Here is a 115,343-nt window from a genome sequence, read left to right as displayed (position 1 = left end):
GAGACAAGCTTCTTCCAATACCCATATACCGATCGGAACAATTAAACCGGTTTCTTCTGCCGTCGGAATAAAATCCAGGGGAGGGATAATCCCCTTGTTGGGATGCTGCCAGCGAATCAGGGCTTCTACCCCGATTACACCGCCTTTAATTAAATCCACTTTCGGTTGATAATATAGAACAAACTCCTTATTTAAAATCGCTTTTCTTAAGGTTTTTTCTATATCCAAGGTATTTGAGTTATCCTGCTCCAAAATTCTATTATAGAATTGGTAGTTTTTCCCTCCACTCTTTTTAACATTATACATTGCAATATCCGCAACCCTAACCAAATCCTCAGAACCGGTTCCATCTAGTGGGTACATGCTGATTCCAATACTCGGTGAAGTGTAATATTCACTATCTTTCAATGTGAACGGAGCAGAAAATTCATCCAATATCATTTGTGCGATATCTCCAGCGCCTTCCTGATTAGTTGTATTAATTATTAGACAAAATTCATCACCGCCAAGTCGGTATAGCTTACCTTTTAATTCCTGTATTCCGTTCACTCTTTCTGCAACCATAGTCAGAAATAAATCTCCAACACTGTGTCCCATGGAATCATTAATCAGTTTGAATCTATCCAGATCCATGTACATAACTGCCAACAGATGTTGATGGATTTTTGCGTTTTCAATTTCTATATTTAATTGCTCATAGAACCTCGCCCGATTGGGTAACCCGGTTAAACTGTCATAATAAGCCATGGTTTTGATATTATTCTCATTTTGCTTACGTTTTGTAATGTCTTGTGCAACGATTAGAAATCCACTGCTGCAATTATACTTGATTTGGGTTAGTGTAGATTCCACATCGATCATTTTCCCATCTAGTCTCCGAACGGCAAATTCGAACGGCTTAACCACAATGTTCCCTGCACTCGCTTCTCGATGTCTTTGCTTAATAATGTCGGTATACTCTTCGTGAACCAGACTTGCTGCACTTCGGCCCAATATTTCCTCGGGCGATGACGCTCCTAACATTTCCATGCCTGCCTTATTGACGAGAACAAGCTTACCCTCCACCTCAATAGTGATCCCAACTGGTAAAATCTCAACGAGTTGTCGATATCTTGTCTCGCTTGTCTCAAGTTCTTCATTTTTGAGATGGAGGGCCAATAACAAATTACGGTTAGACATGATAATCAATATTTGACTGATGGCGATGAGCAGCATAACCACTAGTAGCCCGATCAGTAACCATTCTTCGTTGTGTTGTGTATTCACCAGTATAACGACCATCAGCACGATTACACTTGCATAGGGGAGCAGGTCATTGGCCTTTTCCTTAAACACATTTGGTTTGATTTCAGTCCAGAAATCACGTACATGTTGCCGGACATAGAGGCCGGCGGCTCCATTAAGCAATATCGGAACCATCCATAACGGATCAATGAAACTGTTCGGCTGATAAGTATTATTGGATTGATAATAGTAATGAAGCACATCCGCAATTACTTGTATGAAAATCCCTAAACTTATTATCAGGATCATCTTTCGGTGGACACTACGCTGGGAATGAAAGTATAAACTGACTGCTGCAAATAAAAAACCTAAATCAAAAATAGGATAGGACAAAGTAATAATAAGTGCCGGAATAGCTTCGTTTTTTTGCAGCATAGGCTCAATAAGGAAGTGGAAACTTAGAATGCCAAACGTAACCATAAAAATAATAATATTAAAGAGAGAGCGAACACCCATAATTCCCCTCAACATGGTTAACTGATAAATTAATGCAGTCAAATATAGCGCATATTGCATCAACCAAAACAGGTCTGATTCGGCAGGATACGAAGCGGAGCCATGCCAGTTCCATTGATCATAAAGCCAGATACATTGCGCGATAATAAAACATAATGTACCGCAGCAATACAGCAGCCAGAAAACTCTCTGCTTTCCCTGGAAAAGGATAGTATTCCTCAGAAAGATTAGAAGACAGAACGTAGCCGCGATAATAGGGAACAGGTTCAACCCCCGGCGATTGAGCAACTGATTTTCCTGGAAAAGATACATCCATCCATAGAATAAAATCATATAAAGTATCGGCGTTACGAGCATCAATTTACGCATGACTACACCTCCTCACCATCTTTCGTATTTAAAAACTCCATCAGTAAAGAAGTTCCCATCGTGTTCGTATGAAGCGCTACATGATCGGAAGAAGCATGAATCAAGGCAAACCCCTTACCCATGGAGCGTTTGCTGCTATATCCGGATATGAGAATAGTTTTGGGTAGTTCGTGCAGAGGAATACCTGATCCGTTGTCGGTAATGAGTACTTGTAGAATATCATTCCGACGATATAATGAAATCTTCCCTCGCTCAGCATGTTTGATCAGATTGGTCACCCCTTCCGAAACAGCCAGCTTGATGTGCATCAATCTTTTCGCATCCGAATGATCAGCGTAGTGCTCCGCAACAAAAGTCCTGCTTAAAGCAACATCTGCTTTTGAATTCACTTCTAAAGTAGCAATAAATGTCCCCAGTTGCTCTTTGATCTCTTCTTGAATCAGACAAAGGTCAACCTTACGATTGGAAAGCGTCTCTATAACATCTTTATATGAACTCATTATATTACGATGCATTTCCTCGCGGTAAATGATGGCAGGTGTAATATCTGTCATAACAATTGTGACTTGCTCATTTTCAGGATAGAAGTGTGCTTCGTAGGATTTTCCGCCGCTTCTAAGAGTCTCAAAGAAGGCATCTCCCTTCTGAAGAGAACGGATGGCTAGATCACTTATGCTATCAAGCATGTCCGTTGGAGGTATATCACCGAGAAAACCCTCATTGAAACTATATTTAAGGAGGCTTGTCCCACCAATGAATGCTCCGTTGTCACAGGTACTCGCTTCGGGCTCAGACGCATACTTCTCAGGCTCTCTCTGATACACCAACATACTACGGATGGATTCGATATCTGATACATCCAGATAACTAACTAGAAGCGGATCAAGCACTTTTCCTGATAACAGTTGAAGACTTTGGATAACGTATTCGTCATTACTATATTCAAGCATTAGATGATCCAACTGATTACATAAGCTTATGATTCTAGATTCAAGAGGGATCTTTTTACCTTTTAAACCGTATGGAAACCCTTTTCCGTCATACCTTTCGTGATGGTATCTAATCCAATCCGCGATTTGTTTATTGCCCATAATATTAAAAATAATTTCGGCACCTTCGTCAGTATGAGATTGGTATTCTTTCTCCTCTGTCAGAGACAAAGCTCCGCGTTTCGTAAGAATATGGGAGGAGATCTTGGTCTTACCGATATCATGAAGAATGGCCGTCATAATTAACTCATTTCTTTTCCTCCCGGAATAGGCGACCCGATCCAAGACATGTTCCATAATCTCACCTGTTCTTGAACCATGGCCGTGAAAGGGGCGCGACTGCCTGAACTCACAAAGACGAATGAACTCTTCAGAAGCCCGTTTACGAAGCTGGAATTGTTGAAGAAAACTCCTTGAAAAAAAGATGATAAAAAATAGGAATATAGCCGTGTGGAATGTCTCAAAAACCAAATGATCTGCGAGTTCCTCCATAAAATGCGGAACGACGGCCGTACACAGTAAGACAGGAATAATTACTTCTTTAATCTTAAACTGAATTTGTTCAAAAAACTTTGCCCCTGTCACAGTAGCATAGATTCCGGAGATCAAGAGGATATTGACTGTTTCAAAAACCATCGCCCCGAAAGCCGAAATAATATATATCGATATATCTCCCAGTACTACAATAAGTAGATGGGTTATGAAAATACAAATGGTATACATCCCTATCGTTGAGAACAGACGATAGAAAGCCAGCTTGTGTATTTTCCAATGTGAGGATTTGAGGAAATACATTATCGTACTAAGATACATACCGAATATGGCGGTCTCCGGACCATAGGCTATAAGCAGAATTAGAAAGCCCATAATTCCACCGCTATATTCATCCCCGCTTAACAATTTGACAGGAAATAAATCTAATAATATGATTAATATCAATATGGAGATGGAACCAGTAAACTGAATGTCGTTGCTGTTAAAAATTAAGTAAATTAGGGCCGATACTCCTGTTATAAAAAGCGCCACTGTGTATAGGTTAATGGTTTTCATAAGCAGCAATTCTCCGTTTGGATATACCGAGGATAAACAAAATCAAACCAAATCCAACCAGGACATCTCCGGGACTCAGTACATAATTAGTGCCTACAGGGGTGATAAAGGGAATCCAGTCCCCAAGCCAGTACAGATGACTGTCTTCCATACCTTGATGACGGGATGAATGACTGTAGTCATTCAAATGTTCTAGACGCGCTGCCTTCAAAGCGATTAAAGATACTGGCATCTTTCCCCCGTTAACAGTCAATACGATGAAATTCAGCAAACACCCGCTCAGGATCAACTTGATGCCCGGCTTCGCCCTGTTAAGCCAGAGACATACCAGCATCATGAAAAAAGTTACCTCTAGTAAGTACGGGATCTTATTCCCTGTATATTTAGTATAGTAAGCAAGAAGAATCTGGAGACCCAGACTGCTGAACATGAGCACTGAAGCTTTGAAATGGAGATGAAGCAGGGAATAAACCAAATCCCTTTTTAAGAAGAATGCTATGATGATACCTGCTAATACAAAATAAATCATTCTTCTCACACCCTGATTTTTTTTGGATAGAGAGACCGGAGTGATTCCGGTCCCTGCATTATTTATTCATTAGTTCCAAGGTCTTTGAACCACTGTTGCCAGTGCAAGTGCAGCAAGTACAGCACTACTGTACACGATGCGAAGGATACGATTCTTCATAACAAGTCCCTCCCCCCCAAGCCGTTTTGCACTAAATTTAGCGCATATATGTTATTTTCCAGCGTAAACCGGAAAATCAGCTTTACCACTAATTACGCAAACGTTTCTTTACCAAGAATTTCATCAATCTGCAAAAGTTCGAATACTTCTACAACTTCCGGTCTGATCTTTTCAATCCGTACGGTTACCCCGGACTCTTGCAGGTCATTGACTAACTTGATAATCAACCCTATTCCTGAAGAATCTACAAAATAGACCTCTGTAAAGTCGAAACAGATAACTGTACATCCTCTTAATGCGGGCTGAATATCATCCTCAAACAGGTCGCTGGCATCAATATCGATATCACCCTTGCAGATAACGATGGCATTAGTATTTTGAATCGCTAATTCATATGTGAACATAGAAACCACTCCTAACTAAGTATTAGCTCCCCATCCTCATTAAGACGGGCGTGGATTTGTTGAGTATCTTTGGTAAAAGTGTGAACTTGTTTGCCAATCTGTACAGTAGTTCCGGTGTAAGCCTTTCGGATCTGAATATCAGAGCCTTCAGGTGTATGCAATTTGGTAGTTACATTCCCCTCTGTGCCCACTTCATTAATACTTAAGCCCTTATTGGCGAAGTATACTCCTCCTCTGAGGAACCCGTAGACCTCCATATGACCCTGACAATACACCATACTGTTATAACAACCTTTGCTTATGCTAATATCGCCTCCAGAGTAGATATTGCTATTATGTGCGTAATTGAACTTTGCGAATATACTATTTTCTACTGGAGGCTCAACCATGGAATGAAGGTATTCAGTCACTTGTTGGAAGTCTTCCAGATCTCCAATTCCCCGGAAATGACTGTTCAGCGTATTTAAAAATCCGCTATGGATTTGTTTCGCATAGAGATGCCAGTCCTCATCCAGGTAGGATTTATTCATGTTGATTTTTTCATCGATTTGATGGAGTATTTCATTAAAACTTTTGAACTTCCCTCGTAATAACACATTTAGTAAGGGACGCAAGCCGGAAGCATTAAAGTCATTCATTTTGAAGGCAGCTGCTTGACTGATTTGTTCAATAGCTGATTTCAATGAGCGCATCTTTACCGATATTTCCTTTAGCATAGGCTCCATTTCTGCATGGAGCATGCTTCCTTTTCCGACCGTAATTTTGCTCGATATAATATTGGCATGTACTATTAAAGATTGGGAAGCATTTAAATTTGCCATATTTGCATTGCCGTGTACAAGAATGCTGCCGCTTGCTTCGATTTTCATGTTGTCTTGCACAGACCCCGTAATCTCTACATCGCCTTGAAAATGTATATTACCCGTCTCCATGTTTACGTCCCCACCATGTAACAGTTTGGGGATAATCGCTACCCGAACACGAAGTCCGTATTGATGAATCTGCGGCATCCCCGCCTTAATGGCTACTGCTTGTGTGCCATTTTCCGTCCAGAGCGTCCCTTTTCCTTCCAATGGAACAATTGCAGAAACGGGTAGAGGCGGAACATCTTCCCCTTTCACATTTACGCCAGGTGTTCCCGATATGGGAGGTTTGATTTGTCCGAGGATCTGCCCCTCATTTACAGTTGGAAACTCTTTGATCTCCCGGTAATCGACTGTACCGTCTTTTCGTGTTTTTGGTTGTACATTTCTGGCTAACGTATCAAATGCCATTTCAAAGCTGCCGTTAATACCCTGTGTCGGGAGGAGCCCTGAGGCAATTTGAAAAGACCCTGGCTCTGTTGTGTTGCAAGCCTTCAAGATATTATCGTATATAATCCCATAAGTGATCATTTGCTCTCTCAAGAAAGAGGTTATCACTTCTGGCACAATGGAACTGGGCTGTCTGATCTCTTCGAACTCGATTAACAAATGGGTACTGGGGGCTGAATCAAGCAAACGGCGATATAGTCGATATCCAGGAGTCACGCTAACTGTTACCTTCATCAGGTCTTCATCCACTGTAATCTTCCAGACGGGTTCAATTCTATCCTCATCCAACGTAATACTGATTTCATCAAGCTCGGTCACCGTTACGGTTTGATCAATCAAAGTTCCATTTTTCCTGATTAGGGCACCAGTTACCGGACTGATAAGAGGATAGTTATCAGGCGAGGCCTGAGCCATAATTCGCCCTTCTTCTACCCATACCTTACCTTCTACAGACCGCGGAGAGGCATTTAAATTTACATAATTCTCCGCCTCCATCTTCGTTTCATTCCAATCCGTATTAATATCCGAAATGAGCTCTCCTGGTATTTGTTTTAAGGGTTGAATAACTGAAACTTTAACGGATGCCGGTTTAGATCTAATTCCAAATAGCCCTTTAGACCCATTTTCGATGATTTCAATATTCGCGTTTTCCTTTGTGACACCGAGCAGTTCCAATCCGAGATTGACAGCTTCGGTTACCGTCTTCCCTCTGGATATCACAGTCCTTTTCATTATATACCCCTCACTCATCTATCGGCTTAATCCGCATTGCCCCGTGAGAAAAAAAGGACTAATCCCAAAAAGAAAAGTCGCTATACCCCCTTTTGGCAACCCGGCCGCCTTATATGATTACACTTAGGCCCGTGGCTTTGCGTCCCCACCTTTCAGTGAGTTTGCCTTTATTACCCAATTTAATTAGTACTTTATCCCTATTATTTTCTCCTAGATTATATCCATTCAATCGACAAAATACAACATTTTTCTACCAAATTATTTTAGATTTATAGAGATAATACAAACATCATCCGTTTTGTGCTGAACCCATTCTTCAATTCGGTCCACAAAAGAATCATTATCGAGGTGAATCAAACTCTTGGCATAACGTTCTAGTTGGGAAATCCCATCTTTGATTGAGTGACCGGGAACTTCAACCAAGCCATCGGTATATAGTAATATTCTAGTTTCCCCTTGTATTTTCCATGTCTGTATACGACTATCAATCTCTGTTTTGATTCCAATAGGTATAGTCGTTCCTTTGAGTTGAATCGTCTCCCTGTTTTCAAGCAAGACTAAACCTGGAGGGTGCCCTGCATTGAAGTAATATATTTCCCCTACATTGAGATCAATAAGTATATATATTGCTGTAAAATAAACAGTGAGTTTACTGTTGGTAAATAAACGTATCATTTGCCGATTTAGCTCATCACAGACTAAAGCAGGGTCCACTCGTCTGTTTACCATCTCATCCATCATGGATCTAACGGACATACTGATCAATGCAGATGATAAGCCGTGGCCTGAAACATCAATTAAAAGAACTCCGTATCGATGCTCATCGATACGAGTCCAATAGAACATATCTCCAGATACTTCTTCCGATTGAATGTACTTCCCATGAATTTGAATGTTATGTTCCATAATAGAGGGGCTTAGCACGCTATTTTGCAAATGTTTGGCCAACTGTAGTTCTTTTTGCATCCGATTGTCCCTTGTTTTACGGATATCCATCTCTTTTTTTAATCGGAGTGCTGACTTAACCCTGGCCAATAGTTCATATTCCGGTCCCCCTTTCTCTATGAAATCCATGCCTCCTGCATTAAAAGCCTCTTTAAAGTGTTTTCTGTCTCCTGTTAAGAAAATAATTGGTAAATCAGAATAAACAGCATGCTCCTTTATCTTTTTACAAGCCGTAATCCCATCCATTATTGGCATGACTATATCCAGCAAAATTAAATCTACCGCTGCCGGCTTACGGGGGGAATTCCCGTCAGCTATGCCTAATAAATCAAATACTTGATCTGCAGAACTGGCAGTTTGTATATTGCAATATCCCGCCTTAGTTAACACGTCCCTTATAAAGGATAAATTTAGATTGGAGTCGTCCACAATTATTATGCTCATCATACGTCTCCTTCAAGTAAGTTAAGAATATCTTCGACAAATTTCGTCATATTTTGTATAGCAAATAAAATATTTCAATGATTTTCCTACAAACTTTGCATAAGCTTACACGCTTTAGTGCAATGTAATGATGCAAAGAATATAAAAATCGATCACAACATGGAGGAATCGTTTTGGCTAAGAGTAGGCAGCAACAAGAAGCACATGGAATCGGAAGATTGAACAGCAGCTGAATAATCAGATGGAGGCTGCCGCAGAAATTCAAGGACAATCGTCACAACTCGACCAAAAAATAACAATATCTACTCACCGTCCTATTGATCAAACAAATGAAACTCGGAATAAGGAGAACTCCTATGAACAAACAAAGAGCGATCGAAATATCTGAATCGACCATTATGAAAAAGGTAACTTATCAGGATACCCCTATCTTTATCCAGCATGTCAATGAGGATGAAACGGCCCGAATTTATCCTGTCGGAGACTCGGAGCAGGAAATGACAGTTCCTTTATCCAGTATAACTGAGCACCCTTAGGTTGAAGATGGCTTTCATTAGGTGTCCTGTTTTGAAGTTTGAAATACAAACAAATAAAACGCCGTATCTCATTTCGAGATACGGCGCTTCATTTTTAGTGAGGAAGGTTACCAGGAATTTGCGGTTGAAGCATTGCAGGAGCGTAACTATTTTGCATTTGCTGCATGTCTTGCTGAGCAAGCTGCGGTACTTGGTAGAAACCATTTTTATTTTGATAAATCGAGATCTCATAAGCCATCTCAATACAGTTTGGCAAGGAATCCGCAAGTACGCGGCGTACAACTGGATTCGTTGATTCTAATGCAGCTGTTGTTTTCATTAACGCCCCCGACTTTACTGCATTTAACATATTAAGGGAGATGGTTTGGTCAGAAATCTCACCTGCAGTTTGCATTGGCTTTTTGGGTTGACTTGGTTTCATGCCAAAAGTAAAATCATTACCCTGATTCATTTTATAACTCTGGGTCGGCATGGCAGGATCTTGTCCGGTCTTAAAACATTCCAATGTTATGTTGTATTCATTAGCCATAAATTGTTTCTGACGTTGTAAGATGTCTCGAAGCTCGGGATCCTTTACGTGTTCACTCAGCATAGTATACGAATTCATTGTATTGATGGATCCTGCGAGTACTTCATGGACATCAAACATTTCATGCCCGCCATGGTTCAGTTGAGGTGGAACAGTACCTGTTTCAATGTTTTGATGGTTTTGCAGTTGCATTTTGTATTTCCTCCTATTCGTTGTTTCCTGCAAATGGTGGCTATCTCTATCCGCAGTCTGTGGTTATTATGAATTTCATGGACCCAATATATTCAGAATAATTTTAATTTTTTTTTGAATACGTCTCTTTTACAGTACCTTTTATAGGCGCCATGCATAGGCTAACACATAACTTTAGGAGGGATTCAAATGTATACTTATGAACCAAATCGGCAAAACCAGCATCTCGCTTGGCATGAAACGATGGAGCTTCACGAATTGACAGCCTTTCAGAGCAATCAGTTAACACATTTTAAAATGGTAGTGAACGATGTAAAGAACCAAGATCTTCATGCACTTTATATGGAAGCCATTAAAAGCATTGAACAAAATTTAAAGGAGATCCTCCAATATTATCCATTAGCGCCAGAAGGAACCAGAAATAGTGGTAATGAAATGGATATGACTGCTTTTTACGCTGGACAGTTGCTGAGTTTTGCCAAAACATCGGTTCGCAACTATGCCATTGCGATTACCGAAACTGCAACTCCACAACTACGTGAAACATTACAGAAACAACTGAATGCTGCTATCCAACTACATGGTAAAGTATTTTACTTTATGCTAGAGCGGGGGCTTTACCCCTCTTATGATCTTCCTAAACTCCTCGCCAACGACGTTGCTATGGCGAATAAAGCGATATCTCTGTAATTCAAAAACAACAGGTCTTCGAGTCATCGAAGGCCTGTTGTTTTTCTCTGACAAGAAGCTTGTATGACATCCTATTCTAAAAGTTAGGATCAGTCTGGGCATGCGTTGGTTGATGTAAGGTTTTTTTAACAAGAAGAAAATAAGTAACAATTGCAATGATACTGGTCATTAATAAAGTGAGTCCTAATGGGACGGCAGTATCCTCACCTGCGATACCAACTAGAGGAGCAACCAGTGCACCCAGAAGAAATGGAACGACTCCAAGGAGTGCCGCTGCACTTCCGGCCATCTTAGCTTGACTCTCCATGGCAAGCGGGAATGCCGCTGTTGACGTAATACCGATCGAGCAAACAAAGAAGAACAATGGAATGACCAAAGCAAAAAGTGGACCATGAGCCAGAGTTACGACCAATGCAGCAACACTTGCTATTAAAGCAAGCCATAGTCCAGATAATAGAAGGGTCTGCTCAGGTATGCGTTTGGCCAAACGACCTACGATTTGAGAACCAATGATCAAACTAATTCCGTTTGAAGCAAATAATATGGCAAATACAGTTGGTGTGACTCCATATATATTTTGATAAATAAAAGGTGTTCCTGCTACATAAGCAAAGACCCCTGCCGTCATAATTCCCTGTGCCAGCATGTAGCCAACAAACTTGCGGTCACGCAGAAGCATTCTGTAATTACCTAACTGCTGTTTGAAGTCAGGAACCATGCGTCTTTCAATTGGATGAGTTTCTTTTAATCCCCATCTTGTCATGATTAATAAGAAAATCCCCAGAAATGAAAGGGAGACAAACACGCCAATCCATGTCGTGAATGAAAGAATTCCACTTCCCGCGATAGGTGCTGCCAAAGGTCCCAAATTCCCCACGAGCAAGAGCAGCGAGAAGAATTTAGTAAGTTCATGTCCACTGTATAGATCTCTAGCTATCGCACGAGAAATGACAATCCCAGCTGATGCTGCAAATCCTTGAGTGAACCGAAACAAAATCAATAGTCCGATATTCGGAGCAAAGGCACATGCCAAGGAACAAATAATATAGGCTGCCATGCAGATCAACAAGGGTTTACGTCTACCATAAGCATCACTCAAAGGACCCATAACGAGTTGACCTACACCGAGTCCTAACAAACAAGCAGTAAGACTAAATTGTACAAGTGATGCAGTTGTATTCAGATTTTTTGCAATCTCAGGAAAAGCCGGTAAATACATATCAATCGTAAATGGACCTAATGTCGAAAATAAACCCAGCAGTATGGCCAATCCAAAGACATTCCAATTCGTGCTCTTCGTCATGTTAAATAAATCTCCAATTCCTTTTATATAATGTCATACCGTAAAATCTTGCTGTATGGAATCAGCACATTCCTTCTCCCTTCTCACCTGTTATGAACATTTACGTAATGGTTCTCATTCTACCTCTATTCTAAGTATAAGAGGTAGAGTTAACTGTAAGTCAAGTCAAAATAAATAACCCCCGTTCCAGATACCGGCTAGCGTATCTGGAACGGGGGTTTGGTTATATGGCTTTATTTAGTAGAACAGTGTGCTTATTGTGCTGCAGTAACTGTAATGTTATCTACATTTGGTCCTTCTGTGCCGGTTGTGACCACTTTAACCGTATTGGTTCCTGTGTTCATGGGAACCTGAATGGTCTTTTCACTCCATGTTGACCAGCTTCCTGTTGCCGGGAAGGGCTCGTTACTGATCACTTTGGTTCCGTTGACAAATATATCGAGGTTACGTGTTCCGCTTTCCAGGGCGTAACGAAACTTTACGTTTTTGGTACCTGTTGTAGCGTTGTTGATGGCATTCCATTGAATGGCCGAACCGGTCATAGCGTTAAAGTTCACGTATCCGGAGCCTGTGTATCCTGGATAGATTGTTTCAATGCCAGCATCGGTAAATGTGGTACCATTCTCTGCCTCATATGTGGTTGCACTTCCTGGATTTCCACCACTGCTACCGGTTACATTGGCTACAAACGTGGTTACGCTTTGAGCCGGGAGCTGTGGCGTAAATGCTCCACCTGACACGTTAATCGGTGTTCCACTTGCCAGGTTTCGACTACTATCCGTGACCCAGGAAGATACGGTAGAAGCGTTGCCGTTCTGCAGAACGAATCTTTGGCTTGTAGCCGATGTGCCGCGATTAATCGCCACAATGACCACTTTGTTATCCCCTTTGTAGGCCGAAACAAACGTGTTGGTATCGGGATTTTTGGTTGCATCCACTCTGAGATAGCCTGGACGTACAAATTTGGAGAAATGAGCCATGTTATATCCACGTTTACTAATGGTACCATCTTCTCTCATTGGACCGTACTGTCTGCGAATGTACCACCATACATATGCCTGGAAATCACCTTCAACCATAGCGTTGTGCATGTGATAGGACACATCCAGCGCCTCTGGCCAGCGATCCGCTGAGTTGTTATCACTGTTCGGGTAATACACTTCGGTCATCCACAGTTCTTTGCCGGCCCCTTTTTGCTTAAAGAGCGGGTATGCAAAATCTTTGAACTGGGTTCCATACGTATGTGCTCCCAGAATGTCCATGTTGGCGAGTGCCTGAGGATCATTCAGGATCGGGTCAGATATGTTTTTTAAATATTGGAACGATTCAGGTGCCATAACCTTTGTATTCTGAATGGAGCCAGCATTCTCTTTCATGAAGCGAAGGATCTCCTGTGGTGTCCACCAGGTCCAGTCATGGGCATAATCGGGTTCATTTTGTACAGAGATGGCATACAGGTCTACACCATTGTTCTTCATGTAAGTGACAAAATCGTTCAGATGCTGCGCGTACGCGGCATACTTATCGTGTTTCAGGCGTTTGGCATTCGTCTGTCCGTTATGATTAAACGTTTCGACCATGTCGCTGGGAGGATTCCAGGGTGAAGCGAATACAAGTGCACCTTGCTCAATCGCTCTTTTCGCGGTAGCGACCTCTCTGTACCAGTTGTTTCTATTCTCATCGACATAGATTCTCAGAATGGAAAAGCCCAGCTGATTCTGTCCGTTACCAAAGGCAGTTTCACGCTGAGCTGCCGTCAAGTCACCGATCCAGGCTGGGTGGTTAATGCCCCCAAAACCCTTGATGAGCTGTTTTTCGGAGGATAAATTAATGTTCGCGTCACTAGCAGCCGACACATGTGTCGGGGTTAACATCAGAGGTAGAGCCGTTAAACATGCCAGTAAAACATGGACTGATTTTTTTAGTGTCATTTTGAATTTCAATATCTTCATCCTCCTCAAATGGATCTCACAAATGAAAGCGTATTCAACATTCTCAACTACTTCAAAAGTGGATAGAAATTAACATATCACGTCCTCTCAAAGTGCATCAGATGATAAATAAAGTATTTATTTGTAAATGTTACTATATTATGTTGTGGAATAAAACCTGATATATTATAGGTTATTGTTGATATTTATCTTTTTTTAAGAGATAGGGTTAGACAAAAAAGACATGATCAAAAGAGCAACCTCATTGGAGATTGCTCTTCTCTCCTTACTTATGCTTGGGTACTAATGTTCAATCTATACCATGTCATGCTTACATTAGAATTTTGGACAGATGCACAAGTCTCGTGGACTGTATTCGTTCTTCCTCAGTGATATTCTCATAGAGAAGATCGCCTTTTCCTGCATCCATCATGAATTTACGCATGGCAGCAATACGACCTTTGCTGTGATCGATAAAACGGAAATCCAGTTGACGCAAATTTTGCATTTCGAGCAAACCCTCAAAAGCTTCCGCCTTGATCCCCTTTTGTATCTCTTTCAAGACCAGTACCTCTAATTGATTCGCAGTCCACAGATTGTTAATCTCCTGTAATGATTTCATGAAATCCAATTCTAGTTGACGGAGATTGTTCATACCTGAAAAGTCGCACAATCGCTCAATCTTAGGTAATGATAGATGTAGATAGACTAGGTTATGTAGCGCCCCTACTGCATCAATATCGGTCAGATTACGGATAGAGGATAATCTCAGCATGCTTATATTCGATTCAGCCAGGACCTCAAGCGAACCGCTCAATGTACACTGATCGATAGCCAAATATTCGATTAACGGCAGGTCCACAACAAAATCAAGTCGATCAATGGTGCAGTTTAAAACCAGGGTACGCAGTCGGATACAGTCCTCAATTGGTGAGAGATCAGAGAATTTCCCGCTAAGTGCGAGATAATCTAAATATTTAAAGTTACGTATGAAATCCAAATTTTGAATTTTGGGTGAGCGAATGTTGAGAAACTTCATCCTTTGCATCGCACCCAGTCTATTCAGATCTTGTGGTTGCTTGAGATCCAACTGCACAGCGGTGACATGCTTTAGTGCAGCGAGAATCTCCAAAAAATCTTCGGTATAACGCCCTTTTACATCAGTGTTTGAGATGGATAGAATCAGATCCGGGCGTTTGGCAAACACATGTTCATCCAGTTGACGTAGATCATGCGCCTCGTCCAGCCCAACTACAAAACTTATCGTAGCGCGGTTTCGCAATTGAGTGACGGCGTTACTCATTTTGTCATCATTCCAGGGTGCACCACTCATTGAAGCAGTCCAAGGTTCGCTCATTAACCATCACCTTCTTTTCAAATTATCCCTAACTTGGGTAAGTGAAGTAAGTATTATGGTTATTATATAGAGAACACTCTGAGGGTTCAAACCCTGGTAGAAGTAGAGTATAGTTAACGTAGTTGAAAGTATATATTAGGAGGCTGCAGCCATGTCACAAAAAATCTGGATGAACCTGCGTGTGAAAGATGTTATGAAATCCACCACCTTTTTCAATGAGATCGGATTCCATGGGGAGAATGTTGGTAACGAGAGAGCCCAGCTTGTCATAGGCTCAACGACGATTCTACTGTTTCCGGATGCAGCGTTTGAGAAATTTACAGGTGCAAAAACTGCGGATACTTCTCATAGTGCAGAAGTGATATTTTCCATTGGTGCTGATAGCAGAGAAGAAGTTGATGCTTTTATTCAAAAAGTAGAGATTGCCGGAGGAAGCATCTTTGGCAAGCCGAGTGAAATAGATGGCTGGATGTATGGTGCAGGATTTGCTGACCTGGACGGTCACCGCTGGAACCTGCTCTATATGGATGAGAGCAAAATGCCGAAACGGTAATGTAAAGCCTATCACCATGTCCGCCTCTTATCCTTCAAGATTGGAACCCTTCAATCGGCCAGTCATGGAGATTCTGAAGTAGTTCGTTGCAATACTTAATATTAGAAATACGATTCCTCCAACTACGATATATTGTGTACTTATTCCAGTTACGATTAGTCCACATGCACTAGCACCAAGTGTTGTTCCCAGATTGGAAGAGGTTAGAAAGATCCCATTCGACAATTCGGGTGCCTCTGGTGCTGCAGATACCACCCAATATTGAGTGATGTTGCCCCCTATGCCTCCCAAGATCCCCCAAATGAAAATAAGGAAGGCTGTTGGCACACTGAATTGTCCGAAGGTGAACAACAAGATGTAAACAGTTATTAATGCAATGGGATACATCTTGACCGTTCTTAACGGGAAATTAGCGAGCAGTTTTCCTGCTATCATGTTCCCAACCATATTAGCCAAGCCATATAGAAATAACATCACACTGACGGTGTTCCAGCCATATCTTGTCACGGTTTTCAGGAACTCGGCAAGATAACTATAGACCCCAAATACAGCTCCGTTCATGAAGATCACACCAGCAATGGATAGCCACATCACGGATCTTCTCAATACATACAGATGAGTACCCATAGAGAGTTTTTTCGTAACTGGCATGGAGGGCACGAACAGAAGCGTTGCTACGAATGCGACGATCGTTACGGCGGCAAAGAACAACATCGCATAGAACAACGATGTGCTGGTAGCAATCAAGCTCGAAAGGGGTACTCCGAGTACCATGCCTGCCGACACGCCTACAAATACTTTAGCCACTGCCTTCGGAGCCTCTTCCTTGGGGACTGACGCTGCTGCAACCGTAAATGCCAATGAGCAATAGACAGGATGGAAAAAAGCCGGAACGACACGTGCAATGACCAATACCGTAAAGTTTGATGTGATGGCGGAGACCAGGCTGCCCACAATAAAAATGCCAAGCACGAACAACATGACATACTTGCGGTTCATGCCTGAAAATAATAAGGGCAAAATGGGACCAGATACAGCAACCGCAAGCGCAAAAAGACTCACAATCAAACCAGCGGTTGAAATACTGACCTGGTAATGGTCTGCAATCAAAGGCAAGATTCCGATTACACCCATCTCCGTATTTAATATACCGAATACACCAAAGGTCAGTATGAAGACAAGCAGGTGATTTCGTTTAGTTGTCATATGCCATGGATTTAGAGAGATCCCGGTAAGCATTGATCTCTGTCTGAAGTTTGGCAATTTTCTGCTCTGCACCAGCAGTTAAAGCCGCCTTCGCAATAGTAGTGCCCATACCTCGACCAGCGCCAGTGATAAACCATACCTTTGTCTTATTCATATCATTCATTCCCTTCAGTTTCTTCTCCAGTTGCCTCGCTCTTTAGTTTAGCGTTTATACACCATATAGCAAATACTCATATCTTATATCAAGTTATGCTTGAAAGGCATTTCTGAAGGATTTATTGTAGAATATGAAGGATAAAGGAGGAGTTAAGATGGAGATTAGAGTATTGCGTTATTTTCTTACGGTCGCCAGAGAAGGAAGCATTACACGTGCTGCTGATTTCTTGCATGTTACGCAGCCAACCTTGTCCAGACAATTGAAAGACCTTGAACAAGAGTTGGGAAAGAAATTATTTATCCGCAGTAGTTACCGAATTATTCTCACAGATGAAGGTATGCTTTTAAGAAATAGAGCTGAAGAAATTGTGGGTATGGTCGATAAATTAGAGGCAGAATTTCAATCCATGGAAGAAACCATAAGTGGTGATATTTATATTGGCGGTGGAGAAACAGAAGCCATGAAACAGATTGCAAGAGTGGCAAAAGACGTGCAGAACAAATATCCCAATATACGATATCACCTATACAGCGGTAACGAAGATGATGTTACTGAGCGGCTCGACAAGGGACTCCTTGACTTCGGTGTTCTAATCCAGCCAGCGGATGTTTCAAAATATAACTATATTAATTTCTCCGACAAGGATGTTTGGGGAGTGGTTATGAGAAAAGAAAGTCCACTCGCCTCCAAAGAAACGATTCGATCCACAGACTTATTACATGTTCCACTGATCTGTTCACGACAGTCAATGAAGCAGACATTTTCGAAAAATGAGTTTGCGGATTGGTTTGGTGAAGATTTTGACAAATTAAACGTCGTTACTACATACAATCTTGCATATAATGCTGCCATTATGGTTGAAGAAGGCATTGGTTATGCATTAACACTTGATAAAATAGTGAATACGTCCAGTGAAAGCGATCTTTGTTTCAGACCCCTGGAGCCAAGACTCGAATCTGGTTTAAATATCGTTTGGAAAAAACATCAGGTCTTTTCGACTGCTGCGGATTTGTTTTTAAAAGAAATTCAGGCTAAATTTTAGACTGATAAAGGGATTAACGTGAGTATAAGAAGAAACCCACCGGAGTTTATTCCTCGGTGGGTTTCTTTATCACTTGTTCGATCCCGAGCAAAATCAGCTTTAATCCGAACTCGAAAGCTCCGTCGGTTCCCATCACCTCAAACATACCGTTCTTATACATCCTGCTGAACAGACCAGCTTCCTTCTCACTCATAGAATCCAGAAGGCTAACCATCTCTTCACCCTGAAGTGCTTCCTGGTCCTTAATAACAGCAGATATATTGCGCTGATGCTGATAATCGTCCAGTACGAAATAGAATACATAATTGACAAGTGTAAGAACGGCCTGTAATTTCTGCTCTTGCTCTAGTGGCGTTGATTCCATGCAGAGCAACATGCGGTTGGTGAAGCGGATCATGTCCGGCTCGTGGGGCAGCGTCATCATCATGAGCTGTGTGGAGCACGGGTATCTGCTGAGCACACTCCGCACCGTCACCGCAAGCCCCTCCATCTGCTCTTTCCAGTCCCCTTCAGTGTGAAACTCGTCCAGAATAATTTTCGATATCTGATTGGCCAGACGCTGGTAGAGCGTCTGCTTGCTCTTAAAGTACCAGTATAGAGATGGAGCCTGAATCCCCAGCTTGTCTGCCAAACGTCTCATGCTGAATTTCTCGATGCCCTCTTCTCCGAGAAGCTCCCACGAAATTTCCAAAATCTTATCTTCCGAAATCTGAGGCTGTTGTTTTTTCATCGGTATCCGCCCTTTTATCTAACAGTGTAAGTTTATGCTTTACAGGTTCATACGTTCATGATAACATCTAACACTGTAAGGTTCAATCTAACAGTGTTAGATTGAATCAATATTAACGAAGAAAGTAGTGACCCACATGGATGCAGAAAACCTCCATTACTTTGAAAAAGCACCAATCGCCAAAGCCGTAGCTCACTTTGCTGTCCCAATGATGCTAGGCACGTCAATGAGTGTTATTTATTCCATCTTGAATGCCTATTTTCTTGGCACACTGGGTAATACAGCAATGTTAACCGCACTCGCATTAACTTTACCTTTATTCGCGGTCATCATGGCCCTTGGTAATTTAATTGGTATAGGCAGTGGTACATTCATCTCCCGTTTGCTGGGAGAGAAAAAAGTCGATGATCTGAAGCATGTATCTTCATTCGCCTTTTACAGTAGTTTAGTTCTCGGAATTATTGTGATGGCCGTTGGCCTCCCGCTGATCGAACCAATCGTTCATGGGCTGGGGGCAACGCCAGAGTCCTTCGGATTTACGAAAGAGTATGTCACGATTATGCTTATTGGTTCACCCTTCGTCATCTTATTCTTCACGCTGGAGAATATCGTGCGCTCGGAGGGTTCAGCAATCACGTCGATGACCGGTATGATTCTCAGTGTTGTTATAAATATTATCCTCGATGCGCTATTCATTTTTGTCTTCCATTGGGGCGTGATTGGCGTTGCATCTGCTACCGTCATCTCCAACTTGGTTGCGAGTGCATTTTACGCTTACCATATGAGTTATAAGAGTCAGTTCTTAACCGTCTCCCTGAAATGGTTCAAGGTGACCAAGGAAATTCTGAGCAATGTATTAAAAATTGGAATTCCCGTCTTTGTTATGAGTGTCTTCCTGGGGGCAATGTCACTTATTCTTAACCTTTTTCTTGTTGAATATGGGGATCAGGCCATTGCAGGTTATGGAATTTCATCACGTTTATTGCAATTTCCTGAGTTTATTCTGATGGGCTTGTGCGAGGGAATCGTGCCATTGATTGCCTTCTCATTCACAGCGAATAAATTACGCATGAAACAAACCATTGGATTCACGATCAAAGCTATTTTGGGCTTAGCCGTCCTGTTCGGTCTTATTGTCTATCTGATCTCTGACCACTTGGTTAGTTTATTTACGACTGATCCGCAATTAATTGAAATGGGTAGCTACATTCTCCATGTGACATTCTTATCCTTGTTTATTACAGGAATGACTTCTTTGTTTATGGGGATCTTCCAAGCAACAGCCCAAGGAACCGCCGCGTTTGTTATGTCCATAATTCAAGGAATTACGCTAATTCCGGTATTGTATATCGCTAATCAAATGAACGGCTTTCATGGAGTGATCTGGTCGCTCGTTATTGCGGATGCCGTGGCGTTCCTTGTTGGGGCCGTATTGCTATATGTTTTGCGGACCAAATTGCAACCGGATTTGGAACAATTGGTACAGTAGATAGCACATTACTTGCAAGAAGGCAGGATAAGGGAACTCCCTGAGATCCTGCTCTTTCATTCCCAAATGACAATTATTTTCTAGCGTACGAGGAGACCGTAACTGTAACTGTTATCAGGGAATCGTTATCAACATATGCTCTATTTCATCCATATACCGATCCACTGTAACGCTTCTCGGAGCAAACAAGAATCGTAGTGATAGCTTCCATTGTGAGCCTGCAATAGAGGTTGGTAGCATCGAATGTTCTGTGTCAGAGAAGATTCTCACATGAAGCAAGGAAGATGGCTTAATTCCTTTACGATATGCTTGCTCTGTATCAACAATATCCACATTCACATCATCTTCTCCAAGCAAAAGTAATACAGGTGTTTTGAAATAATGCAAATCTCCAGTAGCATCAGAAACAAAATTTTTGCTTATAAAGTTCCCGCGTTCTTTGGAGATCAGATCATCCTCTCGAGCGATCTTGGTGTACTCCTCATATGTGCCATGTTCTTTTAAAATCTCTTTAATCTGGTTTTCATAATCGACCCGATTTTGAATCTCCTCAGGGGAATGACCATCCTTCGCCATCTGGCTGCGTGTGTTGTATTCCCCCTGTTTCAACCAGTTTATCGCTGGAGATACCAAGATACTGAAGGCGAGATGCTCTTTGCCAGCAAGCTTAGGAATCACCCAGCCTGCTTGGCTGGCGCCCCATACTCCTATTTTGGAATCATCAATTATGGATTGTTTTTTCGCCCATGCGATGGCTTGCTGTGCCTCCACAACACGATCATCCATGCTTTGCTCCAGCCAATTTCCCTCTGAACCCCCGATTCCTCGTTTATCCAGCGACAAGGACGCATACCCGATCGATGCCAGTCGCTCCCACAACGGCTTGTATCCCTCACCGTGAGTAGAGTCTATAGGACCATCACCGTGAATAAACAGTACTAGCCCTAGCTTGCCGGAAGGGTCCCTAGGTAAAGTCAACGTACCTGTTAACTTGCCCTGCGGTGTTTGAATTTCAATGGATTGTTCCACCATGTCAAAATCACTTTGATCGACTATGTACAGTCCTGCACCAACCATCAATAAGATTGCCACAATTCCTAAGATGTATATTCTTTTCCGTTTAAACATAAGTATCTCCTTTATAAATCATGTAATGCCATTGGTTTTCGCCTAAGAGAAAGCCGGTCAGAAAGCTGTTCGCGCTATACTGCTTTTGGAATTGATAGCGTTCATATAGTTGGATTGCCGGATGGTTCTGACTTGCTACATGCAAGCTAAGAAATGACAGTGGTTTGGATTGCAACATGTATTTTTGTGCCCATTGGAGCAACTGTGTACCAATTCCCTTGCCTTGATGCTGTGGATGTACAACGATATCTTCCACATAACATTCGTCTAATTTAGGATTGTGCTTCAGCAGATGTAGAGCAATTATTAATTGAAACAGTTTCCACTTACCAACCCTATTACATTGGCCCCACCAATGGAAGTTAGCAGGAACGGTTTGTATTGCTGTCCTGTTATTTGCTTCCTTCCATTTCAAACACATGGTGCCAACAATCTCATCATTTTGGCAGGCAATAACTCGAAGAATACTTTGTTCCATAGGGGGAAGATTGAGCAACTGTTCAAATACGTAAGCCAAATCATAAGTAGACAATGAAGTGATCTTTTGAAATTTGTGTCCGAAACCATAAGCCATGAGTTCGGCAACAGCTTGATGAAACGGGGGACGAACAGGTTCTATCTGAATGGAAGTCGTCACTGTGTGCCTCCTTAATCAATTATTTGTAACAAGAGCTCATAATGGAGCTTTTCTGGGGTGAATAAAGATAAATAAGATTTCTCTACCATAATAAGTGGACCGCGATACGGATAGCCCTGATGTTCGGCGTAAGCATAAAATTCGTTGATATGTTCTTTGAGTTCAGTTTCAATGTGTACAAATACATGACGAGAAAGGTAGTTTCCTCTGGGCAAAACCAAATCGGTCGCTCCCTCCTTTTGCATATACATTCCTACGGTATCCGTATCATCGTATGCATAATGGATGTCGGCTTCAAATAAATCTGAAATATTTCCGTTGTGTTGGATCAGTCTCCTTGCGTGTAAATATCCTTGCGCTTCCATATGGAACCACAGTGATAAGTGAACCTCCTCACGAGCAACAATAGAATAAGTTACTTGTTCTTCATCACGTGGAATATGAACTTTCTCCTGCAGCAACTTGCTGATAAGGTGCTTTGTTTGCTGAAGCTGATTGATAGCTGTTTGCGTGTCCGCCAAAGCCTGCTGAAATAATGAGGTGATTTGATGAGATGTCATATTACTCAAACATTCCTTTATCATTTGAACAGACAGTCCCATTTTTCGAAGCAACAAAATATGAGATAGACGGTAGATTTCATCAACCCCATACATCCTGTATTGGTTTTCTGCTATATAAGCAGGGTTTAATACCCCTTTTTCTTCAAAATAACGAATTTGATGTACAGAGACATTCATGAGCTTTGCCAGCTCACTGATCGTAATTTCATCACTCAACTTTTTCACCGCCTTTGCTGTTTTTCACAATACAAGCATAAACCTTAGGTCTGACCTAAGGTCAAGTCATTATTTTAAAGTCCACTGCGTTTCGCGACTTCTTGATCAACTAGCAAGGTCATGGAGGGAACAAACAATGAATGAAATATGCAGAAATGTTAAATCGACAGACGACACCCCAAATAATTCCGGTTCCTATAGAGACGTTATGGAATGGATCGCTTCCGTTTCGCCGGGCGGCGAAGAAAGGATTTCCCCTGTGGACTTTGGCAGAGCCGCTGAATTCAAGCTCCCCAAAACCCTTGAAACGAAGATTCACCGTTATCTGATGCCTTATACCCTTCATCCTGAGGGCGGATATGTTGCATACATATCAAACGGTCGTGTATGGGGAACATCTGGTGCGATCCTGACATCCGACGAAAAACTGATATTCGACCTTTCCCCGGAATACGATCGACGACAAAACAGAATGATGACATTGGAAGAACACCCCGCTTTGTATCGGAGGAAGGCTCAAGAACAGCAGCACCTCCATGGAACTGCTGCCGTTTTAACTTTTTGCGGGAGTCATAATTATTTTCATTGGTTATATGATGTTCTGCCGCGATTGGGTATGCTTCGGATGTTAAATGTTGCTTTTGAATCCCTCGTCATGAATCCGAATCCTCATGGAGCTTTTGTAAAAGAAACGTTATCTATGTTTGGCGTCTCGGATTCGGCCGTGATTCGTACTAGAGATGATCTGGAAATTCAGGCCGATCAATTGATCGTGCCCTCCCTAATGATGAATTCTCATTATCCACCTTGGGCCACAGCTATCCTTCGGACATTTATGTTACCCGGACGCGACACAACATTCCGTTCCCCCGTTCGCATTTTCATATCTCGGAGCAAAGCTTCTGCCCGACGAATAGCTAATGAAGATGAAGTCATCCGCCGTTTGGAGGTGTACGGATTTATCCCTGTTTGCCTGGAGGATTGGACCATAGCCCAACAAGTCCAGCTCTTTGCTTCCGCAAAAGCAATCGTTTCACCGCATGGAGCCGGACTGGCCAATCTTGCTTTTTGCAGTAAAGGAACCCGTGTTGTCGAAATCTTTCATATCCGGCATGTTGTACCTACTTACTGGATGATCAGTAACCATAACGAACTTGATTATTATATGATGTATGGGCAAGAAGACGGGACAACACAGGAGCATTTTCCGGGATTGGAGGACTTCTCCGTGGATCTGGATCGGCTGGAACAGACTCTTCGTTTAGCTGGCCTAACTGAACATAGCTAAGTTTCTAAACCAAAGATAAAGGATGTTCATATTTGTTTTAACTTGTTGACCATATTGATAACAAAAAAACACGGCACCAAATTCGGCACCGCAGTTTAATAATCAATCATCCTATTGGATTTGTTTCATGTAAGAGTTGAATCCCTCGGCTATTTCTTTGTATTTCGTATGATGCAGATAATGTGAACCTTCCATTGGGATCATTTTGCCCTGCGCGGATTGTTTGGCTTGTTCTTCATGTAGCGGAATCCACTGCGGGTTTTTCTCGTTATTGGAAAGAACAAAGAGAAGCACTGGCAGATCACGAGGATACGTGAGTTTTTCTCCATTTTTGAAATTGGAACCCAGGTGTTTAAGCTCATCTACTAATGTCGGATTCGTCGAGACTTGATTCGAAATCAATTTCATCTGTTCTTTGGTATGTTCATCGTATGCAAGTGATGCATATGAATCACCGCTCACTGCTTGAAGGACTCTCATTAGGCCCGATTTTTGAAGGAATTTCATTAGGTTCAAAGGTAATTTAACATCCATGCCAGGTTGATTCGGAACACTGCTGTCAATACCGACAAAAGCAGAAACTTCATCCGGATACGTGTTCACATAAGTCGCTGCGTACAGTCCCGTGATGGAATGCCCCATCAGAATATAACGATCTATACCGAGCTGCTCTACAGCTTCATGAATTTCACTAACGATATTCTCGGTGGTTCTCTCCGTTTCGGTCTGGTCGCTTAATCCATAACCGAAAGGCTCAATCGCCACCACTTTGTAATCAGGGGTTAATTCATCAATTAACAATTGGAAATCAAGTACTGGCGACGGAGTTCCTTGTCCAGGAAGAAGCACAATGGTCTGTTCGCCGCTGCCTTGAATGGACACATTCATATTTTTCCCGTCGACATTGACATATTGGCCGTACGATTCGATTTTCTTTTTCTCGACCCCATTACTTATCGTATGAACGACAAACGTGATGCCCATGAACAGCACCAGCGCGCCGACAATACCACCTATTATTTTTAACCATAAGTTCCGTTTTTTACGGCCCTTAGTCCCCGTTGTTGTTACTTCCACTGTTTCTGCCATATCCATCTTCTCCTGTCCTTTATATCTGTAGAGCCGCTCTTGCGACATAGGTATAGTGTAACCATGGAAGATGTACCCTTCATGACGGGAATATGAACGGAGTATGAACTGCACAAAAAAAGAGAGCTGCTTGTTAGAGCAGTTCTCTTTTTTTGTGCAGTTTAGTGGTCTAGGAACACAAGCTGGATAAAGAACAATACCGCAAAAATATAGAATATCGGATGAACATCCTTGCCTTTTCCGCGAAGCAGCTTGAGTACCGGATAGAAGATGAAGCCTACGCCGATACCTGTCGCAATACTATGCGTCAATGGAGTAAGGATGATAATCAGGAAGGCAGGAAATGCTTCTTCGAGATCATCCCATTTGATTTTGCTGATGACGTTAATCATAAAGTACCCAACAATAATTAGTGCCGGGGAAGTGATCGCCGGAATACCAGATATCACGCTTACGATCGGTGTGAAGAACAACGTCAGCCCAAGCAGCACACTTACCGTTACCGCTGTTAGTCCCGTTCTTCCTCCTGCAGCCACCCCTGTGCTGGACTCGATATAAGCCGATGTTGGGCTTGTTCCGAGTAAAGCGCCTGAGGTTGTTCCTACGGCATCTGCCAATAGTGCACCGCGCGAACGCGGGAATTTCCCATCTTTCAGTAGTCCTGCTTGTTCAGCAACGCCGAGCATCGTGCCCGTCGTATCAAACAATGTGATCAACAAGAAGGTAAATATGATCGTATACAAGCCATTCGAGAATACGCCTGCCAGATCCAGTTGCAGAGCCGTTGACGAGAGGCCTTGAGGCATGGATACAATCGATTCCGGCATTTGGAATAATCCCATGATCCAGGCAAGTATCGCTGTAACCACCATTCCGATGAACAGATAACCTTTCACATTATAAGCCATCAGCACAACGGTAATAATCAATCCGATAATGGTCAGATAAGTCATTGGCTCAGCCAAGTTCCCGATCGTAATCAAATTCGATTCTGAATCGGCAATAATTCCGGCGTTTTGCAAACCTACCGTTGTAATAAACAATCCGATCCCAGCGGTTATGGCATGTTTTAAGCTTGCAGGAATTGCATCTAGCAACATGTAACGGAATGAAGTAAGAGATAAAATAATAAACAAAATTCCTGCTATAAATACGGCTCCCAGTGCAACCTGCCAAGACACGCCATACCCAGCAACTACGCTATAGGCAAAGAATGCATTCAGGCCCATACCCGGTGCGATGACGATCGGATAATTGGACCATATTCCCATAATCAGAGTTCCCACAATACTTGCCAGTACCGTTGCTATGAATACTCCGTTAAAGTCCATCCCCGTGCTGCTGAGTATTCCTGGGTTTACGATAACTATGTATACCATTGTGAAGAATGTTGTAACCCCTGCGATAATTTCTGTGGGGATGCTCGTGCCTCGTTCTTTAAGTTTGAACCATTTGTCCATGGTAAAGCCAGCCTCCAACTTTCAAATTATACTCCAAAGCTAAAAACAAAAAATCCTAATCTTCATATAGGATTGTAATATTGTCGCTCCTATATTCGTTGTTAGGATTTAAAGATTCAACAGCTAAGCTCTAAACTAAACATAAAGATACTCATATCTGTTTTAACCTGAAGTCCATTTCGTATTCTAATTAAAATGACATGCAATGTCAATGAATTAACGATTTGTTCACAGTTATTTACGAACTATACGGACATTATTGCTTGTATTCATTCGTTTTTAGAATAGAGTATGTACTTATTACTCAATGTCTGCAACATATGAAGAAAGACTGCCAGCAATGTTCACTGACAGTCTCTTGCTTAATTCGTAGTAGGTTTCTCTTCATATTCGCTGGATAATTCTTTAAGCGATTTGATTTTGCCATGGGGATGCTGTTCTTGCTTTCGTGACTTCCAGGCAGCTTCTTTTCTTTTCTTCTGGTCAGCCATAAAAGATATCCTCCTCTGGAAACTGAGATGTATACTACTTCTTTATGATGTCATTCTTGGACAACTTTATTCTGGATGCATAGGTGAGAAGAGAATTAGGCAAACATATAAGACAAATTGGATATCGGTTATTAGAGCAGGAATGTTATAGACATGCCACAACTGGAGGTGATTATATGCAAAAAGAAAAACGATCCTGAAATGGTGAAATGGATCAGTACTCGCAAACTAGATATTTAATCAGGATCTATCCCTCTAATGGGATAAAATACAAGCTCTTATCCTGCTCTTGCTCGTGATGAAAGCTTGGTTCCCCTATACCATAAAAAACCGCTATAATAGCGGCTTTTATATGTGGTACTTTGTTCGGGTCCGGCACCATTTTCTACCGAATCCTTACATTCTATCTTGTATCTCTTTTACCCTGAATCATTTCTATTCCGCTCCAGCCCGTACCAACATTTCTTCAATTTCCTTAAAGCCTTTATTCTTCGCATGACTGAGCGGTGACACTCCATCACGATCCGATATGTTTACGTCGGCTCCGTGGTCAATGAGTAATTGTATCGTCTCCTGCTGCCGAGCATTGCCATCGTTAAGAATGATCGCTTCGAGCAGTGCTGTCCATCCCAATTGATTCACATGGTCCACATTCACCGAAGTTTGAGTCAGAAGTTCTCGTACTACATCCACATATCCATGCTCCGAAGCCGGAATAAGTGCTGTCCCTCCATATCGATTCGTTATCGCCGGGTCCGCTCCCGCCTCAATCGTTAACTTCAAGATATCCAAGAATCCTTCAGCGCCAGCATACAGAAACGGGTTATTCTTCATATCGTCCTGTATGTTCACATCTGCACCCGTTTCAATTAACACTTTAGCCGATGTTAGATCATTATTGTAGGTTGCAATCATTGTAGCCGTTCGTCCACTCTGATCTTGAGCATTGATATTGGCGCCTGCTTGAATCCATTGTTCGATGCGTTCAGTATCGCTGTCCTCTACTGCCTTGAACAGCTGTTCATCTGCTGAAGTCATGGCCTTTTCCTCCACATTGAAGTCGTTTCTCACTTCAGGCACGCAGCCTTGGACGATCAACATACTGCTTATCAGGATAACGATGATCAGCGATTTACTCATACTGCCTCCTTTACTCCAGTGTCAAGGTAACCGAAGAAGCGACACTCCAATCCCCAACTGGGTTTATTGTATACGTAGTACCTGAAGTCAACTTTCCATCATTCGTTATGTCGAATACACCCGTGGCACCTTTTCGGCTTGAATATTTATAAGTGGCCGTCACAACATCCCCGCTAGGTGAAGTTAACGTTACACTTCGACCAGAGAACAGTTCATCCTCAGGATCTTGGACAAGCCTAACTTCAATGGCGGTTTCGCTCAGTGCTTGAGCACTTGCAAGCTCCAACGCATCATACGATTTCGCTGTAAATGAAGCATTTTCGAGGTTCGCCCAATCCGAATTAACCGTATATGTTACACCTGATTTCAGCGTTTGTCCTTCAGGCAAACGGAACTTCGGTTCTTGTTTGCCATCTGTAGATTGCGTGAACGGAACATAACTGGCAACGATTGGCTCGCCACCTTCTGGCGTAATTACAACTTGTCTTGCCTGCATGGAAGAGATAATTTGATACGTTTTGCCTCCTGCTTGCTCTTGATCATTCAGCACGAATGCATTAGCTCCTCGACCTCCGCTGTAAGCCGAAATGATGTAACCGTAATCCACTACACCGTTCACTTGCAGTGCTTCAATCTCGAATGTATCATTCGTTACTTGACTAACCGTTGTCATGTTTATTTTCGTGCCACTGCCTTCAAAGGAACCAGCGTCTTGGCCTTTGTAAGTCAGGTTGTACACTTCACCAGCATCTTGTACGGACGTTGGAACGATGTAAGTCGCAATTGACCCTGTTTTCAAACGGGGCATATTGGTTAACGTCAGCCCACCACTAAACGCAAAGTCCGTTTGTGCCTTGGCAAAAACCTCATCAGCTGCTGTCAACGGCTTGTCGAATGTGACGATTAATGTAATGCCATTCAGTGATCTAACGCTCTTGATTTGAGCTTGCTCCGAAGGAATAGCTTGGTGTGCGGTTTGCAACAACACTGCTGTTTCGCCGCGGGTTGCCGAACCATTCTCGGAGTAGAACTCGCTCATCCAATGGTGAACGGACTTTACATCACGTTGCATCGCTTTGGATACGACCTGTTCAAGTTCAGCATCCGACACTTGAGTCTGCGGATTGAATTGTCCATCGTTAGCCTGCATGATGCCAAGTTCAACGAGCTTTGATGCATACGGTGCATACCACGCGTTCGGATTCACGTTCGTTAATTCTACGATTTCTCCTGTCTTGCTCTCCAAATTAAACGTTTTGAAAATCAATGAAGCTAGTTCAGCACGGGTAATCGCTCTATGTTCACCCATGGATTGATCTGCATATCCGTTCATGATCCCCAAGCTATTCAGATCCTTGATAGCAGCTTCAATCTGTTGTTGGGTAAGCTGTGCGGTTGTTTCCGCAATGTTAGCAACGTATGTAGCTGCATGTACTTGATTCGCAGTTAGCGGGAACACTGCTGTACCTAATGCAGTTATGGTTAGAAATGTAGCGATTTTGCGGGTTGTAGAATTCATGGTTGAATTCCTCCTCTATAGGTTGTAGTTGCCTGTATCTATAGAATAGAGGACAAAAAGAAACTCCCAAGGACAAAGTTATTAACAAAATATAAACTGGCTCTAAATTTTCACGAAACTTATGCAGTAAACCGGTAACCCGCGCCCCAGACGGTTTCGATATACTCCGGATTTTTGGGGTCTGTCTCCAGCTTCCCACGCAGTTTGCGAATATGGACGGTTACCGTTGCAATGTCTCCGGTGGAATCCATGCCCCAGATGCGCTCGAACAGATCGGATTTGCTGAATACACGATTGGGATGACTCGCAAGAAATACAAGTAACTCGAATTCCTTGGTTGTAATCGCCACCTCTTCTCCATTAACGAAAACGCGGCGTGATCCTTTGTCAATGTGAAGCCCACGAATGTGGATTTCATCCTGCTGGGCCGGTTTGTTTTTGCCAAGTAGTCTCTCGTATCGGGTCAAATGAGCCTTTGCTCGCGCAACCAATTCACTTGGGCTGAACGGTTTTGTAATAAAGTCATCGACTCCCAGATTGAATGTCCTGATCTTATCGATTTCTTCCTTTTTCGCTGAAACGACAAGGATGGGCACTTCCTTCACCTCGCGAATGCGCCTGCAACATTCGAAACCATCGAGTCCCGGAAGCATCAGATCAACAATGATCAGATGATAGTCCCCCTCCAGTGCCTGCTTCAGACCTTCATCTCCAGTATGGCAGAGATCCACGGAAAATCCGTTGAGCTCAAAATAATCACGTTCCAGTTCCGCAATCGTTGTTTCATCTTCAATGATCAAAATGTTTGCCATTACTCCTTAGTCCCTCTCTTCACTCAGCCGTTTCAGCTTGATATATATGCTCGTGCCATCATTGGGCTGGCTTTCAGCCCAGATGAAGCCCCCATGTTCATCAATGATTTGGCGGGCAATTGCCAGCCCAAGTCCACTTCCGCCCGTTGAGGAATTGCGGGATTGTTCTGCACGATAGAAGCGTTCAAATATATAAGGCAGTGCCTCTTCAGGTATTCCCCTGCCATTATCTTTAAACGCCATCGTAATCCATGTCTCATCAGCTTGAAGTGTAATCTCAAATCGTTTGTGTTCATTCTCCATGTATTTGAGTGCATTATCCACCACATTGACAACGGAACGTTTCAGCTTCTCCGGATCCACAGCAGCCATGGCGGGACCATCCACCTGGTTATTCCAATCCAGGGCAACACCTTTATCCTCCAGATCGTATCTCAGCTCTTCAATGCTATCTTCAAGGAAATCAGCGAGATCAACTGTCTTGAACAGGAAAGGCTCTTGGTTCAAGTCGAGCTTCGAATACAAAAATAGTTCATCCACCAGCTTATCCATGCTAACTGCTTTGGAGTGAATGATATTAACGTAACTCTCCATTTTCTCGGGAGTATTAGCCACTCCGTCACGAATACCCTCAATATAACCTTTGATATTGGTAATCGGCGTACGGAGATCATGCGAAATGTTGGAGATGAGCTCTTTGCGGTTCGCTTCGTCTTGCTGACGTAACGCATAAGAGCGCTGTAATTGATTCCGCATGCTCTCAAACGCTTCGCTGAGTTGACCAACCTCGTCATTGGAGTTTAGCTGAAGCTTAAAGGATAGATTGCCATCCTTAATGTGCTCGGCTGAACTTCGTAGTTGATTCAAGGGTTTAATGAAGCTACGCGTGATCCAGCGGAACAAGAGCAGATTCGCAATGATAAGGACGCCGATAAGCAGGATTGACATCACAGGCAGGAGCTTGCGAGTAAGCTCCGCAAAGGGGCTTCTCTCACGAATGACGAAGATACTCCCCCGTTCCCCGTCTGAATATTGAAAATCAAATTTTGCATATGCGTAAAATCGCTCACCAATATTGAAGGTGCTCCGAATCTGATAATTGTTGAGATCATAGGCAGGCAGTGCTTGCTTCAGTTCTGGCTGGTTGAAAGTCAGCGATTCGAAGATCTGGCTATTCTCCCGTCTGACGTAGAGCCCTGACTTCTCAGCCCGAAGCTTCATGTCATATTCACGCAGCAAAACCTTGTTCTGCAGGTCGTCCGGGTCATTTTTGGCCAGAAACTTCATCTCTTGAAAGATCGATTCTCCCTGTTCAGTCAGGGGGTTGATCTGATAATGCACTTTGTAGATATCACGGAAACTCTGTAGATCCCCTGTGGCCGCAATCGTATACAGACTTGCCGTAAGCAGGATGAACAGCAGACTTATGACGAGCATGCCCGTGAAGGACAGCAGCATTTTTATTCGAATTGACATGGGTTCCCCTTCTCAAGCAAGCAATTGGATTAGTTAGTGCACATGTTAACACAAGATGGATTCTATTGCCCATATGTAAAAAAGAGGTTTCTTTTTCATTATATATGTTGACAGTGATAATCGTTATCAATAATGTTGGAATAAGGTGCACAACGATTGATCTTAGAATGACCGGCAAACACTTTTGAAATGAGGTACGAAATGTGAAAGTAGACGTTAATCAGTTAGCAGCGCATTTTGCACACATTCCTTTTCAAGTCGAAGGAATATATCGATATGCTAGAAATCCCGGGGTCCCCCATGCTGACTATACCGATTCTTTTCCTGGATTTGTGTTCCCACTTACAGGAAAAATACAATTTCAATTTGATGGTACGCCCTATATCTTTTCACCAGGAAAAGTTGTACATGGGGGCGCGAAAATGAAACTGGACCAAACTGTGTCTAATAGATCGGAATGGGAATACATCCTCGTTTTATACCGAATATGTAGTTCGGACCTCGAAGAGACAAGCTTTTCCCATCAGCATTTTGAATTATCAACGGGTCAATCCCCACGTCTGATCGAATTAATCACGCGTCTTTGGCATGTGTATAATCAGCGCGGAGGTATTTCAAGGTTTCAGACCGAGATGCTGTTTCGCGATGTACTGAATGAGACTTTAATATGTGTTGATCATAGGCAAAATAGCTGTGATTCAGATGCTTTATTTGAACGAGTCTCTGCCTATATCCAAGAATACTATGATCAAAGTCTGACTGTCGCATCGCTTGCAGAACAAAATAATGTTAATCGAAATCGACTTTCCTATGTGTTTAGAAGACATGCAGGTATGGGTCCAGCAGAATATGTATTGAAATATCGTATAAACATGGCACAGCAAATGTTATTGGCAAGTGATGCGTCTGTACAACAGATAGCTGAGACCGTTGGCATTGCTGACCCCTTTTATTTTAGTAGAGTGTTTAAGAAACAATGTGGTATTTCTCCTACGGAGTATCGTCTGAAGTTCATCAATAATCCATCCTGATTTCAATAGGCATCCATGTTATACAAAAGCTTAGATCAGTATACTGAACATAAAGGATTAATACACAGGAGGAATGACGATGCACTATCAAGCTATTAAATTGAATGAGGAATTTTCGAAATTAAACGATCTTTGGTCGCCCAAACTCATTGGTGAAATGAATGACTATCAATTTAAGATCGTTAAGATTAATGGAGATTTCGAGTGGCATGTTCATGAGGAGACCGATAAGTTATTTTTTGTGCTCGAAGGGGAAATGATTATTGATTTTCGTGATGGGCAAGTGAAGATTTCTAAGGGCGAGATGTATATTGTCCCCAAGGGAGTCGAGATCAAGCCTTCCGCCGAAAATGAATGTCATATCATGTTGATGGAGCCTGCAAGCGAAGTAAACATTGGCGGGACTAAGGCCGAATAAGCATCAGTTATTGGAACCAGGATGTCAATTTGCAATATCAGAGAGCCGATAACCGCGTAATAGGGTTATCGGCTCTGCGTCTGTACGGCCAGCTCTTGGACATGCATTAATCAGCAATCTCTCGGTTATGTCACTTGTTGCTGGTCTTCTTGATCAAGTCCACACCATCGTGTGCCAGACTTTCCACACTTGCTGCCTTCTGCAGTATGTAATGATCAAAAAAGTTCTTCGCATAGTCTGTAACAAGATTTCTCATCTCCGTAGCATCCCGTTCGCCTCTGAGTTCCTCATTAACACTGGTAAACACGATGTCACAGTAATCTAAATGTGCAACACGATCAACTGAGAAATAATAGGTTTCCATGCTATTGTTAGCGCCAATAATCGCATTCATATTATAGTTAGGTTCACAAAACAGTAGCAAGAAGGGTTTCTTAAGATCGCTGTCAAGAAGGCCGAACGCACCGCTATCCAAGCCAATCCCGCAGGCGAACCGATCGTCATCCCGGCAAACTATCGCCGTCGTAGGCCCTCCATAAGAATGTCCGACTATGCCCATGCCGATGTCAAGCAACAATCTGCCCTTAAAGATGGAATTCAGCTCTCCAGAGTCCAGTTTGTAAAGATAATCGGCTACATACCTTACATCTTCTGCCTGTAATTCACTATACTCTGTTAACTTGGCAAGTATCGGTAGTGTAAGCACGTTACGGCACATCTCTATGGCAGTTTCATCGTCAGGCCGCATCTCCATCTTACCAGCCAACGCCAGCATCTCCGGATCTTCACCAAACGCTGTAATGACATCCGAAAAATCCTTGGATACATTAAACAGTCGCCCATCTTTACGCTTATACATCGTGCTATTCTGATGGCCGATGCTTACCACAATATATCCCATGCTTGCCAAGTCTGTACAGATCACTGTACCCCATTCTGGAGAACCGCCCCCGCCGCAAACATAGAATAACACCGGATAGCGCTTTTCCTTCCCGGAGAGAGCAAGGTCGTCGTAGCACTGGGTCTTGATATCTATAGAGAAAACATCCTTCAACGCAGTGACAAGTGGCTGCTCATTAAACATCTCGTAGACTTCAGGAAACATGTACGTTGAATTAATCTTACCTTCGCTAGTGTCGGACGGATAGTACACAAACGCGGTCAGTTCTCTTTTTGAGTCATCTGATGCCGTGTACTCAAAATCCATCTGGGTTCGACCGACAGTATAGCCGCCAATTGGTTCTGGAAATGCGTCATAAGTTTTCATTTTCTTTCCCCCTTGAGATCGCTAACAATTTCAGAATATTTATGATCTTCAACCAGCCCATGACCCATAAAGTCAGTAAAATACTTGCTAATCTTATGTTGCAGCGTAGAGTCCTTAATATCGAATTCCCTAAAAAACATGATTAAATTAAACTGCATTGACTCAAACATAAAAGAAATCAGGTCATCGTCAATATCAGGTCGGAGATATCCATCAACCCTCATTCGGCGTAAAATGTCCTTGATTAAGGGGGATGACTCTCCCTTTAGCACATTCAGATATACTTTAAGCAAAATGTTCTCAGGAATGTATAAAAGTGTTTCAGTGAGTTTGATTTCCAACTCATTCAGTGGCTCGGTCACCATGCCATTAACGTTACCAAATAAGCCAGTAAGGAAAAACTGGAAAAGGGAATCTTCATTACTGTTATTAAAATACGCAGCTCTTTTCTGGGTCACATTACGTATTAAGAGACAATAAAGGTCATCTTTGTCTTCGAAATACCGATAAAATGTTCCGGGGTGCATGGACAAACTATCCAAAACCATCTTCATTGTTATATCCTCGTAAAGATTATCAACAAAAAGATGCATAGCGCTATTAGATATTTCCTCGCGCCTTGTTTCATCTAAACGAAAGAAAGTGTTTTTTGGCATAAATACTCCTTAATGCGAAGTGTGAATTGATTCACACTATATCGATAATCAATTCACATGTCAAGTAGTCTTGAAATAGAGTGTTCAGAATCTCATAAAATGATTTATGTTCAATACCCGCCGTTATATTAAGTGTTGAATGTATTCTTGGACTCCATTTTCTCTATCATTCAGCGGCTTGACCGGGAACAGCTTGAGACAGGAACTTGGTTCATGATAACAAAAAAAGCCGCTAAAATAGCGACTTTCAGGGGTCAACCACACTGCCATTACAACCCGAGATCATCAGCGAGTCCTTCAACACCTGTGAAGATGGAATCCCCGTAGCCCCAGAAGTTGTTGAAATCAATAATGTAGATTTTCTTGTTTTTAACTGCGTTAATGTTTTGCACCTGCTTGTTGGCAAGCAGCTTTTCAATCGTCTGTTCAGGATCAATACCACCTGCATACCTCGAAATAATCATCGCATCCGGATTAATCTCGATTAGCTTCTCCAGACTGAGTGTGCCGGTTTCATTAATCAGCATATTATGCATATTGATTAATGACATTGCACTTTCAATAAACGTATCACCATTTCCGTTGTAAATGCCAATGGTTCCATCACCATTATCCGAAAAAGATGCATAGTTGATTGTTTCAGCGCTAGCTCGAGCCGACAAGGCATTCTCGCGTGCTTTAAGCGTCTCAATATAGGCCGCTGCATTAGCTTGCACGTTGAATATTTCACCTAATTCAGTAATATCCTGATACAGACTATCTAACGATGCATCAGGAACACTGGTGCTTTGTACGTACGTTTTAATCCCCATATCATTCAAGCTGCTTACTGTACCAACACCCCAATCCGCATCCTCAAACAATCCACCACGCCCCACAACCAGGTCAGGCGAAGCGCCTATTGTCACTTCCTTACCTACATAGCCTTCAGCCAGCACAGGAATTTGTTTAAACTCATCAGCAATATCGTCAGGTACATTGCCGAACAGCGCTGCCACTCCAACAATCTTGTCAGTCAAACCAAGACGGATCAATAATTCAGCCGCTCCTTGTGTATTCGCAACAACCCGTTCAGGTACCTTATCGAAGGTTTGTTCTTTAGCCACCCAAGTCCCATTTTCAGTCGTATAGTTTGAAACGGTTAATGGATACGTTGTTTGAGCAGCACCTGAAACATCTGCATCCGATTTCTCCTCATCTGTTGCAACATTTTTCGTTGTTTGCTGTAAGCTATTGTTTGTATCATCGCTTCGACCATTACTATTGGAGCATGCTGCAAGTACAAAAACAAGTGCAGCAATAAAACAAAATAACATTCCTTTTTTAAACAGTGTAGACATTCAATCCTCTCCCTTTTGGATTCTTCATTTTCTATTTATGCATTATGTAAAATAGTTATTGTCAGTATACAGCAAATGCTGAATCTCGTAAATGAGAATTATAATCATTCTCAATCGTTAAAAAAGCTGGGCATTCTCCTCTCCATCTTTGCTACTTTCGTCAAGAATAACTAAAAAAGCCGATCAATTTGCATCCATTGATCGGCTTTGCTTGACACTATTCATACTCCAGTTGTTCTATCTACTCTTACCAACCGCGGTTGGACATGCGCTCTTCTGGAGCTAATTTAGAAATTTCGATCCCTTTCATCGGGGCGCCCAAGTTTTTAGATACTTCGGCAATCAGTTTGTAATCCGTGTAATGTGTTGTAGCTTCAACGATTGCACGAGCGAATTTCTCAGGGCTATCGGATTTGAAAATACCTGATCCTACAAACACACCGTCTGCTCCCAGGTGCATCATTAATGCTGCGTCCGCCGGAGTAGCTACACCGCCTGCTGCAAAGTTAACGACAGGAAGTTTTCCATTTTCATGAACTTCGCGCAGCAGCTCATAAGCTACACCCAGATTTTTTGCTTCAGCGTACAGCTCGTCTTTGGACATGTTTTGCACTTTGCGGAGTTGGCTGTTAATTAGACGCATATGACGAACTGCCTCAACAATGTTACCCGTTCCAGGCTCACCTTTTGTACGAATCATCGATGCACCCTCACCAATACGGCGAAGAGCTTCTCCCAAATCTTTGGCTCCACATACAAATGGTACAGTAAACTCATGTTTATCGATATGGAACACTTCGTCTGCAGGAGTAAGAACTTCACTTTCATCGAGATAGTCCACACCTAGGGATTCAAGCACTTTGGCTTCTATGTAATGACCGATACGTGCTTTGGCCATAACTGGGATAGATACAACCTTCATAACCTCTTCAACGATGGTTGGATCTGCCATGCGAGCTACACCGCCAGCTGCACGAATATCGGAAGGTACCCGCTCAAGAGCCATAACAGCTGTTGCCCCTGCCGCCTCAGCGATTTTAGCTTGCTCTGCATTCATAACGTCCATGATGACGCCACCTTTTTGCATCTCAGCCATTCCTCTTTTTACACGATCTGTACCTGTTTGCATGATTGTATTCCTCCTATTAACTTTTGGGTGGTTTTCAATAAAGGCATCGCTCTAATCTATGATTTAGTATAGAATGAGAATGGTCATATAAAAAGATCCAATATTTTTGGTTTTTATTGTACCACTTCAATTATAACTCTGGAGGGCATATGCAATTTCATGTAGCTTACAGTTCATATTTGAACCGAAAATATACCAAGATGAAAGCTCTCTATAATGCCATTCGTGATGCAATTCATGAAGGTAATCTTATGCATGGCGAGAAGTTACCCTCGACTAGAGAGTTAGCTGCGACGTATCACATTTCCAGAGGAACCGTGAATCAGGTCTATGATACGTTGACTGCTCAAGGTTACATTCATTCAGAGCATGGAAGAGGAACCTTTGTTGCTTATCAATTGGATTTGAACAATAATGCGTCCAACGTAAAAGCTTGTACGCATCACTTATCAGCCTGGGGAAATCGTATTCAGCAGTTTGAACAGCAGACGATTCAAAGAAATGCACAAACCAACGCTCCAATAGATGATTCCAGAATGGATAGCGACCAAGTGATCGACTTTAGCAAATACCAACCTGATTTCTCCAAGTTTCCTTACGATGAATGGAATAATCGATTGTATGCAGAGATAAGGAATCGTGAGCATCACTTGGAAACAACCTCTGCTATGGTTAGTTCAACCGGGGAGCCGAAATTGAGAGAAGCCATTGCTGCCTATCTTCGGAGGATGCGGGGCATTCAAGTCGATCCGGATCATATTGCAGTGACTGCAGGCTCCATGCAAGCTATAGCTCTACTCACTCAATTACTTGCAGATCCTGGGGATCATGTCGTGACGGAAAGTCCTTGTTATGTCGGGATTTCTCAAGCCATTTTGGCTGCGGGGGCAAGGTTGATTGAAGCCAATCTCGATGGTCAGGGAGTTGTGCCCCAAGACTGGGAAGCACGAATGATGTTTGTCACGCCGTCACGACAATTTCCTACTGGCGAAATGCTCAGCCTTGAACGCAGACAAACCTTGCTGGACTGGGCACAACGGCATGATGCCATGATTGTCGAAGATGATTATGATAGTGAATTCCGATATCGCGGAATGCATGTTGAACCTCTGAAAACACTTGATAAAGCAGGACGTGTAATCTATCTGGGCAGCTTCACAAAAACCTTGCCTTTAGAAGTACGACTTGGTTATGTGGTTCTTCCCCCTACCTTGGCAGACACCTTTAGAAAGGCACAGGCATTATACGAGCCAAGACCCGTCAACCTGATCGAACAACGGGCATTAGCGGCATTTATGACAAGCGGTCAATATGAGCGTCATCTGCGCAGGATGAATCGTCTATACAGTCGTAAATTTCATCTGTTACTCAAACTTTTGAACAAGCAACTCTCTTCATGGTTTGATTGGGTGGAGAATGAAGCGGGTCTTCACGTGTTTGGCTGGTGGCGAGGTAATGCGTCCACTTATGAGGTCTTTCGAGCATCGGCTAGGTCAGAAGGTGTGGTATACTCAGAAGTCAGCAGTTCAACATCTGACGGTACGAAGTATGGTATATATTTATCCTTTGCACATTTGTCAGATATTCAATTACAAGAAGGCGTATCCAGATTAAAAAATGCCGTCACAGCTTCATTGTGAGGTAACGCGTCTCCAAAATTTAGGGCGTGTCTGAAAACTCCGAAGGAAGCAGATTTTGCCGAATTTTCGTTCCAAGCCAGGAAGTTTTCCGCAGGCGTGCCGGGGCACGTCAAGGGAAAGTGACGCAGCAGGGGGCGAAAAGACGGTGAAAGATGCACTTCAGCGAGTTTTGAGACACGACCTAGTACAAGAAGGTCATCATTCGGAAGAGGGGCGATCGTTATGAATTGGTTAACTGAACTCTATAAAATTAATAAACGGGAACCGAAAAAGGAAATCGAACGTTCTTTGGTTAACGCCATCTTCCGAATCTACGACCGGTTCCCCCGAATCGGCCTTAGAGAGCGGATCGGACAGCAAGAAATGTCTCTCGATATAGCGGATGCTTATATCCATGGACATAACGCCATAATTGAAGCTGGTGTCGGAATCGGCAAGTCTTTTGGGTACCTGATTCCGAGCCTGCTCACAAATCAAATGTCTCAAAAACCAGTCATTATAGCGACATCCTCCATTCAGCTTTCGGAACAGATACATAAAGATTTGAGGATCATTGGTAGCCGGTTGGGGTTTTCAACGGTTCGCTCCGTTGTTGGGAAAGGCATGGGTCAGTATGCCTGCCGAAGCAGGGCAGCGGAACTCATCAGACCGGATGATGCGAGCTCCTTCGTATCTACCCTTGCCCAGCGCATTTTAGATTATGAAATTGATGAAAGAGCCGATATTAAAGCTGGAATTAGTGATGCCGAATGGTCCAACGTTTCCGTAAATGATTGCAAATTTGAACGTTGTCATCATAAAAATTCATGTTTGTTTTACGATATGAGAGCGAAATTGAATGCAAAAGCTCACGAGATTGATTTTATTATCGTGAACCAGGACCTGCTCATACGGGATTTGATGAAGAAAAAAGAAGGAACCAAGAGCATCATCTCGGAACAACCTGCTCTGATCGTCATTGATGAAGCACATAATCTGGAAACAAAAGTTCGAGATGCCAGAACGCTTGAGTTCACTTATCGGGGAATCTGCCGCATCCTGGATACCACGGTGCAGCTTCTCACGAAGCAGTCCGGGGATAAGGGTCTTTTTTCACAATCCAATTTCGTAAAAAAATGTGCCCAGCGTATATTCCAACAGGTAAATGCGGATCTGCTCCACCATGCCAAGCAGGATAACGACCGAATCAAAGTGTCGGAAATCCAAGGAATACCGTTAAACCAAGTCTTAAACGATTTAAAAGATCTCAGTCTGCGCCTTTCCATTTTGACCTCCCGCCACGAACGGGAAATAGATGACGCTTTTGAAGCCATAAATGGGCTTATTACCCTCAGCAATGTCTTGGCTAAAATAAAGGATAACTACCTCCTATGGGCGAGCAATCCCCAAGGAGTAGCCACGGTCAGCATCTGTCCCAAAGATATAAGCCAATTCCTGAAATACACTTTGTTTAATGGCAAGGTACCTGTAATCCTAACATCAGCAACGTTGTGCCAAGGCGGGGATACGCTGGAGGAACAATATTCTTATATGACGCACTCCCTCGGTTATAAGGGAAATTTCCTGGAGCGCCAACCCTCCCCTTTTGACTACACCAACCATGCCATGATGTACATTTCGAACAAAGTTCCCTATTACGACCATGACCAGCGCGAAAACTATCTTGAAGCAGCTTATAACGAAGTAGTTCAACTCTGTAATCTAACTCAGGGAAGAACAATCGTCCTTTTTTCAGCAAAGGAGGATATGAAGTACATTCATAAGAAGTTGAGTTCAAGGGCTAATGAATATACATGGGCACTCCATGTTCAAAAAGAAGGATCTTCCCAGGACAGTGTTATCGCCGAATTCAGGAAAAGCAAAGGTGTACTCCTGGGTACCGGTGTATTCTGGGAAGGCGTGAATATCGAGGGTTCTGACCTGTCACAAGTTATTATTTTCCGTCTACCCTTCCCTGTTCCTTCGGATCCTGTTTATGAATATAAGGCATCTGTAACGGAGAATTCGTTTATGGAAGTGTTTGTACCGGATATGCTTCTGCGGTTACGCCAAGGAACTGGACGCTTGATCCGCAGTGAAACGGACCTTGGCATACTCAGCATACTTGACTCCCGTCTTAGCGCTGCTGCAAAGAAGAGTTACCGGGAACAGGTGCTGGAAACGTTGCCGTTCAAAAAAGTAACGGAGGATTTTTCGGTTGTGGAGAAATTTGTGCAAAATAAGGGGATACGACGTACGGATTAGAAATGGTACAAACCAAATCATGTAACTGTTCAAATCAAATCACATGAAAAAGCCCTTCCGCCCATCAAGCGGAAGGACCCATTTCAATGCTGGAAGTAAGATATATGCTACAATATATTCCAGTGCTACGAATCCCAAAGGAGGCATTTACATGGTTGAAAGACCAACTACAGAGGAATATGCAGTCTATTATGAAAGATACATCCAGCTTGTTCCTGAAGGGAACATCATCGAACGCTTAGAGCTGCAAGCCAACATCGTACAAACTTTGCTCTCTTCATTGACAGAGGAGCAAGCAAATTACCGTTACGCCGAAGGCAAATGGAGCGTGAAAGAGGTCATCGGCCACCTTTTGGATAACGAACGCATCATGAGCAGCCGATTGCTTCGCATCGCCCGAGGTGACAAAGCGAATCATCCCGGCTACGATCAGGACGTGCTTATGCAGACCCACCCTTTTAATACATATACCCTCGCCGATTTGAGCGAAGAATATGCCGTCACACGCCGCTCAACCATTCTTATGCTCCGTCGCCTCACGCCGGAAGCTTGGCTCTGTAGAGGGATCGTCAGTGAGAATCCTGCTTCAGCTCGATCGATCGCATTTGTTATGGCTGGACATGAGCTCCACCATTTATCAGTACTTCGCAATCACTATTCGCTGGATGTGCAATTATAAAATTCATTCAAAAAGACTTTGAACCTTCATTTTCTGTAGGATCAAAGTCTTTTCTCATCAGCCCATTTATCGATCAAAATGAATTAGAAGTGCATCCTCTCTCAAAGACAACGTGGAATAATGATTCAGAATCGGAATGTCCCCATTGAACTCTATGGGCAGTACCACATAGCTGGATTGAAAGTAATCCGATCCGTTCCAGCGATCTGAAAAGTATAGGTACTCCTCTTCTGATCGCTTCAGCACAAATGCTGGTTGCGTTCGGTACGTCGTTTCATCGCCAAAATCGCTGAGCATCCCCCATGGACCATCCATCGTATCAGCCATCGCGTACTTTCCTTGATTGGGTTCCCAACCTGTGCAAAAGGAGCTTATCATATAGTACTTCCCGTTCCGCTTGAAGACGGCTGGCGCCTCTCGATATTCCCCCTGCCACAACTTCCCAACAAGACTTTCGACATTAAGATAATCTTCTTGAAGGCGATAGATGTGAAGATCCGCATTGTCTCGGGCAGCTGAAATAAAATATGCCGTACCGTCATCATCCTGAAAGAGTGTGCAGTCACGTGACATATAACCATACGGATTAAAGCTGCCATGATAAACGAAATGGCTATCTGGAAAATCAGAAGTGGCTATGGCGCACGCGGCATCATTGTAATTGTCACCATTCTCATAGTGGACCCAGAGGACGAACTTTTTTGTCACTGCGTTGAAAAGTACTTTAGGTCGTTCGAGATTTACCTTTCCGCCTTTGTCATTCATTAATCTCAGATTCGTCCGAACTCGAATGGGTGCAGCTGGCGTAGAGGTCATCAGGATATGGTTCCGAAACTCCCAGTTGAATAGATCCCTGGAACGGTAACAACTAACATAAATATCGTCTCTCCGATCTTCACCATACCAGTAATAATAATCGTCATGGAATAACATATGTCCACCATGGGCATGAATCGGTTGACCACTGAGATCCTTCCAGATGGTACCATTGATAAATTGATTATTCTGCACTTGTTCCAAATATCTTCACCTCCCATAGTCTTGGCGTGTACCAATTGTTGGGGTTGTTATGAAGTGCCGCATTTTGCATATTAATTCGTACGTATCTGGCAGCAGTGCTCGATAGAGTATCTGATGTGAAACCGTAAGATGTATTATTGGTTCGATCCAATGCCACGGTCCAGTTCACATTATCCGTACTGGTCTCGATTTTGTATTTATAAAAACCTTCGGAGCCTTTTTGCATCCACCAGGAGATTTGCACATTATTCAATTGTTGAACGGAGCCGAGGTCTACCTTCCACCAATGTGGCCAGGAACTGCCTGTGCCGATCCATTCGGTTTGATAGTTACCATCATTAGCATAACTTGCCGGGTTCGTTCCGGTAGCCGTTTGCGCTGTTGCAGGTTTACCTTGCGACAGCAGTTTTCCATTCTGAACGGGAACGACAACATCATCACTTGTGTTGTACAGGACTTGATCAAAATAATCATAAAATGCGTAACCATCGGAGAACCAAACGGGAAGCAGTCGTTCCTCCGTTGTTCCATTTTGCGTACCTGCCCAGCCGAACATCCAGCGATATGCAACCATAACCACGTTGTTGCCCGTGTTTGGCTTCACACGCATGACGGAACCCGACTGCGCCGAGAAGGTTGACGTGTTGCCAATCGTTCGTAATTCAGACCAATCGCCGTCTATGCTTGTTGCTGAAGAATACAAGGGTATGCTCGGATACCAACCTGCCGCTTGGGAAGAGAACAAGTAATAAATGCCATCTTTTTTGATCATTTTGGGCAGTTCCCTGTGTTGATTTTGGTAAATAACTGAAACTTGATGATCCACATCCAGCCAATCGGAGGTCAATTTATACAAAATCGTGTCCGAATTATTATTGGCCGTAGAGATCAGATACGCCGAATCATCGTCATCTTTGAAAATGGAGATATCTCTGGACTCGTTTCCTTCCGGTCGAAAGCTTTTGTGAAATGTAAAGTTTTCTCCAGGCGTAGCCGAAGCTACAGATACCCTGGCAAGTGTGTAGTCTGTACTGTTTTCATAGTGAGCCCAAAAAACGAATTTGTTCGTGGGCGCATGGTATAGGATATTAATCCCCTCAAATTTAGAATTCGCCAGATCGGGATGATCCGTGTAGGAAAGAACCACTTTGTCGTTACCGTAAGTGATATCATCCGTTGATGTCTGTTGAATCATTTCACCAAAACCGCCTGATGATTTTTGTACGAAATTGAATCTGTAGTAGGTATCCCCCACTTTTAGTTCATTCGGAAGCATGAGCGTTGATTGCGTTGTATTATCAAAAGTTGTGAGGTTTTCTGGAAGAGTGTAAGGGGTATATTCTGATGAGACAGCGGAGGCAATTGAGGAAGTTCCCCCATATGCTTTCACTTGGTATTTGTACGTGCTACCTATGTTGAGGTCATAATCGTCCGTCGTTATACCGGTTAAGGTCTGTAATAAAGTATAGGGCGCATTGTTCTCGGATCTGTACAACTCGTATGCTGTGGCTCCCGTTACAGGTGCCCAATGGATTTTGGCATTGGATACTTCGGATTCGTTCTTCAATACAAACAGTGTTGCAGCAATATGGGTCTCTTCGCCAGCGGCAGCGTGAACGGTCTGAGCTGAGGACGTTAAATGGAGTGTTAACAACATCAATGCAATGGCGATAGCAATCCACGATTTACCTTTGATCATGTCTCATCATCTCCTTTTTTAGAAGACCAACCTTCCTGTTGCCGGAAGGCTGATCTTGGTTGAAACTTGATTTCACTTCAGATTCATCAGTGTCATTACATCTGTCTCGCTGGCTTGGTTGTACCATTCGTTAACTTCTTCGATAACGGTGTCTCCGCCTTTTTCATGCCACTGTTTGACAAAGGTATCAAATGCTTCAAGTGGCTCATTGCCATATATGATTTTGGTGAAAGTCTCTTGTTCCATGGTGGTCAACTGTTCCCACACATTTTGCATCGTCGGCGTTGGTGGACCGTTAAACTCATTTGGCAGCAAAACATCCCTGTTTTCATACGAAATCCGGTATCCGTTCTGTGTCGTTTGATCCTTTGAAGCGCTCTGAATGAGGACGCCTGTGTCGGCTTCGACACCGTTCGCCAGATCGAAGTACGATTTGCCGGGACCGTCAACACTCGGTGTATTTTTGGTAAATGCCATTTTCCCAACGCCTTGCACAGCCTCTAATGGCGTATTGAATTTCGTTGGATCGAAAGTGACTTCCTCATTGACGATATCGTAATCGTATCCCTGAGCGTAGCCGTATTTGAAATCTCCCGTGCTGAACGCAGCATCGTACATTTTATCGTAGTACAGGAAGAAGGCTTCCATGTTCTGAAAGTCCTTGTTAAACATGAACACGCCATCGTTCAACTGTGCGGACTGATAGGTCTTATCGCCGTTCACGCCTTGAATGGTCGGGTAAGCACTAATTTTCGCACCATTCACATTTTTCTCCACGTCTTTCACACTGTCGTAAAGCCAAGGACGACCAATGATGATGCCTGCTTTCCCTTCCGTGAAATCGGATAGTGCGTCCCAGGCGCCTTGAGTAGCCAATTCTTTGTTCAAATACCCTTTTGCATACCAATCGCGCAACTTGGCCAGTGCCTCTTTGTTGCCATCAGCCACAGATCCATAGGTGAGTTTGCCGTTGTCGTTATGCCATTGTCTTGGAAGGTGCTTGCCCGTGTATGCGCTGAAAATCATGACCGGATCGCTAACCCAGCCCGTATTGTAGGAATCTTTACCCGAAAATGTAAAGCCATATGTGTCTTTCTTGCCGTTCCCATCGGGGTCCTCATTGGTGAACGCCGCGATGACTTGCTCAAACTCTTCAATTGTTGTTGGCGCTTTCAAATTTAATTTGTCCAACCAGTCCTGGCGGATCAGCATGACTTCGCCTTCCGTCAGATTGGGCGCGATTGCCATCCCGTAAACCTTGCCTTCTCTAACCACCGGATTGAAGGTCGTTGGGTATTGTTTGTATACATCTTTAATCCGATCAGGCATGTAGGTTGAGATGTCTTCCGTAATTTCTTTGACCTGTCCCGAATCGATCAGATCGTTGACCAGCATGGTGTCATAAACGGGCAGAACATCTGGTAGTTTCTCTGATCCCGTCAGTGCCAGCCGCAGTTTGGTATTATATTGTGAAGCATCACCTCCCAGCAGGGTGGTTTGGATTTTGATACCCAGGTTTTGTTCGCCCCAACGGGTCAATACATTGTCATTCAACGTCTCACCATTGATGTATTTTCCAGCATTCTCATCCTGTTGTTTGGCGATCGTGATCGTAAACGGCGGATCATATTTTCCGTCCTTAAGCACCGATGCTGGTGCGGTCTCGGAAGCACTCTCCCCCTTGCTGCAGCCAACCACAAGAACAGCCGATACCATAACCATACTTACCATTTTCCATAAATCAGTTCTTTTCTTCATGGAAGATGCCCCCTTCACTCATACTCAATTTGTTTTCTATATAAGTTCAACTAATTGCATATTTACACTGGCACTCCGATGACAGAACAACCTTCCGATCGCTGTTATCCCCAGAATTTTTTGATTTACCTTTATAAATGTAAATTTCTGGTGATAAAGGCGAACGCTCCGCTTCTTCAGATTATTTCTGTCCTCTCCGTTATCGCGTAAATGTTAGTTGAACACATATAGTGATCCAATTTTTTTGTCACAACAACTATTCTTTGACGGCTCCTAGAACGATACCTTTCACGAAATATCGTTGTAAAAAAGGATAGACCAAAATGATCGGCAGCGTACTGACAAAAATTTGAGCTGCCTTGATACTTTGCTCCGACATTGCCGCCACCTCGGACTGGCTCATCGCCATATTTTGCATATTGCTCTGCACGACAACGGTCTGTAAGAACGAAGCCAGCGGATACTTACTCGCATCCGACATGTACAAAATTCCGTCAAACCAGGAATTCCAGTGACCCACCATAATGAACAAAGATACGGTCGCTATGCCAGGCAGAGATAACGGCAAATATATTTTGCTGAGGATTACGAAAAAGGACGCCCCGTCAATGAATGCTGCTTCTTCCAAGGCTTTTGGAATGGTTTTGAAGAAATTAACGAGAAGAATCAGATTATACGCACCGAAAGCTCCCGGAAGCACAAGTGCCCAGATGGTGTCCTTCAATCCTAGGGCCGTTATCAAAATGTAAGAAGGGATCAATCCTCCTGAGAAGAGCATGGTGAATATAAAAAACCACATGAGCATGTTGCGGCCCCGGAATTCCTTGGACAGGGCATAACCTGCACAGATCAGGATGAACATGCTGATGCAAGTACCCAGAACCGTTCGAATGATGGATGTCAGCATGGCACCGTTGAAATTGGAATTGTTGAACGTTTTGATATAGGCATCCACATTGAACCCGACCGGCCAAAATGACACCATATTACCGCTTATGGCGGCTTTACTGCTTAGTGATTGTGCCAACAGATGAAGTAGTGGAAGAAAACACGCCAGACCAGCCAGTATCATAAACGCGTAATTAAAATATGAGAATACTCTATAGCCTGTCGTCTTATGGTACATGATTCATCTCCCTCCTTGTTAGAATATTTTGTAATTGGCGTATTTGTAGGCCAGCCTGTAAGAGACGACGATCAAGATCAGACTGATCCCCGATTTAAATAGTCCTACAGCGGTCCCGAATCCATATTGTCCGTTTAACAAGGATGAACGGTAGACATAGGTGTCAATGATATCTCCCGTACTGTAGACTAGCGGATTATACAGATTGAAGACTTGATCAAAACCCGCGTCCAGAATATTCCCCAGACTCAGTGTAGAAATGACGATGATCATGGGCAACATGCTAGGCAAGGTGACGTATCGAATTTGCTGCCGGCGTGTGGCACCATCGATCTCAGCCGCTTCGTAATAGGAAGGATTAATTCCCGCAATGGTCGCCAGATAGACAATCATGCCGAAGCCGAAGCTCTTCCACACATCACTGACCACAACCGTGAACCGAAACAGATCAGGGTCACCCAAGAAGTAAATGGGATCGTTGCCGAAAACCCTTGTTAAGATGTGGTTGATTCCCCCGTCTAATCCGAGAATGTCGATCATTAACCCCGCGACCGTGACCCAGGACAAGAAATGCGGCAGATACACCAGAGTCTGTACACTTTTCTTAATGCCCATATTTCGGACTTCACTCAGCAGAATAGCCATGACGATCGGAACGATAATACCGACGATTATTTTGGAAACGGCAATGATCAGTGTATTAATTATGGCTTGCGTTGCTTCTTTATACTGGAAAATTCGTTCGAAATTATCTAGCCCGATCCACCTTGAACCTCCGATGCCCAGCCATGGTTTGTAGTCCTGAAATGCCATGAGCAAACCTACCATCGGGCCATAAGAAAAGATGCAGACAAATACAAAAGCGGGAATACACAGTACATACAAAGGCCAGCTTTTCTTGATTTCCTTTTTGAATGAAGTTCGCCGGGGAATCTTTGGTTGTGTTTTTTTTGCAGATCCGACGGGCACAGTCTCGTTAATGTTGCATACCTCCTCTATGTTGGCTCTTCGAATGTAATCCTCGTAATTAAGCTTAACAAAAGCGCTTTCACTCCAAAATGCCAAAATTTCAAGATCATCACCTCATCCTGAATCAATTTTAAACCGCTTTCATTTATAGCAGATGCTGCCCTTCCGCTTTTCGAAGGTTTGGCTTATATTAAAGTTAATCCGATAGGAATTTAAACTTCTACGTCTTGCGATATGAAAGGAAACGCATATGATCCGAAAAATGTATATGAAGCGATTCTTCTATTTTTTTGTTTTTTTTCTGCTGCTGACGTTGAGTTTGTTTTTCGTGATGAACCGATTGAGCTCCAAGACACTTGAGGCAAATCTGATCGGTGCCTCCAAAAATCAGCTTGATTATGTGAAAGGTATTTTGGACGGGATTATCTACGAGGCAAATATGTACGGGGTTCAGTATGCGGCTGACAGTGATGTCCGGTTTTATCAGAGGCACGTTATTGAACTGAGCAATTACGATTCCCAAATGAAGAAAAATGATATCGTGGATCGCTTGCGACAAACACTTCTTTCCAGTCGATCCATTGAATCCATCGGCATATACTGGAAGTCCGAAGAAACGTTTCTATCCACCAACAATACACAGGAAGCGAGACTTCCGTTCAAGGATGTTCATCAACGGGGATGGCAAATCGTCGGTAACAGTTTGTATTACTTCTCCCTCTATCCTTACATCCAAAAATCTGGGGAAAATGAACCGACGCAGTACGTCGTTGGTGTAAAGCTGAATACGGATTATTTGAAAAGTCTGCTTAAAAAGGCCGTGAACAACGACAGCTCAAATGCTTTTTTTCTGTTTAATCCTCAGCAGTTATGGAGTGAGAAAGAAGTCGAAAACGATCTTTTGAAAGCGGTTACCAGGATGATTTCACCCCAGCCAGAAGTAACTTCAAAATATGATTATCATACCAATTCGGACGATTACTATGTTCTTTCCCGATATATTGAATCGATTGACGCCTACCTGATTACATATACACGGACGAATGATTTTCTGCAACCGCTTGACCGCAATCGTAAAGTTTTCTTTGCCAGCATTCTAGCCGTTTTCACGCTTGGTCTGGTTGTGATCTTTACGTTTTACCGGAACTATTACCGTAATATCCGTTTGCTCGAGAGAAAGTTCTCACAGGTTGAGCAAGGCAATCACAACACGCGTATTACCGAAAATACCGGGAAAGAGTTTTATAGCTTATTCAGAAGTTTTAACCATATGGTTACCGAAATCCAGGATCTGTTCATGTCATTGAAGACTGAAACGGAACTCAGACGAAGTGCGGAACTTCAACAACTCCAAGCTCAGATTAATCCTCATTTTTTGTACAACAGTTTGTTTTTCATCATGTCGGTGGCCCAGTTTTCACCTGATTCTGTCATGCGCATGAGTAAGCATCTAGCTGAATATTATCGTTATTTAACCAAATTGGACCGGCATGAAGTCACGCTGGAAGGCGAACTCCAATTTGCGGAACATTTCCTGATTATTATGGCTCTCAGTAAAAAAATGGAGTACAGTATTGACCTGCCTTCAGAACTGGCCTCCCTTCCCCTCATGCCGCTGATGATCCAGCCAGTGGTTGAGAATGCCATCCAACATGGAATTGAAGGACAACAAGGTGCACATCAGGTGTCAATTGATGTACAACAGGCAGATTCTGCGATAACGATCAAGGTATCCGATGACGGAAAAGGTCTTTCGCTGGACGATATCCGTAGCCTGGAGGCTCGGATCGAGAGCGATATCCCGCCCGAAGGAACAAGCGGCGTAGGGCTCTGGAATGTGAATCAACGTCTGAAAAACACGTATGGTGAACGTAGTGGTTTACATTTTTCTACCAATGATTGGGGTGGCTTATCTGTCTTGCTGCTCATCTACATTCCTGAAGAGAGAGGAGAAAACGAATGCGATTATTAATCGTGGATGACGGACATTACGTTGTTGAGTATATGAAACACTTGCTTGATTGGAAAACCTACGGTATCGATCAGATTGAGACAACAACCAATTCGCTTGAAGCCAGAGACATATTGAATCAACACCACATCGATATTCTAATTACGGACATTCGAATGCCTGAGGTCTCGGGTATTGATCTGCTTCAACATATTCACCAACATAGCTTGCCAACCAAAGTGATCATCCTTTCCGGCTATTCCGAATTCGAATATGCGCAGCAAGGAATCCGTTTAGGTGCACTCGACTATCTGCTCAAACCTGTAGACAAAGATGATGTGGAGAAAGCCATGTCTAAAGCCATCAAAAATATTATAAAGACACGCCCTGTTCAACCCGTCGAATGGGAGAACTTCGATGGTTTGGCGTATCTGCTTTCGCTTCTTGGAGAAAACGAAACCTTAAAGAAGGAGTATGATGATTATACTGAATTTTTAGGAGGCCGTCGTTTGTGCTGCTTCAAAATGGACGGTTTCACAGAAGAGCATGAGGAAGATATAAAACGTGCTGTCGGAGACAAACTGGATCGTCTCGTATGGACAGCGGGCACCCGACTAATCGCTTTTGTTCCAGAAGAGATTGCTGGGAAACTAACAACCTCACTGGTGCACTCTATCATATCCTCTCCCTTTTCGTTGACCGATCGAAACATGACCCGACACATGTTCTATGGGTTCTTTCTCCGTGAGGACGTACACTCTGACGACTTCATGGGTACGATTCCAAACTTTTCTTCATGCAGTGATTGGGAGTCAGCCGGAAACATTATTAAAACCTATGATCGAATCCATCTTCGAAAGCAAAAGATTATCTTTCTTATGGAGACCATCTCTTATGTATATCTAGCAGATAAGAATCGGAATGCATCTGAAACCGCAGAATGGATATTTAATCGGTTACAAGATCCTGATGAACTATGGTCAACCCTCTTCGATCGGGTCAACCAGATCAGAAACAATAAACAGATGTCCATTCAAACCATCGTCGACAAAGTGCAAACGTACATTGAAGATCATCTTTCACACGTCCTTAGTCTGGATGAACTGGGAAAAGTTGCACATCTCCATCCTGTCTACCTCTCCAAACTGTTTAAACAGGAGACAGGAGAAAATGTGTCAAACTACATTTCAAGGAAAAGGTTGGAGAAAGCATCCCGACTGTTACAAGACTCTGAACTCCGTGTAAACGATATAGCGCAAATGGTCGGTTACAGAAAAAATCAATATTTTATCCAGTTGTTCAAAGTGGAATACGGGGTTACGCCCTACCAGTACCGCAGAAATATGATCCATCAATGAATTCGTATGAATTGGGACAAACTACCAATCGAATTTAGATAAATAGATTATGATTCGCTTGGGATGCTTGTCCCAGATAGTAACCTACCCCACCAATGGTAACTTCGTCTATTAACTCTTCCCGCTGAATGCCCATTAAATCCATGGACATCTGGCAGGCTACCAGCTCAGCCCCTTGTGCGATAACGGACTGTAGCAATTCTTCCAATGAAGGAACATTATTATTTTTCATCAGACCACGAATAATCTTTGGACCAACACCAAGCATGTTCATTTTGGACATGCCAAGTTTTTGGCTACCGCGTGGTAACATGATATCAAACATCCGGCCGATCATATTTTTGGATATAGATTGTGTCTGATGTTTCCGAATCACATTCAATCCCCAAAATGTGAAAAACATGGTCACTTTACGTCCGCTGGCTGCTGCCCCATTCGCAATAATTAGAGACGCAATGGCTTTATCCAGATCGCCGCTGAAGACCACCATTGTGCTTGCAGGATCGATGTTAGGAGAATCCATAACAGATTGTGCAGCATTCTTGGTCATAACAGCCTCAATCGTACCGCTTTTGGAGCGTTCCAGCTGTAAGAGCGTCGAACCAGACATGGTTGCCCATGCTTTCACATCTTCGTAGAATCCCGGATCGGAAGCTTTTACCCTCAAGTTCTCTCCATCGGACAGTTGATCCATCTTTTGCTTCACTTGTATTAATGGGCCCGGACAACTTAAACCGCATACGTTCAACTCATGATCGATGCGTTGTGGCTGTTCAGAAGTCGATTGGACCGGACCATGATTGATAGAAGAAATGGGTGCAGGCTTAAACTGGGCTTGACGATATGTTTTGTAACCCCCACTCAAGTTTTTAACGCTGAAGCCATGCTGTCGCAAAATTTGTGAAGCCGTGTAACCACGCAGACCAACCTGACAGTATACCCAAATGTCTTTGGAGATATCTAGTTCATTTAACCGGTTGCGAAGTTCATCCACTGAGATATGGATAGAACCCGGAATATTCCCATTGTGATGCTCCAACTCACTGCGAACATCCAGCAGGATTGACTGCTCCGGCTCACGTTCGGACAGCTGATCATAGGTGAATGTCTCAACTCGACCAGCCAGGATGTTCTCTGCTGCATAGCCGGCCATATTTACCGGATCTTTTGCAGATGAATAAGGTGGTGCGTAACTCAGTTCAAGCTCTGCCAAATCTCCGATGTGGCCTCCAAAATGAATGGCTACTGCAATGTCATCAATCCGCTTATCCACTCCGTCATATCCAACGGCCTGTGCTCCTAAAATTATACCTTCCGGAGTAAACAGCAGTTTCAGAGTAATCGCGGTGGAACCGGGATAATACGATGCATGTGAGGCAGGATGCACAATTACAGAGCGATATTCCACGCCGAGACGCTGCAGTGTTTTTTCATTACTGCCTGTCGTAGCACCTGTCATTCCAAAAACTTTAATAATGGATGTCCCTTGTGTTCCTTTATAAGTGGAATTTAATCCGGCAATTCGGTCAGCAACAATTCTTCCTTGTTTGTTGGCTGGTCCAGCAAGCGGAATAGCTGTCTTCGTACCGTGAATGGTTTCAGTTACTTCGATGGCATCACCAACAGCATAGATGTGTGGCACACTGCTTTCCAGAGCTTCATTAACAATGATATGTCCACGTGTACCCAGGGCAATACCGCTGTCATGCAGGAAAGATGTATCCGGCGTTACCCCGATCGCAAGAATAACCAGGTCCGCTGTCAGAACATGATCATCAGCAAGCTTTACTCCAATGCCCTTCTCTAGAGAATGAAATGCCTGAACACGCTTGGAGAATAGCAACTTTACACCATTCTGCTCCATTTCCTGTGCCAAAGATGCTGCCAATTCAGGATCAAATGGGGTGAGTAGCTGTCCATTACCCTCGATTAACGTCACGTCCAATCCGGCTTCCTTTAAGTTTTCTGCCATTTCAACACCAATAAATCCACCGCCTATAACAATTACTGACTGGTTGTTAGATGAATTTATTTGTGCTTTGATCCGATCAATATCAGGAATGTTCCGAACGGTGTAGATGAGTGAATGATCTATACCCGGCAAATCAGGAATGATCGGTTTGGCACCGGGAGACAAAATTAATTCGTCGTAGCTTTCGTCATATTGCCCCCGCTCCTGACTGTTTATCCGAACGGAACGTTTCTGCGGATCAATTGCAACGACCTCGCTTCTTGTGCGCACATCTATATGAAAACGATCCGCCATCCCTTTTGGAGTCTGTACCAGCAGACGCTCTCGATTTTCAATGGAGCCACCAATGTAGTAAGGTAAGCCGCAATTGGCAAATGATATATAGGGGCCTTTCTCAAAAATTATAATTTCGGCATGTTCATCCAGACGGCGCAGACGTGCAGCGGCAGATGCACCACCAGCTACACCTCCAACAATCAGTACTTTTTTACTCATGATTCACATTCTTCCTTTCCAAACAAAGTAATAATAATCTGTTCAATCCGTTGATCGGCAAGAACATAATTCACTTCGAGACCATTCCGCTCAGTAGCGACAACACCTGCACTGCGAAGCTTCTGCAAGTGCTGAGATACGGTTGATTGGGGCAGGTCCAGACATTCTTGCATGTATGAAACATTACATTTCTTTTTTAACATCAGTCCACGCACAATGCATAAACGGATCGGATGAGCTAAAGCTTTCAGCAGATTGGCTGGTTCATCGAACTGTTTGAGAGTATTGATATCGAAAGCGGGAGTGTTCAAAAGTATTCCTCCTAAATTGTTATATCGTAATAATACGATGTAACGATATTAATGTCAAACCCTCAATTTCAAGAAATAATCTGAAGCCAATCGGACAGCCAGAATAATTGCGCTATTCAGAGAATTATCAAAGATAAACACATGGTTGTATTTTACGGATTCCAGTGAGTTCCATACCTTTGAAGACTCCTTATCTTTAACCGCAGCCGCCAACTGATACCCAATGGGCCGATCCGACAACCTCCGGACGATCCAAAATCTCTCTCACGGTAGGCTGATATTTTGTAATAAAGCGGCGTAGTAACTGCTTCGCAACTTGTGGGATGATCCAGATTACGCGTATTCATGACCGTAATCCTTCATAACCTTCACCCCATAAAAAAAGACATAGCAGTTTATAACTGCTACGTCTCTAGTTTTCTAGTAAGCACTCAGTACATGGCAGGAATATCTCCCGTAATGACAAATGTTGTACCATCAGCCATCCGTTTCAATAAGAAATCAGAACCGTCCAAACCATGCAACCTAAGTGTTCTTATTTCCTTGGTTTTTCTGGCTTGGAATGTTTGCCTGCCTCCAGTTTTGCAGCTGCTTCCAACAGAAATACACCGCTAAGCTGTGCAGTCAGGTGGAGTGGATTCTGGGCTGGTTGACCCCACGCCTGACCGAATAATCCGTCTTTCCGACTGCCTTTTAGTAACGCATCTGCATTGCGATCAATCGCTTTCTTCAGACTCTTGTTATGCCCAATGTCATATAACTCCGCCAGGTAACGGATTAATATGCCTTTAAACAAAGCACCATCTCCATCCCCGTCCTCTTTGAAGATCCCCGTCTTTTCATTCGTCAAAGTCTTCAGAGATCCTGCAGCTGTCTTCTCTGCATCTTGCAAATACACCTGATCTCCTGTAATCCGGTAGAGTTCCACACCAGCTCCAATGAATGTGCCTTGGTTGTATGTGAAGATCCAAGCTTCATTAACATCAAGCGTGCCATCCTCACGCAGCACCAAACCATCCGCTACAAGTCCCGTTTCTGGATTAACAAGATATTGTTTCTCCCATTCGTATATCTTTTGTGCCCATTCCAGATCCTGTGTATCACCAAAGCGTTCATATAACCTTGCTGCCAGGATGGAAGCTGGTCCGCTGGAGCATGCATTCCGGTTATACCGCTGATCCTTCTTCCATGCCATACCGCCCAGATCATCCTCCCACCAGGCCGTTTTAATGTCCTTCCAGAGATCCAGCACGTATCCTTTCATCTCTTCACTGCCTGTCGCATCATAGAGCCGAAGAGCAGCAAGTGCAAGCCATTCCATATCATCGTAGAACTCATTATGAAGTGAACCATTGTGTTCAATAATACTGCGAACCAAGTCTTCCGCACGTTCCGTATACGCTTCGTCTCCTGTACGTTCATATCCGTCTACTAGTGCATCAACCGCATGAGCTTTCCACCAATAATTCAGGGCTTGTTCCCCTTCCGGTGTCGATGGATAAGCGTTATTCATCATTTTTTCTTCATCGTTCCAGTAGTACTCATGCAGCTTCTCCTGTGCCCACTGTGCTTGTTGGGAATAGTGATTCTTGCCTCCACCGCTGGCACCCATAGTGGTTACCAAAATGATACTGAGTACAACCGTCAGACTTACAATTTTCTTTTTTCTCATCCTAATCCATCCCTTCTTCGTCATGAGATTATTCTTTCACTGCACCGAGAACAATTCCGTGGATTAAATAACGCTGTAGAAAAGGGTAAATCAGCAGAATCGGGATCATGGAGACCAGTATTTTGGCAGAATTCAATGTGGTGTTAGAAATTTTATTATACTGCTGCAGCTGTTCAACGGAGAGATTCTGCATCTGATCTCGCGTAAGACTGAGCTGCTGCAGATAGGTCTGAAGCGGTATTTTGGAGCTGTCGTTGATTAGAATGATTCCGTCAAAGAAGTTATTCCAGTGCCCGACGATGACAAATAGCATAATAGTCGCCAGACTAGGCATCGAGATCGGGATGAAGATTTTGAGCAAAATTTTCATTGGTCCTGCGCCGTCAATAAATGCGGCTTCTTCAAGTTCCTTCGGAATTCCTTTGAAGAAATTCATCAGAAGAATCACATTGAAGACAGGAACGGCACCTGGCAGTACGAGCGCCCATATGCTGTTGATCAATCCGAGCTTGCTAATCACCATGTACCAGGGAACAATCCCCCCGCTGAACAGCATCGTAAATACGATAATCCACATGTAGGTGTTCCTGGATCTGAACTGTCTGACACTGCGTGACAGCGGATAGGCCATAAGAATGGTCAGAACCATATTAATGGCGCCCCCCAGCAGCACCCGTTCCACGGATATCAGAAAAGCATTCCAAAACTTCGTATCTTTCAAAATCTGTACGTAGGATGAGAAGTTCAACTCCACCGGAAAAAAGTAGACTCTGCCGGCATTCACAGCCGTACTGCTGCTGACGGAAACCATGATCGTATTCACAATCGGGGCCAGGGACATGAATGTAATCAGGATCAAAGTAAACATAATCAACAGGCGGGATAGCCTGGAACCCAGCGTTTTTGATTGAATCATGCTAACCCTCCTAGAAAATTCTGTACCCCGCATATTTTGATGCCAGTCTGTACGAAACGACAATCAAAACAAAGCTGATAACCGATTTCATCAAACCTATGGCCGTCGCGAATGAATACTGCATATTGATCAAACCCATGCGGTACACAAAGGTATCAATAATATCACCTGTTTCATATACGAGCGGATTGTACAGGTTGAATACCTGATCAAATCCTGCATTCAACACATTGCCAAGACTTAGCGTACCCAGAAGGATGATGGTCGGGAACATGCCTGGCAGCGTAATGTTTAGCGTCTGTTTCCAACGATTCGCCCCATCCATTGCAGCAGATTCATATAAGGCAGGGTTAATTGCCGTTAATGCAGCCAGATAAACGATGGTTCCATAACCAAATTCCTTCCAGGTATCCGTCACAATAAGCAGCGGCCTGAACCAGTCATTGCTCGCCAGAAACATAATCCGCTCCAGACCGAGGATTTCAAGGAAATTGTTAATCATCCCGTCAAAGGAGAAAATCATCGTGAGCATCGTACCCAGAACAACCCAGGACATAAAGTGCGGCAAATAAACAATGGTTTGAATCGAACTCTTGAATACCTTCAGCCGCACCTCATTAAGCAGAAGGGCGAATACAATCGGGACAATCAATCCAAGCACAATTTTCCCAACCGCAATGACCAATGTATTGATAAAAATCTGCTTCGCGTCCGGCAGTTGAAACATATAGGTGAAATTGCTAAGTCCTGCCCATTTGGAGCCGAATATGCCTTTGGCAGGAATGAACTTCTGAAAGGCCATGATTACACCAAACATAGGCACAATGGAAAAAATGAATAGCATGACCATGCCGGGCAGCAGCATAAAATGGTAGGTTATCTCGTCAAAACTCTTACGTTTCTTTTTGCCTGGGTAGCGCACTTCCCTTTGCGGATGTATCGTCGTTTCCACTTGCGCCATTGTCCGTTCCACCTCCATCCTGCACGTCTATAGGCAGGTCTTATCGGTAAAAGCGCTTGCGGAAGTCTGGTACCAGGCCTCCGCAACATTGCGCTCGTACTTCACTCCATTTATTTTCACCTTTTGCTCATCTCTTTGACTTCTTCCGTAATCTCATCTCCACCAGTGCGTTTCCATCTGTCGACAAACGTATCAAATTCGTCTACCGGAGCTTGGCCCATAATGATCTTGAGGATCGTTTCTTCCTCGAGCTTCTGCAGGTTCGCCCACTTCAGCTTCATGGTCTCCGTTGTTCCGTAAAAACCGGCAGGAGTCACTTCCAGATTGGGGCTATTTGCTTCACGTTGTCCTTCAATCCGTGAGAGGTATTCGCCGTATGTGTTTACATCTATGGCATTTCCTTTCTCCTTGAATTCCTGATAAGCCTTGAATGAAACGACCCGGTCTTCCTGAACTTTGGAAGCATCTCCGGTCTCATCGGCTTTCATTAAATCTTCGTAATAACGCTTCAACACATCATCATAATCAACTTGCATCGGAATTTGTGTCGGATCGTTGTTCCAGCGGCTTGCATCGGTCAGCATCTCATCGGGATGTTCCTTCTTGTAATTAATCGCATCCTCAGTTAAGGAATAAAGGAAATCCGTCGTGAGGTTAACTGATTTCATGATCGCTTCCGGGTGGGCAAAGTTCTTGTTCACCACGACGATCCCTCCCCCTACAGGATCCTGCCGAATGGTTCTGAACTTGCCGTTCTCATCCAGTGGTGCCGATACGGCAACCCAGACTGCATCCGGATCTTGTTTGATGGAGTCTTTGTAGTTCGTATAGCCGATCCACCATGGATTAAAAACCATTCCCGCCTGTCCGTTAATAACGAGTGCCTCTTTCTCTTCACTCGACCGGACAGCAAATTGTTTATCAATCAAACCTTCCTTATACATGGCACTGACTTCTGCCAGCGCTTGCTTCATTTCCGGCTGAACTGAGCCGTAAACTACTTGACCATCTTTCTCGATCCAGTTCATCGGAAAGGCACCATGCGCAGCAAATATCGGGGTAAAGTTCATCGCATTGGAATCCATCACCATGCCCACCGTCTTGCCTGTGCCCGATACGTCCTTTTCCACAAACATTCTGGCGAGATTCCACACGTCCTGGGCGGATTCCGGCAGCTTCGCGCCCACCTTATCTACCCAGTCTTTCCGGACCCATAGTAATTGGTGCTGGTTTCCGATGTTCGTCATCGGAAGTCCCATGATTTTTCCGTCCACCTTTACCTGATCCAGCAGCAAATCCCCATAGGAGCCATAGATGTTCTTCACACCTTCGGATGCAGTCTTCTCGTAAACCTCTGTCATATCGGCGATCAGATCATTATCTACCAGCTGGTTAAATATTTCGCGGCTGACCAGCATCACATCCGGCAGGTCACCCGTGGTCATGGATAAAGAAAGCTTCTGATCCATGTCTTCTGTTTCCCAAGCTACCTTGGCCTTGACGTTCACTCGCTCCTCTACATATCTCGTGGCCAAATTGTCCTCAATGGTATCCCCTGAAGGCAAGTTATTCACGTGATTGGTATTGCGACCAATTGTGAATTCCACTGGGGCCTCGTATTTGCCGTAAGGTTCGTAGTCTTGCTCTGATATTTGGGGATGTGTGTTCTCACTGTTGCCCCCACTGCAACCGCTGAGTACAACCAGCACCATACAGGCCAGCAGCAGTGAAGCGATCTTACCGCGTTTGTTCATCCCGTCATCCCCTTCATTTGATTTGCTTGAATAACCAAATTGTATGCGTTTTCAATTTTGGCGTATATGCAATTTTTTTCGGATATGTATCACTTTTTTCATGACCTCCATTTTTCTCCCACCGTGTAATTACTTGTGTGGGAAACAAAATAAGCGGCTGCCGCAGCAACCGCCTTCATTTCTTGCGTTTATTTTTGTATAACTCCTTAAGTTTAAGACTTCGGGATCACCATAGACACTTCTGTTCCGTGCGCCGGCTTACTTCGAATGGCGAGTCCATAATCCTGTCCATAATACAGCTTGATTCGGTCATTTACGTTCCTCACGCCGCATCCCCCATTTTCACTGGTTAGCAACCGCGCGATCTGTTCAGGCGTCATGCCTGCGCCGTTATCCATTACAGCTAATTTTATACCTTCACTCACCCGGCTGATCGTAATCTGAATGCAGTAATCCGTCGCATCCGGCTCTACAAAACCGTGTTTAATGGCATTTTCCACAATGGGTTGTAAAACAAAATGAATCACTTCAGCTTGCAGCAACTCTTCATCAATATCGTAATCCACGTCAAACAGACCATCGTTCATAATGAGCTGCAGATCCAGATATGCCTTAATATGCTGGGTTTCAGCCTCTATCGTGGTCATATATCTCCCCTGGTTCAATGTCGTTCTGTAGAAACGGGCTAATGCCGATACCATATAACTTGTTTCAATATCTGCCTTATTCTCGGCCCTCCACCGGATAAATGAGAGTGTATTGTACAGAAAATGGGGATTAATCTGGCTGATCAGCCTGTTATATTCACTTTCCTTCTTGGCGATCTCGGCATGATATACCTGTGAGATCAGACTATTGATTCTTCTCAGCATCTTACCGATGCCGTTCGTCAGCTCACCGAATTCATCCCGGGATGAACTCTGAATGATCACATCCAGATTGTTCCGTTCCACCTTGTCAACCTTGTATTTCAGACGAAGAATTCGGCGCGTATAGTTGTTGGAGATAATATAGATGAACAGAAAAGTAACGATCAAACTGAGGAAAATGACAAACAGCGTAATTTGAAAAATGCCCATCGCATTCGCGTACGCATTGGTATTCAGCAGATCATAGTGGATCGTCCAACCATTGCTGGCAAGTGATCGGTTTAGGCTCAGATCGCTGGGCTCCCTTTTCTCCAATTCGGCTGCAGCATTCCGCTTTCTTTTTTCCTGAAAAATGACATGCCGATCCGAGTCTTCGATATGAACGGACACATGCTCAGACAGATTATCCAGATCTCCAAAGATGCTGTCATGCTGAATGGAAATCACCATAAAATTGCTGTCTTTCGGATTACTGATCAACTGCTGAACCAGATAGAGCTTCTCTCCATCCACAACCCAGCGTCTGCCTCGGAAACCGTCGTACCACGCTTTGCTCCTGAACTCCCCGATTGGCAATATATTATTGCGAATACCGAGAAGCTCTCCGGAAGTATAGAAGGTAATCCCTTCAATATTATCGTCCATCATTTTGATGTTTGAGATCAATGGTTCCATAATGTCACGAAGATCCAGGTACATATTATAATAATTATCATCGTAATCTTTGGTAAATATTTGCGAGAAGTCTCGATTAAGTACCATAAACTCGCTCAGCGTATTGTACCGGTTGATTTTGTAATCCATGATGCTCGCCACCTGCTCCAGGCTTGCTTCCGCTTCACTTCGCAGCTCTTTCATCTGAATACGATAGGATTGAATGAAGGAGAGCAGTCCAAGCAGAAGAATCGGAATTAGCGCAATGACCAGATGCGAAAGCAACAGCTTGTTACGGAATCGGATATCATTGAATCTGCTCTTGATCCACCCGATCATGAAGCACCCCGCACTCTCTGAACTGTAACGGACTGATGCCGAACTTGTTTTTGAACAGCTTGGCAAAGTAGGAAGGGTTGTCGATGCCGACAGCCACCGCAATATCATTGATTTTCATATTCGAGTGAACCAGCAAATGACTTGCGCGGTTCAGCCGGTAATCCGTCAAATATTTCGAGAAGTTCTCCCCGGTTTCTTTTTTAAACAAAATGCTTAAATATCCTGGTGACAGATACACATCATGAGCCGCTTCAGACAATGAAATATCTTTCTGATGATTATCCTTCACGTAGTCCTTAACCTGCAGAATAACCTTCATTTCCATGGATTCAGGTTCAGACTGCCCGCCGTTCGGGCTCAGTTTTGTGATATCCACCATGACCTGCAAAAACTCTTCCTTTTCCAGTGGTTTAAGCAAATAATTCACGACACCCAGTCGAATGGCACTGCGGGCATATTCAAATTCATCATATCCGCTGCAAATGACAATATCCAGGTTCTGCTGCGTTTTGCGTGCTTGCTTGCTAAGTTCCAGTCCGTCCATGAGTGGCATCTTGACGTCAGTGATCAGGATATCAATTGCATTTTGAACCAGAATCCGTTCCGCGGTCTTTCCGTTCTCCGCTTCCATGATGTGAAAAGGAAAGCCATAATGAGCAATCAAGTTCTTAATTCCTTCTCTTTGAACACACTCATCGTCAACAACAAGAACATTAAACATCATGACATCTCCTTTACGAGTGAAAGTAAGAGGATATAGAGATTAGGGAAATCTTCGTTATTTATGGTATGCCGGTTACAACGTAGTATATCATAGAATAAAGAAAGGGCTTTCATTTATCATAATCATTCCAAAATCATTGTTTTCAAACCAAAAAAGCCGCCAGTTAAGCGACTTCTTCAGCGTGACGATGCATGTGTTTCGACATCTGACATTATGTTAGTATGCGCAAATTGTCTCTTTTGTTTAAGAAACGATGATTTCTTTTTCCATCACAAAATCGTCCATCACAAATCCATTGCCAATATCAGCAACTTGTTCTCGAACCGTCTGAAATCCTTTTTTCTCATACACAGCAATACTTGATTCGTTATGACGATTTACAGTCAACCAGATCAGGTTCATACTTTGTTCTATACATAATTGCTCCAGAAAAGCGAGCGCTTGGCTGGCGTAGCCCTGTCCCCTGTGTTCCTTCCCAATATAAAATTTACTTAGGAACAGCTTACCCTCCTCTTGTTTAACAGACATATATCCGACAGGAGAGTCATCACGTTGGATGAAATAATATTCATATCCCTGTTGATAAATCTGTTCAGTAATGGCTGATTCGGATTGGTATTTTTGGATCATGTAATCAATTTGCTCAAGAGTAATGATGGACACATAATATTCTTGCCAAATTACTGAGGCCAATCGGGACAGTCCTGCGACCTCTTCTGATGTGCTAACTAGCGGAAATATAAGATTCATGGACTATTGTCTACCTCCTAGATCTCTCTCTCTCGTATTGATTCAGGCTCTCTACATATTATCAAATATTCCGACCAGTGGTAACAAATAAAACGCCATATCTCGGAATGAGATACGGCGTATTTTTAGTGGAGAAGGTTACCTGGGAAGTCCAATGGTGCGACTCTCTTTCTTGGCACTGATCCGGTACTCATCCGCAGTTAGCTCCTCCCCCTGGTAGGAAATCTGTACACGAAGTCTGACATCCCGCGCATCCAGTGTCCCATGAACATAAGAAGTAACATTTATTTGGTTCCGGTCAACATCCGGGGTCATGCGCACTTTCTGCAAGTGGATTGGGTCCACAGCCTCCAACCATACCGATTGCCATATGCCAGTCGTACGAGTGTAAAATATTTGTGCGGATTGTTCCTGCCAGAATTGCTTTCCGCGGGGTAACGTCACATCCTTGCTGTAATCCAGCGCTTGCACCGTTAATACATTGGTTCCCTCTTGCAAAACGTCTGTAATCTCGGCATGAATAGGGGTGTGTCCCCCTTCATGCCGAGAACCGCAAGCTGTCCATTGACCCAGACAGAAGCTTCATAGTCCACGGCTCCGAAATGCAACAGCAGACGTTTGCCTATAAACCCATCCGGAATTTCAAATGTGCGTTTATACCAGACGTTGTCGTGGAAATCCGGATCTTCAATACCGCTAAGCTGACTTTGAAAGGCAAACGGAACCTAAATGCGACGACTGAACGTTTGGGTACCTTCGCTCCATTTTTCTGAACGTCCACGATGATCGTCATCAAATTCGAATTCCCATTACCCATTCAGACTCATCCAGTTTTGTCGCACAAATTGCGGTCGTGGATAATCTTCTCGTAACATTGTGATCTACACTCCTGTTCCCCATGACTCTGTAATGTATGCTTGAGGCTTCATGCCAGATTGATTTTGCGGATGACTTCCAGCGGTACTTTCGGCTGACGATCTTCCGTCAACAGACCATTAATCTCCTGCTGCACGTCCGTGACCTGTGTGTAACAATATCCCGAAATATAGGGAACAGCTTTGATCGCTTCGGTGATGGAACGAAACCGTTCGATAAAGGCTTCAACTGAGTCCACCTGATTGCCATAACCCCAGCCTTTATCCGATTGGAAAGCAATCCCGCCGAATTCACTGATGATAATGGGTTGCCCTTTATAGTGGTAACCTTCGGCAAAAGCAAACTTCCATCGATTGGAAGCGGTTTTGTTATTTACGATGATGTCCTTATCCTGATACCGTTCCGAAAAAGCTTCTCCTGACTCCACATAATCATGGAGTGTCAAAATATCCGATACCGTATGCTCCCATCCGTCGTTGGTTATAACCGGGCGATAGGGATCGATGGCCTTGGTCAGATGATAGATGGATTGCGTAAACTGCTGCTGTCTCACCTCGTGGGCTATCGTAGGTATTCCCCACGATTCATTAAACGGAACCCAGGTAATGATGCTGGGATGATTGTATTGCTGTGGTACAATTTCCAGCCATTCTTTGGTGAAACGGGTAACAGCCTCATCATTGAACTCAAAGGTCGCCGCCATTTCCGACCAGACCAGCATGCCTTTTACATCACACCAATATAAAAAGCGTGGGTCTTCCAATTTCATGTGTTTACGGATTCCGTTATATCCCATCTCGGCAATTTTATCGATATCCTCAATCAGTGCTTCCACTGAAGGCGGGGTCAAATGGCTCTCCGTCCAATAGCCCTGATCCAGAATCAGTCTTTGGTACAATGGAGAATTATTTAGCAGAATCTGCCCATTTTCAATGGATATTTTTCGCATGCCGAAATAGGAATGCACCCGATCGATTTCCTTCTCATCTTCGTACATCACAAACTCGATATCGTATAGGTTCGGTGAAGCCGGAGACCACAACGACTGTTTCCATGGCCCACCCGCTTCATGTTTGACACTGGCTTCCACGGTCATCCAAGGTCGATCTGGAGACAGACTGATGGTTTGCACATGCTGACCCTTCAGCTCAATCCTTGTTTCCAAACGCAAGTTGTTTTTGCCTTCTATTCCATTTAATTGAAAGTCCAAACGAATCATATGACGATCGATATCCGGTGTCATCTTAACCATTTCAACCCGTGCTTCACTTACATGCTCCAGCCAAACACTTTTCCATATGCCGGTGCTTTGCACATAAAAGCATTCAAAATTTTCATCTACCCAGCGTTGTTTCCCCCGTGGCTGCATCGCGCTCTGACTGTCTTCTACTTCAAGAACAATATTGTTCTCCGGACCGTAAGTGATATAAGGTGTAATGTCGAAGGAAAATGCCGCATATCCCCCCTCATGTTCACCCGCAACCGTTCCGTTCACCCAGCATTTGGCGCGATAATCTACACCCTGAAAATTCAAAATGGTTCTCTTCCCTTTGACCTCTTGAGGGATGACGACTTGCTTGCGGTACCAAACTAGCGGATGAAACGTCTCAATCCCGATTCCGCTCGCCTGTGTTTCATAGGTAAAGGGAACTTTAATTTGGAGTCCTTCCGGAAATTGAGCTTGATCATACCAATGCTCGCTTTCGCCCACCTGATTGTCATCAAAACTAAAGTCCCATTCTCCATTCAAATCCAGCCAGTCCTTACGTACAAATTGTGGTCTTGGGTAATCTTTACTGTAAAATTTAGTCGTCATATCGTTTCTCCCATCTCTTTGAGCTACATTGGGCTCGCTGGCCTGCAATAGCTGCTTTGTTTTTATGAAATTCGTACTTGCTCACATTATCCCTTAATTCCGGACATGCTGATTCCCTTGACGATCTGCTTTTCGAAAATGATAAACAGAATAATAATAGGAACTGACGCCACTGCATTGATGACCATGGGTTTTACATAATCCTCGGAGTATTGACCCATCAGCGTAGGAATGCCCATCGGTAGTGTAAATAAATTATCATCAGTTATGGACAGGAACGGCCACAGGAAATTGTTCCAGGAACCAATAAACGTCAGAATGGCCATGGAGGCCATTGCCGGACGGGTGAGCGGTAACATAATGCTGGTGAATATCCTCCAGAAACCACCACCGTCAATCTGTACACTCTCCAACAGATCATTGGGAACACCGTCAAAAAAACTTTTGAGTACGATGACAGCTACGGGCGAAGCAAGAGCCGGAATAATAAGTCCGCTGTATGAATTCAGCAAATGAAGATCTTTCGCCACCTGATAGAGTGGAATAATGGTAGCTTCCCCTGGTATCAACAGCCCTCCAAGGATGAAAAAGAAAACAATGGTACGGTAGCGAAACGGTACCTTTGACAGCGCAAACCCCGCCATTGCTGCAAAAATGACAGTGAGCACCGTTACAACCACTGCCACGAACAAACTATTGGCAATCCACTGAGACAATTTGGTCGTCGTTAGAATCTCTTCGTAAACGGCTAAAGAATAGGGAGGTTTGAACCAGTCCAGGACTGTGATGATCTTCATGCCTTCTTCCTTAATCGAGACGACAAGCATCCACACCAGCGGAGCCGCAAACATTACAGCCATCAATGCAGAACCCGTACGAAACAGCCACTTCATCAGCTATCCGCTCCCTTCCGGTTGTTAATCCAGTATTGCAGCACCGATAACACCAGTAGAATGACGAATAATATATAGGACATCGTCGCGGCATAACTGAGGTTATTATTCTTAAATCCGGTTTGATAGATCAACTGAATAATTGGACGAGTCTGATCCAACGGCCCTCCGCCCGTAATAACATATATCTGCATAAATACTTTGTATGAAGCGATGATTTGCAGCATCGTTATGGTTTTGGTCAGTGGAGCTAAATAAGGAAGCGTTATTCTCCAGAAAATCTGAGTATCACTTGCGCCATCCAAACGTGCAGCTTCATAAATCTCATCCGGGATTTCCTGCATTGCCGAGAGATACAGAATGAAATTAAAACCTACCGTCCACCACAAGGTAATGACTGTAATGGCGATCCAGGCCAGGCTCGTTTCGGTCAGCCAAAAAATTTCGCTGTTTTGGGGTAGCAGCCCAATGAGGTGCAATACGGAATTGACGAAACCCGTATAAGGCTGGAATACGAACAACCCTAGGTAAGCTGCGACAGCAACCGAGAGTACACTTGGGATAAAAAAGATAATCCGGTAGAACTTTTGCAAAACCGATTTTCGATTCGCAATCAGTGCCAGCACAATGGAGAGTACAATCATGGTCGGAGTACTTAGAAAAACAAAGAAGGTCGAGTGCCATATCGCTTCCCAAACTTCCCTGTCCTGAAGTACCTTGCGGAAGTTATCCAGGCCGACAAATTCCATTTTTTTAATTAGTGTCCATTTGTAAAAGGTCATTTCAATGCCTTTGATCATCGGCCAGATCGTAAACAATACATAGACAATTAGGAATGGAAGTAGAAATACAAGTGCCTGCATCTCCGCCCTCATTTTTTTGAACTTCATACCCGTCTCCCCTTTGATTGACACGCAAGCCCGCGATAATGCTTACCCATGCGCAAGCTTGCGTGTCCCGTCTTCCTTCTATTCACTCAGTATTTTCTGAATGCCTGCCTCCATGTTGTTCATGGCATCAGACGGTGTCATTTTGTTGACCCATACTTCATTCAAAAATTTAAAGGCGACTTCTTCACGGATTTGGGCAGTTTTGGTTGATTGTTTGCTGAATTTAACGACACTTGCCACCTCGGAGTAATCGCTGCGATAAGGCATATCCTTAAATTCCTGTTTTTCTAGAACGGATGGTTTGGAAGGAATATGGCCAGCTTTGGCCCATACTTGGCCATTGTCTGCAACCCAATCGGCGAATATCATGGCCGCTTTACGTTTGGTTTCGTCTTCATCCTGAGTCAAAGGCAGAACAATCGTGTGGGAGTCTCCCCATGTTGCTTCCTGATTATAAAATTTGGGAATCGGCATAGCACCAAATTCAAAATCTTTGGTGGATTCCCAGGTTCCTGTTGTCCAGACACCCGTCATCGTAATTGCGGCAGTTCCACTTTGGAAATTTTTATAGAAATCCGGATCATTTTTCTTGATATAACCTTCGGTATATAACTTCTGGATGTAATCGGCTGCCTGGATCCCTTTTTCTTTATCAATAGCCGCGGATTTCAGATCATCCGATACTACATCATTGCCACCCAACTGCGTATACAACGACCACCATAGACGGAAAGGATCATCATTGTTATTAGACAGTGCAAACGGAGTAGCCTTAGCCGGCAACTTTTCTTTTAGTGTCTTAAGGAAACTTACAAAACCATCAGCCGATTGCTCCAACACCGGTTTTCCATCTTTGCCGAGCAGACCTGCTTCTTTAAGTAACTTTTTGTTGTAGAACATGATAAAAGCATGTGTATCAATGGGCACTGCATAATGCTGGCCGTCCACTGTAACCGCATCCAAAAGATTTTGGTTGTAAGAATTCCAGTCCACATCTGCATCTGTAGCGGGTGTGTCGAGCTCAGTTACAACGCCTTGATCGATCAGATCGGGCAGCCTGGAGGAGTGGGAAATACCGATGTCAGGTCCATTGCCATTACCAACAGCAGTAATGAGTTTAGTATAATACTCACCCCATGCCAGTTTGGTATTTTTCACTACAATGTCAGGATGGGATTTATTGAATTCGTCAACCAATGTCTGCATGTTCGCACCGTCTCCACCATCGAATAGCGTCCAGAAAGACAATGTCACTTTTCCATCACCGGAATCCCCTTCACCAGCACCGCTATCGCTTCCATTACATGCGCTTAGAACCATTGATAGTAATAAAAGTATTGTGAGTGCCAACAAGCCCATTCTTCTTTTCATGCGAGTATCCCCTTTGTTCTTGATTTATAGATACAAACGATATAATCAATTTATTACACTAATATTGTATCTATACGGGGATTATATCGATGGAATTATCTAATGTCAACGCTTTCAAATTATTTTTATGTAATTGTCAATTAAAAAGAAGCTTTAGTTACAGTATGTCCGCAACTAAAGCTTCTTTTTACCAAACTCCCTGATCCATTACATAATTCAGTGTCATTTTAATATTCTGATCATAATCTCCAAATTGCCGTCCAAAGAGGTTAATTCCCCCTTGATAAACAGCATCCGGTTTAATGCCTACACGCATTCTCAACTTATGGGTGTCCTGCAGATTAAGCTGATTCAACGTTACAGAGGAAATTTTCTCCATGTCCAAAGTTGTCTTTTCCCTGTCCACTCGCCATGTCTTCAACAATCCATACTGAGTAGACCACTCGTACCACCAGGCAGGATTCAGTTTGCCTCTTCTGTCTCCAAAATCTCCGGGACACGTCCACGTGCCAATATCTACACCATTAATCCAAACGGAGATATCCGATGGCCAGTTGTGGTCGTAGTTAGGCGCTTCGGAGCAGATTTCCATGGACAGTTCAAGCGATTCAATCCGAGCCCCAGTCGGGATCTCAAGTGGCATTAAATATTCTACATAACCCTTGCGGAACCACATAATTTGGGCTCCAATATGTTTGGGGTGAAAAAAGCTGGCAGGCTCGTCTTCTCTTATAATCATCCCATCGGCACTCGCCATGCCGCAAGTAGGAGATACTTCGCAATCACTATAATGACCAATAGGCATATCTACCTCATAAACCTGTACATCCCCTTTGGGTAGGGCCTTCTCCGTATTCAACGCAATGTGAATGTCATCATAATTACGGCTGCATACCTTCATAGCTCCGCGAGAGGCGGGCAGCAGTTCTGTATTAATTAACCGTGCTGCTTCCAGTACCTTGATGTTGCTTGCTACGGTAGACACTGGAAGTTTGAGGGCTTCAGCGATTTCTACGATATTCAGATTCTTCGAAATCAGAAGGCGAAGAATATCAACTCGGGAGCGTGTGGATAAGGCATGAGTCACTATCACAAGCTTGTCCGGATCATCAAAACTAAGCTCAAGCATTAGAATTCCCACCTCATTTTATGAGTATATTACAATAATCTTACTGGTATACCCCAAAAGAGTCAATATTACTGTATTAAATTATTTATTTTGTATTAAATAGACTTATTGCATGAATTCGGAAGGTTCAATTCCATAACGACAAAACCCCGCCAAGGTCCACGAGGGCCTGACAGGGTTCTGATCGTATTATATAAACATCTAGTTCACAGGTTTAATATCAAAAAAGTCCAGTTCTCCATAACCTTCACCCTTGGAAAAACGAATTTTGTTCACACCGGCATTCAGCTGTACTCGGGCAGTAGACAGTCCCCAGTTCTCCCACCCTTTGTTAGTGATATGAAAAGGACTCGCTGTGTCTCCATTCACACTCAGCAATAGATTGGACCAGTTGCCACCAGCCGTACCATTTGCCGTTCTTGCCAGCAAAATATATTGGCCAGCGGAGGCTGCATTCGCATTAAATTCTACATAGCTGTCGACTGTATCGATATGTCCTGCTTTCATGCCCCCGAAGGCAAGGCAATTGGAGCATTGGGATTCACCGGTGCCCCCAAATTCGGAGTATTATCAGCCTTCCATGTGAATTTTTGCAACCGGATCTCCCGATTCCAACCGGAATTGTTGAACTTCGCTGTATGGTACATGATCCATTCTTCGGTTCCATCAGGAGATTTGGTAAAGGAATGATGGCCCGGACCATATAGGCCGTTTCCGGATTGGAAGATGGGCTGACTACGCTTGCTCCAGATGAAACCAGATAGGTTTAAAACGCTCGATACTCACGATAAACGAGGTACCGTTATTGGGCATATGGCGCATCCTTATCACCCGCATTCATCGTATACCTTACCTGCATAATAATGTTCTGTTCATGATCCCCGAACTCATTGCCAAACAGGTTGATGCCTCCTTGATGCTTAGCATCCGGATGAATTCCAATGCGTAATCTTAACTTGGGTTTATCCCCGAGGTGAAGATCTGACAGGGACACATCAGAAATTTTCTCCTTGTCCAGCATGGTCTTGTTGTCGTCCACACGCCATTTTTTGAGAATGCCGTATTGTGTAGAACCATCAGACCACCATGCCGGATTCAATTTACCACGGCGGTCGCCCAAATCTCCGGGACTTGTCCACATCCCGATCTCAATGCCATTAACCCATACGGAAATATCCGAGGGCCAATCATTATTATAGGTTGCTACTTCAGAACAGATTTCCATCGACAATTCCAAAACTTCAATCGTTGCGCCTTGTGGAATATCCATCGGAAGCAAATATTCTAGGTATCCCTTTGCCAGCCAGATAATCTGAGCATCAATATGCTTGGGGTGATAAAAGCTGGCCGGGTCGTCTTCCTTCAGAATCATGTCCTCCGAGCTCGCCATACCACATGTTGGCGAAACCTCACAGTCACTGTAATGCCCTATCGGCATCTGAACTTCATAGATATTTGTATCGCGTTTGGAAAATGATGTAATCCGATCCAATACGATGTGAATGTCATCATAATTGCGGGTGCATACCTTCATTGCCCCGCGGGAAGCCGGAAGCATTTCCGTATGTATTAAATTGGCCGCCTCCAGCACTTTAATATGATTAGCTACCGTTGACACTGGCAGGTCCAGCGCTTCGGCAATTTCGATAATGTTTAATTTGTTGACATTTAAAAGCTGGAGAATGTCAATCCGGGAACGAGTCGACAGGGCATGGGTTATAGTTACCAGTTTTTCCGGGTCGTTAAAGCTGAGTTCCAGCACGTATTTGCTCTCCTTTGGACGATAGAAATTAAAGATAATTCTACTGAATAACCAGCACAAACACAATTAAACCGTTTATCAGCCCACAAAAAAAACCAGCCAATGTTTGTTAAGCAGCATTTCAGCTCACGCAGGCAATCACAACCACCTTGTAGGCTTGGCCTCACGCATAAAGATCTTTAAATTATATCTAATTGGTTATAAGAATCCGTGCGCCCCTTTGTTATACTCCACTATAGAAATCGTTCATATTTTGAATTCAGGAGGTGTGCTTCTCTCTATTTTGAAATGTATTTTTTAAAAGCCATTTAAAAATAAAGGAGTTGCAATATGAAAAAATGGAGAATCCTGTTTTTAAGTGCAGCCTTATGCTTTCTGATGCCCACCAATATTTATGCGTACAATAATCCGTTTAATTTATCAAACTCTTGGCATTGGTCGAATAGTGATTTTTATGGTGAGGGTGACCCGTACATCTTGAAGTTCAACGGGACCTACTACCTGTATGTCAGCACAGTAGATGACTCGATAGGTGTGAAAGTATGGTCATCCCCAAATCTGGTTGACTGGACATATCGCGGTTTATGTTCGACGGAGGCAGTGACCAAGGCGGCGTATGCCCCTGAGGTTGTATATTTGAACGGCCAATTCTACATGTATACCTCCCCAGGAGGCGGTGGTCACTACGTACTTTCCAGCCCCAGCCCCACTGGCCCATTCACACTTCAAACAAGCAACTTGGGTATGGGCATTGACGGCAATGTCTTCATCGACGATGACGGCAAATGGTACTTCTACTCCACCGGGGAAAATACAATTGCTGCGCGTCCGATGACAAGCCCAACTACATTTGGTCCCCCAGTCGCAACCGGATTATCCATGGCTGGATGGACTGAAGGTTCAACCACTTTTAAACGAGACGGGAAATACTACATGACCTACACTGGAAACCACGTTTGGAGCACTGCCTACCGTGTCGATTATGCAACGGCCAGCAGTCCAACGGTTGGATTCAAACCGGAGGCGAACATGAATCCAATCCTTATTAATACCGAAGGCTCCAATGTCGGACTTGGTCACAATTCAATCATCAAAGGGCCAGACCTTGATTCAGATTATATCGTTTATCATAGTCATGCTTCTGATGGGAATATAACCTACCCTGGACGTAAGATGAATATGGATCGGATCGTTTGGAATGGAGACAAGCTTCTCGTGCAGGGACCCACAACAGCATCACAACCAAATCCGGAATTACCGGATTTTGAGGAACGCTTTAACAGAACATCGATCGGCAACAGTTGGACGAATGTTGGTGGCGGCACATGGGGGATTTACAACCAAGAGCTCATGTGGCAGGATACCATAGGTTCAGCATCAACGTACCGTCAGGTCACAGCAGTCAAAAGCGCCAGCGATTATACGGCCGAGTTTAACTTAAAACAGTTGAAACAAGGTACCACTGAAAACCCTGTATATGGTGCTGTCTTCTCCTATATCAATGAGAATTCTTATGGCGTAGCGGTATTGAATCGCAATAAAAATCGTTTGGAGACGAATTACGTTGTAGAAGGCGTGAGCCAGGGCTGGCAATATGCATCGCTTCCAGCAGGTTACGACTATTCCAAGTGGCATCAGATCCGCGTAGAAAAGGCTGGTACCTCCTTCACTGTTTATGTGGACGGAATGAAGAAGCAGACTCGAACCATTGATGGACTCAACGGTGGTAAGATCGGTTACACGACTACGGATGCACACGCTGATTTTGGCTATACGGCATTCAGTAATAAAGTGAACGGTAGCAGTGCTTGGAACACGTATAAACCCTTGCCTGGCAAAATTGAGGCCGTTCATTATATGGATGGAAGTGAAGGAACTGCCTATCATGATCTTACAGCAGCTAATATTGGAGGTACCTATCGGAAGGACGCAGTTGATATTCGCAGCTCCGCGGCTGAAGGCAAGAATGTTGTTGGATGGAATCAGACTGGCGAATGGCTTAAATACCGTGTCAATGTAGCCGAGACCGGATACTATGATTTGGATGTTCGACTAGCCACGACGTTCAACGATGCAAGCTTCCGGGTATGGGACGGGGCAACCGATCTGACAGGCATCGTAAGTGCATCTAATTCAGGTGATTGGGAGAACTGGACAACGGCCAGCAAGAAAGGATTGTATTTGACTGCTGGCAATCATAAATTACGGTTTGAGTTTGTGAAAGGAGAATTCGATTTCAGCGATTTGACATTTACGCGCGGTGAGGCAGTGACAGGCATGTCAGATGATTTTAATGATGGCAATGATAATGGCTGGACACGATTCGAGGGAAACTGGTCAGTTACTACTGGTGGTGAGCTCGATTCTGCAGGCAACACTTTCGGAAAGACCACGATAGGCAAAGAGTCTTGGGCTGACTATACGGTTGAGTCGGACATTAAACTAATTGATATTAGTGGGGATGCTGGAATACTGGTTCGGGTTAACAACCCTTCCAATGGTAAAGTACTTGCGAACAATCCGGATTATGTACAAGCATACTATGCATTCATTAAGCCAGATGGTGTCTACCTGGGCAAAATGAACTACGGCTACGAGACGCTCGCTTCAGTCCCCCTTTCAATAGCTTCAGGTACCTGGCAGCAAATGAAGGTAGTGACATCCGGCACGACAATTACAGTGTATGTTGGTGATATGAACACACCAAAGATTACGTACAAGGACAATAGCATGAATCCGTTCACGCACGGCAAAGTTGGCCTGCGAACCATGAACAATCACACACGGTTCGATAATTTCCGTATAACACCATAATTAGTTAATAAAAAGAAGTGGTCCGGCAGTAGTTATGTCGGATCACTTCTTTTTACTTTCTTGTTGTTATGAAGATGGAATCCATTCCATTGGCACAAAGAGCTTTTTGGGGGTTCGTACGCCGTAATGTATCTGATCCAATAGCAAGGTGACAGCCTGTACACCAATCATCTTCTCGTCTTGCTGAACATAGGCAATACCATCGATCCCGGGATCATCGAACGTGACGATCGCTACGCGTTTTGCGCTTAAAAATTTCATAAGGCATCGTGAGACGTATGATATCCTCTTGTGATATACGCGCTTTCGTCACCGCTTTTTCAAAACCTGCAATTCGTTCGATCACGACACTGTGCTCCTTGGGTGGGGTAACTAAAGCAAACTGTCGAAACCCTTGCTTAACCAAATTAGTTACGGCTATATGCGCCCCCTCTATATTATTCGAGCAGACGCTTATGTTTGGCTTGTCCATATAATAACGGTCAATTAATACATAAGGACACCCTAGTTTTGAAGCTCTGTCAATCGTTTGTCGTTCATGTTCACTCCCAATGGAAAACAGCACAAACCCTACAACTTTCAACTCATATAGCTCTTCAATAGCTAGGAGTTCTTTCACTGAACTGCCTCTCGAAACACGGATAACCAACGTATATCCGTTTTCGTTGACAGCGTTTTCGATTGCATCGAGCAGACGTTGCTCCACTTTAGTGCGCATGGACGGGATGATTATTCCTATCATTTCTTTTGCTTTTGGAGGTAACGGGATGTGATGACCCTTAAGGCTCTCGTCCGTTTTTTGGTATGTCTCAATTGGTATGCGTAGTTTGAACGAGGCTTGACCAGTCCCTTTTCCTTTTATGCGGACGACCACACCCTCTTCTGCCAGCCCCGCCATAGCATTTTTGGTCGTTATTAAGCTGACATGGAATTGTTCGGCCAGTTCTTTTTCCGAAGGAGTTCGGTCTCCTGAACGCAGATTTCCGAGCGTAATTTGATGTTTTATTGCATGTTGAATTTGCTTGTATAATGGTATGTTTTTCATGACAATCACCACTTTTACCATACTATGTGTTCTACGCCTTGGACAACTAGCCGACGAGTACGGTGAATTCATGTTCCGCCAGGTCTTCGGAATTTGAAGGCCGATACCTTTGTTATCCCCTGACCAGAGCGAGGAATTTATCTTCATAGTTATAATTTCCGTTGTACGAATAACTTGTATCTATGTAACAGAAAAAAGTTATTAGCGACTTTAATGTGCGCGCCTCTCATAACTTTTACATATTACATTATCTCTCCTTCTATTTCAGGCCCCTTTTAACTCATGAAAATTGAACTAAATATATGTATCTTCTGCAGACCAATTTTCAATTGGTTTACTGTTCCTTTCGTTTAAAACACATCTTGCCGACAATAAGTCCCACACCTGATGAACATATCAGATATCCAAAGAACAAGAAAAGTAAATAAACAACATGAAGATCTTCAGGGATTTGTTTTAAACCTTCAAACCAAGCAGAACGAAAAGGATACAGGAGTGCTACCCAAATGATCAGCAAGAAAAGAAGAAAATTAATTATTTTTAGCACAATAACGATCCTTTCAAGTCCGCGTGGAAACAGTTGGAGGTGTACGCTACATCTTTCATTTCGTATACCTTAACTCTGCCCGTACAGTAATAGTTAGCTTATGTATTAAAGTTGATTTCATAGACACAATTGGAAACATTAGGGACATTTTTTATTCTTCAGTGAGTATAACAAAAGTAGATCATATAAGCACTCAAAATAATCTTGATAAATCTCTATTGCAAAGCAAAAAAGAAGCCCTTTCCTTTATCAGGAAGAGCTTTTTTTGCGTTTCGCGGCAGCGTTTCATGCCTTAGTTGACACCAGGCGCGCCTTCATGCGAAGTCGATTGCTGTTGTTTCTTCTTTCTTGGCTGTCCTTTCCAGGACAGGTACGTCCAAATCCGTAGGACATACTCGACCGGGCCATTGTTAAATTTCTTAAGATATAGTGGGCTCAGCCACAACTGAATGCCGTAGACAGCAAGCGCAATAGTCGCTCCGATGAACACGCCAGCACGACCAAATAGTCCCAGGCCGTATCCATAAAAGATTGTCGTACAGATGACGCTCTGCATCAGGTAATTTGTCAGTGAAAGACGTCCGACCGCCTCGAACCTGCCCATCAGGTTAGAATGGCGGCTTCCCGCGTACAACAGCGCAAATGCATATATGTATCCGAGTGCAAGCAGTGTTCCCCCAAGCGTCCCGCCGATTCCCATTCCGGGCCATCCTCCCGCACCCAATTTTGGCGCCAATTCACTATATGCTTTGAGTATCAAACCAACTGGAATCAAAAATAAGGCACGACGAAGATACATATGTCTCATGGCCTGAAGATCGTTAAACGTACCCATTCTGGCAGCATGCATGCCAAGCAGGAACATCGGTATCGTCATAAGTGGGGCTAACACCAGGGCTATTAGGGCGTATGATACCTCCAATTCCCCACCGAACGGATCGCCGTTATTACTGAAATCCCTGATCTCCGCGTAGGTGCCACTACCGTATACATCCTGACTTTGAATGATATAGTTATCCGTATGAGTTGACTCAATAGATAGCGGATTCATCGGATTGGATGCCGGGAGACCAAGTAGCCCTGCTCCAACAAGTAGCAGTACCGCCCAAATGAGCAGCGTTTTGGGTTTCCGATTTAGGAACATCAGCAGGAAGAAACCGAGTACGCCGTAAAACGACAGGATGTCCCCTTCCCAAAGATAGATTATGTGCAGCATTCCGATACCAAAAAGTAATAGAAAACGTCGAGCCAGATGACACTTTGGTCGCAAATCTCGTGATTTAAGACTTTCCGACAGTTTAATCATTCCGAAGCCAAACATAAATGCAAAGATTGGCATAAAACTACCCACCACAGTGATTAGCAGGAATGAGAGGAAAGCCTGGTCTGCACCGCCAATCCCGAACAGTTGGGGTTTACTCTGGCCAAACATTCCATATTGGAAAGCCAGCATATTCGCCATCACGATGCCGGCCAGACTGAATCCGCGCAGTCCATCAATTAATTGGACGCGCTTTGTTGATGTGCTCAATCAATCACCTCTGTCTATAGCATAAAGATCAGATCTACATAATAAAAAAGTCGCTAATTTAGCGACTCTTAATTGAAACACCTTAAAGGGTGACAATGATTGGGCCATTCTTAGTAAGGATAATCGTATGTTCGATTTGAGCTACATAGCTATTTTTAGTAGCAAAGGTCCAGCCGTCTCCTTTTTGGTAGACTTCTTCTTCTGAAGTTGAGATAAACGGCTCGAATGCGATAACCATACCTTCTTTTAACAATTCATCATCCGATGGATCATTATAATTATAGATGTGATCAGGTGCTTCGTGTATCGCACGTCCAACACCGTGTCCTGTAAGGTTTTTAATAACCGTTAATTCATGCTGTCTTGCTGTTTGGAATACGGCTTTTCCGATTCCGCTTTTTTTGGAACCCGGTTTTGCTTTTTTGAGACCTGCTTCAAATGCTTGTTTAACAACGTCACATATTTTCGTTAACACTTCATCGCCTTCGCCTACGACAAAGGAGATTCCGGTATCTGCAAAATAACTGTTTTTGGAGCCAGACACATCAATATTCACGATATCTCCTTCTTGAATAACCCGCTCCCCCGGAATACCATGTGCCACTTCTTCATTAACACTAATACAAGTATAGCCTGGAAAATCATACTCACTTTTTGGAGCAGAAATGGCACCTGCTTTCTCAAAAAGCGCTCCGGCTAGATCGTCAAGTTCTTTAGTTGTTATACCTGGAAGTGTTTTTTGTACCAATTCATCTCGAATAGAGCCGACGATTTTACCAATTTCCTTCAAACCATTAAAGTCTTCTTCTGTTCTTGCGATCATTTTTTCTACCTCACTATCTTTTATCATCCATTGATTACATAAGTGTTATCTTTTCGCATAACTCAAGCAATGTAAAATAGTATACGTTGATTGAACATTAGATAATCATATCCAAAGCAGCAAAGCTTCGCAACTTTTTTATCAACATCGTGACTGTGTTTGCTCTCTTATTCCTTCATATTATTGAAGTTCAATTCTCCATCCCTTCATATATTCTGCGCCGTAAGTAAGGGTATAGTTATGAAGGAGTTTCTGTATTGCGCTTATCTGTTCTGACATAGCTTTACTACTTGTTCTAACGATAAATACAGGAAAAATATCGTTTTCCCTGAACTGGTTAATGATCAATGTCAAAGCTTGAATATCGTCACAGTTTAATGAATCCAAAGTTTCTTCCAGTGTTGATTTTTCTTCGTCAGGTCCAAATATGTCGATGTGAATCCATCTATTACGTTCATTGCTGATCGTCTCAGGAATTTTAAATAATCTACGATGTCTTGCAAGAACGAATGCTGGATCAATGACTTCTCTGGCGCGTTCTTTCATCTCCCGTTTCTTTATATGTTGTTCACGAAATACTTTTGGTCCTTCTGGAAAGATCTTATTGAATCGTTGATAAAAATACCTGGGCGAAGAAAAACCACTCTCGATTGATATTTCTACCAGACTCTGTTCGGTCGTTAATAATTGTTTAATGGCCTGCTCAATGCGTAAGTAATGGAGCAAGTTTTGCAGCGTATCGCCTATCAATAGCTTGAATTGTGATGATAAGTAATCCAAATTTAAATATTCCTCTGTATGTTTGACGATGTCATTCAAAGATGCTTTGTTCATAAACCCCCTTTGATTAAACAAATAATCATATATTCGTCCTATTCGTTGCAGCTTGGTTGCGTTCCCTTCGAACATTCTTTTCGCATCAAAATTCATAATGCACAGGTCCAGCAAATGTTCGACTGTATTCTTTAAACTTAACAATGGCACTTCGCTCGAAGTTAAACTTGGAGTAATTAACGTGCATATTTCTTCAATGATTCCTTCTACTCGTTCTAAACCTAGATACGCTCCTGGGCTAAATTCATGCGCAAACCAGACATATGATAAATCCGGGTAATATCCTTTTGCAAATTCAGCATCGATATTTATTTGCAGTACCACATTGTTTTCATCGGTCTGCCATAAACGGTGAACTTGATTGATATTGAAAATTTCTATTGTACCCGCACCTAATGTTCTTTGCTCATCTGCAATGGCAACATGAATACTACCTTCCAACACAATCGCTACTTCGATGGAATTATGCCATCGGAACGGTTCATCTTTAACTTTTAGAAACTGTACGTTCACGGGAGAACGGTGGGCCAAATAACCCGTAGCACTCATCCTGTATTTTCCCCTTTCACTGCAAGTTAACTAATCATAAGCAATACACGAGCAACATAAGAAGAAATCTAAGAAATGTACCAACAACTCAAAGAAATGTGAATTGTTCACGTTGCTTCATTTTAGGAAAATGAATGATAGAACATCTATTAACTCTTATGTGAAGGATTGGGGAGATATCCATGAACCAAATTGAAATCACACAGCAGCTTCATGTACAACAACATGAACAAGTTGCTCATTTATTTTACGAAGCTTTTCCATTGAAAGTTAAACATCTGTGGTTTTATGCAAAAACGAAAGAACAAGCAGTCAAGCTATTATCTCAGTCTATTCAATTTGAACAAGGCATATATGCATTAAGAAATGAAGAAGTGGTAGGATTTCTCGGATACAATATTGGAAAAAGAGCATTCACACCAGCCAATTATAGAGCTTTTCGGAACGTGTACTCCCCATTTGAAGCGACTTGGCGATTTTTATGTTATGCATTTTATTTAAAATTTCATTTGTATCACGAAGATATCTTGCATATTGACCCTATTGTTGTATCAGAAGAAGCTCGTGGCCATGGAATAGGCAAATTGTTACTAAGTAAGGTGGAACAGCTCGCAATGAATCAACACATGATTAAGATCAATTTGGAGGTTGTTGATACGAATCCATCAGCACAAAAATTATATGAGCATTTCGGTTATAGGATCCAAAAAGAACTGAAATCCGGCCCAGTTACTGCAAAGGCTGGCTTCAACAAAGTGATATTTATGCAAAAATGCTTAGAGGGCACGAAAACAATCTAATCAATAGCGATAACCTCTCTTGCTGCCTCGATGAAAGATAGTAGGATTGGTGAAAGCCACTTGTCTTTGTGCCATAACATCTGTGTGTACACGTGCAAGTCTGGAATTTGCCATGGGAGGGCAACCAGATCGCCCCGTTTAACTTCTTCTTCCGCTGTTATTTCAGGAAGAAAAGCAATACCAATACCTGCAATGGCACATTGTTTGATGGCTTCGGCATTCTGAAATTCCAAGTATGTAATGGTATCCATGCCTTTTTGCTCAAATGAACGATCAAACATGGTTCGATAAGTACAGCCCTTTTCATTCGTCAGAAACACTTCTCCGTGAAAATCCTCCAACTGAAGTACAGTTTGATTCGCAAGTGGATGGTCTGGGGCCGCGAAAAAGCGGAATGTTTCTTCGATCAGCGGTTCGACGGCAAGTCCAGTTGAGCGAATGGATTCATCCAACATAAAGACAACATCCGCGGTTCCCTCAAAGAGCGTTTGCTTGAGTTGTTGATTGGGAACGGAACGGAAGATGAGACGAACTCCCGGATGGCGCAAACGAAATAGACGAAAGACAACTGGAAGTCGATAGGCGCAGAGTACCTCGTTGGCACTTATCGTTAGAGTACCGCTCAGTTGATCATTGTCATGAACCTCACTGCGAGCTTCCTCCAATTGATCCAGAACACTGTGAACATGCGTTAAAAAACGTTTACCCGCAGTAGTCAGCACGAGTTGTTTGCCTAGTCGGTCAAAGAGACGAGCGCCAAGCTCGTTCTCCAATGCTTTAATTTGCATCGTGACGTTTGAAGGGACATAATTCAGCGCTTCCGCAGCCCGAGTGAAATTCAACGTGTATGCCACTGTGCGGAACGTCGTTAGTTGGCGCAATTCCATCATTCAATTCCCCTTTACTTTCAATAATATTGAATACTGCATTGATTTCTATTCACTTTTATTGAGAGTACCACAGGCTTATACTGACAACAAGAAATTACATTTTACTTATGTAGTTTCATCTTGAAGGGAGAGACAAAATGATGGAATATGAAATTTTTAATTTGGGTGACGTGACCTTGCAATCCGGAGTGACATTACCGAACGCTTTTCTTGCGTATAAGACGTATGGAAAATTAAATGAGAAGAAAGATAATGTCATCATCTATCCAACGGCATTTGGCGACCAGCATGTGCAGAATGAATGGTTAATTGGAAACGGCATGGCACTCGATCCGGAGAAATACTTCATTATCGTGCCGAATCTATTAGGCAACGGGTTATCATCGTCCCCTAGTAACACACCTCCTCCATTTGATCGGGCTAATTTTCCTCAGGTAACCATCTATGACAACGTAACATTGCAACATCGACTGGTGACCGAAAAATTCGATATTCAAAAGATTGCTCTCGTCGTGGGTTGGTCCATGGGAGGCATTCAAGCATTCCAATGGGGAGCAACATATCCCGACATGGTAGAACGCATTGCGCCGATCGCTGGAATTGCCAAGCCGTGGCCTCAGACCTTAGTGGTGCTGAATGGAGTCAGCGCCCCGCTTATGGCTGTCGCTCAGTTCGAACCAAGCAAACTCAATGATTTGACTTCTGCAGACTTGCGCGCTGTGGGTCGTACTTATGCAGGATGGGGATTTTCGCAAGCATTTTATAGAAAGGAGCTCTATCGTGAGTTGGGATTTGATTCAGTCGCATCGTTTGTGGCCGACTTCTGGGAGGCTGTGTTTATGACGATGGATCCACACAATGTCTTGACCATGTTATGGACAGGACAACATGCAGACATTAGTGTCAACCCCTCCTATAATGGGGATTTTGATCAGGCACTCAAAAGCATTCAAGCTCTTGCCTACGTTATGCCAGGAAGCACGGATCTCTTTTGTACGGCGGAAGATAACGAATACGAGGTTAAGCTCATGCCTAATGCGGTGCTAAAACCTATCCAATCGATCTGGGGGCACTTTGCCGGTCGGGGAATCAACAGTGCGGATAATACATTTATTGATGACAACCTCAAACAATTGCTCACGCTTAGTGTAAATGGATAACCAAGTAGGTAACCACTCGTGCATTTATCAAAATGATTTCTTTTTACATGGATAAATGTGGCTTTCGATTTGTATATGCCTCGGAAGATCTCTCATTCCATATGGATTAATATGCCAAAAAAAACGAAGGTAACTGCCTTCGTTTTTTACTACCTATGACGTCAAACTAGTTTATTATTCATTGTGTGTTTCTTAATAGCAGGTAAAATGGTTGTTGCCCATACAACTCGTATTGGTACAACATTTTTTCAATAATTTGTTGAGGAGAACCGACTTTCTCTTCGAATAATTCTTCATATGAGCTCAATTCATGATTTGGTATGACTAGGGCCTAATCCGATTTTCTTGAGAAGATTAGTTAACTGTATTTTTTCTTCATTGGTAATATAGGAAAGATTCTTAGAAATTACCTCAACGTGTTGAGGAAAGATCTCTTTAAATAAGGCTTGACCTTGATCCGTAATGACTACATTTGATGATCGGCGGTCTGTTGGACTTGGTTCCCGTTTTACTAATTCTTTCTTTTCAAGCTTATCTACTACATATGTGATACTCCCACTAGGGATAGAAAATTTTTCACTTATATTTTGAACCGTGTGTGGTCCCTTATTATAGAGGAGTTCCAAAACCATGAAGTTCTCGTTACTAATGCCGTAACTTTCTATATCTTTTGTAACATCATCAAAGACCGTTTTACTTGCTTTTATCCACACACGGAAAAGTCTTAAATCAATCTCACTTTGTTCATCTCCTTGAAACATGTAGCGAACCTCCTAATTAGATGACTGCAAGAAAACCATTGGTTATCTTGGTTTATTATATAAAGGATACGCAACTTCTGTAGGAACTTCAATGAGTATAATTCTAAGGTCTTGATCAACAGCTTTTATGATGATTCTCTCTTCTTCCTTTGATTGAACGACCATAAAGTCCTTATGTGAGAAATGAGTGGGTTCCCCTGTATCTAAAGCAAGCGTTCCATCCCCTCTAATCGCTAAACTAGCCAACGTACGGTTCAGGGAAAGTTTATGCGTGTATGCCTTCCCTTGTGGAATAAATACATCCCACATTTGGGCATCTGTCACGATTTGCATGGGAGAATCGTTTCCTAAAACTTTTTTGATCTTCACATCGTCTATATATACTACCGAAAACTGATTAGAATCGAATTGTACATAAACAGGGGGACGTTTAACCGCTTGACTTAAATGAGGTTCAAACCAGATTTGAAATATTTCTGTTGGTTCCTTCAAAGCCTCGCCATGGTACACACCAGAGCCTGTTTGCATCAGTTGGGTTCCCCCTTCTTCTACAACACTTTCCGTACCTAGTGTATCCTGATGATATGCCTTACCTTTAATGACATAGGTGATGATTTCGAAACCTTTATGTGGATGCAAACCGATTTCTGCAGGTTCCTGAGAGTGAGCCCAAGCCCAGTAAAATAAGGGACCTAGACGAGTAATGATGGATCCTTCTCCAGAAAAACCAATAGGTTTTTGTTCTTGTATTTTACCGCCATCGAACTGACCACTCGCTTGATCTCCAGGTTTAATAATTTGGATTCCCATTATAATCTCTCCTTAGATTAACTCACTACTTACACAAACAAAGATCCGTAATTGATTAACAATACAACTAATCCCAACACTAATAAAATGATCGGCATGAGCATTTGTTTCAATTGATCCTTAACTTTAATGTGAGTAAGGATGGCACCGATCATCGTTACAACGATGACTAAACCACCCCAAGCAGCTAAATTTTCACTCCAAATACCTGCAATAACTAAACCTGCTGCAATAACTTCGATCAGTCCAGTAAACACTCGAAACGCTCCGGGATATCCATAATGCTTGAATCCCTCCACCATCTGCTTGGACCCAAACTTCATAAACCCAAACATTAGGAACCCTAACCCCAATATGACTTGCAGAACAATGGATAGAATACTCATAAATTCAATCTCCTCTTTACCCTAGTATTATTTATCCTAATGTTAGGATGAATATATCCTAATATTAGGATATATGGGTGTCAATTAAAAAGTTGATTTACCTTCTTACATATTGTCCGCTTGAATCTTGAATGACAAATAAAATATTTGTTTGTTAAATTTGTGTTGCCGGAAACATAAACACGGAAAAATCGAGAGGAGTTTTCATATGAACACAATTTGGACACCAGTATCCGTAGGGAATTTGAATTTGCAACATCGCTTGGCTCTTGCTCCAATGACTAGATCCCGTGCGTTTTATGATGGTACCCCTGGAACACATAGTGCAGAGTATTATGAACAACGCGCTTCAATGGGTCTACTCATTAGTGAAGGAACTCAGCCATCCGAGGATGGACAAGGTTATTTATCTTCCCCAGGTATCTATACAGATGAGCACATAAGAGGTTGGAAACAGATTACAGATCGCGTACATCAGGCAGGAGGATATCTGTTCATTCAGCTTATGCATGCAGGCCGGATGTCACATCCAGAAAATACACCACATCACCGTCAACCCGTGCTCCTTCAGCTATTGCTCCCAAAGCACAGATGTACACTGCGAAAGGCATGCAAGATATTCCTGCTCCGCGTGAGTTAAGTCTGGAAGAGATTCAAGAAACGATTCAGGACTTCCGTAAAGCAGCCGCAGCTGCGATAGCAGCAGGTGCTGATGGTGTAGAAATTCATGGAGCAAACGGTTATCTTGTACATCAGTTTATTTCTGAAAATGCAAATGTACGCACCGACTCGTATGGAGGTTCAATTGAAAATCGCACTAGATTTGCCATCGAGGTAGCAAAAGCTGTAGCTGAGGAAATTGGAGCAGGTCGCACAGCAATTCGACTCTCTCCCGGGGTTCCTTTAGGCGATATATCTGAAGGCACAGACGGGCCTAAAGTATATGAATACTTGATTTCTGAACTTGCTAAACTTAACTTAGCCTATCTTCATATTCTGCATGGTGGGGATGAAGATCATCTTACAAATATTCGTTCAGCTTGGCCTGATGTACTTATTGTTAATCGACCAGGACGTCCTTTGGAAGAACTCGATAGGGACTTGAAGAATAACTTGGCGGAGGCATTTCCATTTATAACTCCCTCACTTTACAAGTGTTGAATTATTCACTACGCTTATAGAAGCACAAGCGGAAAGGTGAAGAGTGATGAACAACTTTGAAGAAGAACACAAACCAGACTCTAATACATCTCATGTAGAAAAAGAAATGCAAGTCATCCAGCAATTCCCCATTAACTTTGCGGTTTTTTCCATGGCGAGATCACATCGTGGTTTGGCTGCGCACTTGTTGCGTGAAGTTGGACTGTTTACTGGTCAAGAAATTATGTTAATGCAATTAGGAGAGCAAGATGGACAATCGCAGCAGAGTCTCGGACGGACGATGCGCTTGGACCATTCAACGATTGCCAAATCCGTTCGGCGATTAGAAGAATCTGGCCTGGTCACTCGCTCTAAATCGCCCAAAGATGGGCGCGTCACGCTAGTTACACTGACTGAAAATGGCCGACAACTCGTTGACGAGGCTGTTGCCGTTTGGACAAAAATGGAGGAAGCTGCATCACAAGATCTCTCGGAACAAGAACGTGAGCTGTTAATCTCGATATCTCGAAAAATTTCATCCAACCTTGAGGGTTTCCTTTAGGACTTAAAACCCCCTCCAAAGGTGCATTTGACTTCTTCTACCTTCAAGGGGGTTATTCTAAACTCCATATACAAAACTTACATAAAACAACTTCATTGGGCGATACTACCTAGAAATATATTCTCCGGTTGGAGTTGAAGGCCAATGAAGCAATCCACATCTAATATCAATACCTAGCACCAAGATGTTTGAAATCGATAAATGATGATCCTCGAACATCAAATTTTCGTAATTTGACTTGCTGTGGCTTCATCCGTAATGAGCATATTAATATACCCTCCCCGCAAAGCAGCCAGGATGCAGTCGATTTTGTGCAGACCAAAGGCCATGCCTACCACCGTTTTAGTCTTCTTTAACTGCTCCAGTCCAAGGCCAATGACTCTATGATTAATGGGATGTTCAGTGATTGTACCTTCACGAGTAATAAACACAGAATTAATATCCGCTACCGTGTGGAGTGCTTCTAATTCTGCTAACACTTGCTCATTCAGATAACCCGATCGTTCCATCGTTGACATGGAATACGGATTTCCGATCCCCACCAGAGCGAGATTGATATTCTCCCCCTCTTTAAGAACGGCCGAAATATTAGGCATGCCAACAATTTGCTCCCTTAACTCTTCTGTTTCCACAACGGCCGGTGCATATAACGTATCACAGGTAACGCCCATTTTTTTGGATAACTCATAGGCGATCTGATTGGAGTGCATTTCATTTCGCGAATTCCCTGTTCCACCCACCAGTGGAATGATTTTGACATTCTCTTTTTTCTCCAAAGGGAACTCTCGCACCATATGATAGAGCGTATTGCCCCATGAGACACCCACACGGTCACCGTTTTTAATCAGTTTTTGGACAAATTGAGCAGCAGCCTTGCCTACTGCACTCGACAACAACTCTTTATTCAGATCCTTGGTTGGAACGACCAGCACCTGTTTGAGGTTAAATAAATCTTCCAGTTTTTTCTCCAATTTGGACGTTTCGTAATCATCATCGTGAATGACAATCTCAATAATGCCCTCTTCCTTCGCACGCTGCAGCATCTTGGAGATGACTGGCCTGGATACACCGAGCTTCTCCGCAATCTTCTCCTGTGTCCAGGATTCATAATAATACATCTTACAGACTCTTATCATATTTTTGCGTTCGTCTATATTCACATATAAGTCCGCCTTTTGCGTTTAAATTTCCCTTCTTACACATTTCCCACTATAAAATGGGATTCGCGGCGGAGTCAAGCCAGGATAACTTTGCCAAAACAATTTTACAAAAGATTGACACTCGGTTGACACGAGAGTAATAAACTCTTTTTACAATTGTAACTGTACGGAACATTTGTAAATAATGCAGATCAAGACAGACTGAGGTGCAAAGATGAATGTGAAGATATTAGGTTACTGGGGTGGTTATCCCGCCGCTGGCGGAGCAACTGCGGGATACCTTGTAACCACAGATGAAGGGCAGATTTTGTTGGACTGTGGTAGCGGCGTTATGAGTAAGCTCCCCACCGAGACATGCGTGGAAGAACTATCAGGTGTTATTTTGTCTCACTTGCATCATGATCATATCGCGGATCTGGGAGTCCTCCAATATGCTGCAGCGGGTGCTATTCGCAATGGTCGCATGTTGAATAAACTGAAGCTGTATGCACCGGATAATCCAGTGGATATTCTGAATGGTCTATATGGTGAACATACCGAGGTCATCCCGATTGATCCTTCATCCAAGATTCAGCTTGCTGGCGCAGAGATCGAATTTGTACAGGTGCAGCATACCATTACATGTTACGCCGTTAAGATCACATATAAAGGCAAGGTGCTGGTGTATTCCGGTGATACCTCGTACTGTGATTCCCTTATCGAGCTGGCTCGTGATGCAGACATCTTTCTATGTGAGGCTACCATCTGTGAAGGCAGTGTACACACAACTGGCCAAGGACATATGAATGCACTTCAGGCAGGCATGATTGCTGGTCAGGCTAACGTCAAGCAGCTCGTCCTTGTCCATCTTCCCGGAGATGGCGATCTGGAGTTCATGCGGGATGAAGCAAGCCGCTCTTTCCAGGGGCCTGTGGATATACCCGAACCACTTCGTATGTATGTTGTGTAAGTTAATCGATCCGGGAGGAATATGTTCATGTACAGATTGTTAGCCCTTGATCTGGACGGTACGATGCTCAATCCAGATAAAATGATAACACCTATGACACGAAGCTCCATTCAACAATTAATCTCAGGGGAAGTGAATGTCACGATTGCATCTGGGCGATTTCCCGCTTCCGTATGGTCACACGCTAGGGAAGTCTCCATGAATTTCCCACTGGTAGCATTGAACGGTGCTGTGACGGTAGATCCCGTGACTGGACAACTGCTTGATGGCGTTGCGCTCAAAACAGAGGATATGCTGTTCATGTTGGATGTCATCCAGCAAGAAGGAGCTTACATCCATTTCTATGGATACAATGTCCTCTACGTCCAAGAGATTAATGATATCAATAGGAACTGGGCCATCAACAATAGGGTCAACAGACCGGAATTGGATTCATTTGAAGAACGTGATGAACTTGATGCTAAACAGGCTGATCTCATTCGCTTCGTTGAAGTCGGAAAGGATTTCAGAACCTTTGTAAGCCAGATGTCAGGCATGCTCTTCAAAGCAGCCGTAATCTGTACAGACCACGACTCACGCGAAAACCTATTTCGTATCCTTGACGAATCAGGATTATTCCAATGTACACGAACAGGAAGTTTGCGATTTGATGTTAATTCAGCCGGAGTCAGTAAACGAGGCGCACTGGAACGTCTATGTCATGCACATCAGATCGAACCCAATAAGGTAGCTGCAGCCGGAGATTATGATAACGATCTGGACATGCTGCAATGGGCAGGATTAGGAATCGCCATGGGAAATGCAGAGCTCCATGTGAAAGAAATCGCTAATGTTGTGACTGGCAGCAACGCTGAAGACGGCGTTGCGCAGGCAATCCATACGTTCTTACTCTAATTTATCAGCTAGACACCAAAGGAGAGATTATCTGTGATTCCATTCAAAAAGTCGTTACTACTGCCCCTTCTGGCAGGCATGATTGTATTCAGCGGTTGTTCTGCACAGGGACAAGCCACGTCAGATCAAGATAGTTCAGGCGCAGCTTCAAGCACAATGTCAGGTAAACTTTCCTTCTATACATCCCAGCCTGAAGAAGATGCAGGCAAACTGGTAAAGGCTTTTAACGATAAATATCCTGATGTTCAAGTCAGCATCTTCCGTTCCGGAACCGAAGAAGTCACTGCCAAGCTTCAGGCAGAGCGCCAAGCGGGTAAAACACAGGCGGATGTACTCCTGCTGGCCGATGCAGTTACCTTTGAAAATCTGAAAAAAGATGATCTTCTACAATCGTACAAGTCCCCAGAGCTAAGCGAAATCCCGACAGATCTGGTTGATCCGGACGGTATGTACGCCGGTACGAAGGTTATGGCAACGGTGCTCGCTACCAACACCCAAAAAGTCACTACTCAACCGACATCTTGGCAAGAGCTGACTCTGCCGGGGAGTAAGGACGCAAGTATTATGCCGAGTCCTCTATACTCTGGTGCAGCAGCATACAACATCGGTGTGTTTAGTCGAACAGACGGATTTGGATGGGATTTTCTTCAGGAAACCAAGATGAATGGCATGGCCGTAATTAAAGGAAACGGTGCTGTTATGAAGGCTGTAGCCAGCGGTGAAAAATCATATGGCGTCGTTGTGGATTACCTCGTAGCCCGTGAAAAAGCGAAAGGTTCTCCAGTTGAACTGATCTATCCAGAAGAAGGTGTTCCCATCATTACAGAACCGATCGGGATTATGAAAGAAGCCGCCAACGTACCGGCTGCTCAAGCCTTTGTAGATTTCATTCTCTCTGAAGAGGGTCAGAAGTTGTCTGCCGAGATCGGTTACTCCCCTATTCGTGAAGGCGTTGCTCCACCTGAAGGACTGAAAGGTGTATCGGAAATGAAGATTTTGCCTGGCGATGCGGCCAAACTTGCATCGGATCGTGAAACAGATAAACAGCAATTCATTAATGTGTTTGGCGAGTAAGGATTGGAGCTGTCCGAATGGAGAAATTGAAGAGAAACATGATCATTCTTAGGGGACAAGCTAACGGGCGCAAGTCCGTTTTCTCCCTCCCCGGCCTGTTTCGTTGGAATCGATTGATCGCCCTGTTGGGTGCTATAGCTGTTCTATTATTCTTTGTATACCCCATCCTGAAGCTGGTTCTTCTCAGCTTTCAGGGTGAGCAAGGGTTAACGTTATCACATTATAACGAATTGCTTCAGCAGGAGCGTTTCTGGTCCACTTTGCGTAATACCGTATATATCGTCATCGGTTCAACTGTGTTCTCGCTCGTGATTGGAACTGCACTTGCCTGGGTCGTCGCCTATACGAATATACGACACAAATCCGCCCTTCATCTGGGGATCATGCTTTGTTTTATTCTTCCCTCTTATGTTCTCACGTTGTCCTGGTCTTCATTTACCGGGTCACAGAGCTGGTTCGCACATCTGCTGCAATGGATTCATCCCGATCTGGCTCCTTGGAGCATGTACAGTATGGGCGGCATCGTGTTTGTGATGGGTATTCATCATTTTCCGTTGGTGTATATGTTCACTTTGGATGTACTCCGCAAAATCCCGCGTGATCTGGAGTGGGCGGCCAGAGCCGGTGGTGCCAGCAGGATCGAGGTCTTCCGTCGTATTACATTGCCGCTTGCTCTTCCGGGTCTAACGGCTGGCGGATTGCTGGTTTTCCTGGCTTCGCTGGACAATTTCGGAATACCTGCCTTCCTTGGCACACCTGTGAATATTTCCGTTCTCAGTACACTTATATATGAAGAGATTATTGGATTCGGGCCTTCGGCATTTGCCCGTGGTGCATCGTTATCTGTACTACTCGGTGCTGCTGCGGTAGTCGGAAGTCTCTTGCAATGGATTCTTTTACGTAAAAGTCATGCTTCGGATACGATGCAACCTGATCTTACCCCAAGGTATAATTTGGGTCGCATGCGCAAGCCACTAACCTTCGCCATATGGGCAGGTCTCGCACTGATTACAATTATCCCATTGTCTTCAATGATCTCGATGTCTTTAAAAAGAGCGTACGGTCTCGGCCTGACTCGTGCCAATATGACCCTTGACAATTATAGATATATTCTTTTCGAGAATGAGCGTGTATGGCAGGCGATCCAGAACAGTCTGGTCCTCTCTCTTGTCACGATGCTGGCTTGTCTGATTATTGGTTCAGGATTTGCTTATATACGAGTTCGCAAGCCTAATCAATTCAATAAAATGGCCGAACTGGCCACTGCTGTTCCCTATACACTACCGGGCATTGTGTTCGCTCTGTCCATGATTCTGGTATGGATGGAGCCGGTTCCCGGTTGGAACCCTGGCATCTACGGCACCATGACCATTTTGTTTATTGCCTACATCTGCCGCTTCCTTATTCTTCAGATTCGTTCAAGTGTCACTTCATTCATGCAGTTGGATGCATCGATGGAAGAAGCTGCACGGATCTCCGGAGCAGGCTTCTGGCGTAAGTGGACTGCTGTTCTGCTGCCCTTATTGCTGCCGGGTATTCTGACCGGAGGCATGTTGGTCTTCCTGACTGCCCTGACCGAGCTTACTGTATCGGCATTGTTATATTCATCAGGTTCACAGACCATTGGTGTTACCATATTTAGTTTTGAACAGGCAGGAGATACCCTCTATTCAACTGCATTGTCCAGTCTGATTGTCGCACTTATTGCGGCAGGCGGAGTGATTTTGCTCATCGCTCAACGCTGGGCAACTCGTAAGGGAGTGAAGTCATGAGTATCCAGATTCAACAGGTCAGCAAATCCTTCGGAAGTTACCAGGCACTTCATTCCATTGATTTAACGATTAAGGATGGCGAATTCGTGGCGATCCTTGGACCGTCAGGCTGTGGAAAAACCACATTGCTGCGCATTCTTGCCGGATTTGAGCAGCCAAGCAGCGGTAATGTTTTGATGGACGGCAAGGTAGTTGCAGGTTCAGGGACATTGCTACCTCCGGAGAAACGCAGAATTGGCATGGTGTTCCAGTCCTTCGCACTATGGCCGCATATGAATGTATCCGAACATGTCCGTTTTCCCATCCGAACACATAAATCAACACCTGCTCATATTAAAAATAACGAGCAGAACCGCATTCAGGAAGTCCTGAATATGTCGGGGCTGTCCCATCTGGCTGAACGTATGCCGCATGAGTTATCTGGGGGACAAAAACAACGCGTCGCTATTGCACGCGCCATCGCTCCCCAGCCCTCATTGCTGCTGATGGATGAACCTCTCAGCAGTCTCGATGCCATGCTTCGTATGGATATGCGGCGAGAGATTCAACAAGTTCATCGGAATACGAAATCAGCCGTAGTTTATGTTACGCATGATCAGGGCGAAGCCCTTGCCATGGCTGACCGAATTATCGTGATGAAGGATGGTCGGATTGAACAGGCTGGAACGCCACAGGAGATTTATTTGCGGCCAGAGACCGAATTCGTGGCGAGGTTTGTATCGAAATCCAATTTGGTCAAGGGTCAATGGGATACAGACATGTTCATCCCTGAAGACAGTACGAATATTGCTTGGCCTGGCAAGCATGTTGCAAACTATTTTAAATCCAACGGGTTGTATCCCGTTAGGCCCGATGAGTTTCATTTACAACCTTGTACTGAAGCTGGAATATTGGGCGAGATCGCCAATGTTCAGTTTCAAGGGAAAGAATTCCACTATGATATTCGCAGTGATACCAAACGTTGGGAAGTCATCTCTCCTCTTCCTTTCGCCCTGAATGAACAAGTAAGTCTGAGTCTTTCTTCCGTCGGCGGTGAAGGAGTGTGACGTTGTGACTCCAACCCCGAAACTGATTTTCTTTGACATTGATGGTACGTTGCTGGACCGCCATAATCGAATTCCCGCTTCCGCCAAGCAAGCCGTTCTGGCGTTAAAGGAAGCCGGACATGTGGTCGCTTTAGCTTCAGGACGATCTCCGTTCATGTTGGAACAAGTGCGGCTTGAACTGGAGCTGGAGTCTTATGTTAGTTTCAATGGACAATATGTGATGCATCAAGGAGAACTTATTCACAGTAATCCCATCTGTTCGGAAGCTTTGGAGCAATTGTCTGCATTCGCTGAGTTGTCGGGACATCCTCTCGTTTATCTGGATCATTCACAGATGAGCTGCAGTCAGGAATATCATCCACATGTAGACCTTTGTCTAACGTCGCTTGGTGTTACGCATCCTGGTTACACCGAGGGCTTCTGTACGAATAGGTTGATCTATCAGACGATGTTATTCTGCTCCTCAGAAGAGGAACCGGTATACCGTGAAAGGTTTCGTGATCTCCACTTTGTACGCTGGCATCCGTTGTCCATGGACGTTCTACCTGCCGGAGGCTCCAAAGCCGAAGGGGTTTCCCGACTCGCAGACCGCTTGGGATTCTCCTCTGAACAGGTGTATGCTTTTGGCGATAACTTCAATGATCTGGAGATGTTCCGTTATGCAGGCTGCAGCATTGCCATGGGCAACGCCCCGCATTCACTTCAACTACTGGCATCTCATGTTACAGCAAGTGCAGAGCAGGATGGGATCTGGCATGGTCTGAAATGGGCTGGATTGTTGTAAAAAAACAAGCAGTACTCTACTCTCTGTGGCAAAAATATGAGTACACAAAGACCTCCTCTATAAACATAGGGAGGTTTTTCAATTTGTCTGTTGATACCTTTCATGTTCCTTATAAAATACATCGTATAGGCCAGGCAGTATAAAAGGTGAAAAAGCAAAAAAAGCCGCTTAAATAGCGACTTTTAATGGGATTAGTTCTTCTTCATTATTTATTGAAAGTAACCTTCTCTGAACCACCCTCAAAGATGATGGACGTGTCCCGCGGCTTGGATTCCGCGATTTTACGACCGCCTCTGTAGGAATACAGTACTCCGGATTGTTTGCGTACGGCCTCATATTCATTCTCTGCTTCAAGAACGATAAAGTTGGCAGGCTTACCCTCTTCAATACCGTATACATCCTCGATGTGTAACGTTCTTGCACTGTTTTTTGTAATAAGGTCAATTGAATTCACGATCTGATCATAGCCAAGCAACTGCGAAGCATGAATCCCCATATGCAGCACCTGAAGCATGTTGCCTGTACCGAGCGGGTACCACGGATCGAAGATGTCATCGTGTCCGAAGCATACATTCAGACCGGCTTCCTGCAACTCTTTGACACGCGTCAACCCTCTTCTTTTCGGATACGTATCGAAGCGTCCCTGCAGGTGAATGTTAACCAGCGGATTGGAGACAAAGTTCAAATCAGCCATCTTCAGCAAACGGAACAATTTGTACGTATAAGCGTCATTATAGGACCCCATCGCTGTCGTGTGACTTGCCGTTGTGCGTGAACCAAGTCCGCGTTCGTAAGCTTCCTTGGCAACGACTTCAACAAAACGGGATTGTTCGTCATCGATTTCATCACAATGGATGTCGATCAGACGGTCGTATTTTTCAGCCAGATCAAACGCAACTTTCATTGAATCAACGCCGTATTCCCGCGTGAATTCGAAGTGTGGAATGCCGCCGACCACGTCAACGCCCATCTTCAGGGACTCTTCCAGCAATTCTGCACCGTTTGGATAAGAGTGAATGCCTTCCTGTGGGAAAGCAACAAGCTGAATGTCGATATATGGAGCCATTTCTTCTTTTACTTCAAGCATCGCTTTAACGGCAATCAAGCTCGGATCGGTAACGTCCACATGTGTCCGTACATGCTGGATGCCTTGTGCCATTTGCCACTTCAGTGCTGTTTTGGAGCGTGTTTTGACATCCTCATGTGTCAAGAAAGCCTTGCGCTCTGACCAGCGCTGGATGCCTTCGAACAGCGTTCCGCTTAGATTCCATTCCGGTTCGCCTGCCGTGAGCGTTGTATCGAGATGAATATGAGGTTCGATAAATGGTGGAAGCACAAGCGATCCGTTAACATCCAGGACTTCCTCATTTCCAATCACTTCCAGCGTTTGTGTGATTCGGTCGAACTTCCCGTCCTTCACTACGATATTCCATAGTCCTTCTTTACCCCGCAATTTTGCGTTCTGTATAATCATTTATTTCCCCCATTTCTTTGGATTCTTTCGCAGGAACAATCAGCATCAAGACAATATAGGCTACTGCTGTACCAAGCAGTGCGTTCAATGGTGTTACGCCAGGAGCCAGTTGGGCGAATGCCACGCCGATGGCCCAAGCCACCATCGCTACCCAGTTTACATTTTTGAAAGACATCTCGGCAAATGGCTTATAATTTCTACGTTTCACAATGAAGTAATCTGCGATAATAATAGCCCCGATGGATGGTACCGCCGCGCCCAGTACGTTCAGGAAACTGACGAAATTGTTGTACATCCACATAGCGAATACGGTACCGACGATGCCGTTTACGATGACGAAGAATTTCTTCGAAATTTTGGTGATGTTGGCAAAACCAAGACCCGATGCGTACAGTGCATTATCATTCGTCGTCCAGATATTCAGGCCCAGAACAATAATTGCCGGGATCATTAACCCTTGCAGGAACATGACCTCCGAGATATCGGCCAGGTTATAGGCCATCGCACCAACTGCACCGAAGAGAAACATGAGCGAGTTCCCCAGGAAGAATGCAATCACTGTTGCGGTAACTGCCTGTTTGGATGTCCGTGAAAACCGGGCAAAATCGGGCGTCAGTGTTCCACCGCTAATGAATGATCCGATACAGATCGTCAATGCCGCCGCCGTGGTAAGGGTCTCTGTCGGGGTGTAATCCAGCAATCCTTGAAGACCGCCTAGCGAACCTGCACCTTCGAACATGGAATAACCACCGAGAATCGCAATCGCAGGAACCGCGATATATCCGAGAATGACGAGTGACTTCATGCCGAAGATGGCTGATGCTGTCATGGCAAGTCCGAACACGATGATTAGCAGGTACACGTTCCAGTCCATGGCTTTGGCGACCGGAATCGCGAACATGGCTACCCCGACTCCGAACCATCCGACCTGTGTGAAGCCTAACAGGAACGAGGGCAGATACGACCCTTTCGCACCGAACGCATATTTAGCGAGCAAATGTGTGGACAGGCCTGTTTTGGCAGCGATATGTGCCAGTGCCCCTGTATAGATACCGAGCACCAGATTGCCTGCAAGTACAATGCCAATGAACTCCATGAACGTCAAGCTGACGCCCAATGTCCCTCCTGCCAGCATGCTTGCTGAGAAAAATGTGAAACCGAGCATGACCGATAACGTCTTCCAAAATTGGTTTCTTTGTGTTTTCGGTACCGCTTGCCATGAAAATTCTTGATCTTGTTTGCTCATCAGAATACCCCCAACATAAAGTGTATCTGATACCAAAAAAAGCAGAAAAAAAAGGCTACTCGTCAAGTTATACACTGACAAGTAGCCTCTTTTTGCATCATAACCCGCGCGAAGACACAGAGCATCCTACTACGGAATATGCCCTGATTCTCGCGTGATCATGAAATCCGCTGCCCTTGCCAGCCTCTCTGGACTGAATTAAAGGTACCAGTATTCAATTACATTCTATTATTTTGGAAAAACCTGCAGTTGTCAATGTCATTATTATCCAACGGTTATTAATTCCTTATACAGCAAGCTATTTTTTATTCCTATACCATATGGCGGAGAGACAAGCATTTCATTAAGTGTGGTTGCTAGCGAACCCTTTATTTCACTTGCGGATAATAAGGAGTACAGCCGGTTTACAACCATGCTCTGTGAAAAAGCAGGCTTCCTGCCAAATCTTGCATTCGAGGTCGATTCGCATACGCTGCTTGAAATTATCAGGCTTAATCAGGGTGTTGCATTACTTCCGATCTCCGTATGTAGAAAACTGGGGTTACGTTATGTAAAAATTGCTGATGATTCAGCTATATATCCCATTAGCCTATCCTGGGTCAAACAAAAATGGTTATCTCCTGCTGTTGGGGAATTTCGTGATTTTATCACTTCGTACTATGAAGACAATGCTGACTTGTTTAAAGTGAAGTAGGAAGTCTGGATAAATGATAAAAAGCAAAGACCACGTTAGTCCCTTTGAAGGAGCCGACGTAGTCTTTTATCGTTATCTGTTCTTAGCTATACTGCAGTCTGTCCTTGTACCAAACGTCCGGAATCATCTTACGCTCCAGTTCCAACAATTCATGGATGATCTTGTCCGCGTCACTGATGGAACTCACGAGCGGGTCAGTGAGCATCGCCCTTCTCAGCTTCTTGTAGCTCTGTTCCAGAACAGCTTCGACCGTAAGCTCATGCGTATCCAGTACAAGTTCTTGCATACCTCTAATTCCGCGCGGCATCTTGCCTACATGGATTGGCTTCACCCCATCCATATCTACATCGCAGAGTAGTTCCAGGAACGAATCGGTATTCATATTGGTTACCGCGCCTTGATTGAGCGTATTGATGAAGAATTTTTTGCCCAAGTTCCCCACCATATTCTCAATGATATCGGTCGCATGATCCGGCCCGAAGGTGCTCATGTAATCGGAAATCGGGATGTTTCCTGTAAGGAAGTCATCGACCTGCTGCCACATCTCATCGTGGCGCTGATACCTGTCCTCTGTCTCCCAGATTGATAACGGCGGAATAGCGTCCGAAGTTTTGCCAAGACCCTGCCAATACCGAACGTATTCCTTCGTATGGGCGGTGCAAGTGGGAATGATTCCGAAAATGTCATACAGTTCGTAGGTAATCGCATCGTTATACAGAGCTTTTGCGCCGCGATCGCCGCCGTTATTCTCCTCACCTGCCAACTTGCGCATGGCTTCTGCGATCGTGGGCATCATATTTTTTCCTTCATACTCGGCTTTGAGCAGCCAAGTGAAATGATTAACGCCAGCGATACGGAAATCGAATTTCTGGTCTATTTCTGCAGTGAACTGGCTAGTACTCTCGATGATTCCGGCTCGTACGGCATAATAGACTTTCTTATGCGGCATATGATGACTATCGCACAGCGCAAACGATTTAAGCTTCGGAGCATAGCGATGTAATGCGATGCCATGAACGGTAGACGGGTTAATATAATTGATCACCCACGCATCCGGACACAACTCCTCAATGTCTTTGGCGCAATCCATAATAACCGGCAGTTCCCGCATCGCTCGAAAGATTCCGCCTGGGCCAATCGTATCGCCGGAACACATGCGAATCCCATACTTTAGAGAAACCTGGCAGTCGATGCCCCGATATTTAACCGATTGTTCCGCAAAGCTGAGCACAACGAAGTCGGCTCCCGGAAGCACCTGTCTTCTGTCCACCGAGCCCTCAATCTTTAGGGATACGTTGCTCTCCTTGGCGACCATTTCCGCTAGTGTTACCATTTTCGAGAGCCGTTCCTCGTCCGTATCTACCAAAGCCAACGTTCCCTGATTCAAATATGGGGAGTGAACCATCTGCCAGATGGACTGACGACCAAAAAACAGGCTGCCCGCCCCAATAACGACTACCTTTGGATGCTGTGTACTTGTAGCATTCATCAATAACCCCTCCTCGTAACGATATAAGTTCATTATAGGTGAGTGGGCTGGAATCGGAATGTGTGATAGTTTTCAATACATGTCATATCGTACGATGGTTAACAAGTAGAAAAACCTTTGTTATGATAGGAAAATATAAAGGATGTCATAAAGTGGAGAGGAATGGTTTGGATTAGATGCATGCAGGAACTGTGAATATGAGTATAATCGATGAACTTTCGGAGTATATCACACTTCGCATGAGCTCTTATTTGGAACAAACGCACGACAGCACTTGGACGGAGCATAAGTCTCATTCCGATTATGATCTGTGGTTCATTACAGCAGGCTCCGTGCAGATTACCATCGATGGAATCGAGCATAGGGCAGAAATGGGTGACGTGGTTTTTTTTTATCCGGATATGCCCTACACTGCTTCCACGACAGGAGAGTTGTGCCGATTCATATACATGCACTTTGATTTTAGCATTGCTGAGCAGAAGCGAATTCTCGGCGAGTTTCAACTCCCGGGCATTGTACCTGGCAATCTGATTCAAGAGGAATCAACGCTATTCACTTCGTCCTATCGAAGGTTCAAGCAGAGTAGCGGTGATTCCGGAAGTCCACTTTACTTGAAAGCCTCTCTGCTTCTCGTCATCGCCAAAATTTTTGAATTACACAGGCAAGGCCTGTATCATGGTGTGTTTCTGAAAGACCGAAAACCGAGGAAAATCGAAGGAAGTTTGGAGGTTCTTCAGAATGTGTTTCCCTACGTGGATGCGAATCTCCATCGTGCCATCCGAGTTAACGAGCTTGCGGCCATTGCCGGCGTCTCAGAGAAATATTTTATTTCTTTGTTCAAGAAAATTCTGGGTATTACACCGGGGCAGTACATCAATCAGATCAAAATGAACCGGGCCAGAGACTATCTGTACGAGAAAAGATATACGATTCAGCAAATTGCCGGATTTCTGGGCTATCCCGATCCCTTTACGTTCTCCAAAGCATTCAAAAAATTTTACAACGTGCCCCCTTCCAAATTTGAATAGCGTGCTGCAGACAAACAAAGAGGCAACCCGTCGATCCGGCTGCCTCCACACTTGATGAATCATTGGATATTCAGGGTTTGGTTTTGCCTTCAGTGGAATACATCTCATGGAAAAATCCTTTGTACGGTATATCCTCTTCCAGACATTTAATGAGATACAACAGTTCTTCGTCAGCTTCCGGTTCTTCGCCCGCACGCTGCTTTTCCTCAAATTGACCTAGAATATTCTCCAAGAGGGTGACTTGAATAAATAAAGGCAGCTTCTCCAACATCGCATCTGCGATTCGGGTCTCGGAAGTATAACCGGCAAGTGCGGTTTTAAAATACTCTCCCATGAACGTTCTGCGTTTACTGACATCGGGTTCGAATTGTATCCAGCCCATACCGTGCGTCCATAGATCAGCCAGATCATACATATACCAACCGAAGCATGAATTATCGAAATCATACACGGTAATCTGTCCTGTATCAAAATCGATCGAATAATTCCCGTCATTATAATCGAAATGGATCATCCCGAAGGTTTCCTGGTTTGTATCCAAACCTTGTAAGGTATTCAGGAGCTCGACCATCTTCTGCTTGAGCAAAGAGAATGATTCAGGTACCAAGTTATCGATATATTTACCGTTGTAATTGTCAATCAAATGATGCCGGCGATGGACGGGAGTATAACTTTTCGATATGTGGTGTATTTTCCCCAGGACTTTACCGCTATTATAATAGTATTCGGTAAGTGGGACCCCTTCACGGTACTGATAATGGTTCTCTACCAGCAACTTCCCCTTGGCCCTCACAAACATACAGATAAAGAACGTATGCTCATCATAAGTGATCTCTTCCAGCAGATGGCCCCTTTTCGAGTTAACTACATTCGAGACACTTGCACCGTGCTCAAATAAATACCGGACATACTCCAGTTCAGCAATGTAATCTTCTCGCTTTCTGTCAGGCAAAAAAGACACCCGGAGAATTAGCGATTCTCGCCCCTCTTGCTCACAAGTGTAAACGACATTACGTCTACCCTCATGAGGGGGAATAAGCTGAATATTGTAACCCTCCAGGTCAAACAGCTCGGATACCAGTGCCAGTACATGCGTATTGCTAATGTTAACAGCTTCGTTAAAGTTAATCATGATCTCCTCCAGTAAACATTGTCGGGACGGTTTCCCGCACAGCAATGTCCACAAAAGAAATCCCAGTAACGCAAATATCCTTTTGTGAACCTAAAGCATACTCACCTTGTTAGACAATTGAAAACGCTCCTTTTTGTTCAGATGGTTATATCTTATCCTAAAATTCCAGATTATTCTATTCCCTTTTCAACGCTGCAGTCTCGTAATAGTACCGAATCAAAATGTCCTGATCGTAGTTACCGAACCCTTTCCCAAACAGCGTAAGCCCGCCCCGACCCGGCACCCCTTCTTCCGGTCTTAATCCAAACGTCCAGTAGGTGGAAGAATCCAGTTGCAGATCATGGATACGCACATCCGAGATACGCTGGCCATCCATAAACGTCCCTTCTCCGTTAATGCGCAGCACCTTCAGTACACCATACTGGTTAACGTCCAATTTCCACCATAGTGGTGTATGTTTGCCCTTCCGATCCCCAAAGTCCCCTGGGCTTGTCCATGTTCCCAGGTGTTTGCCATTAAGGGAAAAGCGGATGTCGGAAGGCCAGTTTTCATTGACTTGGGGTGCTTCCGAACTGAGTTCAAGTGAAATTTCAATTTCCTGGAGATGCTGTTCTGTATTCAGATAATTGGGAATCTTATATTCCAGAAAACCTCGTGCCAACCAAAGAATACCCGCATTGACCCGATCCGGGTCCATGAAGCAGGCTGGTGTGTCATATTGCCCAATCATTTGCGTCGTTGTTGCGATGCCACAGGTGGGCCAAGCTTCGTAATCCGTATACTGACCAACCGGAATAGAGACTTCATGGTAAGGAGCATCAAAGGGTTCAGGGGAGAGATTGATAGTCATAAATTCTTGCAGAATAAAGCAGTATTTATACGTTCCACCGTTCTCACGCTTCATGCGGCTGCCTACGATGCCCGCTTTTTGCAATTTGCTCACATGTGTACTAACGATAGCTTTGCTCAGATACAGCTCTTTGGCAAGCGCATTGATATGCATCTCCCTGTTTTGCAATAATAAGCGAACGATATTTAAACGCGCCTCGCTGGCGAGCGCCTCATATATGATCAAGGATGAGGAATCCGTGCCAAGCATCATGAACTTCACTTCCCTATCTCTTTAGAATTCATTATATTATTGATTTAGAATTCGTTATTTAGCGAACCCTGTAAAATAAACTTGCTCAACATAATAGCATTATGATACACATTAGATAACAAATCAATGAGTTGATTTTGCTTTTTAGCGAACTCATCGTGAAATAAAATTTCTTACACACCTAAAATTAATTCTATGGAGGTTTTCATTTTGCTTACATCCAAGATGCTTATTGATAAAGATTTTCAGGTAGCAGAGGTCGATCCACGGCTGTACGGCTCTTTTGTTGAACATTTGGGACGTGCTGTCTATGGCGGTATTTACGACCCTGGTCATCCCACGGCGAATGAGCAAGGTTTCCGCCAGGACGCCATCGAAGCGATCAAAGCGCTGAATGTGCCGATTATCCGTTATCCGGGCGGGAATTTCGTATCCGGTTACAATTGGGAAGATGGTGTGGGCCCAGTAGCAGAGCGGAAACGCAGACTTGAACTGGCTTGGTGGACCATTGAAACCAATGCGGTCGGGACCAACGAATTCGCGGACTGGGCCAAACTTGTCGGAACCGAAGTCATGATGGCGGTCAATCTCGGTACTCGCGGCATTGACGCGGCTAGGAACCTGGTAGAATACTGCAACCATCCTTCGGGCACCTATTGGAGTGATCTGCGGATCTCTCACGGATACAAAGAGCCTCATAAATTTAAAACGTGGTGTCTTGGTAATGAAATGGACGGACCTTGGCAGATTGGCGCCATGACCGCGCATGAGTACGGCCGAATTGCGAATGAAACGGCGAAAGCCATGAAATGGGTCGACCCGAATATTGAACTCGTGGCGTGCGGTAGCTCCAGTCGTGGCATGAGCACTTTTGCAGATTGGGAAGCGACGGTTCTCGACCTCTCCTATGAAAATGTGGATTATCTGTCCTTGCATGCTTACTATAACAATAATAAAGACAACACATATAACTTCCTGGCTACATCGCTGGATCTGGACCAATTCATCGACAGTGTGGCATCGATCTGCGACTATGTACAAGCCAAGAAACGCAGCAAAAAGAAACTGATGCTGTCGCTGGACGAATGGAACGTCTGGAACTCCATCGGCACGAGCCGAGCTGAAGAACGCTGGCAGATTGCACCACCAGAATTCGAAGATGTGTACACACATGAGGATGCTCTCGCAGTAGGTTGTTACCTGATTACGCTGCTCAAACATGCGGACCGTGTGAAGATGGCTTGCCTTGCACAGCTGATCAATGTCATTGCGCCGATCATGACCGAGAACAACGGAGCGATCTGGTTCCAGACGACCTATTTCCCGTTCATGCATGCATCCAATTTCGGTCGCGGTACTGTTCTTCAATCTGTCGTATCTTCACCGAAGTATGATTCCAAAGACTTTACGGACGTGCCTTACCTTGAAGCCATCAGCGTACATGATGAAGAAAATGGAATGATCACCATCTTTGCGGTCAACAGACATCTGGAAGAACAGATGGAACTGAATGTGGATCTTCGTTCATTCGGGGAAACTACATTTATTGAGCATATCGTACTGGAGAACGACGATCTGAAAGCCATCAATACCAAAGCGAACCCGCGTAACGTGGTTCCGCACAACGGCGGACATACAACGGTTGATCAGGGTACAGTGCAAGCTGTCCTGAACAAAGCGTCATGGAACGTGATTCGTCTGAAAACCAAGCAGGCTTAATTAAAGCAAGTTAGCTGAACTACCTTTTTCGTTAAAGAAGGGCGTCATACCGCGTTTCAATACTACGCAAGACCACTATAGTAAGGGACTGTCCCATGAGTCATATCGATGACTGAACTGCACCCCGTCAAGTAGACAGTACAAAAAATAAAAGATGGTTAAGCGGCCTTGGTCCTGAATTCATTGGGACTGAGGCCGTTTAGTTTTGCCTGTAACCGTTCGTAATTGTAAAATTGTATGTAATCATCAATGTCTTTTTGGAGTTCTTCAAAGGTCCCGTAGGTATGCAAGTAATACTTCTCACATTTGAGCGTCCCCCAAAAGGATTCCATGGGTCCGTTATCAATGCAACGGCCTACCCGAGACATACTTTGTGTGAGTTTCGCTTCGTCCAACATCTCCTTAAAACGTAAAGAAGTGTACTGGAAACCGCGGTCACTATGAAGCAAGGGACGGCTTGCTGGAGCAGCTTTTAAAGCCAATTCCAGCGTCTTTAAGACCAGCGGATTGTTATTAGAATGTCCTAAGACATAAGCAACAATAGACTTGTCGTGCAGATCCTTAATTGCGCTTAAATAGGCCTTCTTCCCGTTGCCGTACTTGAATTCCGTTACGTCGGTTACCCATTTTTGGTTTGGCATTTCCGCCTCAAATTTACGATTCAGTATATTCTCCGCAACCTGCTGAGGGGTAGAGCCTATGTACTTCTTCCTCTTTTTTCGGGTGACAGACTGGATGCCCTGGAGCTTCATCAGACGGTATACTCGCTTCGCGTTAATATTGCTGTCCATTTGCCTGCGTAAATGCAGCGTTAATTGGCGATACCCAAAGGTTCGCTCCACCTTCTCATAGAGAAGGAGCATGGCCTGTGTAAGTTTCGCATTGTCGGTCTCCCGTGAACTGGGTTTTCGATTCAACCATTTATAGTAGCTGGACCGCGGAATTCCTGCGATTTCACACAAAAGCTGAAGGGAACAGGACTCCTCTTGCCGAACAACTTGAATAGCCAGGTAGATGTTCTCCTGACGAATGTGACTTAACGCCTCCTCCTTTCGAGTTCCTCTAACTTTTTTAGAAAAGCATTCTCCGCACGCAGCCGCGCATTCTCGTACTCTAATTTTTGCATAGCAAGTCTGTGGCGATCTGCCTCCGTGAGTGCTTCAGCTGATTTGGTACGTCCTCTGCCGTCTCGTAGCGCCTCTTCGCCGCTTGCTTCGTATTTCTTTACCCAGCTATATACTTGTTGGTATGAAACGTGAAAACGGCCTGCGGCCTGGGTGTAGTCTTGTCCATTTGCCAGACAATATAGCACGATATCGATCCGTTCCTGCCAAGTGGTTACGCGTCCTTTGGTCATCGCCCTGGTTCCTCCTGAATGAGCAGCGGTTAAGCTGATGCTAAGACCATTATACTTCTTAATCCAGTTGGCGAGTTGGGTTCGACTTGCAATTTTATACTTGTCGATGATTTGATATTGCGATAATCCTCCTTCCAAATAATCATGGACCGCTTGGCGTTTGAGCTCTGCTGAATACTTTTGATTACGGGAACGGACTTCCAGGCCCTCGTAACCGTACAACTGATAACGGCTTCGCCACTTGACCACAGATGTTTTGGATAATCCGTACTTTTGAGCCACAGCTTTTAAACCAAGTTCACCACATTCAATTTCTTGCAGAATATTCAATTTTTCAAGTGCCGTAAACTTCTTTTGTTCCATAAAAACACTCCCCATACAGTAACAGGCTTTTATTATTTCACCTGTCTACTATATGGGGAGCATATCAGACGGGGAAAGTCCCTTATTCGTGTTCACTGTTACATACAAATCATGTTTACGCAAATAAGCTGCCTCCATTGATCACGGGAAGCAGCTTGCAGTTTTCTATCTTTTAAAGCTCTTGATTAGTCCTCGTTCCCTTCCGCTTCAGCTTGGCTGGATTGTGCTTGGCTCTGTGGAGCCATTAGACCTTGAACCGCACCCATGAACGGCTGAATGGACTTGATCATACCATAACCCATCTTCACAACCGGCACGAATTGCTGGATCATGCCAAATAGCCGCATACCGCCGCCCAGCATGCCTCCGAGTGAACCCGCTCCCCCAAGCCCGCCAAAGAGCGAACCCAGCATGGGCATAAAGGATGACACCTGTGCACGTGATGCTGAGCGCGAACGTGTGGATGGTTTGCGCATAACGTTTATCTGTTTACGGCTCTGTGCACGAGTGCCTTTACCCCGTGAACCGGATTTTTGCTTGGAAGAATGAGTTTTTCGCTCGGCTGTTTGGCGAGAAATCGTGCCTCCCCCGGTAAGCACCACACCTCCATTATTCACGTCCGAGATGTAACCGATGTACGTTTCGCCGTTATGGAGAGTCACGCAGACAGGTCGATCCTTATACCGCTTTGCCTTCAGGCGTATTTCATTGGTTTTAGCCATGGAATTTCACCTCGCTCTACTGAATGTACTTCAGTTTACGCGTTGGGTGGACTGCTTGCCTGTGCGAATGGGACATCTATGTGCACATCTAACCATTCAGGTCTTCATCTTCTTCATTTCCTAAATACATAACCGTTTTTTCTCCCTCAACCAATCTAACAATCTGCTTTCGTAATTTTGAAGGAAATAATGGCAGTTGGTTCAACTTATTAATTTCGAGCCACTCATATTCTATCTCGTTTTCGTCCATTGGCAGAATAGAATTTTCATGCTCTATTAAACCTATGTACTCGCACAAAAAAACAAAATCTACACGATGAAGAGCTTCACCGTATACACCTTCAATGACAAATTCCAGTGATAACGGTTCTACATCTATTCCGATTTCTTCCGCAACTTCACGCTTCACAGCATCCGTCAGCGTTTCACCTGCATTCTGGCTCCCACCAGGCAGGATGTAAATGACTTCATCATTATCATCCTGCTTAATTGCAAGCATTTTCCCGTCTTTAATGATCAATGCTTTTGCAGAATTTCTAATCTTTCTCTCCATTGTAATCCCCCATATATCTGTCTCAAGTTGTTGAAGGTTAATTCCGTTTAACTTCACGATTTACATGAAGAATATTTTAACATATACGTCTAAACAAATTCTGAACAATCAGATCAACTCACTCTTTGCGGTCTGAATGAAAGCAGCCATGGATGGTGATATCCACTTCTCCCGATGCCAGAGCATTTGTGCAGAAAAGGATACATCCGATAAATCCCACGGCAGAGCAATCACTTCCCCTTCGCTCAACTCTTTCTTCAAAGCCATTTCAGGTAATAAAGCGATCCCTAGACCAGCCACAACACATTGTTTAATGGCTTCTACACTATGAAACTCCAGCTCTGTCAGAGCATCCGCGCCTTTTTTCAGAAGCGATTGGTCAAATTGAGTACGATATGAACAGTTCTTTTCGGTCAACAAAAAGTGCTGTTTGTGGAAGTCATCAACGATCAATGAGGAACGCGATGCTAACATATGATCGGGAGACACCACCATCTGAAAGGTCTCATCCTTTAAAAACTCCGAATGAAGGTCTTTGGAACCAACAGATTCATCCAATACAAAAACCACATCAGCATGTCCTTCTCTCAGACTGGATTTAAGCTCTTGCCCAGACAACGGACGGAATATTAATCGCACACCAGGATACTCGGCTCGGAAGCGTTTGAACAAGGCCGGAAGAAGATATGCACATAGAACTTCATCTGCTCCGATTACAACCGTTCCCGCCAATTCTCCGTCCTGACTAGATATGTACTTCGCTTCCTCTACATCGTTTAAGATTTTGGTGGCATACGGCAAAAATTGATGGCCTGCATCCGTTAGTATGACCTTTTTGCCTAAACGATCCAACAATTTCACGCCAAGCTCTTCTTCCAGGGATTTGATCTGCATCGTTATGGTAGACGGTACATAACTCAATAATTCAGCAGTTTGATGAAAGCTGCAAGTCGAAGCAAGTGTCCAAAAGGTTTTAGTTGGCGAATTTCCATGAATCAAGCACCTTCTCTGTTCAAAATAAATGAATGATATGTTCGATAACGTTTCGTTGAATTGATGATAGGCCTATTGTAGAGTGAAATCAAGTTGCTACTATATTTTAAAGGAGAATCTATCCATGAACGATTACGAAACATATAACCTTGGAGATATACTACTTCAATCGGGGCAACAGCTCCCTCAAGCTTTTATCGCTTACAAGACCTATGGAACCTTAAATGCCGCGAAGGACAATGTTATTGTCGTTCCAACGTGGTTTGCTGGGCTTCACACAGATAATGAATGGTTAATTGGAGCGGACAAGGCACTGGAACCCAGTCGTTATTTTATCATCGTGCCTAATATGTTGGGTAACGGATTATCGTCCTCTCCCAGCAATACCCCTGCCCCATACGATAAGGAAAACTTCCCTCTCATCTCCATGTATGACAATGTACGTTTTCAACATCAACTGCTTATTCATAAGTTCGGTATCACCAAAATCAGACTCGTTGTGGGCTGGTCTCTGGGAGCCATGCAGGTTTTTCAATGGGGAACAAGTTATCCCGAGATGGTTGAACGTATTGCCCCCTTTGGCGGAACCGCAAGGAGCAGACCGCATACACAACTGGTATTCGAAGCCATGATCGCGGCGTTAACGGCAGATTCGAATTTTAAAAACGGAAGATATGAGCGCCCTCCGGTTGCCGGTCTCGCAGCGATGGGTAGAGTTTATGCTCCATGGGGGTTCTCGCAGGCGTACTATTTGGAGAAATTGTATCAATCCGAAGGTTACGATACCTTGCAATCTTATGTAGAAGATTACTGGGACCAGGTGTTTTTATCCTTTGATGCTAACGACTTAATCACCATGCTTCGTACGGGAATACATGGAGACATTAGCGATAATCCCGTAGATGACTGTAACTTCGAACAGGCGCTAAGCAAGATCACCTCTCCTGCACTCGTTATGCCAGGGTCAAGTGACTTGTTTTTCACACCAGAGGACAGTGCGTATGATGTTCAGCACATGCCGAATGCTGTATTTCAACCTATAGAATCCAAATGGGGACACTGCTTTGGGATCGGAGCTAACGAAGCGGATTCACTCGTTATCGATCGTCATCTAAAGCGATTTTTGGAGACATGAGTAAAAAAAGAATGAGTTAAAAGTAAAAAAAGTGCACAGAACTCGTGGATCTTTTCCCCGCTACGACTCGAAAGTAAAAAAACATACGGAATCTCGTCAATAACCTTTATATCCCCTTCCCCCTTTCTCGTTTAGAATGTTTTCAAGAAAGCGTTATTGAAATAGGACTGATAAGGGGGAAAAGAAATGAACAAGAAAACGAAAACTTTAGTCTTGTCTTTATGCATGTCAACCTTATTACTCGCAGCCTGTAGCAATGGAAGCAACACGGAGAAAGATGCTACTACGGACCCGGATTCCAACGAGGCTGGAACGACAACCATCCACACCGTGACGTCGGAATATTCTTCTGCCAAGTATCCGAAGGGTGATGATATCACAAACAATGTGTGGATTAAGCGCTACAAAGAGAAGTTCAATATTGATGTCAAAACAGACTGGGTCAGCGATGAGTATGATACAAAACTGAATTTGGCTATCGCATCGAACGATCTACCTGACGTCTTCAGGGTTAATCCCTCGCAACTGAGGCAGTTGGTCGAAGCCGATATGGTCATGGATCTTTCCGAGGTTTTTGATCAACACGCTTCCGATCGCCTTAAAGGTTATATGGAAGCGGATGCAGATAGTTACGAGTCTGGAAAGAAGGATGACAAGCTGTACGGGATACCGCAGATGCACTGGGGATTAATTGAACAACCAGACTTCATCTGGATTCGGAACGACTGGAAAGAAGAATTGGGGCTCCAAGATCCAAAATCTGTAGAAGACATCAAGAATATCGCACTGAAATTCATGGATAAGCATGGCGGTTATGGTATAGCCGTAGATCAATCGTTGGATTACCTGAACTTGCTCGCCATTGCGTGGAATGCGCACCCGGATATGTGGATCGAGGATAACAGTGGACAACTCGTGTACGGCTCCGTTCAGCCTGAGATGAAGAATGCGCTGGCTGAGTGGTCAGAATGGTACAAACGAGGCATCATTGATCCGGAATTTGCAATCAAAGATTTCAACGCGATGAACGCGGATATCGTCGCCGGCAAAGTGGGAATGCAACCTTATTACCAATGGTGGGGTTATAATCCGGGTGTCGATACGGTATCCAATCTGGGTAAGGACGCCATCTTCTACCCTTATATCATCCCTACCGTCGATGGAAAGGAAGCAAAACAATCCATTTTCTTCGCCAACAACAATTATATCGTTATGAAAAAGGGATTTAAAAGCCCTGAAGAAGTGATCAAGATTTTGAACGACTATGCTTATATCGTGGATGAAGGTAATGGCAAGGAATCTCCAGAAACGCTATCTGCCTTGCTGGATAACGATATTGCCCATGTTGTCGGTGCGTTCCGTGTACTTAATCCAAATTCGGATTATGAGCAATTTGAAGCTGTGTCAGCTGCCCTTGAATCAAAGGATACCAGTGGACTCACGACTTCGGGAATGTGGCAGAAATATAACAACAGTGTTGAATTTATGGAGAATGCAACCCCAGGAGCGGTCGGTGATTATTTGCAACAAGGTGCTCCAAAGAACGCTTATGGTCTCGCCAAAAAAGTACTCGACAGCGAGAACTATACGAAGACAGCCTTATGGGGTGTTACGCCAGAGATCCTGTCGAGCTATGGAACAACCTTGGATGATATCCTGACCGAAGGCTTCACCAAGATCATTATGGGTAGCGAAAGTATCGATTATTTCGATGTGATTGTCCAGAATTGGCGAGCAGCCGGAGGCGATGACGCAACCCAGGCAGTCAATGACGCATACGGAAAATAATAAGACAGTTGCCAATAAGGGATGGGGATGTTCTCATCTCTTATTGGTAACGGTTACAACTTGATCTCGTCAAGAACGGAGGAATATGAATGCTGAGAAAATGGAAGCAGCAGAGTCCCTACCATCTCATGTTGATCCCAAGTCTGGTCCTGGTCTTCATCTTTAGTTACATCCCTTTCTACGGACTTATTATTGCGTTTCAGAAGTACAATCCGGGCCTCGGGTTCAACTCGCCATGGGTAGGATGGGATAATTTTACGCACATATTTAATCAGCCGAACTTCGTAAGAACGATCTGGAATACACTGTACATGTCTGTCTTCAAAATTATCGGCGGTATTATCGTACCCGTTATTTTCGCGTTACTGCTTAACGAAGTACTACACAGTGGAATCAAACGTACATTCCAAACGCTGGTATACATTCCGAACTTCCTCTCTTGGGTCATTATGGCCGGCATCATGCTGGATATCCTTAGCTCCGACGGCATCATCAATACGTTTCTAGGCGTATTCGGTATTGCACCGATCTCCTTTCTTGGCACACCCTCTATTTTTCCTTGGACGATGATTGTGAGTGACATATGGAAGGGCTTCGGGTTTGGTACAGTGGTATACCTGGCAGCCTTAACCAGCATTGATCCGGGGCTGTACGAGGCTGCAGTGATTGACGGAGCAAAACGGTGGAAGCAGACCATCTACATTACGTTGCCCCTTCTCATGCCAACCATTGTCTTAATGACCGTATTGTCACTTGGAAACGTACTCAATGCTGGCTTTGACCAGATCTATAATCTCTACTCCCCTGTCGTCTATCAGACCGGTGATATTATTGATACCTATGTATATCGGTTGGGAATTCAGCAGGCCCAGTATTCAATTGGTACCGCTGTTGGATTATTCAAATCCATCATTTCCAGTGTTCTGGTTGCCGTATCGTACATCCTGGCCTACAGGGTGGCTGGCTATCGCATCTTCTAAGAAGGAGGAACTCACCGTATGATCCATGATAAAAGTATGAGCAGGCGTGTGTTTCTAATCATAAACTACATCATATTACTACTGATTTCTCTGCTCTGTATTCTGCCGTTTATCAACCTGCTGGCAGTATCATTCAGTAGCAGTTCAGCTGTATCTGCAGGCAGTGTTACGTTCTGGCCTGTCGAATTCACGACAAAGGCTTATGAATTTGCATTAACTGGAGGGTCATTTTTTTCCTCTCTCTGGGTTGCCATACAACGAACCGTTATCGGGACATTGGTGAATCTGGTTTTGATCGTGCTCACGGCTTATCCCCTATCCAAATCAAAACAAAAATTGATGGGGCGTAATATTTATATGGGATATTTTATTGTGACCATGTTATTTAGCGGAGGATTAATTCCAACGTATCTCGTTGTCGTCAAAATGGGACTGATTGATTCCATATGGTCTCTGATCCTGCCTGGGGCTCTCCCCGTATTCAGTATGATTATTCTAATGAATTTCATTAGGGGTTTGCCAGAGGAAATTGAAGAATCAGCAATCATCGACGGGGCTGGGCCAGTACAGGTATTGCTTCGTATTCTACTCCCGCTTCTCAAACCCGCTCTGGCAACGGTTGGTCTGTTTAGCATCGTTGCCCACTGGAATTCATGGTTCGATGGCATTATCTATATGAACAATCCAGCCAATTATCCATTGCAAAGCTACCTACAGACGCTTCTGCAGAGCTTTGAGCAAATCATGCTGAAATCCGGATCAGATTATACGCAGCTGTTATCCATGATGAACGCCAGAACGGGACGTGCCGCTCAAATGTTCTTGGGTGCCATTCCGATTCTGCTCGTGTATCCATTCTTACAGAAATATTTCACCAAGGGTTTGGTGCTAGGTAGCGTCAAAGGGTAACCAAAAGGGCTTGCAGTTTATACTGTAAGCCCTTTTGGTTTATATCTAAACTTATTTTTGGGATCGCTGTACCGCGCTATGACATGCATGAATGAATATATGGATGACTATTTCGCTTCTATGATGGCAGGTAGCAGAATGGAGAAAATGGTACCTTCATCTATTTTACTCGCCACTTGTATTCCATAGGGTTTACCAAAATGAAGTTGAATCCGCCGCTGCACGTTATGCAATCCAATCCCATTCGTTCCTGTACTGGCACCGGACTTTTCTTCCATCAAGTTCTGCATCGTATGATGATCCATTCCGACGCCATTGTCGCAGACTTCGATCACAACTTCATCCAGCTGTGATTGAATCCGAATGGTGATGATTCCGTCTTCTTCCAGTTCGGCCAGACCATGAAAAATCGCATTCTCCACAATGGGCTGCAGGATCATTTTGGGCATGCGATAATCCAGCAATTTATCCTCAACCTCATATCTCATCTGAATACAACCATAGTATCTGACATTCTGAATCGTTACGTAATTCGCTATATTATCGAGTTCTTCACGAATGGTTACGAGGGTTCCATCGGATTTTGTTGCATAGCGGAGCATCGAGATTAGTGCATCGGTCATTTCCACGATTTTATCAGCCTGCTGCATCGAGGCGATCCATTTCACCGACCCAAGGGTGTTATACAGAAAATGAGGTTTGATCTGGTCATGGAGCGCACGCATCTCGGCCTTGGCTTTCTCTATTTCTTCCTGCTGCATCCGTTCGACCATTCGCTTCAATTCATGCGACATCCTGTTGAACCGGTTGGATAAGTGTCCAATCTCGTCTCTTGAGCGGATATGTTCAACTTGTTCGAACTGGCCTTTCTCGACCAGAGCGATATTCCGGAGCAGTTTCTTAATCGGAGTTGTGATGACATGAGATAGAAATATGGATATGACGGCAGCAAAAAGAACCATGACAATGGCCAGCGTCACGAGATTACGGCCCAATATTTTGCCATCGGCAGTCAACTCAACCAGTGGCATATACAAATACGTTGTCCATTTTTGCTGACTAAGCGGGCTGGTCACCACGACATTCAATGATTCGGGTGGACGAACGTTGTCCCGGAACAGTGTACCAATTAATCGGTCGTTCACGTTATATACGATCTTGTCATTTTCATCGACAATCATGAATCTGGAGCGGAGCCCTTCCTGTAAGTTGCGATTGACGATTTCGATGAATTTGATATCAATACTGACAACGATCACACCAAGCAGTTCCCCGCTAGCCACATCATGAATTTTGCGTGCGTGTGACACCGCCAGTATTTTATTCTCCAATTGCTCATCAATTCGCGTTGTGAGCGTAATGGTACGATCATTTTCGTGCATGAACTTTTTGAACCACAATTCGTTCGCCACTTTGAAGTCTGGGTCAATGGGCTGGTGTGGGCTGACGAACAGATCCTGTCCCCCGTTCATATTGTAGAGGTAGATGGAAAATACGCGGTCTTTCATCATGATATAATTCATCAATATATTGTATGCGGCAATCTCATTTTGTTCGTTACCCTCTCGCAGGAAATCCTGGATCGGAAAACTTCCTTCATGGGTCGCAGATAGATTGTTGCTAAGGCCATTGCTGGCTAACAGCGTGATTTTCTCAATCTCCTTCAAAAATTCGTCAATAC

At 43.9% G+C, this 115,343-nt stretch carries 100 protein-coding genes, 2 pseudogenes and 1 riboswitch (2 of these 103 only partly in view); of the genes and pseudogenes, 32 read left to right on the top strand and 70 right to left on the bottom strand.

What is annotated here, in order from left to right; all coding sequences use genetic code 11:
- The 6 genes from M1D71_RS14225 to M1D71_RS14200 form a co-directional block, all read right to left on the bottom strand.
- Positions 1-2,109: the 5' portion of a DUF4084 domain-containing protein gene (locus M1D71_RS14225; protein ID WP_458126998.1), read on the bottom strand. 525 nt of this gene lie to the left of the window's left edge; the window shows 2,109 of its 2,634 coding nt (coding positions 1-2,109); it begins with the start codon at positions 2,107-2,109; its stop codon lies off the left edge, out of view.
- Between the two features lie 2 nt (positions 2,110-2,111).
- Positions 2,112-4,148, bottom strand: coding sequence for an HD domain-containing phosphohydrolase (locus M1D71_RS14220; RefSeq protein ID WP_458126997.1), 2,037 nt, complete (start codon positions 4,146-4,148; stop codon positions 2,112-2,114).
- Positions 4,135-4,578 carry a DUF5317 domain-containing protein gene (locus M1D71_RS14215; RefSeq protein WP_458127248.1) on the bottom strand — a complete coding sequence of 148 codons (444 nt, stop codon included), beginning with the start codon at positions 4,576-4,578 and terminating at the stop codon, positions 4,135-4,137. Before M1D71_RS14215 ends, M1D71_RS14220 begins: the two co-directional genes overlap by 14 nt.
- Positions 4,579-4,928: 350 nt before the next feature.
- Positions 4,929-5,240, bottom strand: a complete 312-nt coding sequence (locus M1D71_RS14210; protein WP_458126996.1) for an STAS domain-containing protein — start codon at positions 5,238-5,240, stop codon at positions 4,929-4,931.
- Between the two features lie 11 nt (positions 5,241-5,251).
- Complete coding sequence (locus M1D71_RS14205; protein ID WP_458126995.1) at positions 5,252-7,303, bottom strand: flagellar assembly protein A; 2,052 nt, start codon at positions 7,301-7,303, stop codon at positions 5,252-5,254.
- A 73-nt stretch (positions 7,304-7,376) separates the two neighbouring features.
- Positions 7,377-7,461: riboswitch (cyclic di-GMP riboswitch) on the bottom strand.
- 82 nt (positions 7,462-7,543) lie between these two features.
- Positions 7,544-8,674 carry a SpoIIE family protein phosphatase gene (locus M1D71_RS14200; protein WP_458126994.1) on the bottom strand — a complete coding sequence of 377 codons (1,131 nt, stop codon included), beginning with the start codon at positions 8,672-8,674 and terminating at the stop codon, positions 7,544-7,546.
- A 356-nt stretch (positions 8,675-9,030) separates the two neighbouring features.
- On the opposite strand from M1D71_RS14200, the gene M1D71_RS14195 reads away from it, so the two are divergent.
- Positions 9,031-9,210: an H-type small acid-soluble spore protein gene (locus tag M1D71_RS14195; protein WP_458126993.1), complete on the top strand. Its 180-nt coding sequence runs from the start codon at positions 9,031-9,033 to the stop codon at positions 9,208-9,210.
- Positions 9,211-9,304: 94 nt separating this feature from the next.
- Here the strand turns inward: M1D71_RS14195 and M1D71_RS14190 are convergent, their stop codons facing one another.
- Positions 9,305-9,931 carry a spore coat protein gene (locus M1D71_RS14190; RefSeq protein ID WP_458126992.1) on the bottom strand — a complete coding sequence of 209 codons (627 nt, stop codon included), beginning with the start codon at positions 9,929-9,931 and terminating at the stop codon, positions 9,305-9,307.
- Positions 9,932-10,120: 189 nt separating this feature from the next.
- Between M1D71_RS14190 and M1D71_RS14185 the strand changes: the two genes are divergently transcribed.
- A complete protein-coding gene (locus tag M1D71_RS14185) occupies positions 10,121-10,621 on the top strand; it encodes a spore coat protein (RefSeq protein WP_458126991.1) in 501 nt (166 codons plus the stop codon).
- Positions 10,622-10,697: 76 nt separating this feature from the next.
- On the opposite strand, the gene M1D71_RS14180 is transcribed toward M1D71_RS14185, so the two are convergent.
- The 4 genes and pseudogenes from M1D71_RS14180 to M1D71_RS14165 form a co-directional block, all read right to left on the bottom strand.
- Complete coding sequence (locus M1D71_RS14180; protein ID WP_458126990.1) at positions 10,698-11,924, bottom strand: multidrug effflux MFS transporter; 1,227 nt, start codon at positions 11,922-11,924, stop codon at positions 10,698-10,700.
- A gap of 254 nt (positions 11,925-12,178) precedes the next feature.
- A complete protein-coding gene (locus M1D71_RS14175; RefSeq protein ID WP_458127247.1) occupies positions 12,179-12,511 on the bottom strand; it encodes a carbohydrate-binding protein in 333 nt (110 codons plus the stop codon).
- Between the two features lie 90 nt (positions 12,512-12,601).
- Positions 12,602-13,855: pseudogene (locus M1D71_RS14170) on the bottom strand (carbohydrate-binding protein); the annotation flags it as partial.
- A 331-nt stretch (positions 13,856-14,186) separates the two neighbouring features.
- Entirely contained in the window at positions 14,187-15,212 is a 1,026-nt protein-coding gene (locus M1D71_RS14165) for a hypothetical protein (RefSeq protein ID WP_458126989.1), read from the bottom strand.
- Positions 15,213-15,363: 151 nt separating this feature from the next.
- Between M1D71_RS14165 and M1D71_RS14160 the strand changes: the two genes are divergently transcribed.
- Positions 15,364-15,765, top strand: coding sequence for a VOC family protein (locus M1D71_RS14160; RefSeq protein ID WP_458126988.1), 402 nt, complete (start codon positions 15,364-15,366; stop codon positions 15,763-15,765).
- A 27-nt stretch (positions 15,766-15,792) separates the two neighbouring features.
- Here M1D71_RS14160 and M1D71_RS14155 read toward each other — a convergent pair whose 3' ends face one another.
- Both M1D71_RS14155 and M1D71_RS14150 read right to left on the bottom strand, forming a co-directional pair.
- Positions 15,793-16,971 (bottom strand): MFS transporter, encoded by a 1,179-nt coding sequence (locus M1D71_RS14155; protein ID WP_458126987.1) that lies wholly within the window; start codon positions 16,969-16,971, stop codon positions 15,793-15,795.
- Positions 16,961-17,125, bottom strand: coding sequence for a hypothetical protein (locus M1D71_RS14150; RefSeq protein WP_458126986.1), 165 nt, complete (start codon positions 17,123-17,125; stop codon positions 16,961-16,963). The genes M1D71_RS14155 and M1D71_RS14150 overlap by 11 nt, the downstream gene beginning before the upstream one ends.
- Positions 17,126-17,282: 157 nt before the next feature.
- Here M1D71_RS14150 and M1D71_RS14145 point away from each other — a divergent pair, with 157 nt between their 5' ends.
- Positions 17,283-18,170, top strand: coding sequence for a LysR family transcriptional regulator (locus M1D71_RS14145; protein ID WP_458126985.1), 888 nt, complete (start codon positions 17,283-17,285; stop codon positions 18,168-18,170).
- A 46-nt stretch (positions 18,171-18,216) separates the two neighbouring features.
- Here the strand turns inward: M1D71_RS14145 and M1D71_RS14140 are convergent, their stop codons facing one another.
- Complete coding sequence (locus M1D71_RS14140; RefSeq protein ID WP_458126984.1) at positions 18,217-18,900, bottom strand: TetR/AcrR family transcriptional regulator C-terminal domain-containing protein; 684 nt, start codon at positions 18,898-18,900, stop codon at positions 18,217-18,219.
- A 136-nt stretch (positions 18,901-19,036) separates the two neighbouring features.
- On the opposite strand from M1D71_RS14140, the gene M1D71_RS14135 reads away from it, so the two are divergent.
- Positions 19,037-20,389, top strand: coding sequence for an MATE family efflux transporter (locus M1D71_RS14135; protein WP_458126983.1), 1,353 nt, complete (start codon positions 19,037-19,039; stop codon positions 20,387-20,389).
- 114 nt (positions 20,390-20,503) lie between these two features.
- Here M1D71_RS14135 and M1D71_RS14130 read toward each other — a convergent pair whose 3' ends face one another.
- The 3 genes from M1D71_RS14130 to M1D71_RS14120 are packed head-to-tail and all read right to left on the bottom strand — an operon-like array spanning position 20,504 to position 22,933.
- Positions 20,504-21,517, bottom strand: coding sequence for an alpha/beta hydrolase family protein (locus M1D71_RS14130; RefSeq protein WP_458126982.1), 1,014 nt, complete (start codon positions 21,515-21,517; stop codon positions 20,504-20,506).
- Positions 21,510-22,154, bottom strand: a complete 645-nt coding sequence (locus M1D71_RS14125; RefSeq protein ID WP_458126981.1) for a GNAT family N-acetyltransferase — start codon at positions 22,152-22,154, stop codon at positions 21,510-21,512. Before M1D71_RS14125 ends, M1D71_RS14130 begins: the two co-directional genes overlap by 8 nt.
- 11 nt (positions 22,155-22,165) lie before the next feature.
- A complete protein-coding gene (locus M1D71_RS14120; protein WP_458126980.1) occupies positions 22,166-22,933 on the bottom strand; it encodes a MerR family transcriptional regulator in 768 nt (255 codons plus the stop codon).
- A gap of 136 nt (positions 22,934-23,069) precedes the next feature.
- On the opposite strand from M1D71_RS14120, the gene M1D71_RS14115 reads away from it, so the two are divergent.
- Positions 23,070-24,221 (top strand): glycosyltransferase family 61 protein, encoded by a 1,152-nt coding sequence (locus M1D71_RS14115; protein ID WP_458126979.1) that lies wholly within the window; start codon positions 23,070-23,072, stop codon positions 24,219-24,221.
- 111 nt (positions 24,222-24,332) lie between these two features.
- On the opposite strand, the gene M1D71_RS14110 is transcribed toward M1D71_RS14115, so the two are convergent.
- From M1D71_RS14110 to M1D71_RS14080, 7 genes are all read right to left on the bottom strand, one after another.
- Complete coding sequence (locus tag M1D71_RS14110; protein WP_458126978.1) at positions 24,333-25,310, bottom strand: alpha/beta hydrolase; 978 nt, start codon at positions 25,308-25,310, stop codon at positions 24,333-24,335.
- Between the two features lie 161 nt (positions 25,311-25,471).
- A complete protein-coding gene (locus M1D71_RS14105; protein WP_458126977.1) occupies positions 25,472-26,770 on the bottom strand; it encodes an NCS2 family permease in 1,299 nt (432 codons plus the stop codon).
- A 362-nt stretch (positions 26,771-27,132) separates the two neighbouring features.
- Positions 27,133-27,261 (bottom strand): DUF6254 family protein, encoded by a 129-nt coding sequence (locus M1D71_RS14100; protein WP_219845137.1) that lies wholly within the window; start codon positions 27,259-27,261, stop codon positions 27,133-27,135.
- A gap of 435 nt (positions 27,262-27,696) precedes the next feature.
- A complete protein-coding gene (locus M1D71_RS14095) occupies positions 27,697-28,401 on the bottom strand; it encodes an ankyrin repeat domain-containing protein (protein WP_458126976.1) in 705 nt (234 codons plus the stop codon).
- Between the two features lie 10 nt (positions 28,402-28,411).
- The gene (locus tag M1D71_RS14090) at positions 28,412-29,920 is read right to left on the bottom strand and encodes an S-layer homology domain-containing protein (protein WP_458126975.1); all 1,509 of its coding nucleotides are present in this window, start codon (positions 29,918-29,920) and stop codon (positions 28,412-28,414) included.
- 119 nt (positions 29,921-30,039) lie between these two features.
- A complete protein-coding gene (locus tag M1D71_RS14085; RefSeq protein WP_458126974.1) occupies positions 30,040-30,732 on the bottom strand; it encodes a response regulator transcription factor in 693 nt (230 codons plus the stop codon).
- A 6-nt stretch (positions 30,733-30,738) separates the two neighbouring features.
- Positions 30,739-32,208 (bottom strand): ATP-binding protein, encoded by a 1,470-nt coding sequence (locus tag M1D71_RS14080; RefSeq protein WP_458126973.1) that lies wholly within the window; start codon positions 32,206-32,208, stop codon positions 30,739-30,741.
- 203 nt (positions 32,209-32,411) lie between these two features.
- Here M1D71_RS14080 and M1D71_RS14075 point away from each other — a divergent pair, with 203 nt between their 5' ends.
- A complete protein-coding gene (locus tag M1D71_RS14075) occupies positions 32,412-33,239 on the top strand; it encodes a helix-turn-helix domain-containing protein (RefSeq protein ID WP_458126972.1) in 828 nt (275 codons plus the stop codon).
- Between the two features lie 79 nt (positions 33,240-33,318).
- Positions 33,319-33,657 carry a cupin domain-containing protein gene (locus M1D71_RS14070; protein WP_458126971.1) on the top strand — a complete coding sequence of 113 codons (339 nt, stop codon included), beginning with the start codon at positions 33,319-33,321 and terminating at the stop codon, positions 33,655-33,657.
- 130 nt (positions 33,658-33,787) lie between these two features.
- Here the strand turns inward: M1D71_RS14070 and M1D71_RS14065 are convergent, their stop codons facing one another.
- The 4 genes from M1D71_RS14065 to pdxS all read right to left on the bottom strand — a co-directional run bounded on the left by M1D71_RS14065 (position 33,788) and on the right by pdxS (position 38,052).
- Entirely contained in the window at positions 33,788-34,924 is a 1,137-nt protein-coding gene (locus M1D71_RS14065; protein WP_458126970.1) for an alpha/beta hydrolase, read from the bottom strand.
- Complete coding sequence (locus M1D71_RS14060; RefSeq protein ID WP_458126969.1) at positions 34,921-35,580, bottom strand: TetR/AcrR family transcriptional regulator; 660 nt, start codon at positions 35,578-35,580, stop codon at positions 34,921-34,923. Before M1D71_RS14060 ends, M1D71_RS14065 begins: the two co-directional genes overlap by 4 nt.
- A 269-nt stretch (positions 35,581-35,849) precedes the next feature.
- Positions 35,850-36,920: an ABC transporter substrate-binding protein gene (locus M1D71_RS14055; RefSeq protein ID WP_458126968.1), complete on the bottom strand. Its 1,071-nt coding sequence runs from the start codon at positions 36,918-36,920 to the stop codon at positions 35,850-35,852.
- A gap of 247 nt (positions 36,921-37,167) precedes the next feature.
- Positions 37,168-38,052: a pyridoxal 5'-phosphate synthase lyase subunit PdxS gene (pdxS, locus tag M1D71_RS14050; protein WP_200869424.1), complete on the bottom strand. Its 885-nt coding sequence runs from the start codon at positions 38,050-38,052 to the stop codon at positions 37,168-37,170.
- 146 nt (positions 38,053-38,198) lie between these two features.
- Between pdxS and pdxR the strand changes: the two genes are divergently transcribed.
- The 3 genes from pdxR to M1D71_RS14035 all read left to right on the top strand — a co-directional run bounded on the left by pdxR (position 38,199) and on the right by M1D71_RS14035 (position 42,612).
- Entirely contained in the window at positions 38,199-39,689 is a 1,491-nt protein-coding gene (gene pdxR, locus M1D71_RS14045) for a MocR-like pyridoxine biosynthesis transcription factor PdxR (RefSeq protein WP_458126967.1), read from the top strand.
- A 222-nt stretch (positions 39,690-39,911) separates the two neighbouring features.
- Entirely contained in the window at positions 39,912-41,933 is a 2,022-nt protein-coding gene (locus M1D71_RS14040; RefSeq protein WP_458126966.1) for an ATP-dependent DNA helicase, read from the top strand.
- Between the two features lie 151 nt (positions 41,934-42,084).
- Entirely contained in the window at positions 42,085-42,612 is a 528-nt protein-coding gene (locus M1D71_RS14035) for a DinB family protein (RefSeq protein WP_458126965.1), read from the top strand.
- A gap of 66 nt (positions 42,613-42,678) precedes the next feature.
- Here the strand turns inward: M1D71_RS14035 and M1D71_RS14030 are convergent, their stop codons facing one another.
- The 5 genes from M1D71_RS14030 to M1D71_RS14010 all read right to left on the bottom strand — a co-directional run bounded on the left by M1D71_RS14030 (position 42,679) and on the right by M1D71_RS14010 (position 49,118).
- On the bottom strand, positions 42,679-43,623 hold the full coding sequence (locus M1D71_RS14030) for a family 43 glycosylhydrolase (RefSeq protein WP_458127246.1): 945 nt from the start codon (positions 43,621-43,623) through the stop codon (positions 42,679-42,681).
- Positions 43,613-45,331: a discoidin domain-containing protein gene (locus tag M1D71_RS14025; RefSeq protein ID WP_458126964.1), complete on the bottom strand. Its 1,719-nt coding sequence runs from the start codon at positions 45,329-45,331 to the stop codon at positions 43,613-43,615. Before M1D71_RS14025 ends, M1D71_RS14030 begins: the two co-directional genes overlap by 11 nt.
- A 72-nt stretch (positions 45,332-45,403) precedes the next feature.
- The gene (locus M1D71_RS14020; protein WP_458126963.1) at positions 45,404-47,089 is read right to left on the bottom strand and encodes a hypothetical protein; all 1,686 of its coding nucleotides are present in this window, start codon (positions 47,087-47,089) and stop codon (positions 45,404-45,406) included.
- A gap of 256 nt (positions 47,090-47,345) precedes the next feature.
- Positions 47,346-48,215, bottom strand: a complete 870-nt coding sequence (locus M1D71_RS14015) for a carbohydrate ABC transporter permease (RefSeq protein WP_062325227.1) — start codon at positions 48,213-48,215, stop codon at positions 47,346-47,348.
- A gap of 18 nt (positions 48,216-48,233) precedes the next feature.
- Positions 48,234-49,118 (bottom strand): ABC transporter permease subunit, encoded by an 885-nt coding sequence (locus tag M1D71_RS14010; protein WP_145326149.1) that lies wholly within the window; start codon positions 49,116-49,118, stop codon positions 48,234-48,236.
- A gap of 397 nt (positions 49,119-49,515) precedes the next feature.
- Between M1D71_RS14010 and M1D71_RS14005 the strand changes: the two genes are divergently transcribed.
- Positions 49,516-51,156, top strand: coding sequence for a sensor histidine kinase (locus M1D71_RS14005; RefSeq protein ID WP_458127245.1), 1,641 nt, complete (start codon positions 49,516-49,518; stop codon positions 51,154-51,156).
- Positions 51,144-52,493, top strand: coding sequence for a response regulator transcription factor (locus M1D71_RS14000; RefSeq protein ID WP_458126962.1), 1,350 nt, complete (start codon positions 51,144-51,146; stop codon positions 52,491-52,493). Before M1D71_RS14005 ends, M1D71_RS14000 begins: the two co-directional genes overlap by 13 nt.
- A 34-nt stretch (positions 52,494-52,527) precedes the next feature.
- Here M1D71_RS14000 and M1D71_RS13995 read toward each other — a convergent pair whose 3' ends face one another.
- The 18 genes and pseudogenes from M1D71_RS13995 to M1D71_RS13910 all read right to left on the bottom strand — a co-directional run bounded on the left by M1D71_RS13995 (position 52,528) and on the right by M1D71_RS13910 (position 72,647).
- A complete protein-coding gene (locus M1D71_RS13995; RefSeq protein WP_458126961.1) occupies positions 52,528-54,960 on the bottom strand; it encodes an FAD-dependent oxidoreductase in 2,433 nt (810 codons plus the stop codon).
- Positions 54,957-55,271, bottom strand: coding sequence for an ArsR/SmtB family transcription factor (locus tag M1D71_RS13990; RefSeq protein ID WP_458126960.1), 315 nt, complete (start codon positions 55,269-55,271; stop codon positions 54,957-54,959). Before M1D71_RS13990 ends, M1D71_RS13995 begins: the two co-directional genes overlap by 4 nt.
- Positions 55,272-55,806: 535 nt before the next feature.
- A complete protein-coding gene (locus M1D71_RS13985; RefSeq protein ID WP_458126959.1) occupies positions 55,807-56,943 on the bottom strand; it encodes a glycoside hydrolase family 76 protein in 1,137 nt (378 codons plus the stop codon).
- Between the two features lie 28 nt (positions 56,944-56,971).
- Complete coding sequence (locus tag M1D71_RS13980) at positions 56,972-57,859, bottom strand: carbohydrate ABC transporter permease (protein ID WP_458126958.1); 888 nt, start codon at positions 57,857-57,859, stop codon at positions 56,972-56,974.
- A gap of 10 nt (positions 57,860-57,869) precedes the next feature.
- A complete protein-coding gene (locus M1D71_RS13975) occupies positions 57,870-58,820 on the bottom strand; it encodes an ABC transporter permease (protein WP_458126957.1) in 951 nt (316 codons plus the stop codon).
- Positions 58,821-58,936: 116 nt separating this feature from the next.
- Positions 58,937-60,574, bottom strand: coding sequence for an extracellular solute-binding protein (locus M1D71_RS13970; protein WP_458126956.1), 1,638 nt, complete (start codon positions 60,572-60,574; stop codon positions 58,937-58,939).
- A 212-nt stretch (positions 60,575-60,786) separates the two neighbouring features.
- Positions 60,787-62,436 carry a histidine kinase gene (locus tag M1D71_RS13965; RefSeq protein ID WP_458126955.1) on the bottom strand — a complete coding sequence of 550 codons (1,650 nt, stop codon included), beginning with the start codon at positions 62,434-62,436 and terminating at the stop codon, positions 60,787-60,789.
- Positions 62,405-63,160, bottom strand: a complete 756-nt coding sequence (locus M1D71_RS13960) for a response regulator transcription factor (RefSeq protein WP_458126954.1) — start codon at positions 63,158-63,160, stop codon at positions 62,405-62,407. Before M1D71_RS13960 ends, M1D71_RS13965 begins: the two co-directional genes overlap by 32 nt.
- A gap of 243 nt (positions 63,161-63,403) precedes the next feature.
- Entirely contained in the window at positions 63,404-63,910 is a 507-nt protein-coding gene (locus tag M1D71_RS13955) for a GNAT family N-acetyltransferase (RefSeq protein ID WP_458126953.1), read from the bottom strand.
- A 138-nt stretch (positions 63,911-64,048) separates the two neighbouring features.
- Positions 64,049-64,408 (bottom strand): hypothetical protein, encoded by a 360-nt coding sequence (locus M1D71_RS13950; protein ID WP_458126952.1) that lies wholly within the window; start codon positions 64,406-64,408, stop codon positions 64,049-64,051.
- The gene (locus tag M1D71_RS13945; protein WP_458127244.1) at positions 64,384-64,536 is read right to left on the bottom strand and encodes a hypothetical protein; all 153 of its coding nucleotides are present in this window, start codon (positions 64,534-64,536) and stop codon (positions 64,384-64,386) included. Before M1D71_RS13945 ends, M1D71_RS13950 begins: the two co-directional genes overlap by 25 nt.
- 299 nt (positions 64,537-64,835) lie before the next feature.
- Positions 64,836-66,602 carry a glycoside hydrolase family 2 protein gene (locus tag M1D71_RS13940; protein ID WP_458126951.1) on the bottom strand — a complete coding sequence of 589 codons (1,767 nt, stop codon included), beginning with the start codon at positions 66,600-66,602 and terminating at the stop codon, positions 64,836-64,838.
- A gap of 86 nt (positions 66,603-66,688) precedes the next feature.
- Positions 66,689-67,495 (bottom strand): carbohydrate ABC transporter permease, encoded by an 807-nt coding sequence (locus M1D71_RS13935; RefSeq protein WP_413408796.1) that lies wholly within the window; start codon positions 67,493-67,495, stop codon positions 66,689-66,691.
- The gene (locus M1D71_RS13930; RefSeq protein WP_458126950.1) at positions 67,495-68,385 is read right to left on the bottom strand and encodes a carbohydrate ABC transporter permease; all 891 of its coding nucleotides are present in this window, start codon (positions 68,383-68,385) and stop codon (positions 67,495-67,497) included. Before M1D71_RS13930 ends, M1D71_RS13935 begins: the two co-directional genes overlap by 1 nt.
- Before the next feature lie 78 nt (positions 68,386-68,463).
- On the bottom strand, positions 68,464-69,756 hold the full coding sequence (locus tag M1D71_RS13925; protein WP_458126949.1) for an ABC transporter substrate-binding protein: 1,293 nt from the start codon (positions 69,754-69,756) through the stop codon (positions 68,464-68,466).
- A 187-nt stretch (positions 69,757-69,943) separates the two neighbouring features.
- The gene (locus M1D71_RS13920) at positions 69,944-70,885 is read right to left on the bottom strand and encodes an ArsR/SmtB family transcription factor (RefSeq protein ID WP_458126948.1); all 942 of its coding nucleotides are present in this window, start codon (positions 70,883-70,885) and stop codon (positions 69,944-69,946) included.
- A gap of 201 nt (positions 70,886-71,086) precedes the next feature.
- Positions 71,087-71,634 (bottom strand): annotated as a pseudogene (locus M1D71_RS13915) (family 43 glycosylhydrolase); the annotation flags it as partial.
- 53 nt (positions 71,635-71,687) lie between these two features.
- Positions 71,688-72,647, bottom strand: a complete 960-nt coding sequence (locus M1D71_RS13910) for an ArsR/SmtB family transcription factor (protein ID WP_458126947.1) — start codon at positions 72,645-72,647, stop codon at positions 71,688-71,690.
- Between the two features lie 330 nt (positions 72,648-72,977).
- Here M1D71_RS13910 and M1D71_RS13905 point away from each other — a divergent pair, with 330 nt between their 5' ends.
- Positions 72,978-75,461 carry a family 43 glycosylhydrolase gene (locus tag M1D71_RS13905; protein WP_458126946.1) on the top strand — a complete coding sequence of 828 codons (2,484 nt, stop codon included), beginning with the start codon at positions 72,978-72,980 and terminating at the stop codon, positions 75,459-75,461.
- A 214-nt stretch (positions 75,462-75,675) separates the two neighbouring features.
- On the opposite strand, the gene M1D71_RS13900 is transcribed toward M1D71_RS13905, so the two are convergent.
- From M1D71_RS13900 to M1D71_RS13885, 4 genes are all read right to left on the bottom strand, one after another.
- Positions 75,676-76,527: a GntR family transcriptional regulator gene (locus M1D71_RS13900; RefSeq protein ID WP_458126945.1), complete on the bottom strand. Its 852-nt coding sequence runs from the start codon at positions 76,525-76,527 to the stop codon at positions 75,676-75,678.
- A gap of 818 nt (positions 76,528-77,345) precedes the next feature.
- Positions 77,346-78,584, bottom strand: a complete 1,239-nt coding sequence (locus M1D71_RS13895) for a DUF418 domain-containing protein (protein WP_458126944.1) — start codon at positions 78,582-78,584, stop codon at positions 77,346-77,348.
- Positions 78,585-78,666: 82 nt separating this feature from the next.
- Complete coding sequence (map, locus tag M1D71_RS13890) at positions 78,667-79,407, bottom strand: type I methionyl aminopeptidase (protein WP_458126943.1); 741 nt, start codon at positions 79,405-79,407, stop codon at positions 78,667-78,669.
- 180 nt (positions 79,408-79,587) lie between these two features.
- Positions 79,588-80,790 (bottom strand): AraC family transcriptional regulator, encoded by a 1,203-nt coding sequence (locus tag M1D71_RS13885; RefSeq protein ID WP_458126942.1) that lies wholly within the window; start codon positions 80,788-80,790, stop codon positions 79,588-79,590.
- A 182-nt stretch (positions 80,791-80,972) separates the two neighbouring features.
- Here M1D71_RS13885 and M1D71_RS13880 point away from each other — a divergent pair, with 182 nt between their 5' ends.
- Entirely contained in the window at positions 80,973-81,590 is a 618-nt protein-coding gene (locus M1D71_RS13880) for a GNAT family N-acetyltransferase (RefSeq protein WP_458126941.1), read from the top strand.
- On the opposite strand, the gene M1D71_RS13875 is transcribed toward M1D71_RS13880, so the two are convergent.
- Positions 81,587-82,477 (bottom strand): LysR family transcriptional regulator, encoded by an 891-nt coding sequence (locus M1D71_RS13875; RefSeq protein ID WP_458127243.1) that lies wholly within the window; start codon positions 82,475-82,477, stop codon positions 81,587-81,589. The two genes, M1D71_RS13880 and M1D71_RS13875, sit on opposite strands and share 4 nt — an antisense overlap.
- Positions 82,478-82,620: 143 nt before the next feature.
- Here M1D71_RS13875 and M1D71_RS13870 point away from each other — a divergent pair, with 143 nt between their 5' ends.
- Positions 82,621-83,640 (top strand): alpha/beta fold hydrolase, encoded by a 1,020-nt coding sequence (locus M1D71_RS13870; RefSeq protein WP_458127242.1) that lies wholly within the window; start codon positions 82,621-82,623, stop codon positions 83,638-83,640.
- A gap of 308 nt (positions 83,641-83,948) precedes the next feature.
- Here M1D71_RS13870 and M1D71_RS13865 read toward each other — a convergent pair whose 3' ends face one another.
- Genes M1D71_RS13865 through M1D71_RS13855 form a run of 3 tightly spaced genes read right to left on the bottom strand, consistent with a single transcriptional unit; the run spans position 83,949 to position 85,597 of the window.
- The gene (locus tag M1D71_RS13865; protein WP_458126940.1) at positions 83,949-84,401 is read right to left on the bottom strand and encodes a MarR family winged helix-turn-helix transcriptional regulator; all 453 of its coding nucleotides are present in this window, start codon (positions 84,399-84,401) and stop codon (positions 83,949-83,951) included.
- Between the two features lie 42 nt (positions 84,402-84,443).
- Positions 84,444-85,211: a pirin family protein gene (locus M1D71_RS13860; RefSeq protein ID WP_458126939.1), complete on the bottom strand. Its 768-nt coding sequence runs from the start codon at positions 85,209-85,211 to the stop codon at positions 84,444-84,446.
- Between the two features lie 29 nt (positions 85,212-85,240).
- The gene (locus M1D71_RS13855; RefSeq protein WP_458126938.1) at positions 85,241-85,597 is read right to left on the bottom strand and encodes a DoxX family protein; all 357 of its coding nucleotides are present in this window, start codon (positions 85,595-85,597) and stop codon (positions 85,241-85,243) included.
- Positions 85,598-85,805: 208 nt separating this feature from the next.
- Between M1D71_RS13855 and M1D71_RS13850 the strand changes: the two genes are divergently transcribed.
- Genes M1D71_RS13850 through M1D71_RS13840 form a run of 3 tightly spaced genes read left to right on the top strand, consistent with a single transcriptional unit; the run spans position 85,806 to position 87,299 of the window.
- Positions 85,806-86,237, top strand: a complete 432-nt coding sequence (locus M1D71_RS13850; protein ID WP_458126937.1) for an oxidoreductase — start codon at positions 85,806-85,808, stop codon at positions 86,235-86,237.
- Complete coding sequence (locus tag M1D71_RS13845) at positions 86,207-86,758, top strand: oxidoreductase (protein WP_458126936.1); 552 nt, start codon at positions 86,207-86,209, stop codon at positions 86,756-86,758. The genes M1D71_RS13850 and M1D71_RS13845 overlap by 31 nt, the downstream gene beginning before the upstream one ends.
- A 46-nt stretch (positions 86,759-86,804) precedes the next feature.
- Positions 86,805-87,299, top strand: coding sequence for a MarR family winged helix-turn-helix transcriptional regulator (locus tag M1D71_RS13840; protein WP_458126935.1), 495 nt, complete (start codon positions 86,805-86,807; stop codon positions 87,297-87,299).
- 218 nt (positions 87,300-87,517) lie between these two features.
- Here the strand turns inward: M1D71_RS13840 and M1D71_RS13835 are convergent, their stop codons facing one another.
- On the bottom strand, positions 87,518-88,417 hold the full coding sequence (locus M1D71_RS13835) for a sugar-binding transcriptional regulator (protein WP_458126934.1): 900 nt from the start codon (positions 88,415-88,417) through the stop codon (positions 87,518-87,520).
- A gap of 256 nt (positions 88,418-88,673) precedes the next feature.
- On the opposite strand from M1D71_RS13835, the gene M1D71_RS13830 reads away from it, so the two are divergent.
- From M1D71_RS13830 to M1D71_RS13805, 6 genes are all read left to right on the top strand, one after another.
- Complete coding sequence (locus M1D71_RS13830) at positions 88,674-89,408, top strand: MBL fold metallo-hydrolase (RefSeq protein WP_458126933.1); 735 nt, start codon at positions 88,674-88,676, stop codon at positions 89,406-89,408.
- Between the two features lie 27 nt (positions 89,409-89,435).
- Complete coding sequence (locus tag M1D71_RS13825; protein ID WP_458126932.1) at positions 89,436-90,302, top strand: HAD family hydrolase; 867 nt, start codon at positions 89,436-89,438, stop codon at positions 90,300-90,302.
- Positions 90,303-90,380: 78 nt separating this feature from the next.
- Positions 90,381-91,376, top strand: a complete 996-nt coding sequence (locus M1D71_RS13820; RefSeq protein WP_458127241.1) for an ABC transporter substrate-binding protein — start codon at positions 90,381-90,383, stop codon at positions 91,374-91,376.
- Positions 91,377-91,393: 17 nt separating this feature from the next.
- Positions 91,394-93,148: an ABC transporter permease gene (locus M1D71_RS13815; RefSeq protein WP_458126931.1), complete on the top strand. Its 1,755-nt coding sequence runs from the start codon at positions 91,394-91,396 to the stop codon at positions 93,146-93,148.
- The gene (locus M1D71_RS13810) at positions 93,145-94,194 is read left to right on the top strand and encodes an ABC transporter ATP-binding protein (RefSeq protein WP_458126930.1); all 1,050 of its coding nucleotides are present in this window, start codon (positions 93,145-93,147) and stop codon (positions 94,192-94,194) included. The genes M1D71_RS13815 and M1D71_RS13810 overlap by 4 nt, the downstream gene beginning before the upstream one ends.
- A gap of 4 nt (positions 94,195-94,198) precedes the next feature.
- Entirely contained in the window at positions 94,199-94,978 is a 780-nt protein-coding gene (locus M1D71_RS13805) for a Cof-type HAD-IIB family hydrolase (RefSeq protein ID WP_458126929.1), read from the top strand.
- 205 nt (positions 94,979-95,183) lie between these two features.
- Here the strand turns inward: M1D71_RS13805 and M1D71_RS13800 are convergent, their stop codons facing one another.
- Complete coding sequence (locus M1D71_RS13800) at positions 95,184-96,452, bottom strand: cytosine deaminase (protein ID WP_458126928.1); 1,269 nt, start codon at positions 96,450-96,452, stop codon at positions 95,184-95,186.
- Positions 96,421-97,698, bottom strand: coding sequence for a cytosine permease (gene codB, locus M1D71_RS13795; RefSeq protein WP_458126927.1), 1,278 nt, complete (start codon positions 97,696-97,698; stop codon positions 96,421-96,423). Before codB ends, M1D71_RS13800 begins: the two co-directional genes overlap by 32 nt.
- Before the next feature lie 349 nt (positions 97,699-98,047).
- Here codB and M1D71_RS13790 point away from each other — a divergent pair, with 349 nt between their 5' ends.
- Positions 98,048-98,392 (top strand): LysR family transcriptional regulator substrate-binding protein, encoded by a 345-nt coding sequence (locus tag M1D71_RS13790; protein WP_458126926.1) that lies wholly within the window; start codon positions 98,048-98,050, stop codon positions 98,390-98,392.
- 82 nt (positions 98,393-98,474) lie between these two features.
- Here M1D71_RS13790 and M1D71_RS13785 read toward each other — a convergent pair whose 3' ends face one another.
- Positions 98,475-99,881, bottom strand: a complete 1,407-nt coding sequence (locus tag M1D71_RS13785; RefSeq protein ID WP_458126925.1) for a family 4 glycosyl hydrolase — start codon at positions 99,879-99,881, stop codon at positions 98,475-98,477.
- Positions 99,882-100,057: 176 nt separating this feature from the next.
- Between M1D71_RS13785 and M1D71_RS13780 the strand changes: the two genes are divergently transcribed.
- Positions 100,058-100,909 (top strand): AraC family transcriptional regulator, encoded by an 852-nt coding sequence (locus M1D71_RS13780; protein ID WP_458126924.1) that lies wholly within the window; start codon positions 100,058-100,060, stop codon positions 100,907-100,909.
- 70 nt (positions 100,910-100,979) lie between these two features.
- Here the strand turns inward: M1D71_RS13780 and M1D71_RS13775 are convergent, their stop codons facing one another.
- Positions 100,980-102,041, bottom strand: coding sequence for a phosphotransferase enzyme family protein (locus M1D71_RS13775; protein WP_458126923.1), 1,062 nt, complete (start codon positions 102,039-102,041; stop codon positions 100,980-100,982).
- A gap of 175 nt (positions 102,042-102,216) precedes the next feature.
- The gene (locus M1D71_RS13770; protein WP_458126922.1) at positions 102,217-103,143 is read right to left on the bottom strand and encodes an ArsR/SmtB family transcription factor; all 927 of its coding nucleotides are present in this window, start codon (positions 103,141-103,143) and stop codon (positions 102,217-102,219) included.
- 225 nt (positions 103,144-103,368) lie between these two features.
- On the opposite strand from M1D71_RS13770, the gene arfA reads away from it, so the two are divergent.
- Positions 103,369-104,862, top strand: a complete 1,494-nt coding sequence (gene arfA / locus M1D71_RS13765) for an arabinosylfuranosidase ArfA (protein WP_458127240.1) — start codon at positions 103,369-103,371, stop codon at positions 104,860-104,862.
- 158 nt (positions 104,863-105,020) lie between these two features.
- Here the strand turns inward: arfA and M1D71_RS13760 are convergent.
- The 4 genes from M1D71_RS13760 to M1D71_RS13745 form a co-directional block, all read right to left on the bottom strand.
- Positions 105,021-106,582 (bottom strand): IS3 family transposase gene (locus M1D71_RS13760; RefSeq protein ID WP_458125752.1). Its coding sequence is split into 2 segments (ribosomal slippage): positions 105,021-105,946 and positions 105,946-106,582, totalling 1,563 coding nucleotides; the frame shifts between segments, so codons are not numbered across the junction.
- A 185-nt stretch (positions 106,583-106,767) separates the two neighbouring features.
- Complete coding sequence (locus tag M1D71_RS13755; RefSeq protein ID WP_458126921.1) at positions 106,768-107,304, bottom strand: hypothetical protein; 537 nt, start codon at positions 107,302-107,304, stop codon at positions 106,768-106,770.
- 88 nt (positions 107,305-107,392) lie between these two features.
- Entirely contained in the window at positions 107,393-107,857 is a 465-nt protein-coding gene (locus M1D71_RS13750; protein ID WP_458126920.1) for an NUDIX domain-containing protein, read from the bottom strand.
- A gap of 108 nt (positions 107,858-107,965) precedes the next feature.
- Positions 107,966-108,856, bottom strand: coding sequence for a LysR family transcriptional regulator (locus tag M1D71_RS13745; RefSeq protein WP_458126919.1), 891 nt, complete (start codon positions 108,854-108,856; stop codon positions 107,966-107,968).
- Positions 108,857-108,974: 118 nt separating this feature from the next.
- Between M1D71_RS13745 and M1D71_RS13740 the strand changes: the two genes are divergently transcribed.
- The 4 genes from M1D71_RS13740 to M1D71_RS13725 all read left to right on the top strand — a co-directional run bounded on the left by M1D71_RS13740 (position 108,975) and on the right by M1D71_RS13725 (position 113,662).
- On the top strand, positions 108,975-109,985 hold the full coding sequence (locus M1D71_RS13740; RefSeq protein WP_458126918.1) for an alpha/beta fold hydrolase: 1,011 nt from the start codon (positions 108,975-108,977) through the stop codon (positions 109,983-109,985).
- A 186-nt stretch (positions 109,986-110,171) separates the two neighbouring features.
- Complete coding sequence (locus tag M1D71_RS13735; RefSeq protein WP_458126917.1) at positions 110,172-111,773, top strand: hypothetical protein; 1,602 nt, start codon at positions 110,172-110,174, stop codon at positions 111,771-111,773.
- 89 nt (positions 111,774-111,862) lie between these two features.
- Positions 111,863-112,753 carry an ABC transporter permease gene (locus M1D71_RS13730; protein ID WP_145326031.1) on the top strand — a complete coding sequence of 297 codons (891 nt, stop codon included), beginning with the start codon at positions 111,863-111,865 and terminating at the stop codon, positions 112,751-112,753.
- An 18-nt stretch (positions 112,754-112,771) separates the two neighbouring features.
- Complete coding sequence (locus tag M1D71_RS13725) at positions 112,772-113,662, top strand: carbohydrate ABC transporter permease (RefSeq protein ID WP_458126916.1); 891 nt, start codon at positions 112,772-112,774, stop codon at positions 113,660-113,662.
- Between the two features lie 107 nt (positions 113,663-113,769).
- On the opposite strand, the gene M1D71_RS13720 is transcribed toward M1D71_RS13725, so the two are convergent.
- Positions 113,770-115,343 carry the 3' portion of a cache domain-containing sensor histidine kinase gene (locus M1D71_RS13720; protein WP_458126915.1) on the bottom strand. Its footprint extends 172 nt past the window's final position, so only the last 1,574 of its 1,746 coding nucleotides appear in the window; the start codon falls outside the window, past its right edge; it ends in the stop codon at positions 113,770-113,772.

Source organism: Paenibacillus sp. Z3-2, assembly GCF_054161325.1.
Note: the sequence above shows the minus strand (reverse complement) of the source record. Positions and strands in the feature narration are given on the sequence as shown.

Bases quoted from the DNA above. Each gene is read 5' to 3' on its own strand.
- M1D71_RS14220 (WP_458126997.1), bottom strand. From the start codon at position 4,148: ATGAAAACCATTAACCTATACACAGTGGCGCTTTTTATAACAGGAGTA.
- M1D71_RS14215 (WP_458127248.1), bottom strand. From the start codon at position 4,578: ATGTTCAGCAGTCTGGGTCTCCAGATTCTTCTTGCTTACTATACTAAA.
- M1D71_RS14210 (WP_458126996.1), bottom strand. From the start codon at position 5,240: ATGTTCACATATGAATTAGCGATTCAAAATACTAATGCCATCGTTATC.
- M1D71_RS14205 (WP_458126995.1), bottom strand. From the start codon at position 7,303: ATGAGTGAGGGGTATATAATGAAAAGGACTGTGATATCCAGAGGGAAG.
- M1D71_RS14200 (WP_458126994.1), bottom strand. From the start codon at position 8,674: ATGAGCATAATAATTGTGGACGACTCCAATCTAAATTTATCCTTTATA.
- M1D71_RS14195 (WP_458126993.1), top strand. From the start codon at position 9,031: ATGAACAAACAAAGAGCGATCGAAATATCTGAATCGACCATTATGAAA.
- M1D71_RS14190 (WP_458126992.1), bottom strand. From the start codon at position 9,931: ATGCAACTGCAAAACCATCAAAACATTGAAACAGGTACTGTTCCACCT.
- M1D71_RS14185 (WP_458126991.1), top strand. From the start codon at position 10,121: ATGTATACTTATGAACCAAATCGGCAAAACCAGCATCTCGCTTGGCAT.
- M1D71_RS14180 (WP_458126990.1), bottom strand. From the start codon at position 11,924: ATGACGAAGAGCACGAATTGGAATGTCTTTGGATTGGCCATACTGCTG.
- M1D71_RS14165 (WP_458126989.1), bottom strand. From the start codon at position 15,212: ATGAGCGAACCTTGGACTGCTTCAATGAGTGGTGCACCCTGGAATGAT.
- M1D71_RS14160 (WP_458126988.1), top strand. From the start codon at position 15,364: ATGTCACAAAAAATCTGGATGAACCTGCGTGTGAAAGATGTTATGAAA.
- M1D71_RS14155 (WP_458126987.1), bottom strand. From the start codon at position 16,971: ATGACAACTAAACGAAATCACCTGCTTGTCTTCATACTGACCTTTGGT.
- M1D71_RS14150 (WP_458126986.1), bottom strand. From the start codon at position 17,125: ATGAATAAGACAAAGGTATGGTTTATCACTGGCGCTGGTCGAGGTATG.
- M1D71_RS14145 (WP_458126985.1), top strand. From the start codon at position 17,283: ATGGAGATTAGAGTATTGCGTTATTTTCTTACGGTCGCCAGAGAAGGA.
- M1D71_RS14140 (WP_458126984.1), bottom strand. From the start codon at position 18,900: ATGAAAAAACAACAGCCTCAGATTTCGGAAGATAAGATTTTGGAAATT.
- M1D71_RS14135 (WP_458126983.1), top strand. From the start codon at position 19,037: ATGGATGCAGAAAACCTCCATTACTTTGAAAAAGCACCAATCGCCAAA.
- M1D71_RS14130 (WP_458126982.1), bottom strand. From the start codon at position 21,517: ATGTTTAAACGGAAAAGAATATACATCTTAGGAATTGTGGCAATCTTA.
- M1D71_RS14115 (WP_458126979.1), top strand. From the start codon at position 23,070: ATGAATGAAATATGCAGAAATGTTAAATCGACAGACGACACCCCAAAT.
- M1D71_RS14110 (WP_458126978.1), bottom strand. From the start codon at position 25,310: ATGGCAGAAACAGTGGAAGTAACAACAACGGGGACTAAGGGCCGTAAA.
- M1D71_RS14105 (WP_458126977.1), bottom strand. From the start codon at position 26,770: ATGGACAAATGGTTCAAACTTAAAGAACGAGGCACGAGCATCCCCACA.
- M1D71_RS14100 (WP_219845137.1), bottom strand. From the start codon at position 27,261: ATGGCTGACCAGAAGAAAAGAAAAGAAGCTGCCTGGAAGTCACGAAAG.
- M1D71_RS14095 (WP_458126976.1), bottom strand. From the start codon at position 28,401: ATGAGTAAATCGCTGATCATCGTTATCCTGATAAGCAGTATGTTGATC.
- M1D71_RS14090 (WP_458126975.1), bottom strand. From the start codon at position 29,920: ATGAATTCTACAACCCGCAAAATCGCTACATTTCTAACCATAACTGCA.
- M1D71_RS14085 (WP_458126974.1), bottom strand. From the start codon at position 30,732: ATGGCAAACATTTTGATCATTGAAGATGAAACAACGATTGCGGAACTG.
- M1D71_RS14080 (WP_458126973.1), bottom strand. From the start codon at position 32,208: ATGTCAATTCGAATAAAAATGCTGCTGTCCTTCACGGGCATGCTCGTC.
- M1D71_RS14070 (WP_458126971.1), top strand. From the start codon at position 33,319: ATGCACTATCAAGCTATTAAATTGAATGAGGAATTTTCGAAATTAAAC.
- M1D71_RS14065 (WP_458126970.1), bottom strand. From the start codon at position 34,924: ATGAAAACTTATGACGCATTTCCAGAACCAATTGGCGGCTATACTGTC.
- M1D71_RS14060 (WP_458126969.1), bottom strand. From the start codon at position 35,580: ATGCCAAAAAACACTTTCTTTCGTTTAGATGAAACAAGGCGCGAGGAA.
- M1D71_RS14055 (WP_458126968.1), bottom strand. From the start codon at position 36,920: ATGTCTACACTGTTTAAAAAAGGAATGTTATTTTGTTTTATTGCTGCA.
- pdxR (WP_458126967.1), top strand. From the start codon at position 38,199: ATGCAATTTCATGTAGCTTACAGTTCATATTTGAACCGAAAATATACC.
- M1D71_RS14040 (WP_458126966.1), top strand. From the start codon at position 39,912: ATGAATTGGTTAACTGAACTCTATAAAATTAATAAACGGGAACCGAAA.
- M1D71_RS14035 (WP_458126965.1), top strand. From the start codon at position 42,085: ATGGTTGAAAGACCAACTACAGAGGAATATGCAGTCTATTATGAAAGA.
- M1D71_RS14025 (WP_458126964.1), bottom strand. From the start codon at position 45,331: ATGATCAAAGGTAAATCGTGGATTGCTATCGCCATTGCATTGATGTTG.
- M1D71_RS14020 (WP_458126963.1), bottom strand. From the start codon at position 47,089: ATGAAGAAAAGAACTGATTTATGGAAAATGGTAAGTATGGTTATGGTA.
- M1D71_RS14015 (WP_062325227.1), bottom strand. From the start codon at position 48,215: ATGTACCATAAGACGACAGGCTATAGAGTATTCTCATATTTTAATTAC.
- M1D71_RS14005 (WP_458127245.1), top strand. From the start codon at position 49,516: ATGAACCGATTGAGCTCCAAGACACTTGAGGCAAATCTGATCGGTGCC.
- M1D71_RS14000 (WP_458126962.1), top strand. From the start codon at position 51,144: ATGCGATTATTAATCGTGGATGACGGACATTACGTTGTTGAGTATATG.
- M1D71_RS13995 (WP_458126961.1), bottom strand. From the start codon at position 54,960: ATGAGTAAAAAAGTACTGATTGTTGGAGGTGTAGCTGGTGGTGCATCT.
- M1D71_RS13985 (WP_458126959.1), bottom strand. From the start codon at position 56,943: ATGAGAAAAAAGAAAATTGTAAGTCTGACGGTTGTACTCAGTATCATT.
- M1D71_RS13980 (WP_458126958.1), bottom strand. From the start codon at position 57,859: ATGATTCAATCAAAAACGCTGGGTTCCAGGCTATCCCGCCTGTTGATT.
- M1D71_RS13975 (WP_458126957.1), bottom strand. From the start codon at position 58,820: ATGGCGCAAGTGGAAACGACGATACATCCGCAAAGGGAAGTGCGCTAC.
- M1D71_RS13970 (WP_458126956.1), bottom strand. From the start codon at position 60,574: ATGAACAAACGCGGTAAGATCGCTTCACTGCTGCTGGCCTGTATGGTG.
- M1D71_RS13965 (WP_458126955.1), bottom strand. From the start codon at position 62,436: ATGATCGGGTGGATCAAGAGCAGATTCAATGATATCCGATTCCGTAAC.
- M1D71_RS13960 (WP_458126954.1), bottom strand. From the start codon at position 63,160: ATGATGTTTAATGTTCTTGTTGTTGACGATGAGTGTGTTCAAAGAGAA.
- M1D71_RS13955 (WP_458126953.1), bottom strand. From the start codon at position 63,910: ATGAATCTTATATTTCCGCTAGTTAGCACATCAGAAGAGGTCGCAGGA.
- M1D71_RS13940 (WP_458126951.1), bottom strand. From the start codon at position 66,602: ATGACGACTAAATTTTACAGTAAAGATTACCCAAGACCACAATTTGTA.
- M1D71_RS13935 (WP_413408796.1), bottom strand. From the start codon at position 67,495: ATGAAGTGGCTGTTTCGTACGGGTTCTGCATTGATGGCTGTAATGTTT.
- M1D71_RS13930 (WP_458126950.1), bottom strand. From the start codon at position 68,385: ATGAAGTTCAAAAAAATGAGGGCGGAGATGCAGGCACTTGTATTTCTA.
- M1D71_RS13925 (WP_458126949.1), bottom strand. From the start codon at position 69,756: ATGAAAAGAAGAATGGGCTTGTTGGCACTCACAATACTTTTATTACTA.
- M1D71_RS13920 (WP_458126948.1), bottom strand. From the start codon at position 70,885: ATGCTTGAGCTTAGTTTTGATGATCCGGACAAGCTTGTGATAGTGACT.
- M1D71_RS13905 (WP_458126946.1), top strand. From the start codon at position 72,978: ATGAAAAAATGGAGAATCCTGTTTTTAAGTGCAGCCTTATGCTTTCTG.
- M1D71_RS13900 (WP_458126945.1), bottom strand. From the start codon at position 76,527: ATGGTAAAAGTGGTGATTGTCATGAAAAACATACCATTATACAAGCAA.
- map (WP_458126943.1), bottom strand. From the start codon at position 79,407: ATGATCGCAAGAACAGAAGAAGACTTTAATGGTTTGAAGGAAATTGGT.
- M1D71_RS13885 (WP_458126942.1), bottom strand. From the start codon at position 80,790: ATGAGTGCTACGGGTTATTTGGCCCACCGTTCTCCCGTGAACGTACAG.
- M1D71_RS13880 (WP_458126941.1), top strand. From the start codon at position 80,973: ATGAACCAAATTGAAATCACACAGCAGCTTCATGTACAACAACATGAA.
- M1D71_RS13875 (WP_458127243.1), bottom strand. From the start codon at position 82,477: ATGGAATTGCGCCAACTAACGACGTTCCGCACAGTGGCATACACGTTG.
- M1D71_RS13870 (WP_458127242.1), top strand. From the start codon at position 82,621: ATGGAATATGAAATTTTTAATTTGGGTGACGTGACCTTGCAATCCGGA.
- M1D71_RS13865 (WP_458126940.1), bottom strand. From the start codon at position 84,401: ATGTTTCAAGGAGATGAACAAAGTGAGATTGATTTAAGACTTTTCCGT.
- M1D71_RS13860 (WP_458126939.1), bottom strand. From the start codon at position 85,211: ATGGGAATCCAAATTATTAAACCTGGAGATCAAGCGAGTGGTCAGTTC.
- M1D71_RS13855 (WP_458126938.1), bottom strand. From the start codon at position 85,597: ATGAGTATTCTATCCATTGTTCTGCAAGTCATATTGGGGTTAGGGTTC.
- M1D71_RS13850 (WP_458126937.1), top strand. From the start codon at position 85,806: ATGAACACAATTTGGACACCAGTATCCGTAGGGAATTTGAATTTGCAA.
- M1D71_RS13845 (WP_458126936.1), top strand. From the start codon at position 86,207: ATGCAAGATATTCCTGCTCCGCGTGAGTTAAGTCTGGAAGAGATTCAA.
- M1D71_RS13840 (WP_458126935.1), top strand. From the start codon at position 86,805: ATGAACAACTTTGAAGAAGAACACAAACCAGACTCTAATACATCTCAT.
- M1D71_RS13835 (WP_458126934.1), bottom strand. From the start codon at position 88,417: ATGTATTATTATGAATCCTGGACACAGGAGAAGATTGCGGAGAAGCTC.
- M1D71_RS13830 (WP_458126933.1), top strand. From the start codon at position 88,674: ATGAATGTGAAGATATTAGGTTACTGGGGTGGTTATCCCGCCGCTGGC.
- M1D71_RS13825 (WP_458126932.1), top strand. From the start codon at position 89,436: ATGTACAGATTGTTAGCCCTTGATCTGGACGGTACGATGCTCAATCCA.
- M1D71_RS13820 (WP_458127241.1), top strand. From the start codon at position 90,381: ATGATTGTATTCAGCGGTTGTTCTGCACAGGGACAAGCCACGTCAGAT.
- M1D71_RS13815 (WP_458126931.1), top strand. From the start codon at position 91,394: ATGGAGAAATTGAAGAGAAACATGATCATTCTTAGGGGACAAGCTAAC.
- M1D71_RS13810 (WP_458126930.1), top strand. From the start codon at position 93,145: ATGAGTATCCAGATTCAACAGGTCAGCAAATCCTTCGGAAGTTACCAG.
- M1D71_RS13800 (WP_458126928.1), bottom strand. From the start codon at position 96,452: ATGATTATACAGAACGCAAAATTGCGGGGTAAAGAAGGACTATGGAAT.
- codB (WP_458126927.1), bottom strand. From the start codon at position 97,698: ATGAGCAAACAAGATCAAGAATTTTCATGGCAAGCGGTACCGAAAACA.
- M1D71_RS13785 (WP_458126925.1), bottom strand. From the start codon at position 99,881: ATGAATGCTACAAGTACACAGCATCCAAAGGTAGTCGTTATTGGGGCG.
- M1D71_RS13780 (WP_458126924.1), top strand. From the start codon at position 100,058: ATGCATGCAGGAACTGTGAATATGAGTATAATCGATGAACTTTCGGAG.
- M1D71_RS13775 (WP_458126923.1), bottom strand. From the start codon at position 102,041: ATGATTAACTTTAACGAAGCTGTTAACATTAGCAATACGCATGTACTG.
- M1D71_RS13770 (WP_458126922.1), bottom strand. From the start codon at position 103,143: ATGATGCTTGGCACGGATTCCTCATCCTTGATCATATATGAGGCGCTC.
- arfA (WP_458127240.1), top strand. From the start codon at position 103,369: ATGCTTATTGATAAAGATTTTCAGGTAGCAGAGGTCGATCCACGGCTG.
- M1D71_RS13755 (WP_458126921.1), bottom strand. From the start codon at position 107,304: ATGGCTAAAACCAATGAAATACGCCTGAAGGCAAAGCGGTATAAGGAT.
- M1D71_RS13750 (WP_458126920.1), bottom strand. From the start codon at position 107,857: ATGGAGAGAAAGATTAGAAATTCTGCAAAAGCATTGATCATTAAAGAC.
- M1D71_RS13740 (WP_458126918.1), top strand. From the start codon at position 108,975: ATGAACGATTACGAAACATATAACCTTGGAGATATACTACTTCAATCG.
- M1D71_RS13735 (WP_458126917.1), top strand. From the start codon at position 110,172: ATGAACAAGAAAACGAAAACTTTAGTCTTGTCTTTATGCATGTCAACC.
- M1D71_RS13730 (WP_145326031.1), top strand. From the start codon at position 111,863: ATGCTGAGAAAATGGAAGCAGCAGAGTCCCTACCATCTCATGTTGATC.
- M1D71_RS13725 (WP_458126916.1), top strand. From the start codon at position 112,772: ATGATCCATGATAAAAGTATGAGCAGGCGTGTGTTTCTAATCATAAAC.